Source organism: Pseudomonas sp. Seg1, from assembly GCF_018326005.1.
In the GTDB taxonomy this organism is placed as follows: Bacteria; Pseudomonadota; Gammaproteobacteria; order Pseudomonadales; family Pseudomonadaceae; genus Aquipseudomonas.
Genome location: NZ_AP021903.1, coordinates 927,672 through 1,043,014, shown reverse-complemented (window position 1 = coordinate 1,043,014; position 115,343 = coordinate 927,672). Strand labels below are relative to the sequence as shown.

Annotated in this window: 96 protein-coding genes, 3 tRNA genes and 1 other RNA gene (2 of these 100 cut by a window edge); 44 read left to right on the top strand and 56 right to left on the bottom strand. The window is 58.8% G+C overall.

The features are described 5' to 3' along the window. From gatA to KI231_RS04405, 5 genes are all read left to right on the top strand, one after another. Positions 1-209: the 3' end of an Asp-tRNA(Asn)/Glu-tRNA(Gln) amidotransferase subunit GatA gene (gatA, locus tag KI231_RS04425; RefSeq protein WP_213027554.1), read on the top strand. Its footprint begins 1,243 nt before the window's first position; the window shows 209 of its 1,452 coding nt (coding positions 1,244-1,452); its start codon lies off the left edge, out of view; the stop codon is at positions 207-209. A 10-nt stretch (positions 210-219) separates the two neighbouring features. Continuing rightward, a complete protein-coding gene (gatB, locus tag KI231_RS04420) occupies positions 220-1,665 on the top strand; it encodes an Asp-tRNA(Asn)/Glu-tRNA(Gln) amidotransferase subunit GatB (RefSeq protein ID WP_213027553.1) in 1,446 nt (481 codons plus the stop codon). Between the two features lie 231 nt (positions 1,666-1,896). Next, entirely contained in the window at positions 1,897-2,271 is a 375-nt protein-coding gene (locus tag KI231_RS04415; protein WP_213027552.1) for a septal ring lytic transglycosylase RlpA family protein, read from the top strand. Positions 2,272-2,317: 46 nt separating this feature from the next. After that, entirely contained in the window at positions 2,318-3,379 is a 1,062-nt protein-coding gene (locus KI231_RS04410; protein WP_103303287.1) for a calcium/sodium antiporter, read from the top strand. Further along, on the top strand, positions 3,376-3,756 hold the full coding sequence (locus KI231_RS04405) for a carboxymuconolactone decarboxylase family protein (RefSeq protein ID WP_039769260.1): 381 nt from the start codon (positions 3,376-3,378) through the stop codon (positions 3,754-3,756). The genes KI231_RS04410 and KI231_RS04405 overlap by 4 nt, the downstream gene beginning before the upstream one ends. A 135-nt stretch (positions 3,757-3,891) precedes the next feature. On the opposite strand, the gene KI231_RS04400 is transcribed toward KI231_RS04405, so the two are convergent. The 5 genes from KI231_RS04400 to kdgD form a co-directional block, all read right to left on the bottom strand. Continuing rightward, entirely contained in the window at positions 3,892-4,833 is a 942-nt protein-coding gene (locus tag KI231_RS04400) for an AEC family transporter (RefSeq protein WP_103303132.1), read from the bottom strand. Between the two features lie 238 nt (positions 4,834-5,071). Then, positions 5,072-6,625: a galactarate dehydratase gene (gene garD, locus KI231_RS04395; RefSeq protein WP_213027551.1), complete on the bottom strand. Its 1,554-nt coding sequence runs from the start codon at positions 6,623-6,625 to the stop codon at positions 5,072-5,074. 11 nt (positions 6,626-6,636) lie between these two features. Continuing rightward, the gene (locus KI231_RS04390; RefSeq protein ID WP_103303134.1) at positions 6,637-8,001 is read right to left on the bottom strand and encodes an MFS transporter; all 1,365 of its coding nucleotides are present in this window, start codon (positions 7,999-8,001) and stop codon (positions 6,637-6,639) included. Positions 8,002-8,160: 159 nt separating this feature from the next. Then, positions 8,161-9,606, bottom strand: coding sequence for an aldehyde dehydrogenase family protein (locus KI231_RS04385; RefSeq protein ID WP_103303135.1), 1,446 nt, complete (start codon positions 9,604-9,606; stop codon positions 8,161-8,163). Between the two features lie 74 nt (positions 9,607-9,680). Next, complete coding sequence (gene kdgD / locus KI231_RS04380) at positions 9,681-10,592, bottom strand: 5-dehydro-4-deoxyglucarate dehydratase (RefSeq protein WP_103303136.1); 912 nt, start codon at positions 10,590-10,592, stop codon at positions 9,681-9,683. A 237-nt stretch (positions 10,593-10,829) separates the two neighbouring features. Here kdgD and KI231_RS04375 point away from each other — a divergent pair, with 237 nt between their 5' ends. The 4 genes from KI231_RS04375 (at position 10,830) to KI231_RS04360 (ending at position 13,432) form a co-directional block, all read left to right on the top strand. Further along, complete coding sequence (locus KI231_RS04375) at positions 10,830-12,134, top strand: phospholipase (protein ID WP_213027550.1); 1,305 nt, start codon at positions 10,830-10,832, stop codon at positions 12,132-12,134. Between the two features lie 11 nt (positions 12,135-12,145). Further along, on the top strand, positions 12,146-12,337 hold the full coding sequence (locus tag KI231_RS04370) for a hypothetical protein (protein WP_213027549.1): 192 nt from the start codon (positions 12,146-12,148) through the stop codon (positions 12,335-12,337). A gap of 168 nt (positions 12,338-12,505) precedes the next feature. Next, positions 12,506-12,880, top strand: coding sequence for a hypothetical protein (locus tag KI231_RS04365; RefSeq protein ID WP_213027548.1), 375 nt, complete (start codon positions 12,506-12,508; stop codon positions 12,878-12,880). A gap of 198 nt (positions 12,881-13,078) precedes the next feature. Then, entirely contained in the window at positions 13,079-13,432 is a 354-nt protein-coding gene (locus tag KI231_RS04360; protein ID WP_213027547.1) for a hypothetical protein, read from the top strand. Positions 13,433-13,439: 7 nt separating this feature from the next. Here KI231_RS04360 and KI231_RS04355 read toward each other — a convergent pair whose 3' ends face one another. The 4 genes from KI231_RS04355 to KI231_RS04340 form a co-directional block, all read right to left on the bottom strand. Next, complete coding sequence (locus KI231_RS04355; RefSeq protein ID WP_103303141.1) at positions 13,440-14,186, bottom strand: FadR/GntR family transcriptional regulator; 747 nt, start codon at positions 14,184-14,186, stop codon at positions 13,440-13,442. A gap of 190 nt (positions 14,187-14,376) precedes the next feature. Further along, complete coding sequence (locus tag KI231_RS04350) at positions 14,377-16,104, bottom strand: ABC transporter ATP-binding protein/permease (protein ID WP_103303142.1); 1,728 nt, start codon at positions 16,102-16,104, stop codon at positions 14,377-14,379. 96 nt (positions 16,105-16,200) lie between these two features. Then, positions 16,201-16,761 carry a response regulator transcription factor gene (locus tag KI231_RS04345; protein ID WP_003221630.1) on the bottom strand — a complete coding sequence of 187 codons (561 nt, stop codon included), beginning with the start codon at positions 16,759-16,761 and terminating at the stop codon, positions 16,201-16,203. Further along, positions 16,754-18,016 (bottom strand): ATP-binding protein, encoded by a 1,263-nt coding sequence (locus tag KI231_RS04340; protein WP_103303143.1) that lies wholly within the window; start codon positions 18,014-18,016, stop codon positions 16,754-16,756. The genes KI231_RS04345 and KI231_RS04340 overlap by 8 nt, the downstream gene beginning before the upstream one ends. A gap of 313 nt (positions 18,017-18,329) precedes the next feature. Between KI231_RS04340 and KI231_RS04335 the strand changes: the two genes are divergently transcribed. After that, positions 18,330-19,046: an SIMPL domain-containing protein gene (locus KI231_RS04335; protein WP_213027546.1), complete on the top strand. Its 717-nt coding sequence runs from the start codon at positions 18,330-18,332 to the stop codon at positions 19,044-19,046. 186 nt (positions 19,047-19,232) lie between these two features. Here KI231_RS04335 and KI231_RS04330 read toward each other — a convergent pair whose 3' ends face one another. Next, on the bottom strand, positions 19,233-19,589 hold the full coding sequence (locus KI231_RS04330; protein ID WP_213027545.1) for a DUF6124 family protein: 357 nt from the start codon (positions 19,587-19,589) through the stop codon (positions 19,233-19,235). Positions 19,590-20,483: 894 nt separating this feature from the next. Between KI231_RS04330 and KI231_RS04325 the strand changes: the two genes are divergently transcribed. The 9 genes from KI231_RS04325 to KI231_RS04285 all read left to right on the top strand — a co-directional run bounded on the left by KI231_RS04325 (position 20,484) and on the right by KI231_RS04285 (position 33,122). After that, the gene (locus KI231_RS04325) at positions 20,484-22,085 is read left to right on the top strand and encodes an ABC transporter substrate-binding protein (RefSeq protein ID WP_213027544.1); all 1,602 of its coding nucleotides are present in this window, start codon (positions 20,484-20,486) and stop codon (positions 22,083-22,085) included. Between the two features lie 259 nt (positions 22,086-22,344). Beyond that, a complete protein-coding gene (locus KI231_RS04320) occupies positions 22,345-23,970 on the top strand; it encodes an ABC transporter substrate-binding protein (RefSeq protein WP_103303147.1) in 1,626 nt (541 codons plus the stop codon). Positions 23,971-24,272: 302 nt separating this feature from the next. After that, entirely contained in the window at positions 24,273-25,871 is a 1,599-nt protein-coding gene (locus KI231_RS04315; RefSeq protein ID WP_213027543.1) for an ABC transporter substrate-binding protein, read from the top strand. 176 nt (positions 25,872-26,047) lie between these two features. Continuing rightward, the gene (locus KI231_RS04310) at positions 26,048-27,469 is read left to right on the top strand and encodes an OprD family porin (RefSeq protein ID WP_213027542.1); all 1,422 of its coding nucleotides are present in this window, start codon (positions 26,048-26,050) and stop codon (positions 27,467-27,469) included. 76 nt (positions 27,470-27,545) lie between these two features. Next, entirely contained in the window at positions 27,546-29,141 is a 1,596-nt protein-coding gene (locus KI231_RS04305) for an ABC transporter substrate-binding protein (RefSeq protein WP_103303150.1), read from the top strand. 73 nt (positions 29,142-29,214) lie between these two features. Then, a complete protein-coding gene (locus KI231_RS04300) occupies positions 29,215-30,225 on the top strand; it encodes an ABC transporter permease subunit (protein ID WP_103303151.1) in 1,011 nt (336 codons plus the stop codon). Between the two features lie 11 nt (positions 30,226-30,236). Continuing rightward, positions 30,237-31,163: an ABC transporter permease subunit gene (locus KI231_RS04295; protein ID WP_103303152.1), complete on the top strand. Its 927-nt coding sequence runs from the start codon at positions 30,237-30,239 to the stop codon at positions 31,161-31,163. Between the two features lie 10 nt (positions 31,164-31,173). Continuing rightward, positions 31,174-32,142 carry an ABC transporter ATP-binding protein gene (locus tag KI231_RS04290; RefSeq protein WP_103303153.1) on the top strand — a complete coding sequence of 323 codons (969 nt, stop codon included), beginning with the start codon at positions 31,174-31,176 and terminating at the stop codon, positions 32,140-32,142. Then, positions 32,142-33,122 carry a peptide ABC transporter ATP-binding protein gene (locus tag KI231_RS04285; protein WP_103303154.1) on the top strand — a complete coding sequence of 327 codons (981 nt, stop codon included), beginning with the start codon at positions 32,142-32,144 and terminating at the stop codon, positions 33,120-33,122. The genes KI231_RS04290 and KI231_RS04285 overlap by 1 nt, the downstream gene beginning before the upstream one ends. A gap of 211 nt (positions 33,123-33,333) precedes the next feature. Here KI231_RS04285 and KI231_RS04280 read toward each other — a convergent pair whose 3' ends face one another. From KI231_RS04280 to KI231_RS04270, 3 genes are all read right to left on the bottom strand, one after another. Then, entirely contained in the window at positions 33,334-33,597 is a 264-nt protein-coding gene (locus KI231_RS04280; protein WP_103303155.1) for a hypothetical protein, read from the bottom strand. A gap of 159 nt (positions 33,598-33,756) precedes the next feature. Next, the gene (locus KI231_RS04275; protein ID WP_213027541.1) at positions 33,757-34,965 is read right to left on the bottom strand and encodes an MFS transporter; all 1,209 of its coding nucleotides are present in this window, start codon (positions 34,963-34,965) and stop codon (positions 33,757-33,759) included. Between the two features lie 1,143 nt (positions 34,966-36,108). Continuing rightward, a complete protein-coding gene (locus tag KI231_RS04270) occupies positions 36,109-37,692 on the bottom strand; it encodes a peptide chain release factor 3 (protein ID WP_201235434.1) in 1,584 nt (527 codons plus the stop codon). 358 nt (positions 37,693-38,050) lie between these two features. Here KI231_RS04270 and KI231_RS04265 point away from each other — a divergent pair, with 358 nt between their 5' ends. From KI231_RS04265 to KI231_RS04245, 5 genes are all read left to right on the top strand, one after another. Continuing rightward, entirely contained in the window at positions 38,051-38,740 is a 690-nt protein-coding gene (locus tag KI231_RS04265) for an ABC transporter permease (protein WP_213028740.1), read from the top strand. A gap of 21 nt (positions 38,741-38,761) precedes the next feature. After that, positions 38,762-39,655 (top strand): glycine betaine ABC transporter substrate-binding protein, encoded by an 894-nt coding sequence (locus KI231_RS04260; protein WP_213027540.1) that lies wholly within the window; start codon positions 38,762-38,764, stop codon positions 39,653-39,655. Between the two features lie 13 nt (positions 39,656-39,668). Continuing rightward, positions 39,669-40,322: an ABC transporter permease gene (locus KI231_RS04255; RefSeq protein ID WP_103303159.1), complete on the top strand. Its 654-nt coding sequence runs from the start codon at positions 39,669-39,671 to the stop codon at positions 40,320-40,322. Next, a complete protein-coding gene (locus tag KI231_RS04250; RefSeq protein WP_064585939.1) occupies positions 40,319-41,476 on the top strand; it encodes an osmoprotectant ABC transporter ATP-binding protein OsmV in 1,158 nt (385 codons plus the stop codon). The genes KI231_RS04255 and KI231_RS04250 overlap by 4 nt, the downstream gene beginning before the upstream one ends. A 647-nt stretch (positions 41,477-42,123) precedes the next feature. After that, positions 42,124-43,287 (top strand): type III PLP-dependent enzyme, encoded by a 1,164-nt coding sequence (locus tag KI231_RS04245; RefSeq protein WP_007915304.1) that lies wholly within the window; start codon positions 42,124-42,126, stop codon positions 43,285-43,287. A 42-nt stretch (positions 43,288-43,329) separates the two neighbouring features. Here KI231_RS04245 and KI231_RS04240 read toward each other — a convergent pair whose 3' ends face one another. The 4 genes from KI231_RS04240 to KI231_RS04225 form a co-directional block, all read right to left on the bottom strand. Continuing rightward, entirely contained in the window at positions 43,330-44,208 is an 879-nt protein-coding gene (locus KI231_RS04240; protein WP_213027539.1) for a hypothetical protein, read from the bottom strand. Between the two features lie 45 nt (positions 44,209-44,253). Beyond that, positions 44,254-46,470, bottom strand: a complete 2,217-nt coding sequence (locus tag KI231_RS04235) for an alpha-xenorhabdolysin family binary toxin subunit A (RefSeq protein WP_213027538.1) — start codon at positions 46,468-46,470, stop codon at positions 44,254-44,256. Between the two features lie 225 nt (positions 46,471-46,695). Continuing rightward, on the bottom strand, positions 46,696-47,451 hold the full coding sequence (locus tag KI231_RS04230) for a tetratricopeptide repeat protein (protein WP_213027537.1): 756 nt from the start codon (positions 47,449-47,451) through the stop codon (positions 46,696-46,698). Next, positions 47,448-48,128: a Fe2+-dependent dioxygenase gene (locus KI231_RS04225; RefSeq protein ID WP_213027536.1), complete on the bottom strand. Its 681-nt coding sequence runs from the start codon at positions 48,126-48,128 to the stop codon at positions 47,448-47,450. The genes KI231_RS04230 and KI231_RS04225 overlap by 4 nt, the downstream gene beginning before the upstream one ends. 207 nt (positions 48,129-48,335) lie before the next feature. Here KI231_RS04225 and KI231_RS04220 point away from each other — a divergent pair, with 207 nt between their 5' ends. From KI231_RS04220 to KI231_RS04210, 3 genes are all read left to right on the top strand, one after another. Then, complete coding sequence (locus KI231_RS04220; protein ID WP_213027535.1) at positions 48,336-50,663, top strand: TonB-dependent receptor; 2,328 nt, start codon at positions 48,336-48,338, stop codon at positions 50,661-50,663. A gap of 235 nt (positions 50,664-50,898) precedes the next feature. Beyond that, positions 50,899-53,427: a PepSY domain-containing protein gene (locus KI231_RS04215; protein WP_213028739.1), complete on the top strand. Its 2,529-nt coding sequence runs from the start codon at positions 50,899-50,901 to the stop codon at positions 53,425-53,427. A gap of 283 nt (positions 53,428-53,710) precedes the next feature. After that, entirely contained in the window at positions 53,711-54,079 is a 369-nt protein-coding gene (locus KI231_RS04210) for an endonuclease domain-containing protein (RefSeq protein WP_103303166.1), read from the top strand. 275 nt (positions 54,080-54,354) lie between these two features. On the opposite strand, the gene KI231_RS04205 is transcribed toward KI231_RS04210, so the two are convergent. From KI231_RS04205 to ptsP, 4 genes are all read right to left on the bottom strand, one after another. Beyond that, positions 54,355-55,896 carry an alkaline phosphatase D family protein gene (locus KI231_RS04205; protein ID WP_213027534.1) on the bottom strand — a complete coding sequence of 514 codons (1,542 nt, stop codon included), beginning with the start codon at positions 55,894-55,896 and terminating at the stop codon, positions 54,355-54,357. 175 nt (positions 55,897-56,071) lie between these two features. Then, positions 56,072-57,805 carry a PTS fructose-like transporter subunit IIB gene (locus KI231_RS04200; RefSeq protein WP_213027533.1) on the bottom strand — a complete coding sequence of 578 codons (1,734 nt, stop codon included), beginning with the start codon at positions 57,803-57,805 and terminating at the stop codon, positions 56,072-56,074. 11 nt (positions 57,806-57,816) lie between these two features. Then, positions 57,817-58,758 carry a 1-phosphofructokinase gene (gene pfkB, locus KI231_RS04195; RefSeq protein ID WP_213027532.1) on the bottom strand — a complete coding sequence of 314 codons (942 nt, stop codon included), beginning with the start codon at positions 58,756-58,758 and terminating at the stop codon, positions 57,817-57,819. Further along, positions 58,758-61,619 carry a phosphoenolpyruvate--protein phosphotransferase gene (gene ptsP / locus KI231_RS04190; RefSeq protein ID WP_213027531.1) on the bottom strand — a complete coding sequence of 954 codons (2,862 nt, stop codon included), beginning with the start codon at positions 61,617-61,619 and terminating at the stop codon, positions 58,758-58,760. The genes pfkB and ptsP overlap by 1 nt, the downstream gene beginning before the upstream one ends. A gap of 307 nt (positions 61,620-61,926) precedes the next feature. Here ptsP and cra point away from each other — a divergent pair, with 307 nt between their 5' ends. Further along, on the top strand, positions 61,927-62,922 hold the full coding sequence (cra, locus tag KI231_RS04185; protein ID WP_213027530.1) for a catabolite repressor/activator: 996 nt from the start codon (positions 61,927-61,929) through the stop codon (positions 62,920-62,922). Positions 62,923-62,925: 3 nt separating this feature from the next. Further along, positions 62,926-63,702, top strand: coding sequence for a TatD family hydrolase (locus KI231_RS04180; protein ID WP_213027529.1), 777 nt, complete (start codon positions 62,926-62,928; stop codon positions 63,700-63,702). On the opposite strand, the gene KI231_RS04175 is transcribed toward KI231_RS04180, so the two are convergent. The 5 genes from KI231_RS04175 to KI231_RS04155 form a co-directional block, all read right to left on the bottom strand. Then, a complete protein-coding gene (locus KI231_RS04175) occupies positions 63,703-64,092 on the bottom strand; it encodes a hypothetical protein (RefSeq protein WP_213027528.1) in 390 nt (129 codons plus the stop codon). Positions 64,093-64,411: 319 nt separating this feature from the next. Next, positions 64,412-66,442: a methyl-accepting chemotaxis protein gene (locus KI231_RS04170; protein ID WP_103303174.1), complete on the bottom strand. Its 2,031-nt coding sequence runs from the start codon at positions 66,440-66,442 to the stop codon at positions 64,412-64,414. Between the two features lie 299 nt (positions 66,443-66,741). Further along, positions 66,742-67,581, bottom strand: a complete 840-nt coding sequence (gene ampE, locus KI231_RS04165; protein ID WP_213027527.1) for a regulatory signaling modulator protein AmpE — start codon at positions 67,579-67,581, stop codon at positions 66,742-66,744. Further along, positions 67,578-68,138 carry a 1,6-anhydro-N-acetylmuramyl-L-alanine amidase AmpD gene (ampD, locus tag KI231_RS04160; protein WP_213027526.1) on the bottom strand — a complete coding sequence of 187 codons (561 nt, stop codon included), beginning with the start codon at positions 68,136-68,138 and terminating at the stop codon, positions 67,578-67,580. Before ampD ends, ampE begins: the two co-directional genes overlap by 4 nt. A gap of 64 nt (positions 68,139-68,202) precedes the next feature. Then, positions 68,203-70,389: a DUF1631 domain-containing protein gene (locus KI231_RS04155; protein WP_213027525.1), complete on the bottom strand. Its 2,187-nt coding sequence runs from the start codon at positions 70,387-70,389 to the stop codon at positions 68,203-68,205. Between the two features lie 317 nt (positions 70,390-70,706). Here KI231_RS04155 and nadC point away from each other — a divergent pair, with 317 nt between their 5' ends. Then, complete coding sequence (gene nadC, locus KI231_RS04150) at positions 70,707-71,555, top strand: carboxylating nicotinate-nucleotide diphosphorylase (RefSeq protein ID WP_213027524.1); 849 nt, start codon at positions 70,707-70,709, stop codon at positions 71,553-71,555. An 88-nt stretch (positions 71,556-71,643) separates the two neighbouring features. Here the strand turns inward: nadC and KI231_RS04145 are convergent, their stop codons facing one another. Continuing rightward, positions 71,644-71,943 (bottom strand): DUF6388 family protein, encoded by a 300-nt coding sequence (locus KI231_RS04145; protein WP_103303289.1) that lies wholly within the window; start codon positions 71,941-71,943, stop codon positions 71,644-71,646. Positions 71,944-72,219: 276 nt separating this feature from the next. Here KI231_RS04145 and KI231_RS04140 point away from each other — a divergent pair, with 276 nt between their 5' ends. Continuing rightward, positions 72,220-72,723: a hypothetical protein gene (locus tag KI231_RS04140; protein WP_213027523.1), complete on the top strand. Its 504-nt coding sequence runs from the start codon at positions 72,220-72,222 to the stop codon at positions 72,721-72,723. Between the two features lie 6 nt (positions 72,724-72,729). Here KI231_RS04140 and KI231_RS04135 read toward each other — a convergent pair. The 16 genes from KI231_RS04135 to rlmE form a co-directional block, all read right to left on the bottom strand. Then, positions 72,730-72,805: transfer RNA gene (locus KI231_RS04135), tRNA-Thr, on the bottom strand. Positions 72,806-72,934: 129 nt separating this feature from the next. Then, positions 72,935-75,040, bottom strand: a complete 2,106-nt coding sequence (gene pnp / locus KI231_RS04130; protein WP_213027522.1) for a polyribonucleotide nucleotidyltransferase — start codon at positions 75,038-75,040, stop codon at positions 72,935-72,937. Positions 75,041-75,234: 194 nt separating this feature from the next. After that, on the bottom strand, positions 75,235-75,504 hold the full coding sequence (gene rpsO, locus KI231_RS04125) for a 30S ribosomal protein S15 (protein ID WP_003177875.1): 270 nt from the start codon (positions 75,502-75,504) through the stop codon (positions 75,235-75,237). A gap of 142 nt (positions 75,505-75,646) precedes the next feature. Continuing rightward, positions 75,647-76,564 (bottom strand): tRNA pseudouridine(55) synthase TruB, encoded by a 918-nt coding sequence (gene truB, locus KI231_RS04120; protein ID WP_103303199.1) that lies wholly within the window; start codon positions 76,562-76,564, stop codon positions 75,647-75,649. A gap of 4 nt (positions 76,565-76,568) precedes the next feature. Then, entirely contained in the window at positions 76,569-76,970 is a 402-nt protein-coding gene (rbfA, locus tag KI231_RS04115; protein ID WP_007915259.1) for a 30S ribosome-binding factor RbfA, read from the bottom strand. A 159-nt stretch (positions 76,971-77,129) separates the two neighbouring features. Beyond that, positions 77,130-79,658 (bottom strand): translation initiation factor IF-2, encoded by a 2,529-nt coding sequence (gene infB / locus KI231_RS04110; RefSeq protein WP_103303200.1) that lies wholly within the window; start codon positions 79,656-79,658, stop codon positions 77,130-77,132. A 27-nt stretch (positions 79,659-79,685) separates the two neighbouring features. After that, the gene (gene nusA, locus KI231_RS04105) at positions 79,686-81,167 is read right to left on the bottom strand and encodes a transcription termination factor NusA (RefSeq protein WP_007915252.1); all 1,482 of its coding nucleotides are present in this window, start codon (positions 81,165-81,167) and stop codon (positions 79,686-79,688) included. A gap of 47 nt (positions 81,168-81,214) precedes the next feature. Further along, on the bottom strand, positions 81,215-81,673 hold the full coding sequence (gene rimP, locus KI231_RS04100; protein ID WP_007915250.1) for a ribosome maturation factor RimP: 459 nt from the start codon (positions 81,671-81,673) through the stop codon (positions 81,215-81,217). Between the two features lie 139 nt (positions 81,674-81,812). Then, a tRNA-Met gene (locus tag KI231_RS04095) sits at positions 81,813-81,889 on the bottom strand. Positions 81,890-81,986: 97 nt separating this feature from the next. Next, positions 81,987-82,072, bottom strand: a tRNA-Leu gene (locus KI231_RS04090). 22 nt (positions 82,073-82,094) lie between these two features. Beyond that, entirely contained in the window at positions 82,095-82,481 is a 387-nt protein-coding gene (gene secG, locus KI231_RS04085; RefSeq protein WP_103303201.1) for a preprotein translocase subunit SecG, read from the bottom strand. 4 nt (positions 82,482-82,485) lie between these two features. Next, positions 82,486-83,241, bottom strand: a complete 756-nt coding sequence (gene tpiA, locus KI231_RS04080; protein WP_103303202.1) for a triose-phosphate isomerase — start codon at positions 83,239-83,241, stop codon at positions 82,486-82,488. 65 nt (positions 83,242-83,306) lie between these two features. Further along, positions 83,307-84,644 carry a phosphoglucosamine mutase gene (gene glmM / locus KI231_RS04075; protein ID WP_213027521.1) on the bottom strand — a complete coding sequence of 446 codons (1,338 nt, stop codon included), beginning with the start codon at positions 84,642-84,644 and terminating at the stop codon, positions 83,307-83,309. 16 nt (positions 84,645-84,660) lie between these two features. Then, positions 84,661-85,512, bottom strand: coding sequence for a dihydropteroate synthase (gene folP, locus KI231_RS04070; protein WP_213027520.1), 852 nt, complete (start codon positions 85,510-85,512; stop codon positions 84,661-84,663). An 8-nt stretch (positions 85,513-85,520) separates the two neighbouring features. After that, positions 85,521-87,428 (bottom strand): ATP-dependent zinc metalloprotease FtsH, encoded by a 1,908-nt coding sequence (gene ftsH, locus KI231_RS04065; protein WP_103303205.1) that lies wholly within the window; start codon positions 87,426-87,428, stop codon positions 85,521-85,523. Positions 87,429-87,631: 203 nt separating this feature from the next. Next, on the bottom strand, positions 87,632-88,261 hold the full coding sequence (gene rlmE, locus KI231_RS04060) for a 23S rRNA (uridine(2552)-2'-O)-methyltransferase RlmE (protein ID WP_103303206.1): 630 nt from the start codon (positions 88,259-88,261) through the stop codon (positions 87,632-87,634). A 101-nt stretch (positions 88,262-88,362) separates the two neighbouring features. Here rlmE and KI231_RS04055 point away from each other — a divergent pair, with 101 nt between their 5' ends. Then, positions 88,363-88,671, top strand: a complete 309-nt coding sequence (locus KI231_RS04055) for a YhbY family RNA-binding protein (RefSeq protein WP_003221534.1) — start codon at positions 88,363-88,365, stop codon at positions 88,669-88,671. A 9-nt stretch (positions 88,672-88,680) separates the two neighbouring features. Here the strand turns inward: KI231_RS04055 and KI231_RS04050 are convergent, their stop codons facing one another. From KI231_RS04050 to grpE, 8 genes are all read right to left on the bottom strand, one after another. Next, positions 88,681-89,085 (bottom strand): MFS transporter, encoded by a 405-nt coding sequence (locus tag KI231_RS04050; protein ID WP_103303207.1) that lies wholly within the window; start codon positions 89,083-89,085, stop codon positions 88,681-88,683. A 28-nt stretch (positions 89,086-89,113) separates the two neighbouring features. After that, positions 89,114-89,590 (bottom strand): transcription elongation factor GreA, encoded by a 477-nt coding sequence (greA, locus tag KI231_RS04045; protein ID WP_213028738.1) that lies wholly within the window; start codon positions 89,588-89,590, stop codon positions 89,114-89,116. A gap of 2 nt (positions 89,591-89,592) precedes the next feature. Then, on the bottom strand, positions 89,593-92,814 hold the full coding sequence (carB, locus tag KI231_RS04040; protein WP_103303208.1) for a carbamoyl-phosphate synthase large subunit: 3,222 nt from the start codon (positions 92,812-92,814) through the stop codon (positions 89,593-89,595). A 124-nt stretch (positions 92,815-92,938) separates the two neighbouring features. Next, positions 92,939-94,075, bottom strand: coding sequence for a glutamine-hydrolyzing carbamoyl-phosphate synthase small subunit (carA, locus tag KI231_RS04035; protein ID WP_103303209.1), 1,137 nt, complete (start codon positions 94,073-94,075; stop codon positions 92,939-92,941). A 257-nt stretch (positions 94,076-94,332) separates the two neighbouring features. Beyond that, positions 94,333-95,139 carry a 4-hydroxy-tetrahydrodipicolinate reductase gene (gene dapB / locus KI231_RS04030; protein WP_213027519.1) on the bottom strand — a complete coding sequence of 269 codons (807 nt, stop codon included), beginning with the start codon at positions 95,137-95,139 and terminating at the stop codon, positions 94,333-94,335. Between the two features lie 9 nt (positions 95,140-95,148). Next, positions 95,149-96,273, bottom strand: coding sequence for a molecular chaperone DnaJ (gene dnaJ / locus KI231_RS04025; protein ID WP_103303211.1), 1,125 nt, complete (start codon positions 96,271-96,273; stop codon positions 95,149-95,151). Positions 96,274-96,570: 297 nt separating this feature from the next. Continuing rightward, on the bottom strand, positions 96,571-98,487 hold the full coding sequence (gene dnaK / locus KI231_RS04020; RefSeq protein ID WP_213027518.1) for a molecular chaperone DnaK: 1,917 nt from the start codon (positions 98,485-98,487) through the stop codon (positions 96,571-96,573). A gap of 102 nt (positions 98,488-98,589) precedes the next feature. After that, positions 98,590-99,156: a nucleotide exchange factor GrpE gene (grpE, locus tag KI231_RS04015; protein WP_103303213.1), complete on the bottom strand. Its 567-nt coding sequence runs from the start codon at positions 99,154-99,156 to the stop codon at positions 98,590-98,592. 240 nt (positions 99,157-99,396) lie between these two features. Between grpE and recN the strand changes: the two genes are divergently transcribed. Then, positions 99,397-101,070: a DNA repair protein RecN gene (gene recN / locus KI231_RS04010; RefSeq protein WP_213027517.1), complete on the top strand. Its 1,674-nt coding sequence runs from the start codon at positions 99,397-99,399 to the stop codon at positions 101,068-101,070. 75 nt (positions 101,071-101,145) lie between these two features. On the opposite strand, the gene fur is transcribed toward recN, so the two are convergent. Further along, positions 101,146-101,550, bottom strand: coding sequence for a ferric iron uptake transcriptional regulator (fur, locus tag KI231_RS04005; RefSeq protein WP_103303215.1), 405 nt, complete (start codon positions 101,548-101,550; stop codon positions 101,146-101,148). Between the two features lie 97 nt (positions 101,551-101,647). On the opposite strand from fur, the gene KI231_RS04000 reads away from it, so the two are divergent. After that, entirely contained in the window at positions 101,648-102,175 is a 528-nt protein-coding gene (locus tag KI231_RS04000) for an outer membrane protein assembly factor BamE (RefSeq protein WP_016986508.1), read from the top strand. Positions 102,176-102,236: 61 nt separating this feature from the next. Here KI231_RS04000 and KI231_RS03995 read toward each other — a convergent pair whose 3' ends face one another. From KI231_RS03995 to KI231_RS03985, 3 genes are read right to left on the bottom strand one after another with little or no spacing between them, the layout of a single operon-like run. Then, the gene (locus KI231_RS03995) at positions 102,237-102,551 is read right to left on the bottom strand and encodes an RnfH family protein (RefSeq protein WP_213027516.1); all 315 of its coding nucleotides are present in this window, start codon (positions 102,549-102,551) and stop codon (positions 102,237-102,239) included. Next, the gene (locus KI231_RS03990; protein ID WP_003221509.1) at positions 102,544-102,978 is read right to left on the bottom strand and encodes a type II toxin-antitoxin system RatA family toxin; all 435 of its coding nucleotides are present in this window, start codon (positions 102,976-102,978) and stop codon (positions 102,544-102,546) included. The genes KI231_RS03995 and KI231_RS03990 overlap by 8 nt, the downstream gene beginning before the upstream one ends. A gap of 7 nt (positions 102,979-102,985) precedes the next feature. Continuing rightward, positions 102,986-104,389: a sodium-dependent transporter gene (locus tag KI231_RS03985; RefSeq protein ID WP_213027515.1), complete on the bottom strand. Its 1,404-nt coding sequence runs from the start codon at positions 104,387-104,389 to the stop codon at positions 102,986-102,988. Between the two features lie 119 nt (positions 104,390-104,508). Between KI231_RS03985 and smpB the strand changes: the two genes are divergently transcribed. Beyond that, the gene (smpB, locus tag KI231_RS03980; protein ID WP_007915208.1) at positions 104,509-104,991 is read left to right on the top strand and encodes an SsrA-binding protein SmpB; all 483 of its coding nucleotides are present in this window, start codon (positions 104,509-104,511) and stop codon (positions 104,989-104,991) included. 150 nt (positions 104,992-105,141) lie between these two features. On the opposite strand, the gene KI231_RS03975 is transcribed toward smpB, so the two are convergent. Next, entirely contained in the window at positions 105,142-105,909 is a 768-nt protein-coding gene (locus KI231_RS03975; protein ID WP_103303218.1) for an FCD domain-containing protein, read from the bottom strand. Positions 105,910-106,170: 261 nt separating this feature from the next. On the opposite strand from KI231_RS03975, the gene KI231_RS03970 reads away from it, so the two are divergent. The 9 genes from KI231_RS03970 to KI231_RS03930 all read left to right on the top strand — a co-directional run. After that, complete coding sequence (locus KI231_RS03970; RefSeq protein ID WP_213027514.1) at positions 106,171-107,865, top strand: lactate permease LctP family transporter; 1,695 nt, start codon at positions 106,171-106,173, stop codon at positions 107,863-107,865. Between the two features lie 160 nt (positions 107,866-108,025). Further along, the gene (locus tag KI231_RS03965) at positions 108,026-108,850 is read left to right on the top strand and encodes a (Fe-S)-binding protein (RefSeq protein WP_213027513.1); all 825 of its coding nucleotides are present in this window, start codon (positions 108,026-108,028) and stop codon (positions 108,848-108,850) included. After that, a complete protein-coding gene (locus KI231_RS03960) occupies positions 108,847-110,304 on the top strand; it encodes a LutB/LldF family L-lactate oxidation iron-sulfur protein (protein WP_213027512.1) in 1,458 nt (485 codons plus the stop codon). Before KI231_RS03965 ends, KI231_RS03960 begins: the two co-directional genes overlap by 4 nt. After that, a complete protein-coding gene (locus KI231_RS03955; protein WP_213027511.1) occupies positions 110,301-110,972 on the top strand; it encodes a LutC/YkgG family protein in 672 nt (223 codons plus the stop codon). The genes KI231_RS03960 and KI231_RS03955 overlap by 4 nt, the downstream gene beginning before the upstream one ends. Beyond that, positions 110,969-113,779 carry an FAD-binding and (Fe-S)-binding domain-containing protein gene (locus KI231_RS03950; protein ID WP_213027510.1) on the top strand — a complete coding sequence of 937 codons (2,811 nt, stop codon included), beginning with the start codon at positions 110,969-110,971 and terminating at the stop codon, positions 113,777-113,779. Before KI231_RS03955 ends, KI231_RS03950 begins: the two co-directional genes overlap by 4 nt. Positions 113,780-113,909: 130 nt before the next feature. Further along, the gene (locus tag KI231_RS03945; RefSeq protein ID WP_103303224.1) at positions 113,910-114,191 is read left to right on the top strand and encodes a PA2433 domain-containing protein; all 282 of its coding nucleotides are present in this window, start codon (positions 113,910-113,912) and stop codon (positions 114,189-114,191) included. Positions 114,192-114,395: 204 nt separating this feature from the next. Continuing rightward, positions 114,396-114,671, top strand: coding sequence for a PA2433 domain-containing protein (locus KI231_RS03940; RefSeq protein ID WP_103303225.1), 276 nt, complete (start codon positions 114,396-114,398; stop codon positions 114,669-114,671). A gap of 97 nt (positions 114,672-114,768) precedes the next feature. Further along, positions 114,769-115,157: a transfer-messenger RNA gene (gene ssrA / locus KI231_RS03935) on the top strand. A 181-nt stretch (positions 115,158-115,338) separates the two neighbouring features. Next, positions 115,339-115,343: the 5' portion of a hypothetical protein gene (locus KI231_RS03930; protein ID WP_213027509.1), read on the top strand. 919 nt of this gene lie beyond the right edge of the window; the window shows 5 of its 924 coding nt (coding positions 1-5); it begins with the start codon at positions 115,339-115,341; its stop codon lies beyond the right edge, outside the window.

Genomic DNA, 115,343 nt, shown 5'->3' with positions numbered 1-115,343 from the left:
CGGTCGCTGCCTATCTGGAAGACGTCTACACCATCACCGCCAACCTCGCGGGCCTGCCGGGCCTGTCGATGCCGGCCGGTTTTGTCGATGGTCTGCCGGTTGGCGTGCAGTTGCTCGCTCCGTATTTCCAGGAAGGCCGTTTGCTCAACGTTGCGCACCAGTATCAGTTGAACACTGACTGGCACACCCGCACCCCAACCGGCTTCTGAGGAGACACACATGCAATGGGAAGTCGTGATCGGGCTGGAGATTCACACTCAGCTCACTACCCGGTCGAAAATCTTTTCCGGTAGTTCCACCCAGTTCGGCTCCGAGCCGAACACCCAGGCCAGCCTGATCGATCTGGGCATGCCTGGCGTTCTGCCGGTGTTGAACCAGGAAGCCGTGCGGATGGCGGTGATGTTCGGTCTGGCGATTGACGCCGAGATCGGTCAGCACAACGTGTTCGCCCGTAAAAACTATTTCTACCCGGATCTGCCGAAGGGCTACCAGATCAGCCAGATGGAATTGCCGATCGTCGGCAAGGGCCACCTGGACATCGCGCTGGAAGACGGCACGGTCAAACGCGTCGGCATCACCCGTGCGCACCTGGAAGAAGACGCCGGCAAGAGCCTGCACGAAGAGTTCAACGGTGCCACCGGCATCGACCTGAACCGTGCCGGCACGCCGCTGCTGGAAATCGTTTCCGAGCCGGACATGCGCAGCGCCAAGGAAGCCGTGGCTTACGTCAAGGCGATCCACGCGCTGGTGCGTTACCTGGGCATCTGCGACGGCAACATGGCCGAAGGCTCGCTGCGTTGCGACTGCAACGTGTCGATCCGTCCGAAAGGCCAGGTTGAGTTCGGCACGCGCTGCGAGATCAAGAACGTCAACTCGTTCCGCTTCATCGAGAAGGCGATCAACTCCGAGATCCAGCGTCAGATCGAGCTGATCGAAGACGGCGGCAAAGTGATCCAGCAGACCCGTCTGTACGATCCGAACAAGGACGAGACCCGTCCGATGCGTTCGAAAGAGGAAGCCAACGACTACCGTTACTTCCCCGATCCGGACCTGCTGCCGGTGGTTATCGAAGAGTCGTTCCTTGGCGAAGTGCGCGCCACCCTGCCGGAACTGCCACCACAGAAACGCGAGCGCTTCCAGAGCCAGTTCGGTCTGTCGGCCTACGACGCCAACGTGCTGGCCACCAGCCGTGAGCAAGCGGATTACTTCGAGAAAGTCGCAGCCATCGGCGGCGACGCCAAACTGGCGGCGAACTGGGTGATGGTCGAGTTGGGCAGCCTGCTCAACAAGCAAGGCCTGGACATCGACGAGTCGCCGGTTTCGGCTGAACTGTTGGGCGGCATGCTGCAGCGCATCAAGGACAACACCATCTCCGGCAAGATCGCCAAAGTGGTGTTCGAAGCGATGGCCAACGGCGAAGGCAGCGCGGACGAGATCATCGAGAAACGCGGTCTCAAGCAAGTGACTGACAGCGGCGCAATCTCGGCGGTGCTGGACGAAATGCTCGCGGCCAACGCCGAGCAAGTTGAACAATATCGTGCGGCTGATGAAGCCAAGCGCGGCAAGATGTTCGGCTTCTTTGTCGGTCAGGCGATGAAAGCGTCCAAAGGCAAGGCTAACCCGCAGCAAGTGAACGAACTGCTGAAAAGCAAGCTCGAAGGCTGATGAAAATGGAGCCAGTCCCAAGGACTGGCCCCATATCCTGTGGGAATAATCCTCTGTGGCTGGAGGGGTTTTGTGGTGAGGGGATTTATCCCCGATGGGCTGCGAAGCAGACCCAATTCTTGTGCACTGGGAATTTGGGGGCGCTACGCGCCCCATCGGGGATAAATCCCCTCGCCACAAACGCTCGTTTCTACACGGGGTTGCTCCCACAATTGTCTCGGAAACCTTTGAATGAAGCGTCTGCTCATTGGCTGCGCCCTGCTCTCTCTACTGGCCGGTTGCGCCAGCAATGACCTCATCGACCCGCACGGTTACGACCAGAGCGGTGTCGCCTCCTATTACGGAGCCAGACATCACGGTAAACGCACCGCCAGTGGCGAAGCGTTCAACCAGAATTCCCTGACCGCCGCCCACCGCCAGTTGCCCTTCGGCACCCGGGTGAAGGTCACCAATCTGAAAAACGACAAATCCTGTGTGGTGCGCATCAACGATCGCGGGCCGCACACCCGTGGCCGCTTGATTGATGTTTCACGCGAAGCGGCCGAACAACTCGGTATGCTCAACAGCGGCACCGCGCGGGTTCGCGTGCAGGCCCTCGACGACTGATGGAGCGCCGACCATTTTCGCCCTAGCCGATATCCCGCTGATCAATCTGATCGAGTTGCTCGGCGGTCTGCTCTTGCTGATCGCCGGCGCCGAACTGATGGTGCGTGCGGCGGTGCGCCTCGCTGCGCGTCTGCATGTGCGGCCATTGATCATCGGTTTGACCATCGTGGCCTTCGGCAGCAGCGCACCGCAAATGGCCGTGAGCCTGCAAGCGGCACACGCACATACGCCAGACATCGCCGTCGGCAGTGTGATCGGCAGCAGCATCTTCAATATCCTCGTGACCCTTGGCCTGTCGGCGCTGATCATTCCTTTGCGGGTGTCGCGGCAACTGGTGCGCCTCGACATTCCGCTGATGATCGGCGCCAGCCTGTTGGTGTTCGTACTGGCCTGGAACGAAGAATTCGGGCGCTTCGATGGCGTCCTGCTGCTGGGTGCATTGGCGCTGTATCTGGGTTTGCTGCTACGCCAGTCGCGGCATTCGACACGACCGCATTCGCAACACCCTGAAGCCGCACAAGCGTCCTGGCCCGGCAGTGTACTGATGATCATTGTCGGTCTGGCAATGCTGGTCTATGCAGGACATCTGCTGCTCGGTGCGGCGGTTGCCGTGGCCACAGACCTTGGATTGTCGGAACGCGTCATCGGCCTGACCGTGGTCGCCGTCGGCACTTCGCTGCCGGAGCTCGCCACGTCGCTGATCGCGGCACTGCGTGGGCAACGGGACATCGCGGTGGGCAACGTGATCGGTGCCAATCTGTTCAACCTGCTCGGGGTGCTGGGCTTCACCGCGTTGATCGCGCCGACGCCCTTGTCGGTTTCACCCAATGCGCTGGATTTCGACCTGCCGGTGATGCTCGGCGTCGCCGCGCTGTGCCTGCCGGTGTTCTATTCGGGCTACCGCGTGACCCGCGCCGAGGGTTTGCTGCTGCTCGGTTTGTATCTGGCGTACGGCCTGCATGTGGTGTCGTTCACCACCGGCATGCCGCTGGCCGGCAAGCTTGAGCGCTTGATGCTGTTTTATGTGCTGCCGACGCTGTTGACGTTTCTGTTGTTCACGTCAGTCATCGCCTGGCGCCGCCAACACCACAAGAGGGATGTGCCATGACCGAATCGAAGAAGTCCGGGGTTGAAGTCCGCCGCCAGGTAATGGGCGATGCATTTGTTGATCGCGCATTGGGCAACGCCACCGAGTTCACCCAGCCGCTGCAGGATTTCGTCAATGAACATGCCTGGGGCGGTGTGTGGAATCGCGAAGGTCTGCCGCTGAAAACCCGCAGCCTGATCACCCTCGCCGCACTGACGGCGTTGAAGTGCCCGCAAGAGTTGAAGGGCCATGTGCGCGGTGCACTGAACAATGGCTGCACGGTGGAAGAGATTCGCGAGGCGTTGCTGCATTGCGCGGTGTATGCCGGCGTGCCGGCGGCGATCGATGCGTTTCGGGCGGCGCAGGAAGTGATCGACAGTTACCAGAAACCTGAGTGACTTTACGGGCCTCATCGCGGGCAAGCCCGCTCCCACAGGGATCTGGGTGTTGATGAAATTTGATTAACAACCGAAAAACCTGTGGGAGCGGGCTTGCCCGCGATGAGGCCGGAAAAATCGCCGAAAATCTTTCGGTCAGATCCACCCACCCCACTGCAACAGAAAGATCCCGACATTGGTGGTAATCGCCGCCATCAACGTGGTGATCACAATGATTGCCGCCGCCAGTTCATGATTGCCCTGCGCCGCCCGGGCCATGACAAAACTGGCCGCTGCCGTCGGGCTGCCGAAGTACAGAAACAGAATCCCCAGCTCGGCCCCGCGAAACCCGCACAGCCAGGCGCCGAGGGTCGCCAGCACCGGCAGGCCGATCATCTTCACCAGACTCGAACTGAGCGCCATGTTGCCGCTCTGACGCAGCGCCGCCAGCGATAGCGTCCCGCCGATGCAGATCAGCGCCAGCGGCAAGGTGGTTTGCGCCAGATACTGGCCGGACGTTTCCAGCCAGCCCGGCAGACTGATCTTGAAGTAGGCAAACGGCGCCGCCGCGATCACGCTGATGATCAATGGATTGCTGAACACACTTTTGCAGATGCTCCACGGATCGGACTTGATCACCGGGCTGTACACCGCCAGCACGATGGTCGACAGCGTGTTGTAGAACAGGATTACCAGTGCCGCGAGAATCGCGCCGAGGGAAATCCCGTAATCGCCATACATGCTCGCGGCCAGCGCCAGACCGATCACGCCGTTGTTGCCGCGAAACGCGCCTTGGGTGTAGATGCCGCGATCCTCACGCGGACAGCGGAAAATCGCCCAGCCCCAGGCCACGGCAAAACTCGCCAGCGTGGCGACGGCGAAGTAGATCAGCAGCGCCGGTTGCAGCGCGGCGTGCAGGTCCGCGTGGAGGATGCCGAGGAACAGCAGCGCCGGCATGCTGACGTTGAACACCAGCGACGAGGCCGTGTGGATGAAGTTGTCGTTGATCCAGTCGATGCGCTTGAGCAGCACACCGAGAAACAGCATGGCAAACACCGGCGCGGTGATGTTCAGGGTTTCGAGGAAAATTGCCAGCATGCCGGGGGAGCCTTGGGTGAGCGTCGTTAGGGGGCTAATGATAAGCCACTTTCACCCCGATCGTTCCCACGCTCTGCGTGGGAACGCCTCCTGTGACGCTCCGCGTCACGCTTTTGGGACGCGGAGCGTCCTGGGCTGCATTCCCACGCGGAGCGTGGGAACGATCAATCGCATTCGCACAGACAGAACGCGGTCGAATGTGGGAGCGAGCCTGCTCGCGAAGAACGGTAACGCCGTCTCAAGTAATCGGCGCAGGATTGAACAGAGTAATGTCGTTATGCAGCTTGTGCTTCTCCGCCCACGTCTGCTGTTTGCCGCTGGCGACATCCAAGTAATAGTGAAACAACTCCCAGCCCAATTCCTCGATGGTCGCGCGCCCGGTGGCAATCCGCCCGGCGTCGATATCAATCAAATCCGGCCAGCGCTGTGCCAATTCCGTGCGCGTCGAGACCTTCACCACCGGCGCCATCGCCAGACCATACGGCGTGCCACGCCCGGTGGTAAACACATGCAGGTTCATCCCGGCCGCCAGTTGCAATGTCCCGCAGACAAAATCACTGGCCGGGGTCGCGCAGAAGATCAGACCTTTCTGCTTGAACCGTTCGCCCGGGCCGAGCACGCCGTTGATCGCGCTGCTACCGGATTTGACGATCGAGCCCAACGACTTCTCGACGATGTTCGACAACCCGCCCTTCTTGTTGCCCGGCGTGGTGTTTGCGCTGCGATCCGCTTCGCCCTTGGCCAGATAACGGTCGTACCAATCCATTTCGCGTACCAGTTCCTCGGCGACGGTTTTGCTTTCGGCGCGCGAGGTCAGCAGATAAATCGCGTCGCGCACTTCGGTGACTTCGGAAAACATCACCGTCGCCCCCGCGCGCAACAACAAGTCCGAGGCATAGCCCAGCGCCGGGTTGGCGGTAATACCGGAAAACGCATCGCTGCCGCCGCACTGCATGCCGAGGATCAGCTCGGACGCCGGCACGGTTTCGCGGCGGCGCTGGTCGAGCTTCTTCAGTCGGACTTCGGCCAGCGCCATGATCTGCTCGATCATCTCGGTGAAGCCGTGACTGGAATCCTGCAAGCGATACAGCCATGGATCACTGAGATCGACCGACGCATCGTTCTCATGCATCACCTGCCCGGCCTGTAATTTCTCGCAGCCCAGACTGATCACCAGCGCCTCTCCACCGAGGTTCGGGTTGCGCGCCAGATTGCGCACGGTGCGAATCGGGATGTACGCGTCGGTAGCGGTAATCGCCACGCCGCAACCATAACTGTGGGTCAGCGCCACCACGTCATCAACGTGCGGGTACTTCGGCAGCAACTCTTCCTTGATCCGTTTCACCGCATGATCGAGCACACCGGTGACGCACTGCACAGTGGTGGTGATCCCGAGAATGTTGCGCGTGCCGACGGTGCCGTCGGCGTTGCGATACCCCTCGAATGTGAAGCCTTCGAGCGGTGCCTGCGCGACCGGCACCTCGGTGGACAGCGGCAGGCTGTCCAGCGGCGGCGCGGTCGGCATGCGTAGTTGATCTTCCTTGACCCAACTGCCCCGGCGGATCGGCTGCAACGCGTAGCCAATGATCTGGCCGTAGCGAATCACCTGGCCGCCCTCGGCAATGTCTTCGAGGGTGACCTTGTGGCTCTGCGGCACAAAATCCACGGTCACCAGGCCATCGGCGAATTCGGTACCGGCCGGTACACCCTGGTCGTTGACTACAACCACCACATTGTCCCGCTCGTGCAGGCGGATGTAGCGCGGCGAGTCGGAATGTTCAATCAACTGCATGACGCCGCTCCTCAGGAATGCGCTTGAGACAATTTGCCGGTGGCTTCAGTACCGCCGTTGGTTGGCGGCTCCTTGAGTACCACCCGTTTGATCGGGCCGACGATCACCAGATAGCTGAACACTGCGACCAGTGCGTTGGCCCCGACGAACACCAGCGCCCATTTGAATGAACCGGTGGAGCTGATGATGTAGCCAATCACGATCGGCGTGGTGATCGAAGCGATGTTGCCGAAGGTGTTGAACAGGCCACCGCTCAGACCCGCGATCTGTTTTGGCGAGGTGTCGGAGACCACTGCCCAGCCCAGCGCGCCAACGCCTTTGCCGAAGAAGGCCAAAGCCATGAAGCCAACCACCATCCATTCAACGTCGACATAGTTGCAGGCAACGATGCTGCTCGATACCAGCAGGCCGGCAATGATCGGAGCCTTGCGGGCGAAGGTCAGCGAGTGGCCCTTGCGCAGCAGGTAATCGGAAATCACCCCGCCGAGTACGCCGCCGATAAAACCGCAGATCGCCGGCAACGAGGCGATGAAACCGGCCTTGAGAATGGTCATGCCACGTTCTTGCACCAGGTACACCGGGAACCAGGTCAGGAAGAAATAAGTGATGCCGTTGATGCAGTACTGGCCCAAATAGACGCCGAGCATCATGCGGTTGGTCAGCAACTGGCGGATGTAATCCCACTTCGGACCGTCAGCCTTTTTGCCTTTGTTCTGGTCCATGTCGACCATGCCGCCGTTGTCGGCAATGAACTGTACCTCCGCATCGTTGGCCATGGGGTGTTGACGCGGGCTGTGGATAACCTTCAGCCAGATCCCCGAGAAGACGATGCCGAACAGGCCCATGACAATGAACACGTGCTCCCAGCCAAAGCTGTAAACGATCCAGCCCATCAACGGTGCGAACAGCACGGTGGCGAAGTATTGCGCCGAGTTGAAGATCGCCGAAGCGGTACCGCGTTCAGCCGTCGGGAACCACGCCGCGACAATGCGCGCGTTGCCGGGGAACGATGGCGCTTCGGCCAAGCCCACCAGAAAGCGCAGCATGAACAGCGCAACAATCGCCGTGGACATGCCGAATTCACCGACAAAGCCTTGCAGCACGGTGAACAGCGACCAGGTGAAAATGCTCAGCGCATAGACTTTTTTCGAGCCGAAGCGATCGAGCAGCCAGCCACCGGGAATTTGCCCGGCGACGTAGGCCCAACCGAATGCGGAGAAGATATAACCGAGGGTGACCGCGTCGATACCGAGGTCTTTTTGCAGGCTGGAACCGGCGATGGCGATGGTCGCGCGGTCGGCGTAGTTGATCGTGGTCACCAGAAACAACATGAGCAGGATCAAATAGCGGACGTGAGTCGGCTTGGACGATTGCATGTAGATGTACTCCCACTGATTATTTTTATGCGCGGGTGAATCTTCTTGGGTCTGGCTTTTGTGGGAGCCGGCTTGCCGGCGATGGCATCACCGCGGTGCGACTGACATACCGAATCGCCCGCATCGCTGGCAAGCCAGCTCCCACAGGTATTGCGTGGATCAGGAACCGATGTAACTGGTCTTCACGACCGTGTAGAACTCCTGCGCATAGCGGCCTTGCTCACGTGAGCCATAGGATGAGCCCTTACGGCCACCGAACGGAACGTGGTAATCGACGCCGGCCGTCGGCAGGTTGACCATCACCATCCCGGCCTGGGAGTGGCGCTTGAAGTGGTTGGCGTATTTCAACGACGTGGTCGCAATACCCGCCGACAAACCGAATTCGGTGTCGTTGGCCATGGCCAGTGCCGCGTCGTAATCGGCGACGCGAACGATGTTGGCCACCGGGCCGAAAATCTCTTCGCGGCTGATGCGCATCGACGCCTCGCTGTCGGCAAACAGCGTTGGCGCAAGGAAATAGCCTTCGGTGTCACACGTCACCAGACCACCGCCGCTGACCAGCCGCGCACCTTCGGACTGGCCGATGTCGATGTACTTCATGTCCTGTTCAAGCTGAGCTTGCGAAACCACCGGGCCGATATCGGTGCCGGATTTAAGCGCGTGGCCAACCTTGATCGACTTCATGCGTTCGGCCATGGCTTCAACGAACTTGTCGTGAATCCCGGCGGTGACGATAAGGCGGCTCGACGCGGTGCAACGCTGACCGGTGGAGTAGAACGCGCTCTGCACCGACAGCTCGACCGCTTGCTTGAGGTCGGCGTCGTCGAGAATGATCTGCGGGTTCTTGCCGCCCATTTCCAGCTGCACCTTGGCCTGACGGGAAACGCAGTTGACCGCGATCTGCCGGCCCACGCCGACCGAACCGGTGAAGCTGATGCCATCGACTTTCGGGCTGTTGACCAGCGCTTCGCCAACCACGCGACCGCTGCCCATCACCAGGTTGAACACGCCGGCCGGGAAGCCTGCGCGGGAGATGATTTCGGCCAGGGCCCAGGCACAGCCCGGCACCAGATCCGCCGGTTTCAGTACCACGCAGTTGCCGTAGGCCAAGGCCGGGGCGATTTTCCACGACGGAATGGCAATCGGGAAATTCCACGGGGTGATCAGACCGACCACGCCTAGCGCTTCGCGGGTCACTTCAACGTTGACGCCCGGACGCACCGACGGCACGTAATCGCCGGACAGACGCAGGCACTCACCGGCGAAGAACTTGAAGATGTTGCCGGCGCGGGTTACTTCGCCAATGGCCTCGGGCAGGGTCTTGCCCTCTTCCCGCGCCAGCAAGGTGCCGAGTTCTTCGCGACGAGCCAGAATCTCGGTGCCGACTTTATCCAGCGAATCGTGACGGGCCTGGATGCCCGACGTCGACCAGGCCGGGAACGCCGCGCGGGCAGCCTCGATGGCCGCGTTGACCTGCGCCAGATCTGCCTTGGCGTAATCGCCAATGGTGTCGCTCAGTTCGGACGGATTGATGTTGGCCGAGTAATCGGCAGCGGCGACCCATTCACCGTTGATGTAGTTGTCGAAGCGTTTTGCATCTGCCACGGGACTGCCCTCGAATCTAAAAGCCTTCACGCAAAAAGCCGCTGATTGCTCAGCGGCCTCGCTTTTGTGGGGTGTTACTGCGCACCTTGCTTGTCGATCAGCGCGGCGAGCATTTCGTACTCTTCGCCCGTCAGATCGGTCAGCGGCGCGCGCACCGGGCCTGCGTCATGGCCGGCGATTTTTGCGCCTGCCTTGACGATGCTCACGGCGTAACCGGCCTTGCGGTTGCGAATGTCCAGGTACGGCAGGAAGAAGTCGTCAATGATCTTGCCGACGGTGGCGTGATCTTCACGGGCGATGGCGTGGTAGAAATCCATCGCGGTTTTCGGAATGAAGTTGAACACCGCCGAGGAGTAAACCGGCACGCCCAGCGCCTTGTAGGCAGCGGCGTAGACTTCGGCGGTCGGCAGACCACCCAGGTAGCTGAAGCGGTCACCGAGGCGGCGACGGATCGACACCATCAACTCGATATCGCCCAAACCATCCTTGTAGCCGATCAGATTCGGGCAGCGTTCGGCCAGACGTTCCAGCAGCGGAGCGGTCAGGCGGCAGACGTTACGGTTGTAGACCACCACGCCGATGTTGACCGATTTGCACACCGCTTCAACGTGAGCGGCCACGCCGTCCTGACTCGCTTCGGTCAGGTAGTGCGGCAGCAGCAACAGACCTTTGGCGCCCAGACGCTCGGCTTCCTGCGCATACTCGATGGCCTGACGGGTCGAACCGCCGACACCGGCCAGAATCGGCACGCTGGTGGCGCAAGTGTCGACGGCAGTCTTGATGATTTCCGAATATTCGCTGGCGGCCAAGGAGAAGAACTCACCGGTGCCACCGGCGGCGAACAGAGCCGAAGCGCCATAAGGAGCCAGCCATTCCAGACGTTTGATGTAGCCAGCGCGGTTGAAATCGCCCTGCGCGTTGAAATCGGTGACCGGGAAGGACAGCAGGCCGGCGGAGAGGATGGACTTCAGTTCTTGTGGATTCATTTTTCGAACACCCTGGGTAGCAACAATTTTTGTGAGTTTTATGGTTCAGCCAGCGCTGAAGTTGTAGGTCATCGTACAACTTAAAAGATAACCGTCAACTGCATTTCATCGCTGACGCGGACTTTTTGTCGGACAAGATTCTTTCTTGACGTAGGAAATTTCTTGGCTAGGCTCGATTTAACTGTATATACATACAGTTAAATAAGAATCTACCGACGACATATCAAGGAGAAAGAAATGTCCGGACTTCACCCGAAACCACAGGAAAAACCCACACCGGTGATCGCCCGTTTTGATGATCTGTTCACTGCAACCGGCATCGCCTTCATCGCCGACAATGCGCATCTGGTGCTGCACATCGCCGACGCTCACAGCGATGTCGAACCGGTCACCGCCCTCCCCGGCAATGCCTTGAAAGGCCGGCCGCAAGCACGCTTCGAGGGCGGCGAACACACGGCCATCGGCGATAACACGCTGTTGCGCTTCGTCGAGAATGCGCAACCGCTGCTCGCCCAGAACGTGCCATTGCATCTGCCGAATGGCCTGGCGCTGACCTACGGCCAAATGCTGGCACTGGGCGGTGATTTCTACGGCATCCCGGATCGCCCGATCAGCGAAGGCGCCACCCCGGTGGATCGCCTGCAGCGCTTCAACGCCGCTTTCGACTCGCTCGCGGCACTGCCGGCGGCGCGTGCCGAAGCCACGCAGATTCTCGCGGTGATGAAGAGAGAGATCGACGCGGTTAAACAGGCAATCAAGGACGGTAAACAACCGCACGAAGCCTACGACGCGCTGGGAGATACGTTGTCCGAAGAGTGGAACAAGATCACCGGCGGCGGCAGTTTCGTCTCCGCGCTGTTCCCGCTCGGGCGCTACCTGAAACTGGCGGCGAACAATGCCGACCATTTTGGCGAATGGGCAAAACTCGCCTACATCGCCGGGCACACCGCCGCGCTGCAAACGGCAATCGTCGCCCGCGCCAATCACGATGAACAACAATTGGAACGGGCTTACGCCATGAACGCGTTTGCCGACCACTTCCTCACCGACCTGTTTTCCTCCGGCCATTTGCGGGTGCCGCGCAAAGAACTCGCCGCAGTGGTGACCCCGAGTGATCTGGGCTCGTTGATCACGCGGTTCATGCACGACGAGGACAGCAAGTTCGGTCTCAAGGTACGCAACGGGCATGGCGATCAGTGGCGCGCCTATGGCGACAAGCGCTACTTCGACGCGAGCGACGCCGACAATCGCACTCAGGTCAATCAAGCGGTACAGACCTCGGCGGACGAGGTATTTGCCGCCTACCTCAGCGGCAATCTGCCGGCCCCTTCGACATTCGCCGCACTGCAACGCCTGCCGGACCTGACGGCGGTGCTGAACCTGACGAACAACTTCTCGCCGCTGTTCCGCACTGAGGGCAGCAAAGTGCTGCGCCGCAAAGACGTCAACAACCTCAACGACAGTGCCACCGTCGATGACTGGTGGGGCTGGAGCACTTACCTGCTGCTCAAGGATTACCACCCGACCGGCAACGTCAATTAAGGAGAGATGCGATGACGATCAAATTGAAACTGGAACTGGCCTCGGGCCAATCGCTGAAGGGTGCGCCGCTGGAACTGTTGGCCAAGGGGCTACCGATTGCCCGTGCAACCGTGGATGCCCAGGGTTACGCAACTTTTGATGCCAAGCCCGCCAACGGCCCCCTCGCCGTCAGGGTTGACCGCTCAATCCTGCCGCCACACTGACACCAGCCGCCTCCGGTAGGAGCTGCCGCTGGCTGCGGCAGCTCCTACCGGGGGGCTTTTGAAATGGCTGGAAATAGACGGTTTAAAACTCGCTTCGGGAAATTCTCTTACCGTGCAGAACCGCCGTGAATGGATCACGGCCCACCTCGCACGGAGAGCGCCCCCCTCATGACTTTTGCCCCGCCAACACTGCCGCAATGTCTGCCGCATTCGCCAGAAACGGCCACCGTGAACCTGTCTCTGCTGAGCGACGACCTGATTATTCAGGTGCCGGACTCCAGCGACTTTGCAGCGAACTGGAGCGTCTACGCCATTCTCGGCGACGACCCCGAAGAGCCCGATTGGGCAGGCGAAAAAGTCGACACCGGCGCCTGGGATGACGCCGAGGATGAAATGGAAAAACTGACGGGCATCGAATTGCAGATACCGAAGGAGGTACTGAAGGCGTACCTGAACACCGAAATTGAACTGCGCTACAAGTTTCAGGATGAATCGAGCATGGAGCCGTGTTCGGCGCCTCTGATACTGCATATCGAAGCCTGATTTCCTGACGTGCCTGTTGATCGGGCGTGCCTTTTAACTGAAATCGACCGTTCGTCGGGACTGGTATTTCTTACGGGTGCCAGCCATACCCGATCCCGGCCTTAATGGCTGAGGAGTTAACGAACTGGCTCCGACAGCGCAACGCCGCAACTTGCGCTCATTCAACGGTTTGAATTGAAAGCGAAAAGGAATTTGATCATGACTGCACAAGTAAAAGCGTTGGCTGCTCCACAACTCAAGGAAACCGAGAACGGGGTACTCCACGTTCACAAGCTGGAAGGACATGCCACTGTTCTGGTAGACACTTACACAAACCAGACTGTCGGCGACATCGTGAAGATTCAGGTATCCACTTCTACCGGCAACAGTTTTGGAGAACAAAAAGTAGTGACCGCTGCCCAGGTAGGAAAGCCTCTCACATTCGCCATTCCCAAAGATGTCTTTGAGAAAAACCTCGTACAGGATGCCACTGCCAAGCTGCACTATGTTGTTACGGCAGTAGCGCACCAGCCAGCGGAATCCGCCCCTCTGACTGTGCACCTCGAACGCTAACCAGCATTCACCCCTGCGCCTGCGCCTCTTCATGGGCCTGGCGCAGTCTTTCGCGACTGTTGGTCAAATGCAGGCGCATGGCCGCACGAGCGGCATCGGAATCCTGACGAGCAATCGCCTCGTAGATTTCTTCGTGCTCGCGGCTCAGGCGATTCATGTAGTGCTGCTGATCATCATGGGCCAGGCGTGCCGAATTCAGCCGCGTGCGCGGAATGATGCTGGTGCCCAGGTGGGTCATGATGTCGGTGAAATAGCGGTTGCCGGTGGACAAGGCGATTTCCAGGTGGAAAGCGAAGTCCGAAGCCACGGCGTCGCTGGCATGGGCAACGCTGTCGTTCAGCGCATCGAGGGCGGCGCGCATGGTCGCCAGTTGCTCGGGGCTGCGGCGTTGCGCGGCAAGGCCGGCGGATTCGACTTCAAGGCTGATACGTAATTCGAGAATGGCCAACACATCACGCAGGGTGACGACGGTGGCCGGGTCGATGCGAAAGCCACTCGGGCTCGGGGTGTCGAGCACGAAGGTGCCGATGCCGTGGCGGGTTTCCACCTGGCCGGCGGCCTGCAAACGGGAAATCGCCTCGCGCACCACCGTGCGGCTGACGCCATGGGCTTCCATGATCGCCGACTCGGTGGGCAGTTTGTCGCCACGCTTGAGCAGGCCGTCACGGATCTGCTCGCTCAGCACCGTCACCAGTTCCTGAGCCAGGCTGCGACGCTTGCGCGGGAGGCGCGGGGTGTTGATCGGGTTTTCCATGTTTACGTCTTGTCTCGAAAGTTCGACTTGGTCGGCATCATAGCGCAAGCGGGTTGTACGATCACTCGCCACTCACAACACCATCCCTGTGGGAGCTGGCTTGCCAGCGATGGGGCCATATCAGTCATAAAGGTGTCGACTGATCCGACGCCATCGCTGGCAAGCCAGCTCCCACAGGTTCCGTGCAGGGTCAAGCGGTCACGGTTTGTTCGACCAAATGGCCGCTGTCGATCCGCACATGCCGTGGGTGGAAGCGCTTGAGGCTGCTGCGATGCCCGACGCTGACGATGCTCAGCCCCGGCAGCTGATCGATCAGCGCCTGATACAGCGTCGCTTCGTCTTCCTCATCCATCGCCGATGTCGCCTCATCCATGTACAGCCATTGCGGTGCGTAAAGCAGTGCGCGAGCGAAGGCTAGCCGTTGCTGTTCGCCCGGCGACAGCATGCGCTGCCAGTGATTGGCTTCATCCAGCCGCGCCACGAGGTGCGGCAAGCGACAGGTTTGCAGCACTTGCTCGTAGCGTTCCTGCGGGTAGGTGTCGCCCGGTTGTGGATAACTCAGCGCTTCGCGCAAGGTTCCGATCGGCAGATAGGGTTTCTGCGGCAGGAACAGATAACGCGCCGCCGGCAAACGAATATTGCCGTGGCCCGCCGGCCACAAATGCCCCATCGCCCGGAACAGCGTGGACTTACCGCTGCCGGAACGACCGCTGAGCATCACCCGGTCGCCCTGTTCCACAGTCATGTCGCCGCTGGTCAGCAGATGACGACCGTCAGCCAGGTCCAGCCCGAGGTTATGCACCTTCAATTCGCTGCCCTGGTTTTGCACATCGATGGCCGGAATCCGCTCCTCGTTGTCGCTCATGGCCTGACGGAAACTCAGCAGACGATCACAGGTGGCGCGCCACGAGGCGAGTTCCTGATAGGCGCTGATGAACCAACTGAAACTCTCTTGAACGTTGCCGAATGCGGAGCTGATCTGCATCAGTTCACCGAGTTCGATCTTGCCGGCGAAGTAGCGCGGCGCCGCGACGATGAATGGAAAGATAACGGCTGCCTGGCTGTAACCGGCGGTAAAGAAGGTCAGGCGCTTGGACACTTTCATGATGTCCCAGAAGTTGTGCCAGACCATGCCGAAACGGCTACTCAACCGGCGGTTCTCGTTCGGCTCGCCGTTGTACAACGCGATACTCTCGGCGTTCTCGCGGATCCGGACCATGGAGAATCGCAGGTCAGCTTCGAAACGTTGTTGTCTGTTGTTCAGGCCGATCAGGCGCCGACCGATCAAATGCGTCAGCCAACTACCCACCACTGCATAAACCAGCACACACCAGAACATGTAGCCGGGAATCGTAACTCCGAACACTTCGATGCTGCCCGATACGCCCCAGAGGATGATCGAAAAAGACACCAGACTGACGACATTGCTCAGCAAGCCAATACCCAGGCTCAAGGTGGTGGCGGTGAACTTGTTGAGGTCCTCGGAAATCCGCTGGTCCGGGTTATCGGTGTAACCGCCCTGCTCCAGCTGGTAGTAATTCTTGTCGGCAAGCCAACGGGAAAAATGCTTTTCGGTGAGCCAGGCCCGCCAGCGAATCGTCAGCATCTGAGTCAGGTAGAGCCTGTACACCGCACCGACAATCGCCACGGCGGCGATGCCGCAGAAATACAGAATCAAATGCCAGAACGCCGCTTCGTCCTTCTTCTGCAGCGCGTTGTAGAAGTCCTTATACCAGGTGTTGAACCACACCGAGATGCCCACACTGACCAGCGAGAGTGCGATCACTGCAATCAGCAGCGTCCAGGCCTTGCCCTTCTCTTCACTGCGCCAGTACGGCGTGATGATCGCCCACACCTTGCGAAAAAACTGCCCGCGCACAGCATCGTTGACCGCGGAATATTCAGCGTTCTGATTCATGGATAAGGCTCGATATAGAAAAGAACAGACACGCACCGATCATAGTAGATCGGTGCGTTTTATCGCGCGGGCCGGCGATAGTCGTTCAGCGCAGGTTCAGCGACGAACCGGGCGCTTCTGCAGTTTGCGCTGCAGGGTGCGGCGGTGCATGCCCAGGGCGCGGGCAGTGGCGGAGATGTTGCCTTCATGCTCGGTGAGCACGCGCTGGATGTGCTCCCACTGCAGGCGGTCAACCGACATCGGGTTTTCCGGCACCAGACTGTCGAGGTCGGCGTGCTCGGAGAGCAGCGCGGCCAGCACGTCGTCGGCGTCGGCGGGTTTACACAGGTAGTTGCAAGCGCCGCGCTTGATCGCTTCGACCGCCGTGGCAATGCTCGAATAACCGGTGAGGATCACCACGCGCATTTCCGGGTCCAGTTCCAGCAACTTGGGCAGCAGCACCAAACCAGAGTCGCCGTCCATTTTCAGGTCGAGCGCGGCGTAGTCCGGCAGATCGGCCTGAGCAATGGTCAGGCCTTCCTCGGCGGAACCGGCAGTGCTGACGCGAAAACCGCGACGGGCCATGGCACGCGCCATGACGCGGGTGAAGGTTGCGTCGTCGTCGACCAGCAGCAAATGCGGCAGTTCTTCGCCTTCGACTTGGATTTCGTCACTCATGTTGGTCTCCTCGGGCGCCGTGAGGCAGGCGCAGCTCGGTGAGCGTGCCGCCTTCCTCATGACTATAGAGTTTCACTGAGCCACCGGCGCGTGTCACGCTGGCCTTGCTCAAAAACAGGCCCAGGCCGAAACCTTTGCCCTTGGTGGTAAAAAACGGTTTGCCGATCTGCTCGGCGATGGCCAGCGGCACGCCGGCACCGTGATCGCGAATGCTGATGGTCACGGTTTCGGCATCCCAATCCAGCGTCACTTTGAGGTTTTCCGGGCAGGCGTCGGCGGCGTTGTTGAGCAGATTCAGCAGCGCCTGAGTCAGATCCGGCGGCGGCGCCATGCGCGGCACGGTGCCCTGGCCGAGACGATGGAAGCGATAACTGGCTTCCGGACGCATCAGGTGCCAACGGTTCAGCGCTTCGTCGAGCCATTGGGTGACGTCCTGCATCTCGACCGCCAAACGCCGGTTGGCCTCGGCGGCACGCACCAGTTGCTGCAAGGTTTCTTTGCAGAGTTTGACCTGATCCTGCAGCACCTTCAGATCGTCCTGCAACATCGGATCGGGATGATCCTGCTGCATCTCCTTGAGCAGCACACTCATGGTCGCCAACGGCGTGCCCAATTCATGCGCGGCACCGGCGGCCTGCGTGGCAACGGCCAGCAATTGCTGATCGCGCAGGCCTTCTTCGCGGCGGATCGCGCGTAATTCTTCCTGACGGCGCAGCTCTTCGGCCATGCGCGCAGCAAAAAACGTGATCACCGCGGCGGCCAGCGCGAAGCTCAGCCACATGCCGTAGATCTGCAGGTTTTCGCGGGCGACCGGCAGGGTTTCCAGTGGATAGAAACGCGTCAGCATCACGGTGTACAGCGCCAGCGCGATGCCGGACAGAATCACCGAGTAGCGCCACGGCAGCGTCACCGCCGCAATGGTCAGCGGCACCAGATAATAGGAAACGAACGGATTGGTCGAACCGCCGGAGAAATACAGCAACGCACTGTGGATCACCAGATCACACGCCAGTTGCAGGGCGTATTCGAGCTCGGTCACCGGCCACGACGTACGCAAACGCACGGCAGTGAACACGCACAGCAGAATCGAGCAGCCGAGGGTCATCGCCAGTTGCACCCACGGCAACGGCAACAGTTGCAGCCAATAGGCCAGACCAACGGAACCGGCCTGCGCGGCCAGCACCAAAGTGCGGATGAAAGTCAGCCGCCAGAGGTTCTGGCGAGTGGCGGAAGTCAGTTGTACGGGGGCGAGCATGAGCTCTCCTGATGAGCGCTCCAGGCGGATCGCACGGAGTATAACCAAGCCGCGCCCTTCAGAGGCGAAAGTGCGGCAAACGACCACATGGCGAAAACATTTTCGGCGGCTATAAGGACGCCTTCGCGAGCAGGCTCGCTCCCACAGGGGAACGCATTTCAAAGGTGGGAGCGAGCCTGCTCGCGATTGGCTGCGCAGCAGCCACCAGTCATCTGTATAGAAGTTGTAACTGGGCGAACCGGATCATTAAAGCTAGAGTCTGATGGTTCACGCAGGTCCGAACCAACACCTGCGCCCTCATCAAGGAGCCTTCATGCACACATTTCGCCGCAGCGCCGCCCTTCTCGCCCTGACCGTCGGCAGCGTCGCCAGCCTTCCGGCCCTGGCCGCCGATGAGCTGCACTACAACCAGATTTCCCTGCGCGCCGAAGTCAGCCAGGAAGTGGCCCGCGACCTGATGATCGTGACGCTCTACACCGAAGAGCAAAACACCGACCCGGCCAAACTCGCCGCCGACGTCAGCACCACCATGAACAAGGCACTGGCCCAGGCCAAGCAAGTCAAGGACATCACCCTGCGCCAGGGCAGCCGCAACAGCTACCCGATCTACGACACCAAGGGCCAGAAAATCACCGGCTGGCGCGAACGTGCCGAACTGCGCCTGGAAAGCGCCGACTTCGCCGCCCTGTCCAAACTCACCGGCGAACTGCTGACCGACCTGAAAATGGGCGGCATGGACTTCGCCATCGCCGACCCGACCCGCAAATCCAGTGAAGACGCGCTGCTCAAAGAAGCCGTCACCGCCTTCAAGGCCCGCGCCCAACTGGCCACCGACGCACTCGGCGGCAAGGGCTACAAAATCGTCAACCTGAACCTCAACAGCAACGGTTATCCACAACCGTACCTGCGCGCGCCGATGATGATGAAAGCCGCCGGCATGGATTCAGCGCCAGTGACGCCTGAAGTCGAAGCGGGTACGAGCCAGGTCAGCATGACCGCTGATGGCTCGATTGAAGTGTTGATGCAGTGATTTGATGTGGGCTGAATGAAAAACCGGCGATCAGAGCATGATCGCCGGTTTTTTTGTGCCTGGGATTTGTGTTGTTTGCTCGGCCGTCATCGCTGGCAAGCCAGCTCCCACAAGGTCGTGCGTCGATTTCAAAATCGGCACAAACCTGTGGGAGCTGGCTTGCCAGCGATGAACGATAACGCGGTCTCAGGTTTGTGGATCAACCCGATCCAGCGCCCGGTTTACTGTCAGTTCGGCCAGCATGATGATCTGCTGAATACCGAGCATCGTGTTGCGCTGCGTGCCGCCCAACTCATTGGCGAAGTTGCTGGCAGCGGCGCTGGCAGAGGCCAGTGATTCACAGGCATGGGCGAGCAGGCTTTCGGTGTCGACGTTGGGACAGACCATGAACATCGTGCTCGGTTGGCGCGGTTTTCCGGGTTGGGGACAAAGATAGAAATCGAGGGCACGCTTGATGGCTTCGCGGTTGCGGGCGAGGTCTTCGTCGCGCAGGGCTGCTTCGAGTGGGGTTTCGAGGGGTGGGTCAGGGATTAATTTATCCATGGAGCATTTCCTTACGAATGACGCCATACGCTTCCGATCTCACTCGAGAAACGAGGTGGCAACTATGTACGGAGTGAGATTACCGGTAAGGAAACCAACCCGGCCGAACCGAAGTCCGCCCGTACATAGCCGCCATAAAGAACTGCCGACAGCATGAACTGGCGGCGATTATGGCGTTGCTTGCGCAGGTTTCCAAATTCGATAACCGGGAATCTCACCTCCCGATCGCAGAGTCCTCTGCGACATCCGAAGCCTAGAGAGCGCACGTCCGACGGACAACCTGAAAACCTTGTGGGAAGGTTCTGGTAATTCGATAAACATTTAAACAGCTCAAATAATCGGGCGACCGGGCGGGCCTCTTCGCGAGCAGGCTCACTCCTACAATTGGTTCGCGTGCAGTCTGCAAGAGATTGGTCGGCTTTCAGGCCGCCATCGCTGGCAAGCCAGCTCCCACAGGTAAGCAAAAGCCAGATCAAAAGATCGTCCGATCGCGGCCCGAGCCTTCGGCAACTCCTACAGAGGCGACAAGTACACCCCGCACGCGGCGCATGCCGCCCCACTCAATAGGCCGAGTGTCAGCTCGCCTGCTCTTGATCTTGATCCACGGGCGACGTCGGAAGGCTGAGCGGATCGATCCCGGAGCGAAGGAACCCCGAGCCCCAGCGAGCGGGCCGCACGCAGGAGCAAGCCTTTTTGGTTACTTTTTCGGCGTCTGGAAAAAGTGACCCGCCGTAAGGGCGGAACCCCAAGCAGCCATAACCGCAGCAACGGATATACACACAACCCGCCAGATATACCGAGATAGACACTCCCCCAAGAAAAACGATATTTCCGAAACCCCACAAATCCCCGCTACCCTCAAAAAACAACCACCTCCAAATCCCCGGGGACTCCATGCCAAGATCCACCCTAAAACCACTCTTGATCTCCCTGGCCCTGGCCACAACCGCCCCGCTAGCAAACGCCGCCACAACACTCGTTTATTGCTCCGAAGCCAGCCCCGCCGGCTTCGACCCCAGCCAATACACCAGCGGCACCGACTTCGACGCCTCCGCCGAAACCGTCTTCAACCGCCTCACCCAATTCCAACGCGGCGGCACCGACATCGAACCCGGCCTGGCAACAAAATGGGACGTCTCAACCGACGGACTCCAATACACCTTCCACCTGCGCCAAAACGTAAAATTCCACACCACCGACTACTTCACCCCAACCCGAGACTTCAACGCCGACGACGTGTTGTTCACCTTCCAGCGCCTGCTCGACCCGGAAAACGCCTTCCGCAAGGCCTACCCCGCCGAGTCCCCGTACTTCACCGACATGGGCCTCAACACCACGATCAAATCGGTAGAAAAACTCGACGAAAATACCGTGCGCTTCAACCTCAACAACGTCGACGCCGCCTTCGTACAAAACCTCGCCATGAGCTTCGCCTCGGTGCAATCGGCCGAATACGCCGCGCAACTGCTGAAGGAAGGCAAAGCCGCCGACCTCAACCAGAAACCGATCGGCACCGGCCCGTTCGTGTTCAAGCGCTACCAAAAGGATTCACAAATCCGCTACGCCGCAAACAAGGCCTACTGGAAACCCGAAGACGTAAAAATCGACAACCTGATCTTCTCGATCACCCCGGACGCCGCCGTACGCCTGCAAAAGCTCAAAACCGGCGAATGCCAGGTCAGCGGCTACCCACGCCCGGCCGACATTGAAGTCATGGAAAAAGACCCGAACCTGCGCGTACTCAAACAGGCCGGTTTCAACCTCGGCTTCCTCGCCTACAACACTACTCACCCGCCGCTCGACCAACTCAAAGTGCGCCAGGCCCTGGACATGGCCATCGACAAACCGGCGATCATCAAAGCCGTTTATCAAAGCGCCGGCCAGTTGGCCGAGAACGCCTTGCCACCCGCGCAATGGTCCTTCGACCCGAACATCAAAGACGCGCCGCACGACCCGGTAAAAGCCAAAGCGCTACTCAAGGAAGCAGGGGTTGCACCCGGTACAACCATCAACCTCTGGGCGATGACAGTGCAGCGTGCCTCGAACCCGAATGCGCGGATGTCGGCGCAAATGATCCAGCAGGATTGGGAAAAAATCGGCATCAAGGCCAACATCGTCAGTTACGAATGGGGCGAGTACATCAAGCGTGCGAAAAATGGTGAACACGACGCGATGATCTATGGCTGGACCGGTGACAACGGTGACCCCGACAACTGGCTCGGTGTGCTGTACAGCTGCGCGGCAGTAAAAGGCAGCAACTACGCCAAATGGTGCGACCCGACCTACGACAAGCTGGTGCAACAGGCCAAGGTCTCGACCGACAAGTCGCAGCGGGTAAAACTGTATCAACAGGCGCAACTGATCCTTAAACAGCAAGTGCCGATCACGCCGATTGCCAACTCCACGGTGTTCCAGCCGCTGCGCAAGGAGGTCACCGACTTCCGCATCAGCCCGTTTGGTCTAACCCCTTTCTACGGTGTGGGTATAAATAAGTAACACCAAGCCCCAATGCGGCGCGCACAACGTGACCAATGCACCGTTTTGGGGCTCCATTTGCACCGTAAAAACCACCCGCAAACGGTCAAATGCGTCAGAAGTTATACCGATGCGACATTAAGGTACGTTCGTGCCACCGTTTGAGGTCGCCGAGTGTTCTGGATCTTGCATTGGGTATGGCGCCTGCATAAGTATCCGCAGGCACGACTCACGAGGTCGTACCTCAAATCAAAAAATGACAACAAATCATGAGGCCAACATGCTTAAACACGCGGTCATTCCGTTTTTAGTCGGCGCAGGCTTGTTAGCCTCCGCACCTTTCGCATCCGCTGCGACTAACCTGGTGTTCTGCTCCGAAGGGAGCCCGGCCGGATTCGACCCAGGCCAGTACACCACCGGAACCGACTTCGACGCCTCAGCTGAAACCATGTTCAACCGTCTGACCCAGTTCGAGCGTGGCGGCACCGCCGTCGTTCCTGGTCTGGCGACCAAGTGGGACATTTCCGATGACGGCCTGACTTACACCTTCCACCTGCGTGAAGGCGTCAAGTTCCACACCACTCCGTACTTCAAGCCGACCCGCGAGTTCAACGCCGACGACGTGCTGTTCACCTTTAATCGCATGATTAACAAGGATGACCCGTTCCGTAAGGCGTACCCGACCGAATTCCCGTACTTCACCGACATGGGGATGGACACCAACATCACCAAGATCGATAAAGTCGATGACCACACCGTCAAGTTCACTTTGAAAGAAGTGGATGCTGCGTTCATCCAGAACATGGCCATGAGCTTCGCTTCTGTACAGTCCGCCGAATACGCAGCGCAACTACTGAAAGAAGGCAAGGCTGCCGACATCAACCAGAAACCCGTCGGCACCGGCCCGTTCGTGTTCAAGAGCTACCAGAAAGACTCGAACATCCGTTACACCGGCAACAAGGACTACTGGAAACCTGAAGACGTGAAGATCGATAACCTGATCTTCGCTATCACCACCGACCCGTCGGTGCGCATCCAGAAGCTGAAAAAGAACGAGTGCCAGGTCACCCTGTTCCCGCGTCCAGCCGACCTGAAAGCGCTGAAAGAAGACAAAACCCTGAAAATGCCTGACCAGGCTGGCTTCAACCTGGGCTACATCGCCTACAACGTGATGGACAAGGTCAAGGGCAGCAACGAGCCGAACCCGCTGGCTGACCTGCGCGTTCGCCAGGCGCTGGACATGGCCGTGAACAAGCCGCAGATCATCGACTCGGTTTACCAGGGCGCGGGCCAACTGGCCGTCAACGCCATGCCGCCGACCCAGTGGTCTTACGACACCACCATCAAAGACGCCAAGTACGACCCTGAGAAAGCCAAACAGCTGCTCAAGGAAGCCGGCGTCAAGGAAGGCACCGAGATCGTTCTGTGGGCGATGCCGGTACAGCGTCCGTACAACCCGAACGCCAAGCTGATGGCTGAAATGCTCCAGTCCGACTGGGCCAAGATCGGCTTGAAAGTGAAGATCACCAGCTACGAATGGGGCGAGTACATCAAGCGTTCCAAAGGTGGCGAGAACCAGGCCATGATCATTGGCTGGAGCGGTGACAATGGTGATCCGGACAACTGGCTGAACGTGTTGTTTGGTTGCGACTCGCTCAGCGGCAACAACTTCTCCAAGTGGTGCGACAAGAAGTTCGACGGCCTCGTCAAAGAAGCCAAGCGCACTACCGACCAGGGCAAGCGCACCGAACTGTACAAACAGGCGCAACACGTCCTCAAAGATGCAGTCCCTATGACACCTATCGCTCACTCGACGGTGTATCAACCCATGCGCGCCAACGTGCAGGACTTCAAGATCAGCCCATTCGGCTTGAACTCCTTCTACGGCGTCAGCGTCAGCAACTAAAAGAGACAGCGGCGACGTTTTCAGCGTCGCCGCTGTTTTTTTCTGCCGATTAGTTAGGAATTTGCCTACAACCTTTTCCACCCTGCCTATCCAGGGAGATACAGGACGTGTTGCCTTTTCCTACGAGTCTTTAGGACTCAACGCATTTACTGCCAGACCCACGGCCCCTACCGTCGGGTTCTGACCAGTGACTGCGTGGGCTAACGGTTTGTTGTCCGTACTGGTTTGAGCACGATGCAGCCACAACGTCCCTGGACGGGACCGCGGCGCATCGAAACAACACTAAAAAAAGAGGGAGCGTCATGCGCCATACCTTGGTTTTTTCCGCATTGCTGGGCGCCGGCCTGTTGGCCGCCACGTCTGCCAGCCACGCCGCCAGCAACAGTCTGGTGTTCTGCTCCGAAGGCAGTCCGGCGGGTTTTGATACCGCGCAATACACGACGGCCACCGATAACGACGCCGCCGAGCCGCTGTACAACCGACTGGTCGAGTTCGAAAAAGGCGCGACCAACGTCGTACCCGGGCTGGCCACCAAGTGGGATATTTCCGAGGATGGTCTCAAGTACACCTTTCACCTACGTGAAGGTGTGAAATTTCATACAACTCCGTACTTCAAGCCGACTCGCGACTTCAACGCCGACGACGTGCTTTTTACGTTTAACCGCATGCTTGATGCGCAGCAGCCATTCCGTAAGGCTTATCCGACCGAGTTCCCGTATTTCAACGGGATGAGCCTGAACAAGAACATCGCCAAGGTCGAGAAGACCGGGCCGCTGACCGTGGAGTTCACGCTCAACAGCGTCGACGCCGCGTTCATCCAGAACATCGCCATGAGCTTCGCCGCCATCCTGTCCGCCGAATACGCCGACAAGCTGATGGCCGAAGGCAAACCGAGCGACATCAACCAGAAACCGATCGGCACCGGGCCGTACGTGTTCAAGAGTTATCAGAAAGACTCGAACATCCGCTACACCGGCAACCCGCACTACTGGGACCCGAGCCGGGTCAAGCTGAAGAACCTGATTTTCGCGATCAACACCGACGCCTCGGTGCGTGTGCAGAAGCTCAAGGCTGGCGAATGTCAGATTACCCTGCATCCGCGCCCGGCCGATGTTGAAGCATTGAAGGCCGATCCGAAGCTGCAACTGATCTCCAAACCAGGCTTCAACCTCGGCTACATCGCCTACAACGTGCGCCACAAACCGTTCGACCAGCTCGAAGTGCGTCAAGCGCTGGACATGGCGGTGAATAAACAAGGGATTCTCAACGCTGTTTATCAAGGCGCCGGCCAACTGGCCGTCAACGCCATGCCACCGACCCAGTGGTCCTACGACGACACCATCAAGGACGCCACCTACAACCCGGAAAAAGCCAAAGAGCTGCTCAAGGCTGCCGGCGTCAAGGAAGGCACCGAGATCACCCTGTGGGCAATGCCGGTGCAACGTCCGTACAACCCGAACGCCAAACTGATGGCCGAAATGCTTCAGGCGGACTGGGCGAAAATCGGTCTGAAGGTGAAGATCGTCAGCTATGAATGGGGCGAGTACATCAAGCGCACCAAGAACGGCGAGCACGACATCAGCCTGATCGGCTGGACCGGTGACAACGGTGACCCGGACAACTGGCTCGGCACGCTGTACAGCTGCGACGCCATTGGCGGCAACAACTACTCCATGTGGTGCGACGCGGCTTACGACAAGCTGGTCAAAGAGGCCAAGGTCGTCACCGACCGCGACCAACGCACCGTGCTCTACAAACAGGCTCAGCAGTTGCTTAAACAGCAAGTGCCGATTACGCCTGTCGCCCACTCGACGGTCAACCAGCCATTAAGCACACGGGTTGAAGGGTTCAAGGTGAGCCCCTTCGGTCGCAACGTGTTCTCGGGTGTCAGTATCGATTAACCCAACCGATTAGCCGCAACGCTGAGGGGGACCGTCTATCCCCCTCACGCAAGCGCTTTGCCGAAATTCGCCAATCCGGCTTTTTGCAAACGTTTGCGATGTGTGAATGAGTTCTAAACCAATAACCGGCCAACCCAAAAAAGCCGGCATAAAAAGAAAGTAAAGGAGCTTCACCCATGAAACTGAGCAGCACCGCGATACTGGCCTTGGCCATCAGCAGCATCACCGCCACGGCGTACGCAGAACCTGCTAGTCAGGAGTTCGTCCCTACCACGTTGGCCGGCAGTAGCGCCCAAAGCGAGGCCAAAGGCTTTATCGATGGACAAAGCCTGGGCGGCACTACACGTAACTGGTATGCCAATGAATTGAAGCGTCGTGATGATCGCTTCAGCTACGTGAAAAACAGCGACAAGAACACCACGCCTGTAGTCAAGACGCCAACTCCGCGTCGTATCAACTGGGTTCAGGGCACCATCGTCAACTACACCTCGGGCTTCACCCAAGGCACCGTTGGCGTCAGCACCGAAGTCGCCGCTTACAACGCCATCGTTCTGGACCGTGACCGCAAGGACATCGCCGGCGGTTCCAACCGTACCCTGGCGCACTCCGACGGCGACGCTGTCGACCAGTGGAGCAAACTGGGTCTGGCCAACGTGAAGCTGCGCGTGTCGAACACCACCCTGACCGCCGGTCGGCAGAACTTCAGCACGCCGATCGTAGACGTCATCGGCAACCGTCCGCTGCCTTCGAGCTTTGAGGGTATTACCCTGCACAGCGAAGAGTTCAACAACCTGTCGTTCGACCTCGGTGGCTTCGACCGTGTTTCGCCGCGTACCGAGCAGAGCCTGTCGAAATTCCGTACCGAGTACTCGGCCACTGGCGTTGAGACCGATAAGGTTTACATCGCTGGCGTCAACTACCAGCCATTCAAGAGTCTGAAAACCAGCCTGTACGGCTCCAACGTCGAAGACTTCTGGAACCAGTACTACTTCGGCGCCACCCACGAACTGGGTGACAGCCAGGTCCTGAGCCTGACCACCGGTCTGAACTACTACAAGACCGTCGACGAAGGCAAAAAGCTGATGGGCGAGATCGACAACGATACTTACTCGCTGTCGCTGGGTCTGGCTCACCAGGCGCACAGCCTGACCTTCTCGTACCAGGAAGTGAATGGCGACACCTACTTCGACTACCTGCACGAAACCAACGGTATCTACCTGGCCAACTCCCTGCTGTCGGACTTCAACGGCCCGAACGAGAAGTCCTTCCAGATCGCCTACGGCATCAACATGGCCGAATATGGCGTGCCAGGCCTGAAGTTCAACATCTACCAGGCACGCGGCTGGGGCATTGACGGTACTCACTACCGTGGCACCGCCTACACCGACCCGGGCGCCAAGCGCGGCGACCTGAGCCTGATGGACGGCGAAACTCACTACGAATACGGCATCGGTGCTTCCTACGCCGTGCAGAGCGGCCCGCTCAAAGCCACCGCGATTCGCGCGACGTACACCACGCACCGCGCCAGTGAAAACCAGGCTGACGGCAACATCAACGAGTTCCGTCTCGTGACCACCATTCCGTTCAACATCCTGTAAAAACGCCAACCGACGGCTGACTCATGATGAGTCGGCCGTTCGGTTTTTGTCTTCAACCGATTGCAGAGGGTTATCGATGAAAATGCTTCCCCTACGTGCGGCCGTCGCTGCCGCGTTGTTGAGCGCCGCCATCGGCGTCTCGGCCAAACCCTTGGTGGTCTGCACCGAAGCCAGTCCGGAAGGCTTCGACATGGTCCAGTACACAACTGCAGTCACTGCCGATGCGGTGGCCGAAACGATCTTCAACCGTCTGGCGGACTTCAAGCCCGGCACCACCGAAGTGATTCCGGCACTGGCCGAATCCTGGGACATCAGTGAAGACGGCCTGACCTACACGTTCCACCTGCGCAAAGGCGTCAAGTTTCACACCACCGAATATTTCAAGCCGACCCGCGACATGAACGCCGACGACGTGGTCTGGAGCTTCCAGCGTCAGCTGGACCCGAATCACCCATGGCACAAACTGTCTAGCGTGGGCTTCCCGTACTTTGAAAGCATGGGCTTCAAGGAACTGCTGAAAAACGTCGAAAAAGTCGACGACAACACCGTCAAGTTCACCCTGACCCGCCGCGAAGCGCCGTTCCTGGCCGATATCGCGATGGCGTTCTCCTCGATCTACCCGGCCGAATACGCCGACCAGTTGCTCAAAGCCAACAAGACCGGCGACCTCAACAACAAGCCGATCGGCACCGGCCCGTTCATCTTCCAGCGCTACGCAAAAGACGCTCAGGTGCGCTTCAAGGCCAACCCGGATTACTTCCGAGGCAAGGCGCCGGCTGACGCGTTGATCCTGGCCATCGCCACCGACAACAACGTGCGCCTGCAAAAGCTCAAGGCCAACGAGTGCCAGATCGCCCTGTATCCAAAACCGGACGACATCCCGAGCATCAAGAAAGACAGCAACTTGAAAGTCGATGAACTGGACGCGATGACCGTCTCGTACATCGCCATGAACACCCAGCACAAGTACATGAGCGACGTGCGCGTGCGCAAAGCCATCGACATCGCGTTCGACAAGGAAGCCTATGTCAACGCGCTGTTCGGCAAAGGCAATGCGTCGGTCGCGGTCAACCCGTACCCGCCGACCCTGCTCGGCTACAACCACGACCTGAAGAACCCGCCACGTGACCTCGACGCCGCCCGCAAGCTGCTCAAGGAAGCCGGGGTTCCGGAAGGCACCGTGTTTACCCTGTTTACCCGCAACGGTGGCGGTCCGACCAACCCCAACCCGATGCTCGGCGCGCAGATGATGCAGGCTGACCTGGCGAAAGTCGGGATCAAGATCGACATCCGCGTGATGGAATGGGGCGAGATGCTCAAACGCGCCAAGGCCGGCGAACACGATATGGTCTCGGCCGGATGGGCGGGCGACAACGGCGACCCGGATAACTTCCTGACGCCTATGCTCAGTTGCGAGGCCGCCAAGAACGGCGAAAACTACGCACGCTGGTGCAACGAGAAATTCCAGGCACTGCTCGACGAAGCACGGGCTAAAGTAGATCCGGCCGAGCGCGCGAAACTCTACGAGCAGGCCCAGGTCCTGTTCAATCAGGACCAACCGTGGATCAGCATGGCCCACACCCGGATGTTTACCGCAATGCGCAACAACGTAGAGGGCTATCACATCAGCCCTCTCACCACTAATAACTTCGCCACCACCCAGGTGAAGTAGATAAGAAACTCCCGGCCTCCCTGATTCCAGGGAAGCCGGGCACGCCTAACCGGCTGATGAGGTACCACACAAGATGTTTAGTTTTATTGCCCGCCGACTGGGGTTGTTGATCCCCACGTTTTTCGGCATCACCTTGCTGACTTTCGCGTTGATTCGCATGATTCCCGGCGACCCCGTGGAAGTGATGATGGGCGAACGTCGGGTCGACCCCGAAATGCACGCTCAGGCAATGGAACGCCTCGGTCTGAACAAACCGTTGTATGCCCAGTATCTGGACTACATCGGCAAACTGGCCCACGGCGACCTCGGCGAATCCCTGCGCACGCGCGAGAGCGTATGGACCGAGTTCTCCTCCCTCTTCCCGGCGACCCTGGAACTGTCCATGGCCGCCCTGCTGTTCGCCGGCATTCTGGGCCTTCTGGCCGGGGTGATTGCGGCACTCAAGCGAGGATCCCTGTTCGACCACGGGGTGATGGGCATCTCCCTGGCGGGGTATTCGATGCCGATCTTCTGGTGGGGCCTGATCCTGATCATGTTCTTCTCGGTGAGCCTGGGCTGGACCCCGGTTTCCGGGCGGATCGACCTGCTCTACGACATCGAGCCACGCACCGGTTTCATGCTCATCGATACGCTGCTGGCCGATGACATGGGCGCTTTCCTTGATGCGCTGCATCACCTGATCCTGCCGGCCATCGTGCTGGGTACCATTCCGCTGGCGGTGATCGCGCGGATGACCCGTTCGTCGATGCTCGAAGTGCTGCGCGAAGACTACATCCGCACAGCCAAGGCCAAAGGCCTGTCGCCGTCGCGCGTGGTGTTCGTCCACGGTCTGCGTAACGCACTGATTCCGGTACTGACCGTGGTCGGCCTGCAAGTCGGCACCCTGCTGGCCGGTGCGGTGCTGACCGAAACCATTTTCTCCTGGCCCGGCATCGGTAAATGGCTGATCGAAGCCATCGGCGCCCGGGACTACCCGGTTGTGCAGAACGGCATCCTGTTAATCGCCTGCCTGGTGATTCTGGTCAACTTCGTAGTGGACATCCTCTACGGCTTTGCCAACCCACGCATCCGTCATCAGCGCTGAGGTCAATACCCATGAGCACTCCAACATCCTCAGTAGCCACCGCCACGTCCGCCGTGGATCAAAGCCTGCTGTACCCGTCACCGTATAAAGAATTCTGGCAAGCCTTCTCGAAGAACAAGGGCGCCGTTGCCGGCCTGTTGTTCATGTTGCTGGTGATTTTCTGCGCGATCTTCGCGCCGTGGGTCGCGCCGCATAACCCGAGCGAGCAATACCGCGACTTCCTGCTGACGCCACCGGCGTGGCTCGAAGGCGGACAGATGCAGTTCCTGCTCGGCACCGATGAACTGGGTCGCGATCTGCTGTCGCGTCTGATCCAGGGTTCGCGCCTGTCGCTGTTGATCGGCCTGTCGTCGGTCGTCATGTCGTTGATTCCGGGGATTCTGCTCGGTCTGTTCGCAGGCTTTTTCCCGAAAGTGCTTGGCCCGACCATCATGCGTCTGATGGACATCATGCTGGCCCTGCCGTCGTTGCTGCTGGCTGTGGCGATCGTCGCCATCCTCGGCCCTGGCCTGATCAACACCGTGATCGCAATTGCTGTGGTTTCCTTGCCGTCCTACGTGCGTCTGACCCGAGCCGCCGTGATGGGCGAACTGAACCGCGACTACGTGACCGCCGCGCGCCTGGCCGGTGCCGGTCTGCCACGTCTGATGTTCATCACCGTGCTGCCGAACTGCATGGCGCCGCTGATCGTTCAGGCAACCCTGAGCTTCTCTTCGGCGATTCTCGATGCCGCCGCACTGGGCTTCCTTGGCCTTGGCGTACAACCGCCAACCCCTGAGTGGGGCACCATGCTGGCTTCGGCTCGCGACTACATCGAACGCGCCTGGTGGGTAGTGAGCCTGCCTGGTTTGACCATTTTGCTCAGCGTGCTGGCAATCAACCTGATGGGCGACGGTCTGCGCGATGCGCTGGACCCGAAACTCAAGAATGCCGCCTGAGGAGATTCCCATGTCACTGCTAGAAATCAAGAATCTCAACGTTCGCTTCGGCGACAAGACTGCTACGCCGGTTGTCGATGGCCTCGATCTGAAAGTCGACAAAGGCGAAGTGCTGGCGATCGTCGGCGAATCGGGCTCGGGCAAATCCGTGACCATGATGGCGCTGATGGGCCTGATCGAGCATCCCGGCATTGTGACCGCCGACTCGCTGAGCTTTGACGGCAAAGACATGCTCAAGCTGAGCAACCGTCAGCGTCGACAAATCGTCGGCAAAGACTTGTCGATGGTGTTCCAGGACCCGATGACCGCGCTCAACCCGAGCTACACCGTCGGTTTCCAGATCGAAGAAGTGCTGCGCCTGCACCTGAAAATGTCCAGCAAACAAGCGCGCAAGCGTGCCATCGAACTGCTGGAAAAAGTCGAAATCCCGGGCGCCGCCAGCCGTATGGACGCCTACCCGCACCAACTCTCCGGCGGTATGAGCCAGCGCGTCGCCATCGCCATGGCAATTGCCGGCGAGCCGAAACTGCTGATTGCCGATGAGCCGACCACTGCTTTGGACGTAACGATTCAGGCACAGATCATGGACCTGCTGCTGGCGTTGCAGAAAGAACAGAACATGGGCCTGGTGCTGATCACCCACGACCTCGCGGTCGTGGCTGAAACCGCCCAGCGCGTGTGCGTGATGTACGCCGGTCAAGCCGTTGAAGTCGGTCAGGTGCCACAACTGTTCGACATCCCGGCGCACCCGTACAGCGAAGCGCTGCTCAAGGCGATTCCGGAACACAGCCAGGGTGCCGAACGTCTGGCGACACTGCCGGGCATCGTCCCGGGCCGTTATGACCGCCCGCAGGGTTGCCTGCTGTCGCCACGCTGCCCGTACGTGCAGGACAGCTGCCGTGCGCAGCGTCCGACCCTTGATCCGAAAGCCAACAGCCTTGCCCGCTGCTTCTACCCGCTGAACCAGGAGGTGGCGTAATGGCCGTCGTACTTACCGCCCGCGACCTGACCCGTCACTACGAAGTCTCCCGTGGCCTGTTCAAGGGCCACGCGACCGTGCGCGCACTCAACGGCGTGTCGTTCGAACTGGAAGCCGGCAAGACTCTCGCGGTGGTCGGCGAGTCGGGCTGCGGCAAATCCACCCTCGCCCGCGCCCTGACCCTGATTGAAGAGCCGTCGTCCGGCTCCTTGAAAATCGCCGGCCAGGAAGTCGCCGGTGCCGACAAGGCCCAGCGCAAACAGCTGCGCAAAGACGTGCAGATGGTGTTTCAGAGCCCGTACGCGTCATTGAACCCACGGCAGAAAGTCGGCGATCAACTGGCCGAGCCACTGTTGATCAACACCAACCTGAGTGCCGCCGAACGTCGCGAGAAAGTCCAGGCGATGATGAAGCAGGTCGGCTTGCGTCCCGAGCACTACCAGCGTTATCCGCACATGTTCTCCGGCGGTCAGCGCCAGCGCATCGCCCTGGCCCGGGCGATGATGCTGCAACCGAAAGTGCTGGTGGCAGACGAACCGACTTCGGCGCTGGATGTGTCGATTCAGGCGCAGGTGCTGAACCTGTTCATGGATCTGCAGCAGGAGTTCAACACCGCCTACGTGTTCATCTCGCACAACCTGGCGGTGGTGCAACACGTGGCCGATGACGTGATGGTGATGTACCTCGGCCGCCCGGTGGAAATGGGCCCGAAAAACGCCATCTACGAACGTCCGCTGCACCCGTACACCCAGGCGTTGCTGTCGGCGACCCCGACCATTCACCCGGACCCGAACAAGCCGAAAATCAAGATCGTCGGCGAACTGCCCAACCCGCTGAACCCGCCACCAGGCTGCGCTTTCCACAAGCGCTGCCCGTATGCGACCGAACGTTGCAGCACTGAAGAGCCGGCCTTGCGTGCGCTCGACAATCGGCAGGTGGCGTGCCACTACGCCGAGCAATTCCTCGACGGCGCGGCGTAACAAGAACGGGAGGACATGCAAAAAACTGTGGGAGCGGGCTTGCCCGCGATGACGTAGTGCCAGTCAACTGATTTGTCGTCTGGCACACCGCAATCGCAGGCAAGAACGCTCCCACATTGACCTCTTCGTTCATGAGTCAGAAGTTAACCAAACCCCTTCTCCTCCGATTGCGCATCAGTCGAGGCAGAAGGGGTTTTCTTTTGCCCGAAATCTACGTCTGGCTGTCGCCTTCGTCATCCGGATCATCAGTGTCCGGCTCGTCAGTGGTCGAGTCATCGTCATCGGCGGCGCCGCCCTGCCCCTGATCGCCCGGTTCGGATTCGGACTTGGCCAGCATCAACCCGCTATGCCCGACCTGCCCACTGAAGGCCTGAGAATCGTGATCCTCGCACTCGGCCCAGGCCGTCGCGGTGCCGAGGGACAGCATGACCATCACTTTCAACAGCAGTAAAACGCGTAGCAACCTGTTTTTCATGACCGATTCCATCCTGTGCAGGTGAAACAGCAATGCCGATCCGGCGCTGAATGAAATCTAGTTCCGATCAGCCGGCTTCACCAGATAGGACGCTAATGAACCCGCAGAAATGCCGTTGCCTGACAGACCTGTTTCGAATAACCGCCATAACCGGATCAACTAAACAGTACGCGGCAGCACACTTCCAAGGGCTGGGCGCGTGGCCAGACAAGTCAGCGGAATGCTCATCAGCGCCAGCAACGCACTGGCCAGCCAAACGCTGTGCCCGCCAGCGTGGGCGTATAACTGACCACTGAGCACCGGCGACAACAGCGCGCTCGCGCTCCAACTCATGAAGAACAGGCCAAAGTACTGGCCGCTCTTGCCACCCTGCGCGTACTGCATGACCAGTACATTCAATGGCGGCATGAACAACGCCTCGCCCAATGTCCAGATCACCGTCGACAGGCAGACATAAAACAACCCGCTACCCAACGGCAACATGCCCAACCCGCAGGCCAGCAACACGGCGCCAGCTACCAGTTGCGCCCGCGCACTCCAGCGCTCGCCCCAATGGGCCAGCGGAATCTGCAGCGTCACCACCAGCAGCGCGTTGATGCCGAACTGCCAACCAATGGCCTCGGTGCTCAGCCGATAGTAATCCCGCAGATAGTTGCCGAGCGTGCTGTAGACCGTGTCGAACGCCATGCCGAGCACAACCGTCGCCGCCAATAGCCAGAGGAAGGGTTTGTCGCGGTAAGGCAAACCTGAAGCGGTTTCGGCTTTTACCTCAACGCTCAGCACCGGTCGCCGCCAGGTCGTGCGGACAAACCAAAACAAGGCCAGCACCGTCAGCGCCGCACTGGCAAAGAACACCCAACGAAAATCGACCTGCGCCAGCACCCCGCCAGCGACGCCGGCGGCGGCCATGCCAAGGTTTCGCGCAACCCGGCTCAGCGCTTGCGCGCGGGCACGTTGCGCGACCTCGCAATACTCCATGATCAAACGCTGATGCAGCGTTCGAATCGCCCCGTCGAGCACACCGCTGAACAGCAGCAATGCACCGAGCCACGCTACCTCCGTGACCAGCCCCAACAACAGCAGCGTCCACGCCGACAGGAAAAACAGAACCGCCGTCAGCCGCGCCGTGGAAAAACGGTCACTCAGCAAACCACCGACCATCGAACCGACCAACAGCCCCGCGCCGTAACCGGACAACAGCCAGCCAACCGTTTCAATCGCCAGCCCCAGTTCCTGACGCAGGTACAGCGCCATGAACAGCTTGACCATGCTGCTCAGCCGATTAATGAACAGCAGCGCGGCGAGCACCCAGGCCATGACACCGAAATAGCCGTTGATCCGCAGCAGATGAGTCAGTCGACTCGTCATTCCATTGACCTCTCAAAACGACTTGCGTGGACCTGAGACACTAACGGCCAGCTCGCCAGTTGTCGCGCTTAAGTACATCGAGACCACAAAAAACGGAGACACCCTACAGACTTCTGTGGAACAGCCTTCGACAACTCAACTGGATCGAGTGCACGCCATCAAAAATTGCTCACTGCCAGGCCGCCTTCGCGAGCAGGCTCGCTCCTACAATTGAATCGCATGCAGCCTGAGAGAAATGGGTCGGCTGGCAGGCCGCCATCGCTGGCAAGCCAGGCTCCCACAGGGATTGCATGCAGCCTGCAAGACATGGCGCGGCTGGTAGGCCGCCTTCGCGAGCAGGCTCGCTCCTACATTTGAATCGCATGCAGCCTGCGACAAATGGGTCGGCTGGCAGGCCGCCATCGCTGGCAAGCCCGGCTCCCACAGGGATTGCATGCAGCCTGCAAGACATGGCGCGGCTGGTAGGCCGCCTTCGCGAGCAGGCTCGCTCCTACAATTGAATCGCATGCAGCCTGCGACAAATGGGTCGGCTGGCAGGCCGCCATCGCTGGCAAGCCAGGCTCCCGCATGGATTGCGTGCAGCCTGCGAGACATGGCGCGGCTGGCAGGCCGCCTTCGCGAGCAGGCTCGCTCCTACAATTGAATCGCATGCAGCCTGCGAAAAATGGGTCGGCTGGCAGGCCGCCTTCGCAGGCAAGCCAGCACCCACAGTTTTGATCTATGTAAAGCACGCGGCGCATGCAGCCCCACTCAAAGGATGAGCGTTAGCTCGGCTGCAGCTCTTGATCTTGATCCACGGGCGACGTCGGCAGGCTGAGCGGAGGGATTGATCCGGGCATGGGAGCGCAGCGACCGTTTGGCGCAGCCAAACACATCGAGAGGAGGTGCAGCGAAGCAAACCGGAGGCGATGCGCCCGGATCGATCCCGGAGCGAAGGAACCCCGAGCCCCAGCGAGTGGGCCGAACGTTGGAGCAAGCGTTTTTTTGCTTACTTTTTTTAGGCGTTTGTAAAAAAAGTGAGTCGCCGTAAGGGCGAAACCTTAAGCCGCCATCACCAAAAAAACGGATATACACCCAAAACCAAACCAAAAAAAGCCCCCAAGGCATACACCTAGGGGGCTTTCGAACAACTCAGCTCAGCGCTTAATGATGCTCACGCGTAGCACGGAACTTCACATCCGGCCAACGCTCCTCCATCAACGCCAGATTAACCCGCGTCGGCGCAAGGTAGGTCAGATGCCCACCGCCATCCAATGCCAGGTTCTCCACAGCCTTATTGGAAAACTCCTCAAGCTTCTTCTTGTCGTCGCACTCAATCCAGCGCGCCGAGTACACAGTGATCGGCTCATAAGAGCACTCAACCTTGTATTCCTCTTTCAAACGGCTGGCGACCACATCGAACTGCAGCACACCCACAGCACCAAGAATGATGTCGTTGCTACGCTCCGGGAAAAACACCTGAGTGGCGCCCTCCTCGGCCAATTGCTGCAAGCCCTGACGCAACTGCTTGGACTTCAGCGGATCACGCAGACGCACACGACGGAACAGCTCCGGGGCGAAGTGCGGGATACCGGTAAAGCCCAAAGTTTCGCCTTCGCTGAAGGTGTCACCGATCTGGATGGTGCCGTGGTTGTGCAGACCGATGATGTCGCCGGCATACGCCTCTTCCAGCTGCTCACGCTCGGAAGAGAAGAACGTCAGGGCGTCGCCGATGCGCACGTCCTTGCCGGTACGCACGTGGCGCATCTTCATGCCTTTCTCGTACTTGCCGGAGCAGATACGCATGAAGGCGATACGGTCACGGTGTTTCGGGTCCATGTTCGCCTGGATCTTGAAGATGAAGCCCGAGAACTTCTCCTCCACCGGCTCCACGGTGCGCTCGTTGGCGACACGGGCCAGTGGACGCGGCGCCCAATCCACCACAGCATCAAGCACGTGGTCGACACCGAAGTTGCCCAATGCAGTACCGAAGAACACCGGGGTCAGTTGACCGTCGAGGAACTCCTGCTGGTTGAACTCGTGGCAGGCGCCCTGCACCAGTTCCAGCTGTTCGATGAAACGCTCGTACTCGTCACCCAGGTGCGCGCGCGCCTCGTCGGAGTCAAGTTTCTCGATGATCTTGGTTTCGGTGCGTTCGTGACCGTGACCGGCGGTGTAGACAATGATGTAGTCGTCGGCCAGGTGGTACACGCCTTTGAAGTCGCGGTAGCAACCGATCGGCCAGGTGATCGGCGCTGCCTTGATCTTCAGAACGGCTTCGATTTCGTCGAGCAGTTCGATCGGGTCGCGGATGTCACGGTCGAGTTTGTTGATGAAGCTGACAATCGGCGTGTCACGCAGACGGCAGACGTCCATCAGCGCGATGGTCCGTGGCTCAACGCCCTTACCGCCGTCGAGAACCATCAATGCCGAGTCCACCGCCGTCAGGGTGCGGTAGGTATCTTCGGAAAAGTCTTCGTGGCCCGGGGTGTCGAGCAGGTTGACCATGTGGTCGCGATACGGGAACTGCATGACCGACGTGGTAATGGAAATACCCCGCTGTTTCTCCATCTCCATCCAGTCGGATGTCGCATGGCGGTCGGATTTTCGGGATTTCACCGTACCGGCCACTGCAATCGCCTTGCCCATCAACAGGAGCTTTTCGGTGATCGTGGTTTTACCGGCATCGGGGTGGGAAATAATGGCGAAAGTGCGGCGTTTCGCGACTTCGGCGGCCTGGTTGGTCATGGGAAATCGCCTGGCGGTGATTCAAAAAAGGGCCGCGATTATAGCCCAACTCGATGCAATAACCGAACCGTTGAGCACATTAAGGGTGGCCAAATGCTGCCGCAGGTGGGAACCTTTTAAAGCACGGAGACGTCCATCCCCTGTTACGAATTTTCGTCAGGGGCTGAAAAATCAGCAAGTTAGCCTGACGAGGCTGCGCTCATGGCTCGCTTTCAGACCGCTTTTTGCCGGTGCTGAGGGAGCTGCTTCTCGCGAACGTTTATTTCCCGGCAGCCAGGCATGGCATGCCACTCGGGACGGCGTTCGCCGACTATAAAAAAGGAGTCCGCCTGTGGCTATCCGCTATGGCAAAGGGCTGATGGGAGGTGCGGTGGTGATCGCGCTCCTGGCCCTGCTGGTCCACTGGATCGGCATCAACACGATCGAACACTACCGCGACGATTTGTTGTTTTACCTGCAAGCTCATCTGATTCTCGTCCTCGCTTCAATGCTGGCCGCCCTGATCGTGGGCATCCCCGCCGGTATCTTTCTCAGTCGCCCGACCATGGTCGGCCGCGCTGAACGCTTCATGCAGATCTTCAATATCGGCAACACCGTGCCACCGTTGGCCGTACTGGCGATTGCCCTGGGGATTCTCGGCATCGGCAGTGGTCCGGCGATCTTCGCTTTATTCCTCGCCTCGTTGCTGCCGATTGTGCGCAACACCTACGAAGGCCTGAAAAACGTCCAGGGTTCGCTGAAAGAAGCCGCCGTCGGCATCGGCATGACCCCGCGTCAGGTCCTGTGGCAAGTCGAGCTGCCCAACGCCGTGCCGATCATTGTCGGTGGCGTGCGTGTCGCGCTGGCGATCAACGTCGGCACCGCGCCGCTGGCGTTCCTGATCGGTGCCAACAGCCTCGGCAGCCTGATCTTCCCCGGCATCGCCCTGAACAATCAGCCGCAACTGCTGCTCGGCGCCGCGTGCACCGCGCTGCTGGCCTTGCTGCTCGATGGCGTCGTCACCCTCGCCAGCCGTCTCTGGCTGGAACGCGGTTTGCGCCCGTCTTAAGGCTTTTGCGAAGGAATGAATATGAAACGACTTAGCTTGATCTTAAGTTGCGTCCTGCTGTTCGCAGGATTGGCGCAAGCCGCTGAAAAACCCGTGATCCGTCTCGGCGCCCGGGTCTTCACCGAGCAAACCCTGCTCGCGGAAATCACCGCCCAATACTTGCGCAGCAAAGGTTACGACGCGCAGATCACTGGTGGTCTGGGCAGCAACCTCGCCCGTAGCGCCCACGAAAGCGGACAACTGGACATGCTCTGGGAATACACCGGCGTGTCGCTGGTGGCCTACAACCATGTCACCGAGAAACTCGACAGCGCACAGTCCTACGCCCGGGTGAAGGAACTCGACGCGAAAAAAGGCCTGATCTGGCTGACGCCGTCGAAATTCAGCAACACCTACGCCCTCGCCCTGCCGAAAAATGTGGCCGAGGCCTATCCGCAGATCAACAACATCAGCCAGTTGAACGAAGTGTTGCAGGCTGAAGCCAAGACCAATCACTTGGTGGCGCTGGACACCGAGTTCGCCAACCGCTCCGACGGTCTCGACGGCATGGTCAAGCTCTATGACATGAACCTGACTCGCAAGAACATCCGCCAGATGGACGCGGGCCTGGTTTATACGGCGTTGCGCAACGGTCAGGTGTTCGCCGGTCTGGTCTACACCACCGACGGGCGCTTGAACGCCTTCGGCCTCAAGTTGCTGGAAGACGACAAACATTACTTCCCCGACTACACCGCCGCGCCGGTGGTGCGTCAGGCCTACCTCGATGCGCACCCGAAACTGGCCGAGCAACTCAAGCCGCTGGCCGAACTGTTCGACGACGAAACCATGCGCCAGCTCAACGCGCGGGTCGATGTCGATCACGAAAGCCCGTCGAAAGTTGCCGCCGATTTCCTGCGCCAACATCCGCTGAATTAAGAGAGGAGAAGTCATGGAATTCCTGAACGCCTTTTCCCATCTCGACTGGCAGCAGGTGATGCACCTGACCTGGCAGCACATCACGCTGGTCGGCATCGCCGTGACCCTGGCCATCGTCGTCGGCGTACCGCTGGGCATTTTGATGACGCGTTTCCCGAGCCTCGCCGGCCCGTTGCAGGCCAGCGCCACGGTGCTGCTGACCGTGCCGTCGATTGCCCTGTTTGGTTTGCTGTTGCCGTTCTACTCCAAGTTCGGCCAGGGCCTCGGCCCGATGCCGGCAATTACTGCTGTATTCCTTTATTCACTGCTGCCGATCATGCGCAATACCTACCTCGCCCTCACTGGCGTGGAACCGGGTATCCGTGAAGCCGCACGCGGCATCGGCATGACCTTCGGCCAGCGCCTGCGCATGGTCGAGTTGCCGATTGCCGTGCCGGTGATCCTCGCTGGTGTGCGCACCGCGGTGGTGATGAACATCGGCGTGATGACCATCGCCGCGACCATCGGCGCCGGCGGCCTCGGTGTGTTGATCCTCGCTTCCATCAGCCGCAGTGACATGTCGATGCTCATCGTCGGCGCGCTGCTGGTCAGTCTTCTGGCGATCTTCGCCGACCTCCTCCTGCAGTGGCTGCAACGCACGCTGACTCCAAAAGGACTCCTCAAATGATCGAACTTCAAAACCTCAGCAAGACCTTCCAAAGCAACGGCAAAGATGTCAAAGCCGTGGACTCGGTGAGCCTGACCGTCAATGAAGGCGAAATCTGTGTGTTCCTCGGGCCATCGGGTTGCGGCAAAAGCACCACGCTGAAGATGATCAACCGCCTGATCAAACCGACCTCGGGCAAGATCCTGATCAACGGCGAAGACACCACCGACCTCGACGAAGTGACCCTGCGTCGCAACATCGGCTACGTGATCCAGCAGATCGGCCTGTTCCCGAACATGACCATCGAAGAGAACATCGTCGTCGTGCCAAAACTGCTCGGCTGGGACAAACAGAAATGCCACGACCGCGCCCGCGAACTGATGAGCATGATCAAGCTGGAGCCCAAGCAGTATCTGCATCGCTATCCGCGTGAATTGTCCGGCGGCCAGCAACAGCGCATCGGCGTAATCCGCGCACTGGCGGCGGATGCCCCGCTGTTGCTGATGGACGAACCATTCGGCGCGGTCGACCCGATCAACCGCGAGATGATCCAGAACGAGTTCTTCGAGATGCAACGGGCGCTGAACAAGACCGTGATCATGGTCAGCCACGACATCGACGAGGCGATCAAACTCGGCGACAAGATCGCAATCTTCCGTGCCGGCAAACTGTTGCAGATCGATCACCCGGACACCCTGCTCGCGCATCCGGCGGACGACTTTGTCAGCAACTTCGTCGGCCAGGACAGCACGTTGAAACGCTTGCTGTTGGTCAAGGCTGAAGACGCGGCGGATAACGCGCCGTCGGTGAGCCCGGAAACCCCGGTGGCCGATGCGCTGGAGTTGATGGACGAGCATGACCGTCGTTACGTGGTGGTCACCTGTGCCGAGAACAAGGCGCTGGGTTACGTGCGTCGTCGCGACCTGCACCGCCAGACCGGCACCTGCGCGCAGTACCTGCGTGAGTTCAACGCCACGGCGGCGTATGACGAGCATTTGCGCATCCTGTTGTCGCGCATGTACGAGTTCAACCGTTCGTGGCTGCCGGTCATGGATGCCGAACGAGTGTTCCTTGGCGAGGTGACGCAGGAGTCGATTGCGGCTTATCTGAGCTCGGGGCGTTCGCGTGGGATGAAGACCAGCATCGTCTCGCCGGCAGAGGCAGTCGTCGCCTGATTAATCGGTAAAAACACAAAACCCTGTAGGAGTGAGCCTGCTCGCGATAGCGCAATATCAGTCAATGAAGATGTCGGCTGAAAAAAAGTCATCGCGAGCAGGCTCATTCCTACAGGATCGGGGGTGTTACCAAGTCATTCACAAGGCGGAAAAGAATCTCAACACCTGATAACCAGGCAGCCCGTCTCGGCTACCTTATTCAATAGGCAAAATCCCCCACACACCCACCTCTCGCGGGCAACGTCGCCGATGTTGCGCCTATCACACTTACCCACGACTTAGCCGACAAAAGCAGCGAACGTGCAGGTATGTTTAACACTCGAAAATTCCCGGGGAACATCTGCCCGTCATCTCGGTCGGCTACAAAGAGTGATGAACGCGACGCACGTCAGAAGCGTGCAAAAACGCGACATTTTTAGTTGATCTCAGGCCCCTCACGCCCTAAAGTTCGCGCCGAACGTCCATGCTGGAAACGATCCATCCGGCTCAAGTACTGACGACGAGACAGCAAGGCCAAGGGCAGATAGCCCATGGCCTTTTTGCTTTCGGCGACATGCCTTGGGAAGTAGGCGAACCAAAGTGGGGATACGGAGGGCGTTCATTTGCACCCATTGATTATTAACGTTTGCCAGTAGGAGTTCCCAAGTATGTCGATCCAGGTCGAAGACTATTTCGCGCGCGCTACATTCGACAAAATGAAGGCGTTCGCCGACAAACAGGAAACCCCGTTCGTGGTGATCGACACCGCGATGATCGCCCAGGCCTACGATGACCTGCGCGCCGGTTTCGAATTCGCCAAGGTCTACTACGCGGTCAAGGCCAACCCGGCCGTCGAGATCATCGACCTGCTCAAAGAGAAAGGCTCGAGCTTCGACATCGCCTCGATCTACGAGCTGGACAAGGTGATGGATCGCGGCGTCAGCCCGGACCGCATCAGCTACGGCAACACCATCAAGAAATCCAAGGACATCCGTTACTTCTACGAGAAGGGCGTGCGTCTGTTCTCCACCGACTCCGAAGCCGACCTGCGCAACATCGCCAAGGCGGCACCGGGTTCGAAAGTCTATGTGCGCATCCTCACCGAAGGCTCGACCACGGCTGACTGGCCACTGTCGCGCAAATTCGGCTGCCAGACCGACATGGCCATGGACCTGCTGATTCTCGCCCGCGACCTCGGCCTGGTGCCTTACGGCATCTCGTTCCACGTCGGCTCGCAACAGCGCGATATCAGCGTCTGGGACGCGGCGATCGCCAAGGTCAAAGTGATCTTCGAGCGTTTGAAAGAAGAAGACGGCATTCACCTGAAGCTGATCAACATGGGCGGCGGCTTCCCGGCCAACTACATCACCCGCACCAACAGCCTGGAAACCTACGCCGAAGAGATCATCCGCTTCCTCAAAGAAGATTTCGGTGATGACCTGCCGGAAATCATTCTGGAGCCGGGTCGTTCGTTGATCGCCAACGCCGGCATTCTGGTCAGCGAAGTGGTGCTGGTTGCACGTAAATCCCGCACCGCCGTCGAGCGTTGGGTGTACACCGATGTGGGCAAGTTCTCCGGCCTGATCGAAACCATGGACGAAGCGATCAAGTTTCCGATCTGGACCGAGAAGAAAGGCGAGATGGAAGAAGTCGTGATCGCCGGCCCGACCTGCGACAGCGCCGACATCATGTACGAGAACTACAAGTACGGCCTGCCGCTGAACCTGGCAATTGGTGATCGTCTGTACTGGTTGTCGACCGGTGCGTACACCACCAGCTATAGCGCCGTTGAGTTCAATGGCTTCCCGCCGCTGAAATCGTTCTACGTGTAAAGCGTCGTCAAATGAAAAGGCCCATGCATTCATGGGCCTTTTTTATTCGCTCAACCAGGTATCGAGATGGCTGATCATCGCAAGAGATTCGTCAGCCTCCTCTTTCGCGGCAGCCAGATGGAAATTCAATTCCCCGAGCTTCCACACACGCTCTGCACGTAACAGCTCATAAATTGCAGTGTCTATGCGTAATCGTAACTCCTCGATAAATACGCTGACTTGCGCGGCCACGGCCCCTAATCCGTTAAACAAATCGGCAACACCCTTCTTGTATTCGGCGGCGCGCACCACGGGATCGGCTGAAGAATAGGCGATGTCCCAAGCCGGCGCAGTACGAGCGTCGCGAAACAACTCCTGGATAACGGTCGGCAAGCTATGACACTGGCAGGAACGATGATCCATTGCCCTGAAACAAACCGATCCCAGCCCGAACGAAGTCTCATGCACTTCGGCGATTGTATATTTGAGTTGTCCTGCCTCTGATCCGAGTTCGTAGAATCGAAGCGTCAACTCGTGAATCAGATGCGGCAAATCCGTTGGCGGAAACAACTTCCAGGTTTTTGATCGGGACAAACTGTACAACTTGAAATCCACCTGATTGAGGGGTTCATTCCTTGAAGTACGCCTGCTTATTTCCAGGGATTCGCTGATAAACGTGGTGAGATCCGCAACATAACCTCTGCACCGGCGTTGTGCTTCGTTGATGCGTCCCCGGAAGTCTCGCAAACAACGCTCATTGAACGGCACGCTGTTCAGGCGCGAATCGCCAGCCAGTACCGTAGCTACATGACCGCTGGCTCTGCGACGTTCAAATACCAGGGGAATATTGTTGAAGGTCTGTGGAACCGACCCTAGATACGCCGTGTAGCGATCCAGCACGAGCCGCTGTGCGTCGGAAAATTCATAGGCAAGTCTATTCATGGCTATTCAGGAGGCGATGGGCGCATTGCCCACCGCCCCGACTCCTTACTGTTGAACAGCCTTCAGGTACTTGACCACGTCGCTGATCCGGGCAACCGCATCAGCAGCTCGCGCCTCGACCGGCACTGCCTTGTCCTGCCTGAAATCGCGGCTGAAGGACTCGAACCCGGCCACCAGATTCGAAAACTCGTTCACATAGCTCCAGCGCCCGTCATCCAACTGGTCGAGAACCTCGACCAGTTGAATTTTCCCCTCAGTCTGGGCGATGTCATTTGCGTATTTCTTCACCTGCGCGCGCAAGTCTGCCGCTTTGTCCTTGAGCCTGTTGTAGCCCGCCAACATGTTCAGGAACGAAATCGATTCACCGATGCCGGAGACGATTTTTTTCAGGGTGTCGATCGCCAGCAGTGCAACGGCAACCTGCGGCGGTGCCATACCCAGAGCTTTCAGACTGTCCAGGGATAACTTCGCTTCCTTGCCGATCTTCTCCACACCGGCTTTAGTGATCAAGTCGATGCCTTCGGCCACCGATTTCATCTCTGCTTCCAGAGCGGTCACTTTCTCTTCAGCTTTGATTTTCAGCGTTCGCGTAGCGTCCAGGTCCTGTTGCAGTGTCGCAATCCATTCCTGCGAAGTTTCCCGGTCATAAGCGGTGTTCATGCCATTGCGGGTACTCTTCAGATCTTCGGCGCACTCGGCGATTTTTTTGAAAACCAACTTGAGCTCGCCCTCCATGTCCTCTCGAACCTCATCGGCATCCTCTGGATAAGCAAGTTCAGCCTGATAACCCTTCAATTTGGTCTGGGCACGTTCCAGGTGGATGATATTGGCCTGGGACTGGTTACGCATATCAAACGTCGTTTTCTGGATAGCCACCGCCAGCTCATTCATGGTGCGGACAGTGCCAGGCAAATAATTGAACTGTTCAAACAGCATTTGCGCCGTGGTGTTGCTTTCCTGAACCGCTGCGGCATGAACACGCAAGGCCACTACATTGAAATCCTGACTGCTGGAATTATTGCGCATCGATAACATGACCTTTTTACTCCTGAATGTTTGAAAGTTGCTTCCATACTCTTTTTCAGCCGCTGCAAACACGCCCAGGAGCTGATCGGAACTTGATTTGATTTGTTCCCAAGGTTCGATAATGCCAACAATCTGGTTTTTGAACCTTCGCAGGGAGGTGGCCTCCTGAAGTTGATCAACTTCTTTGGCGGATGCACTGACGTAAGTACTGAGCGCATTCCATACCAGCATCAGGTTCTGAGTCGCCACTTCAGCTTCAATCGCCACATAAGTCAGGTTTTGCAAGTCATCGCGAACTTTGTTCAACGACTTCAGCGTCTGGCTTTTACTGGCCATCTTCTGATTGGCAAGCTGTTGCTCTTCTTTCAGCATGTTCCGTTCCTTGCGGATCGACTCAGCTTTTACGCCCTGATAAATACCCAGAATCAAGCCACCGATATTCAGGGTCGCGGCAGACTTGATGGCTTCCTGCACAAGTTGATCATATTGCTTGTTGAGCCCATCGATCTCTTTCGAGCGCTGATCGATGTCGTTCTGCAGCAATTTAATGTCCGCTTGATAGGTATTCTTCAGCACAAACTCCATGCGCAGCCGGATTTCCGGCAATACTTTCTCGCGCATATCAATGCCAAAGCTGTCGAGTTCAGCGCGGACTCGCTCGGCTTTCTGGTGGCACTGCCTGACTTTTGCCAGCATGTCGTTGAGGTAGCCCTTGATGTCCGGAACATCGTCAGCCGACAAAGTGAGAGCAGGAAGATCGGGGATCTGTCGCTTGAGCGCCAGGTACTGCTCCGGCGTGGTGATATCGTGCTCTTCCAGATACCTCGAGGCTTTCAGATCATCATAGATCTCGACGATGCCCCGGCCCGTGCGCAGGATGCTGCCGGCAAAAATCTTCAGGTCGGTACCCGTGAGCATGATTTGCTCACGCAATGGCGACCAGCGCCTGGCATGGTCATACGTCATTGTGAATGTACGCAGAAAGTCCGCAGGCTTGAGGCCTACGCCACCGACATCACCGGCACCGTAGTTCAGATAGGAAATGACATCCTGAATCCGGACGGGCAATGAAAGCCCAAGAACTTCATACTTCCTTAAACTGATAATTTGCTCTTTGGTCAACTGGATACCGGTACCCCGGTTATATTCCTCACCCTCTCCCAGCGATGCATTGACAAATATTTGAGGCGCTTTGGCGGCAGCCTCGACAATCTTGCTGTCGATCTTCGACTCCATGAAAGACTCCTTGTCTTCTTCGGATAATGGTTTGATTTAGTTTGCAGACGATGCCAGCGAGATAATTAATCCAACTTGCTTATAGCCATCGACAAACAGAACCTAGAGCATCAGAAGGAAGAACAACAAGTTCTAAAATATTAGAATTCAAGACAACGGAGAGAAAAACACTAACTTCAACAAGTACAAAAAACAACATTCAAAGCCAACAACCTAGTTCAACCCTTACAAGGCAACCAGCTCGCTCAGGCGCAATCGGTAGGCATCTGCAAGTTCACGAAACTGCGGGTGCTGCGCATTCATCAATGATTCACTGGCGACCCGCAAGAAGTTCACGTTACCCCCGGCCAGCCCCTTGCGCAGCCAGCCAAGTGCTTCTTCGACATGCCCCGCGTCCGCCAGTACCGCCGCATGGCTGAACTGCCCGCGAAAATCCCCGCCCTCGGCGGAGCGCCGATACCAGTCTCGCGCGGTTGCCCGATCTTGTGGACAGAACTGACCTTCTTCCAGGTAGCGGCCGAGCAGATTCATCGATTTGGCGTGACCTGCTTCAGCCGCACGTCGATATAACGCCAACGCCTGACGCTGATCCACCGCAACACCGCGCCCGGTCGCCAGCAGATTGGCCAGGTTATACATCGCCCAGTCCAGCCCGGACTCGGCGGCGATCCGATAATGCGAGGCCGCCACCGAAGCATCAGCCACACAACCCCAACCCTGCTCATGACAACGGCCGAGCATGTTGCGCGCCATCAAATGCCCGCGCCCGGCCGCGATGCCGAACCAGCGCAGGGCCAGTGGTGGATCCTGCGCAATGCCTCGGCCATCGAGCAGGATCTGTCCGAGCAACGCCTGCGCTTCTACCTCACCCTCGCCCGCCGCCAGTAGAATCGCCTGCGCCGCGCGAGCCGGACTTTCCTCAAGCATCGCTGCCAGCCCCGAGGCGTCGAGGATTTCTTCGCGGCGCAGTTGAAAACTCATACCTCGACCCAGCGGCGCAGCAGATTGTGATACGTACCGGTCAGGCGAATCAGCGATGGGTGATCAGGCATGTCCTGGGTGAGCTGTTGAATCGCGCCGTCCATTTCAAACAGCAATGCGCGCTGGCTGTCTTCGCGCACCAGGCTTTGCGTCCAGAAAAACGACGCATAACGCGCACCGCGAGTGACCGCATTGACCTTGTGCAGGCTGGTGCCGGGGTACAGCACCATGTCGCCGGCCGGCAGCTTCACCCGTTGCGTCCCGTAGGTATCGTGGATTTCCAGTTCGCCGCCGTCGTAATCCTCAGGCTCACTGAAAAACAGCGTGGCCGACAAATCCGTGCGCACGCGCTCGATGCTGCCTTTGGGTTGGCGCACCGCATTGTCGATATGGAAATCAAAACTGCCCCCCGCCGTGTAGCAGTTCACTAACGGCGGGAACACTTTGTGCGGCAGCGCGGCAGACATGAACAGCGGATTTTTCCACAGCCGCTCCAGCATCGCCGCGCCGATTTCCTTGGCCAGCGGATGACCTTCAGGCAGTTGCAGATTGTGCTTGGCCTTGGCCGATTGATAGCCAGCGGTGATCTTGCCATCGGCCCAATCGGTCTGCTCCAGCGCCAGGCGAATGCGCTGCACTTCGTCTTTTTCAAACAGAGCGGGAATGTGCAGCAGCATGGCAATGTCACCTGATGGCAAAGAGGCGGCAATGGTATTGATTCTTATTGGCTGTGTACAACCCGCGAGACGAATGAACTGGCAAAAACCGTAAGGATAAATTGTAAAGAATGTAAATTCAGTGCGAATAACAATGTTTCGCAATTGATACGAATACCTGTTTACCCTATATTCCGCCGCCTCAAATCCTTGGGGAGGGGAATAAAAATGGCACGTCAATACGCTCAATTACCGGTCAGTTCACCACGTCTGCTCGCCTCTGCAATAGGCGTGGCTATCACCGCTGGCTCCGCCGGCCACATGGTGTTCGCCGCCGAAAAGACCGACAGCAAAGCTTCCGGCAATGCCATCGCCCTGGACGCTACCGCCATCACTGGCGAAGCACAGGACTCAACGTCCTACCAGGTCGAGAAAGCCTCCTCGCCCAAGTACACCGCGCCGCTGGTCGACACGCCGCGCTCGGTCACCGTTATTCCGCAACAAGTCCTCAAAGACACTGGCGCCCTGAACATGCAGGACGCGCTGCGCACCGTGCCGGGCATCACCTTCGGTGCCGGTGAAGGCGGCAACCCGCAGGGCGACCGTCCGTTCATCCGTGGCTTCGACGCTCAGGGCGACACTTACCTGGACGGCGTGCGCGACACCGGTTCGCAGAGCCGCGAGATCTTCGCCGTCGAGAACATCGAAGTCAGCAAGGGCCCGAACTCCGCCATCGGTGGTCGCGGCGCAGCGGGCGGCAGCATCAACCTGGTGAGCAAGAAAGCACACCTGGGCAACTCGTTCGACGGTGGTTTCACCTGGGGTTCCGATCAGACCCAGCGCTACACCCTCGACGGCAACTACCAGTTCAGCGACACCGCCGCTGGCCGTCTGAACCTGATGAGCCACGAAAGCAACGTCGCCGGTCGCGACAAAGTCGATTACGACCGCTGGGGCATAGCTCCGTCGCTGGCGTTCGGCCTGGGCACCGACACCCGCGTCAACCTCGATTACTACCATCTGGAAAGCAACGACACTCCGGATTCGGGCATCCCTTACACTATCCCGGCCGGCGGTTCGGCTGCACGCACCAAGTCCAACCCGGACAAGCCGTACGCTGGCGGTGACCACAGCAATTTCTACGGTCTGGATCGCGACTTCCGCAAGGGCCGCACCGACACCGCGACCTTCGCCATCGAGCACGATTTGAGCGACTCGCTGACGATCAAGAACACCCTGCGCCACGGCACCAGCATGCAGGATTACATCCTGACCCAGCCGGACGACAGCAAGGGCAACGTCAACAATGGCAGTCTCTGGCGCCGGGCGAATACTCGGGTGAGCAACACCGAGACCACCACCAACCAGACTGACCTGTTCGGTAACTTCTACGTCGCCGGCTTCAAGAACAGCTTCTCCACCGGTGTCGAATACACCCGTGAGGAAAGCCAGAAGTCCTCGTACAACGTCAACACCGACACCACACCGCTCACCACCAACGTCGCGTCGAGCAGCAATTGCACTCCGTCGATGATCGGCGCGTCGAGCGGGTACAACTGCACCTCGCTGTCCAATCCGAACCCGAACGATCCGTGGAACGGCGCGATCTCGCGCAACTACGCCGGCACCGACACCAAGGCCAACACCTACGCGCTGTATGTGTTCGATACGCTGGAGTTGAACGAGCAATGGCTGGTGAACATGGGTCTGCGTTACGACCATTTCGACACCGATTACAAGACCTACAACGCTGCCGGCACCACCACGTCCAAGGGTGATGACACCAGCGAGTTCGTCACCGGTCAGTTCGGCGTCGTCTACAAGCCTGCGGAAAACGGCAGCATCTACGCCTCCTATGCCACCTCCGCCACGCCACCGGGCAACACCTTGGGCGAAGGTCAGGAAGGCAACCCATTGGGCGGCACCCCGGATCGCAGCGGCAACCTGTTGAGCAGCGACATGGAGCCGGAAACCACCAAGAACTACGAAATCGGCACCAAATGGGATCTGCTCAATGATCGCCTGTCGCTGACTGCGGACATCTTCCGCACCGAGAAAGAAAACGCTCGTGTGCAAGTCGACACCACCTCGTACGAAAACGCTGGCAAGACCCGTGTACAAGGTATCGAGCTGTCGGCCAGCGGCAAGATCACCGACAAGTGGCAAGTGTTCGCCGGTTACGCGTTCATGGACAGCGAACAGGTTGACGGTGGTGACCTGCCGGCCAACAAGGCCAACAACGGTAACGAACTGCCTAACACGCCGAAAAACAGCGCCAGCCTGTGGACCACTTACCAGATCACGCCGAAGCTGACCATCGGTGGCGGTGCGTTTTACGTCGACGACGTTTACGGCAGTGTGGCCAACACCACCATGGTCGATTCGTACGTGCGTTACGACGCGATGGCGGCCTACAAGCTGAGCAAGAACGTCGACCTGCAACTCAACGTGCAGAACCTGACCAACGAAACCTACTACGACAAAGCCTTCTCGACCCATTTCGCCAACCAGGCGGCGGGCCGTACGGCACTGTTGAGCACCAACTTCCACTTCTAAGCGATATTGGAAACTGTAGGAGTGAGCCTGCTCGCGATGGGGTTGTGTCAGTCAGCAAGTTGATTGGATGACACGCCGCTATCGCGAGCAGGCTCACTCCTACAGGAAATGCGCCGTAAGGCGAGGCCCCGTTCACTCAGTTGAACGGGGCTTTTGTGCGTAATCAAAGAAGCTCTCGATAACCCACGGCATAATGCGCGCCGTGAAGACAATTTCCGAATGGACGGCGAGTGACGTGTTGAAGAAAACCCTGTTCCAGTTGCACTGGTTTTTTGGCATCACCGCCGGCCTGGTGCTGGCCTTGATGGGCATCACCGGCGCGGCCTATTCGTTTCAGGACGAGATCCTGCGGGCGCTGAACCCTTCAGTGCTGCAGGTGGAAAAACAAGTCGCTGGCGTCCTGCCGCCCGTTGAACTGGTGGAGCGCATCGAAGCCACTTCGGCGAAAAAAGTTTCGATGCTCTGGGTCGAAACCGACAGCGGCAACGCGGCACGCGTGTATTTCACCCCGCCCAAAGGCGAGCGCCGTGGCGAAATGCGTTACTTCGATCCGTACACCGGCGAGTTCATGGGCGACGCCGTCGGCCAGGATTTCTTCGGCCTGATGCTGCAACTGCACCGCTTCCTCGCCATGGGCGACACCGGGCGCAACATCACCGGCGCCTGCACCCTGATCCTGTTGTTCTTCTGCCTCTCCGGTCTGTATTTGCGCTGGCCGCGCCAGTGGAACAGCTGGCGCGTGTGGCTGACCCTGGACTGGCAGAAAAAGGGCCGCACCTTCAACTGGGATCTGCACTCGGTGGCGGGCACCTGGTGCCTGTTGGTCTATCTGCTGCTGGCGCTGACCGGGTTGTCGTGGTCGTACGAGTGGTACAACAAAGGCCTGACCAGATTGCTGTCCGACGCGCCGCAAAACGAGCGCGTGCGCGGCGGTCGTGGCCCGGCGCCAGAAGGCCCGGCACCGACGGCCGATTACGCGGCGATGTGGAGCAGCATCTACAGCGCTGCCGGCCCGGGTCTGGCCGCCTACAACATCCGCATGCCGGCGGTGGCCGGTCAACCGGCGACGGTGTTCTATCTGCTAGACAGCTCACCGCATGATCGCGCCCTGAACCAGATCACCCTCGACCCGGCCACCGGCATCGTCAAACGCGTCGACCGCTATGCCGACAAGAGCTTCAAGGCGCAACTGCTGACCAGCATTTATGCGTTGCACGTCGGCAGCTATTTCGGCCTCGTCGGGCGCATCATCATCACCCTCGCGGCGGTGTGCATGCCGCTGTTCTTCATCACCGGATGGCTGCTGTACCTTGATCGTCGCCGCAAGAAAAAGCAGATCAAGGATGCGCGCAAAGGTCTGCAAGAACCGGCCGGTGATGCGCCGGCATGGCTGATCGGCTTCGCCAGCCAAAGCGGTTTCGCCGAGCAGCTGGCGTGGCAGACCGCCGGCCAATTGCAGGCCGCCGGGTTGCCGGTGAAAGTGCAGCCGCTGGCCAATGTCAGCGAGCAGGATCTGCGCGAATCGAACAACGCGCTGTTTGTGGTCAGCACTTTTGGTGACGGTCAGGCACCGGACAGCGCCCGTGGTTTCGAGCGCAAGGTGCTGGGCAAGGCCGCCGCCCTCGACAGCTTGAATTACGCCGTGCTCGGGCTGGGTGATCGTCAGTATCAGCACTTCTGTGGTTTCGCCCATCGCCTTCATCAGTGGCTGGGCGAACACGGTGGCAAGACCCTGTTCGCCCCGGTGGAAGTCGACAGCGGCGATCCGTACGCCCTGCGTCACTGGCAAACCCAGCTCGGCCTGCTCACCGGGCAAGCGCCGGTCGACACCTGGCAAGCGCCGAGCTACGACAACTGGACGCTGCTGCGCCGTGAGCTGATGAACCCGGACAGCAGCGGTTCGCCGGTTTATCTGCTGGGCCTCAGCGCTCCGAGCACCAGCAGCTGGCTGGCCGGTGATCTGGTGGAAGTGCTGCCGCGCAACTGCCCGTGGGTGATCGAACACTTCCTCGACGGCCTCGGTATTCGTGGCGAAACCCTGGTGAAAATAAACGGCCTCGACGAGCCGCTGGAAGTGGCACTCGCCTCGCGCCAACTGCCCGAGCATCGCGCCCATCTGGTCGGTCTGCATGCGCAGGCGCTGGTCGATGCGATGGTGCCGCTGGCCATGCGCGAATACTCGATCGCCTCGATTGCCGCCGACGGCGTGCTGGAGTTGATCGTGCGTCAGGAACAGCACTCCGACGGCAGCCTCGGCATCGGCTCCGGCTGGCTGACCGAGCATGCGCCGGTGGGCGGCAGCATCAGTTTACGGGTGCGGCGCAACAGCGGTTTCCACCTGCCGAATCAGCCAGTGCCGATGATTCTGATCGGTAACGGCACGGGTCTGGCCGGATTGCGCAGTCTGCTCAAGGCGCGGATTGCCGACGGTCAGCAACGCCAGTGGTTGCTGTTTGGCGAACGCAATCGCGAGTACGATTTCCTTTGCCGTGCGGAGCTGGAGGAGTGGTTGATCAACGGAGATCTGGCGCGGCTGGATCTGGCGTTTTCGCGGGATCAGGAACAGAAGATTTATGTGCAGGATCGCTTGCGTGAGTCTGCCGATGAATTGAAAAAATGGCTGACCGAGGGAGCGGTGATTTACATCTGCGGCAGCCTTCAGGGGATGGCTTCCGGGGTTGATCAGGTGCTCAATGAGATCCTTGGTGCTGCTGAGGTAGAAAGCCTGATTGAGCAGGGCCGTTATCGCCGCGATGTTTACTGAAAATGCCGAAGAGCCCCTCACCCTAACCCTCTCCCGAGGGAGAGGGGACTGATTGGGGGATGCTACAGAGTCACGTCGACCTGAAAACGCTGTGCTGAATCCAACGTCGATATTAGAGCGCTGTGCCGAATCCATAATCGACTCGGTCTTTCAGGTCGATGTACAACCTGAAACAACTCCGTAGGCCCCCTCTCCCTCCGGGCGGTCCGACGTTTCGGGAGGGCCGGGGTGAGGGGTGTGAGCTACAGTGAAATTTCCAGCCACTTCACAAGGATCGTGAAGCATGCAAAACCGCCCTACCCTCGCTCAATTCGCCCGCCACTTACGCACCCACCAAACCGACTGCGAACACCTGCTCTGGCAAAGACTGCGCTCGCGCCAGATCGCCAATCTGAAATTCCGCCGGCAGTTTCCCTGTCCGCCGTATGTTCTGGATTTTTATTGTGTTGAGTTGAAGTTGGCGATCGAACTGGACGGCGGTCAGCACTTTGAAACGGCGGCTGTGATTCACGACCGGCGGCGGACGCTATTCCTTCAACGCCAGGGCATTGAGGTTGTGCGGTTTAGCAATCTGGAGGTGCTTCAGCAGATGGGGGATGTACTGGAGCAGATCATTCGAATTGCGGCAGATCGGAAAAGCCCCTCACCCTAACCCTCTCCCGGAGGGAGAGGGGACTGATTGGGGGATGCTGGAGAGTTACGCCGACCTGAAAGCGCTGTGCCGAATCCATAATCGCCATTCGCTCGTAGCGCCAAATCCATCAACGCCATTCAATCGCAGTGCCAGATCCATAATCGCCGCTCACTCGCAGTGTCAGATCCATAATCAACTCGGTCTTTCTGGTCGGCGTATGACTCAAGACAATGCGGTCGGCCCCCTCTCCCTCTGGGAGAGGGCTGGGGTGAGGGTTTTTTGATCTTGAAAAATCAAACCGGCTGCAGCTTCCGCTCAAACACCGCCACCCCATTCAAATCCCGCAACACCACACTCATCTCCCCGCTCTGCCCTTCAATATTCACCTCGCCAAAAAACTGAAACCCGGCAAACGGCGAAGCGTTTTGTGTCGGCGGCGCCTTCTCGAACACGACCTCCGGCCCGAAGGTCTTGTCCAACGGATTAGGCCCGAAACTCCCGGCATTCAACGGCCCCGCAACAAACTCCCAGAACGGTTCGAAATCCTGAAACGCCGCACGATCCGGGTGATAGTGATGCGCCGCGCAGTAATGCACGTCTGCCGTGAGAAAGACGAAATTGCGCACCTGCTGCGCACGCAGGAATCCGAGCAGTTCAGCGATCTCCAGTTCACGTCCCTGAGCCGGCCCCGGATCACCGTTGGCCACCGCCTCCCAACGGGCCACACCCGGACTCACCTCGCCATCCGGCACGCCTAGACCAATCGGCATATCGGCGGCGATCACTTTCCATTGGGCTTTCGACTTCTTCAATCCGCGCTTGAGCCAGTCCAGTTGTTCGCGCCCCAGAAACGGTTTCGCCGCGCCGAGGTTGTCGTCGTTCGCCCCGCGATAACTGCGCATGTCGAGCACGAACACATCGAGCATCGGCCCATAACTCACCTTTCGATAAATCCGCCCGCCACCGTCGGCGGCCTGCAAACGCATCGGCGAATATTCCAGCCAGGCTTTTCGTGCGCGGCCGACCAGGGTGTGGATATCTTTTTCCTGATAGCGCTCATCCAGTTGCTTGCCGGGCGACCAGTTGTTGACCACTTCATGGTCGTCCCACTGCCAGATCTGCGGCACTTCGGCGTTGAAACGGCGGATGTTTTCGTCCATCAGGTTGTAGCGATAATTGCCACGATAGTCGTCGAGGGTCTGGGCGACTTTGCTCTTGGCTTCTGTGGTGAGGTTGCGCCACACACGGCCACCCTCAGTTGTCAGTTGTGCCGGCACCGGGCCGTCGGCGTAGATGGTGTCGCCGCTGTGGATAAAGAAGTCCGGCAGGCGCAGGCGCATGGCTTCGTAGATGCGCATGCCGCCAATGTCCGGGTTGATGCCGAAGCCCTGGCCGACGGTGTCGCCGCTCCAGACGAAACGGATATTGCGCCGCGCCGTCGGGGCGCTGCGCAAATGGCCGAGCCACGGTTCGCTGGCGACACCCGTGCGGGCGTCCTTGAAATACACGCGATAGAAAATCGCCTGATCGGCGGGCAGCCCGGTGAGTTCGACGCGAGCGGTGAAATCACTGTGGGCATCGGCGAGCGCCGAGATCACCCGACGTGGGTTGCGAAACTGACTGCGGGTGTCCCACTCGACCACCATCCATGCGGGACGATCGCTGCGGCTCCAGATCATCGCCCGGTCGCCTTGCAGGTCGCCGGACTGTACGCCATCGGTGAGTTGCGGCCGGTCCTTGACCGAGGCGATCACCGCCGGCGCCAGCCCGGGCATCAGCAGCCCGGCGCCAACGGCTTGCATGACCCGACGGCGACCGAGATTGAAATCGCTCATGCTGTTCTCCCTGAGAAAAGGAAAACTAAAGCACGGCTGTATGAACTCGCCATGACACCACTAACCATTGTGGGAGCGAGCCTGCTCGCGAAAGCGGTGTGCCAGTCAACCTACATGTCGCTGGCAGATTGCATTCGCGAGCAGGCTCGCTCCCACAGGGGATTTGTGTTGTCAGTCAGGCCTTCGCGGGTTCCAGCGCCAACTCGACGGCCTCAGGCCGTTTGACCGTTGCATATACGACGGCCGTCAACAAACTCCCCGCGACAATCGCCAGCAGATACAGCAGCGCGTGATTGATCGCATTCGGAATCGCCAGCACAAACAGACCACCGTGCGGCGCCATCAGTTTGCAGCCGAAGTACATCGACAAAGCCCCGGTCAATGCACCACCGGCAATGCTCGCCGGAATCACCCGCAGCGGATCTTTGGCGGCAAACGGAATCGCGCCTTCGGAGATAAAGCACAGCCCCAGCACCAGCGCCGCTTTGCCGGCCTCGCGCTCAGTCTGGGCAAACTTGCGCCGGGCGATGAACGTGGCGATACCCAGACCAATCGGCGGCACCATGCCTGCGGCCATCGTCGCCGCCATCGGTGCATAACTCTGCGAGGCCAGCAGCCCCACCGAGAACGCATACGCGGCTTTGTTGATCGGCCCACCGAGGTCGACGCACATCATGCCGCCGAGCACGATCCCCAGCAGAATCGCGTTGGTGGTACCCATGCTGTCGAGGAAATGCGTGAGCGCGGCGAGCATGCCCGCGACCGGTTTGCCGACCACGTAAATCATCACCAGACCGGTAAACAGACTGGCGAACAGCGGAATGATCAGAATCGGCTTCAGCGCCTCAAGACTTTGCGGCAATGCGACGTATCGACTGATCGCCTTGGCCGCATAACCGGCGATGAAACCAGCCACAATGCCGCCGATAAACCCGGCCCCCAACGTGCTCGCCAACAAACCGCCAATCATCCCCGGCGCCAGACCTGGGCGGTCGGCAATCGAGTAGGCGATGTAACCGGCCAGCAGCGGCACCATCAACTTGAACGCGGTTTCCCCGCCGATCTGCATCAATGCAGCCGCCAGCGTGCCTTGCTCTTTGAACGCGGTGATGCCGAACACAAACGACAGCGCGATCATCAAACCGCCCGCCACCACCATCGGCAGCATGAACGAAACGCCGGTCAGCAGGTGTTTGTAGACACCGGTTTTCTCTTGTTTGGCGGGGGTCTTGCCGTCACTCGCGGCGCTCTCCACCTGACCTTCGGCGAGGGCTTTTTTCAGTGTGGCTTCCGACTGCTTCAATGCGATGCCGGTGCCACAACGGTAGATTTTCTTGCCGGCAAAACGCTCGGTGGCAACTTCAATATCCGCCGCCAGCAGCACCACGTCAGCCTCGGCAATTGCCGTCGCGCTCAACGGGGTTTTCGCACCGACCGAGCCTTGGGTTTCGACCTGCAAGTCATAACCGAGACGCTTGGCGGTTTGCTGCAACGCCTCGGCCGCCATGAAGGTATGGGCGACTCCGGTGGGGCATGCGGTGATCGCGACAATGCGTGGGGCACGCTGCGCAACGGCAGCGGGAACGGCTTCGCTGGCGACATAAACCTCGGCTTCTTCGGCACCACGTCGCAGCACCGCTTCAACATCTTGCAGGGCTTGCGCCGGAGCAATTTGAAAGACGCGTTTACCAACAAAACGCGTCATGTCGACGTTACCGGTGGCGACCAGCAACACCCACTCCGCCGCCTCGATGGTCGCTGCCGACAATTCGCGTTCCGGGTGCGCCGCGTCGACTACTTCGACGCTGGTGCTCCAGCCCTGACGCTGAGCCGCCGCATCCAGTAAACGCGCGCACAGCACACTGGTGACCATGCCGTTCGGGCACGCCGTAACAATGGCTAACTTCATGACAAACCCTCTTATTGTTCTGTCAGGGGGCGCACGCGCACGCCCTGTTCGAGCTGCGCCAGTTGCGCGCTGTCGTTGATGCCAAAACCGATCTGCGTGACCGCCATTGCCGCGATTGCGGTGGCCGTACGCAGGGTTTGCTCAGGCGTGTCGGCGCTGAGCAAACCGTGCAGCATGCCGGCCAGCAACGAGTCACCGGCACCCACTGTGCTGGCGACGCTGACTTTCGGTGGCGTGGCATGCAGTGCCGAACCGACGCTGAACCAGTTGACCCCATCGGCACCGTGAGAAATCACCACGTGCTCGATGCCTTGCGCATGCAAACGCGCCGCTGCCTGCGCCTCGGCCGCGTGGGAAACCACCTCGCAACCGAGGGCATCGGCGAGTTCTTCGGTGTTCGGTTTGATCAGCCACGGACTGGCCTGCAACGCCGCACGCAAGGCTTCGCCGCTGCTGTCGAGGGCGACTTTCAGACCAAGCTGATTCAGTCGCTCAATCAGTTCACGCAACCACTGCGCCGTGACGCCGCGCGGCAAACTGCCGGCGACCACCACCGCGTCATGCCCCGGCGCGATCTGCACCAGACGCTCAAGCAATGCCTGCTGCGCGGCGGCATCGACCACCGGACCCGGACCGTTGATGTCGGTGATACGGCCGTCGCGCTCGGCGACTTTGATGTTGCTGCGCGTCTCGCCCGGCACGCGGATGAACGCGTCGACAAAGCCGCGTTTGGCAAACAGGGTTTCGAACGCTTGCAGGTTGTCTTCGCCGAGAAAACCACTGACCGTCAGTTGATGCCCGAGATCGGCCAGCACCTGCGCGACGTTCACGCCCTTGCCGGCGGCGTGGGTGTGCATCTCGTCGCTGCGGTTGACCTGACCGGCCTCCAGGCGTGACAGCTCGACCGTGAGGTCCAGCGCCGGGTTGAGGGTCAGGGTGAGAATCTTGGCCATTACAGGGCCTCCACTAATGCACGCACTTCGTTGGCGCTGCCCACGCTGAGGGCTTGTTGAGCAAGGGTTTGCGCCTGGATAAGGCTGAGTTCGCGTATGCGTGCCTTCACTTCAGCAATGCTGCGGCCCGACACGCTGAGTTCATCGACACCGAGGCCGACCAGCACCGGCACCGCCAGTGGATCTGCCGCCAGCTCGCCGCAGACACCGACCCATTTACCATGGGCATGCGCGGCGCGCACGGTGATGTCGATCAGTTGCAGCACCGCTGGATGCAAGCCATCAGCCTGCGCCGACAGGGTCGGATGACCACGGTCGATGGCCAGGGTGTATTGGGTCAGGTCGTTGGTGCCAACGCTGAAGAAATCGACTTCTTTTGCCAGCACCGGCGCCAACAGAGCGGCGGACGGCACTTCGATCATGATGCCGAGTTGCAGGTCGGCGACCGGGATTTCCAGACGCAGACGTTCAGTCATGTCGCGGGCCTGACGCCACTCCTCGACGCTGCCGACCATCGGAAACATGATCCGCAGCGGACGGTTGTCGGCCGCACGCAGCAAGGCGCGCAATTGCGCTTCCATGATCTGCGGACGCTGCAAGGTCAGGCGAATACCGCGTACGCCGAGAAACGGGTTTTCTTCCTTGGCGATCGGCCAATACGGCAGCGGTTTGTCGCCGCCGACATCCAGCGTGCGCACCACCAACGGACGCCCGGCAAGGCCATCGAGGACGCGGCGGTATTCTGCTTCCTGCGTGGCTTCGTCCGGCGCTTGCGGGTGGGCCATGAAAATCAGTTCGGTACGCAGCAGGCCGATACCTTCGGCGCCCTGCTCCACCGCGCTGACCACCCCGGCGCTTTCGCCGATGTTGGCGAACACTTCGACGGCGTGACCGTCAGTGGTGTGCGCCGGTTGATGGCGTTGTTCGGCAGCAGCCTTGAGGCGCTGCTCGCGGGTGTCGCGTTCTTCGGTGGCACGTTGCAGCGTTGCCGCATCAGCATCGACGTGCAGGCGACCACGCTGGCCGTCGAGCAGCAACGGCGTGCCCGGCGCCAGCAGCAGCACCGCTGCGCCGGCCCCGACCAGCGCCGGAATGCCGAGAGCACGGGCGACGATTGCACTGTGTGCCGTGGCCCCGCCGCGAGCGGTAAGAATCCCCGCCACCCGCGCCGGATCGAGCCGTGCGACGTCGGACGGGCCGACTTCGTCCATCACCAGAATGTACGGCTGCTCCGGTTCACTCGGGGTTTGCACGCCACACAGTTGCGCCAGCACCCGGCGACCGATGTCGCGCAGGTCCGCCGCACGCTCGGCGAGCAAGGCATCCTGCAAGGATTCCTGCTGCTTCGCTGCCGCTTCGATCACCGCCATCCACGCCGCTTCAGCGCTTTCGCCCTGTTTGAGGCGCGTGTCGACTTCATCGGTCAGTTCCGGGTCGTCGAGCATTTCCTGGTGGGTGATGAAAATCTCGCGGATGGCTTTGGCCTTGCTGCGTTCGATCAGGCCCTGGATGTCCGCACGCACATCGGCCAAGGCTTGCTTGAGACGCTCGCGCTCGATGGCCGCAGATTCGCCGCGCAACGGGTATTCGATGGTTTGCTGCACTTGAATGTGCGCCGGGCCGATGGCAATGCCGGGGGCGGCGGGAATCGCTTGCAGCAGGCTGCCGGACGCCGGCGCGATCACCACTTCGGCGATGTCGGCGATCAATTCGCGTTGCTGACTGACGGCTGGCAGGGGCTCGACTTCTTCACCGAGGCCTTCCTCGATGGCGGCGAGCAACGCGGGCAATGCGTCGGCGGCGATGCTCGGCTCGGCGATCAACTCCAGCACCTGACCACGCCGGGCGCCGAGGCTGAGCAGTTTACTCAGGCTCTTCACCGACACGGCGCTGTCCTGGCTGTCGACGATGCGTACGCGGATTTCGCCGTCAAAGCTCTTCGCCAGTTGCGCGAGGATCTTCGCCGGGCGTGCGTGCAGACCGTGAGCGTTGGCCAGCGCGATGCGGGCGCTCGGCCAGTCGGCGGGCAACTCACCACCGAGCACTTCGAGGACTTTACGGCTGCTGGTGGCGCGGCCCAATTCGTGGCCGCGACCTTCGATGAGCAACGCGCACAGACGCTCGAGCAACGCCTGATGCGCTTCGCCGAGGCTGGCGAGGCAGAACAGACCGCTCAGCGGCTGGCCGAGGTAACGCATCGGTTTGTCCGGGGTGACGAACGCCAGACCCGGACGCTTCACCGTTTGCTCGCTGTGCAGCCACCACAAACCATCGCCCAGCGGCAGCGCTTCGACTTGCTGCAACACGCCGGCAAAGCCGTTGCTCACACAATCGGCCTGACGCAGCAGGCGCGCGCCGCGCCAGACCAGTTCTTCGAAATCATCAGCCGAAACACCGAGGCCGATCATCTGCGCATCCAGCGCCAGTTCCTGAGGCGCACCTTGCAGCAGTTTCAGCAGTGCTTCGGGCGAACTGGCGCGGCGCAGCGCCTGACCGAGATCGGTCTCGCCGAGGGCCCGGGTCAGCAGTTGCAAGAGACGAAGGTGTTCATCGGATTTGGCCGCAATCCCGATCGCCAGATAAACGATCTGGCCATCGCCCCAATCCACGCCCTCGGGAAACTGCATCAGGCGAACGCCAGTGGCGAATACTTGATCGCGGGTCTCGGGCGTACCGTGGGGAATGGCAATACCTTGACCGAGAAAGGTCGAGCCCTGGGCCTCGCGCGCCTGCAATCCGGCAAGGTAACCATCAGCGACCAGTCCATCGGCCACCAGGTGATTGGCCAGCAATTGCAGGGCAGCGGGTTTATCCACAGCCGATTGGCCCATGGATATCTGCTCTATAGTGAGCTCGAGCATGCGATCTCCTTTTTGGCCCTTCAAAGAGCCAGGTATTGTTTTGAATGGTTTGCAGCTTAGGCGCTCTGGGCCATCCTTTTCAGGGGCAGTTTTGGCGGTTTCACGGCAGAACCGGCCAAAGGCGTCTAAAACGTAGAAAATACGCTTGCTGAAACGTTTAATCTAGATTGATCGGCACGTTACTCGATAATGTCCCATCCTTGAAGTCCAACTTGTCGGATGCGCGTAGGCAATAAGTCGTCTGCCCTAATCGGGTAGGATTGGCGAAAATCTCGCGGCATGCTCGAAACAACAAGGAAATCCCGAGTTGAAACTCAGTGATATCGCGCGGTTGGCCGGAGTGTCCGTGACCACCGCCAGCTACGTCATCAACGGCAAGGCCGAACAGCAACGCATCAGTAACGCGACCGTCGAGCGCGTGCGCGCGGTGGTTGATCTGCATGGCTTTACGCCCAATCCACAAGCGGCCGGGCTGCGCAGTCGGCACACGCGCACACTGGGCTTCATTTTGCCGGACCTGGAAAACCCCAGTTACGCGCGGATCGCCAAACTGCTCGAACAAGGCGCGCGGGCACGTGGTTATCAACTGCTGATCGCCAGCTCAGACGATGCGCCGGACAGCGAGCGCCAATTGCTGCAATTGTTCAAGGCGCGCCGCTGCGATGCGCTGATCGTTGCCAGTTGCCTGCCGGCCGGGGATGACAGCTACCGCCAGTTGCAGGCCAAGGGCCTGCCGATCATCGCCATCGACCGGGTCATGGAACCCGAGCATTTTTGCTCGGTGATCAGCGACGACCGCGAGGCCAGCCTGCACCTGACTCAGAGCCTGCTCGATCCGCAGCTCAAGCAGATCGTCCTGCTCGGCGCTCGCCCGGAATTGAGCATCAGCCAGGAACGTGCGGCCGGCTTCAAAGAAGCGCTGGGCGATTTCAAAGGCGAAGTGCTGGTCGAACATGCTGAATCGTTCAGTCGCGAGTGCGGCAAGCAATTGATGGAAGAACTCCTGCAACGTCTGGGGCATTTACCGGATGCGTTGGTGACCACTTCCTACGTGCTGCTGCAGGGCGTGTTCGACGCACTGCATGACTTCCCGCTCAAGTCGAGGCCGCTGCGCCTTGGCACCTTCGGTGACACGCAGTTGCTGGATTTCCTGCCGCTACCGGTCAACGCCATGGCCCAGCAGCACCAGTTGATCGCCGACAAGGCGCTGGAACTGGCGCTGGCCGCCGTCGAGCAATCGAATTACCAGCCTGGCGTGCAAGCCATTGCCCGTACCTTCAAACAACGTATTCACCGGGACTGAAGCGTGGAGCTGATCGACAGCCACACTCACCTGGACTTCCCCGACTTCGACGCCGACCGCTCGGCGTTGCTCGGCGAAAGCCGCGCCCTCGGGGTGCGGCGGATGGTGGTGTTGGGGGTGTACGAGGGTAACTGGCAGCGGGTATGGGATCTGGTGCAGAGCGACGCTGACTTGTACGCAGCGTTCGGTTTGCATCCGGTCTATCTCGACCAGCATCGACCTGAAGACTTGCAGGCCCTCGGCGACTGGCTGACGCGATTGCGCGGTCATCGACAGTTGTGTGCGGTGGGCGAAATCGGTCTGGACTACTTCATCGAAACCCTCGACCGCGAGCGGCAACAGGCGCTGTTCGAAGCGCAGTTGCAACTGGCGGCGGATTTCAATTTGCCGGCGCTGATCCATGTACGGCGCAGTCACGCGGCGGTGATTGCCACGCTCAAGCGCTTCAAGCTCAAACGCGCCGGGATCATCCATGCGTTTGCCGGCAGCCGTGAAGAGGCGCGCGAGTACATCAAACTCGGTTTCAAACTTGGCCTGGGTGGTGCGCCGACCTGGCCGCAGGCGTTGCGCATGCATCGGGTCCTGGCGGATTTACCGCTGGATTCGATTGTGCTGGAAACCGACTCACCGGACATGGCGCCCGCCATGTTCCCCGGCCAGCGCAACAGCCCCGCGCACCTGCCGGCGATCTGCGCGGCGCTGGCGCAAATCCTGAACGTAAGCCCCGAACAACTGGCCGCCACCAGCACCGCCAACAGCTGCGCGGTGTTTGGCTGGTAGTCAATCGGCGTGAGCCTTGGCAGCCTCGAGAATCAGCGTTATGTGTTGACGTTGGCGCGCATAACGAACGACCACGAAGTACACGAAAATCGTGATCAGCGAGGCGTTCAACTGTTCGGTGACACTCAGCAGCCCCAGCCACTCCATCACCAGCGCCACCAGCAACGCGGTGCACACCGTCATCGAAGCGCTGAAGCGCAACAACGCCAGTGAATCGAGCGACTTGAAACGTTTGATCTGCTTGGGACAACGCAGCTCCAGGGTTTGCCGACAATGCTCGCAGGTGAACGATTCATGGATCGCGATAGCGTTGAGTTGCCAGGGTTTGAGCACCAGCGTCTGCTCGCAATGGGCACAGCGGCCCTGGATTCCCAAGGTTGCAACGGACATGAGTGGCCTCCTCTACGCGATCAGATGAACCGGAATACTGGCTCATTGATGACGGAACGCCAGCGCTGGGAGAAAAACAGGATTCGGCCTACGACTCAAAGTGGAAAAGTATTACAAGAGTTTCTGATAACGCCCTGCCGCTTGAGGAGGGTATCTTTGTGGCGAGGGGATTTATCCCCGATGGGCTGCGCAGCGGCCCCAAAAAATCGACGACATGTTAGATAAATCTCTAACTCAGGCATTGGGGGCGCTTCGCGCCCCAGCGGGGATAAATCCCCTCACCACAAAGGCTCATTCCTACAAGGAATTTGTGTAAAGCCTAGACCCGGAACGCGCTGATCAGCTGTTTCAGCTCCACCACCTGCGCCGACAACGCCCGACTGGCGTCTTCGGTCTGGTGTGCGCCTTGCGCCGTGCGTTCACCGGCGCGGTTGATCTCGACGATGTTCTGGTCGATGTCATGGGCCACCGCCGTTTGCTGCTCGACGGCGGCGGCAATCTGCTGGTTCTGGTCGACGATCATGCCTACGGCACCGAGGATGTTTTCCAGTGCCTGCTGGACCTTTTCCGATTGCCCGACCGTGCCGCTGGCCATCTGATGGCTGACGCCCATGGCTTTCACCGCCGCGCCGACGCCGCCATGAAGCTTGGCGATCATCTGTTCGATCTCTTCGGTCGATTGCTGCGTGCGCTTGGCCAGGGTGCGCACTTCATCCGCCACCACCGCAAAACCGCGCCCCTGCTCACCCGCCCGGGCCGCCTCGATCGCGGCGTTGAGCGCCAGCAGATTGGTCTGTTCGGCGATGCTCTTGATCACTTCCAGTACGCGGCTGATCGACTGGCTGTCGCTGGCGAGCTGGTTGATCACCAACACCGACTGATCGATTTCGCTGGCCAGCGCAGCGATGCTGCCCTGCTGCGACTCCACCAGGCCCCGCCCGCTGATGGTCTCGTCATTCACACTGTGGGCACTGCTCACCGCCGCAGCAGCACTGCGCGCCACTTCCAGTGAGGTCGCCGACATCTGGTTCATCGCGGTGGCCACTTGCTCGATTTGCGTACGCTGGCCGGCCACCGCCTGATTGCTTTGCGCCGAGACATTTTCAACTTGCCCGGCCTGACGCTCGACTTCGCTGACGGTATGGCCGACCCGTTCGATCAAATCGTGAATCTTCCTCACCGTGCCGTTGAACACCTCGCCCAACTCACCCAATTCATCGCGGCTGTTGGCTTTGAAATTGACCGTCATGTCGCCTGCCGCAACTTTGTCCATCATCGCGCCGAGGCGTTTGAGCGTGGTGCGGGTCGAGGCGTAGAAACCGCCGTAGAGATAGAAAATCAGCACGAACACCACCGACAGCGCCGCAGCCTGCAAGACCATGTGCGTGCGGTTCTGCGCCAGTCGTTGCTGCAGTTGAGTGTCGAGGAACTTCAGGGTGGCTTCGTTGAGCTGGTAGGTCTTGTCCATCAGCCCGGTGACCTGATCATAAAACGCCTGCCACGGTGCATCGAGCGTGTCGGCCATCACCACTTGTTCTTCGAACAATTCGCTGGCCTGTTTCAGTGAGGCCTTGCTGGTGTCGGCCGCAGCGCTGAGGGATTCGCGCGCGGCTTTGCTGGAGCCGAGGGCGTCCTGCAATTTCAGACCGTATTCGGCCTGCAGTTTTTCTATCTGCACCAGCAGCTCATCAAAACGTGTGCTCGACGAACTGTTGAGAAAGCCCTGCCCCAACGAATACGAGCCCATGGCCCGGCCTTCGCCGAGGGTTTGCGTCACCGTCGGCGTAATCAGGGTCACCAGTTCGCTGAGCTGACGAATGTCGCCTTGATTGTCGCGGCTCAGACCGGCCTGACTGGTGATGATCTGACTGAAAATCTGCGCACTGGCGAGCAGCTTGCCGATCAGCGCGCTTTTGCTTTGCAGGGAGTTTTCCGCTTGCTGGGCTTTGAACGCGGCAATCATTTCATCGCGTTTGCCGTCGAACACCTTGATCTGTTCCGGATCGTCGGTCATTGCCACTAACCCTTGCAGACGTGTGAGCACGGCTTGTTCAAGGCTGCTGATCTGCGCTTCGACATTGCCGGCCTTGCCGGACTGGCCGAGGGTGACGTTGATCTGCACCAGATTGTTCAGCGTCTCCAGATCCCGGCGCAGGGTCAGGCTGCTCCCGAGCAGGTCGAGGCTTTGCAGCTCGACGCGGGTGCCTTGGAATTCGCGATAGGAATCGCGCACCAGGTAGAAATTGGTCACCAGCATCGGCACCAGGAACAGCACGCTGATCAGACTGAACTTCATGCCGAAGCTCAGACGGTTCATCAGCGAGACGGCGGGATAGAGCAAGCTCTTCACTGGAAGTCTCCCTTGGTTTTTCTTGTTTTTATTGGCAGGCGCGCAGAGACAGCAGATAGCCACTATCGGGCGCCATCTCTGTATAGCTCAAATCGGAGGGAGGTTTTGTAACTTAAGGTTAACGACGCAAGGACAACACAAAACCATTGTGGCGAGGGGATTTATCCCCGATGGGGCACGAAGCGGCCCCAATAACGGAATAGGCGTTGTATCTGATAAATCGTGGAGGATGGTTTTTGGGGCCGCTACGCAGCCCATCGGAGATAAATCCCCTCACCACAATGAGTTTCACTGAAAGATCAGTGAATCAGAACAGTCCACAAGGCAAACCCGGCATACCACAGCACCGCCGCGCGCAGCAGCAGTTCCCACAGGCAATCCAGAGTGTTGATGCCTTCCGGGCCGACGACCGGCGGCGGGATTTCCCCGGCGACCAATCCGACCTTGTTGATCAGCTGTGCGGCGCTGATGTTCCAGTTCAGCAGCTCATGCAGCATCACCCGACTGACCGCAACGAAGTTGCCGACCAACGCAAAACTCGCCGCCAGCAGGCGCACCGGCAGCCAGTCGAAGGCATGGCGCAACTGCGCAGCACGCTCGACCAGCGCCGGGTTTTGCCCGTACTCTTCAGCCAGCGCCAACAAGCGATAGGCCAGCGCCGCCACCGGTCCGAGCACGAAATACCAGAAAATCACCGCAAAGAAACTCTGATAGGCCTGCCACAACAGATGCCCCTGCACCCGATCGAGCAATTGCTCACCGCTGTCGGCGCAGATATTCAGATCACGTTTGGCGACATGCGCCGCTGCTTGCAGATCCTCACGGCGCCAGGCATCGCGAAACGGCCCGAGACCGCCCAGCAAATCGCCACGCCCGAGGCTGTAAATCACCACCAGCAAATGCACCGGCAAGGCCAGCAAGCCATAGGCCACCGGCTCCAGCACCACCAGCAACAATCCCAGCAAGGCTACCGGTAGCAGCACCAGAATCGTCAGCACCAGCCATGGCTGTGTCGCCAGTCGCTCGCTGCTTTCGAGTTTGTGCAGTTCGCGGATCCATCCGCCATCGCGTTGAACCCGATGGCGCAGGGCCGAGAACTTCTCGATCCAGACCGCCAGCAGTAACACCAGAAAACTCATTGTCCTTCCTCTTGTGCCAGGGCTGCGCGGTAACGCGCCCAGTCGAATGCCGGGCCAGGATCGGTCTTGCGCCCGGGTGCAATGTCGCTGTGCCCGCAAATGCGCGCGCCGGTGATAGCCGGAAATGCTTTTTGCAACTGGCGTGTCAGCGCCGTCAACGCCTGATACTGCGCGTCGGTGAACGGCAGATCATCGGTGCCTTCGAGCTCGATGCCCACGGAAAAATCGTTACAGGTTTCCCGTCCATCGAAAACCGACACGCCGGCATGCCACGCCCGTTCAAGACAGGAGACAAACTGGGTGACGCTGCCGTCACGTTCGATCAGAAAATGCGCCGAGACCCGTAGGTCGGCAATCCCTGCAAAGTAGGGATGTTCGGTGACATCCAGACGATTCTGGAAAAATTCCTGCACCTTGCCCGTTGCGAACTGCGCAGGCGGCAGGCTGATGTTGTGGATCACCAACAGGGAAACTTCGCCCGCAGGGCGTTCATTGAAGTTGGGCGATGGGCACACCTGCACCCCGTGACACCACCCGCTAGCGGGATCCAACTGCATACCGATTCCTTCAACGCCGACTGTGTTGGCGCCCAGTATGCCGTGATCGCCCCCTGCCGCGCGATCACTTGGCGCGATTGAGTCGTCGCAGATTGCCCAGCACCGACTCCAGCGCACGGTCGAACAGCAAGGTGTCATCCAGCGCACGCACCGCACCACGCTGGAACTCAAGGGCCAGACCGATACGGCTGCGCTCCCGCACTTTCATCCCGGTGCGGTCGACAAACACGTATTTGCCGGTGGCCTCGATGATCGCCGCCAATTTGCAGCGCAGGGTGTTTTCATCGTCTTCCTGAAACGCAACCCAACTGCCCACACGCAATTGATCGACCTGTTGCAGGCCCGCACCGTCATGCGCCAGACGCGCCGCCCCCGGCGCCATCGCGCCCTCTTCGGCTGCCTGCAATACGATCTGCTGCGACACCTCGATCATTGGCGTCGACGTAGACGCGTCGGCCTGGGTGGACGGCTCCAGCACGCACACATGCAGCGCTTCCAGTTCACTGAAGAATTCACTGGTCGCAAATGGATCGAATGCCGAACTGCTCAAGCCATCACGCAGCGACTTGAGCAAACCCGGCACCAGCGCCAGCAAACGCATACCGGCGTCCGGGTCGGCATGACGCTGCACACTCCAGACCAATTGTTCCATGGTCTGCACATCGGCCTGCCACTCGGCGGACTGGTCGCCATGCTTGAGGCAGGTCAGCAGCAACACCTTGCTCCAGGCGTCCTGTACAAATGTCACGACTGACGGTGGCAGGACTTTGCCCAACAGCGCCTGATTCAACGCCAGCTCGACCCGCCGCCGCGCCAGCTCGGTTTTCGCCCGCCCCTCTTCGGCATCACGCAGCCGCTGTTCGAGCAATTCGCTGCGGCGACGCTCATCGCTAGTGAAGGCGAGAAAGTCGGCGAGCAGCTCGGAAAAAATCGCCGGGTCATCGACAAAATCGGTGAGCAGGCGCTGCACCACTTGCTCGATGCGCAGATAAAGGCCGTCACGCGTCTCGCCGTCGCAGTCGCCCCAGCCCATGGCCGCATCGGCGATTTCATTGAGCAGGCGCCGCGCCGGGTGACTGCTGCGACTGAAGAAACTTTTATCGAGCACCGCGACCTTGAGCATCGGGATCTGCAAGCGGGCGATCAGTGCCTTGAGCGAGTCCGGCACATTGTGATCTTCGAGGATGCAGTCGAAGACCATGGCGATCAGGTTGATCACGTCTTCGTCTGTACCACCGACGATTCGTGACTTGCCACTTTTGACGCTGACCCGCGTCAGCAATTGTTCGAGCTGATTGCGCAGATCAAAGTCGTCCTGCGCCGCCAGCGCCGGCACATATTGCTGCAAGTGCGAGAGCAGGCGCAGCAGGTCGCGGGTGGTGATCGGCTGGGCGGCGGCGCTCGTTTCGAGGGTTGGCGCGACACTGCCGCGCACGTGCAACAACAACTCCTGCAACGCGGCGAAGACTTCCTGCACACCTTCGTCGGCTGGCGCCGGGTCATCGCTTTCTTCGCGATTGATGGCGGCGGCCGCGCGATCAATCGCGCGCCGTGCCGGAGCCGGTTTCAGCTCGGGCAGCACACCGGTGGCGCTGAGCAGTTGATTGGCTTCGGCATACAGTTGCTCAGTGTCGGCCAGCACATAGCGCTCGAACAGTTTGAGCAGGATCAACTTGACCTTGATCTCGACGCCCAGGTTGCGTCCGGCCTGGAGGAAATACTCACAGAGCAGCGCCGGGCCGAGCGGGTTGTGCTGATCATCAAGCGTACTGCCGAGCAAGGCGCCAAGTCGTGCGGTCAATTGATCGAGGGCGAAGCCATCACGCTTGAGCACGCGGCCGACCATGGTCTCCACCGCCACGTTGCGCTCCATGTCATCGGTGCGTGGAGCCGATTCTTCATACATCAACGGACGCGGCAGCGTGTTGTGAACGGGATCGTATTGTGTGAGGCCGACAAAGGCCTCGAAGTATTGTTCGAGAAAACCGCGCTCGATGTTTTTGCGCTTGAGGCGCAGGTCGCGCATGGCTTCGAAAAAGATGTTCTGCTCGACGTCGTTGCGCGCCCGGTCAGCCATTTCAAACAAAGTGTCGTCGGCGTTATCAAACAGCTCCTGCAAGCCGTGCCGTAACTGTTGAGCGGCCTTGTCGCGAACCTGAAGCAGAATCACAGGCAGGCGGGCGAGCGGCGAGTGATTCGCCTGATCCGTAGCGGCCTTGTGCAAAGGCACTACTTTCCCGTCGTTGTGCATCCAAGCCTCCTGGAACGGTGATTCTTCTGATCGACACAAATCCCTGTGAAAGCGGGCTTGCACAGATATCAATGATTCTGGCCATCACAGACGTCAAACCTATGACGTCAAATGCGCGGCGAATTATCTTGTAAAAGTTATCCCCTACGCCAGAGGCGTCAGGGTTTCCCCTATGCCCGGCCATCCTCCAATGACCGCGCCTGAAGCACGTTTACTCAAAGAAAATCGACCAGATGCAGTCAAGCACGCGAGTTCTCACCTTGGGTTGGTTCGTGCCATGCCCCTATAATCGAATCACTTTGTTTGTGGAGCCCGTTATGCCGAATCTACGTCTCGCCGATTTGACCGCCGAAATCGAAGCCAACGTGCGCCGTGCGTTGCTCGAAGACATCGGCAGCGGCGACATCACCGCACAATTGATTCCTGCCGAACGTCTGGCCAAAGCCACCATCATCACTCGCGATGCAGCCGTCATCTGCGGCACGGCGTGGGTCGATGCCGTGTTTCGTCAGCTGGATCCGCGGGTCGCGGTGCATTGGCAAGTGGTTGATGGCGAACGGGTCAAACCGAATCAGCCGCTGTTTCATCTGGAAGGGCCGGCCCGCTCACTGCTGACCGGTGAACGCAGCGCGCTGAATTTCCTGCAACTGCTGTCTGGCGTGGCCACGCGCGCGCAGTACCTGGCTGACTTCGTCGGGACGACTCAGGTCAAGCTGCTCGATACCCGTAAAACCCTGCCGGGCCTTCGTCTGGCGCAGAAATACGCGGTGACCTGCGGCGGTTGCCACAACCACCGCATCGGCCTCTACGATGCGTTCCTGATCAAGGAAAACCACATCGCCGCCAGCGGAGGCATCGCCCAGGCCATCGCTGCCGCGCACAAGATCGCGCCGGGTAAACCGGTGGAGGTCGAAGTGGAGAGCCTGGAGGAGCTGAAGGAAGCGCTGGCAGCCGGCGCCGATATCATCATGCTCGACGAGCTGAGCCTGGACGACATGCGCGAAGCCGTTCGCCTCAACGGCGGCAAAGCCAAACTGGAAGCCAGCGGCGGCATCAACGAAAGCACTCTGCTACCAATCGCCGAGACCGGGGTGGATTACATCTCGATCGGTGCGATGACCAAGGATGTGAAGGCGGTGGATCTGTCGATGCGTCTGAGCCTTTAAACAGCAGCGGCAAGTTTCAAGCTACAAGCTGCAAGCCAAACGGTTCTGCTTTGACTTGTAGCTTGCGGCTTGAAGCTTGCAGCTCTCGTCAAACGACGAGATTGTTCATCTCGCAGTACTCTTGCCACTCGACGCCCAACACTTCGGCCGCCTCCTTGTGCAGTACAAGACGCTGAGCCTCGAACTCCTCAGGAGTGCTGGTGTACTTGAGCGTCAGTTCCCACGGCTGCAAGCCCTGGGCTTCGGCTTCGTCCTCGAATGCCCACTGGATCTGGTCTTTCTGATCATCAGGACTCAGGTCCTTGATCTCTTCTTTCAGCTCCGGTACGTCCAGAACGTACTTTTCCAGCGCTAGTTCGTGACGTTGCTCTTGAGTTAATTCGGTCATGGCATTCTCGCTGATCATAGGAATGGAGGATGGATCTGGATCATCAAGGATCTCTCTGACGCGGATTGACCGGCCTTCGGAACCATTCGGGATCATCTGAAAACTGCTGGGCGATGCTCATGCAGGCACCGAATATAGGACGTTTGCATGACGAATTACACGGCTCTTTACATCTCTCTCACAAAAAGCTGACCTGCGGAACATAAATCCGGATTTTGAGTCATAGCGATGTGCCATGTCGGCACTTACTCTTGCTGTTCACAAGGAAAACCAGTGATGCGCAGCTTTTCGAAGATTTCTTCTGTTGTCTCCGCCACCGCTCTGACCGCCCTGCTGGGCACACTGGCCCTGCCAGCAACTGCAATGGCAATTGAACTGAGTAACAGCAGCCCTTCCTACGGCGATCAGATTACCGCCATACACAACGACTACGGCAAAGAGGTGGTGATCAGAAGCGGAATCGGTGTCGATGAACTGAAGAAGATGCGCGACACCGTTAATGAGCAGTCGCGTCAGATTGAAGAGTTCAAGCGCAGCAGCGGTTCCAGCTCAAGCTCCAATGGCAGAGAAGTCGAAGATCTGAAGAACAAGGTCAAGGAACAGGACCGCCAGCTCGATACGCTCAGCCGCCAGGTCGAAGACCTCAAGCGCAACAGTGGTTCCAGTTCCAACTCGAACAGCAGCGAGATTTCGAATCTGAAGCAGAAAATAAACGATCAGGATCGGGCGATGGATCAGCTCAAACGCACCGTCGAGGATCTGAGCCGTAAAGTGAAATAAGGGAAGTGGTGCCCGAGACAGGAATCGAACCTGCGACCTTCGCGTTACGAGTGCGCTGCTCTACCGGCTGAGCTACACGGGCGGTGGGCTAAACCTAGCACCGGTATTGAAGTCCGGCAACTTCGCAGAATGTCTCGATATTTCGCAGGCAAAAAAATGCCCCGCCGTTTTCACGGCGGGGCATTTTTATTGCGCTAACGCTTTGGGGTGATTAAACGCCCGAAGCCTTGGCCGCTGCCACGTCTTTGATGGACAGCTTGATACGGCCGCGGTTGTCCACGTCCAGTACCAGCACTTCCACTTCCTGGCCTTCTTTCAGGATGTCGGTCACTTTCTCTACGCGAGCGTCGCTCAGCATCGAGATGTGCACCAGACCGTCCTTGCCCGGCAGGATGTTGACGAATGCGCCGAAGTCGACGATGCGCTCAACCTTGCCGACGTAGATCTTGCCGATCTCGGCTTCAGCGGTGATACCCAGAACGCGCTGACGAGCAGCTTCTGCAGCTTCCTTGGTTTCGCCGAAGATCTTGATCGAACCGTCGTCTTCGATGTCGATCGAAGCCTTGGTTTCTTCGCAGATCGCACGGATGGTCGCGCCACCTTTACCGATAACATCACGGATTTTGTCGGTGTCGATCTTCATCGCGATCATGGTCGGAGCGTTGGCCGACAGTTCGGTACGCGACTGACCGATGATCTGGTTCATCTGACCGAGGATGTTCAGGCGCGCTTCCAGGGCTTGGCCCAGAGCGATTTCCATGATTTCTTCGGTGATGCCCTTGATCTTGATGTCCATCTGCAGCGCAGTAACGCCTTTGGCGGTACCGGCTACTTTGAAGTCCATGTCGCCCAGGTGGTCTTCGTCACCGAGGATGTCGGTCAGGACGGCGAACTTCTCGCCTTCTTTAACCAGACCCATGGCGATACCGGCAACCGGCGCCTTCATCGGCACACCAGCATCCATCAGGGCCAGGGAAGCACCGCAAACGGAAGCCATCGAGCTCGAACCGTTGGATTCGGTAATTTCCGAAACCACGCGGATGGTGTACGGGAACACGTCAGCGGCAGGCAGCATGGCCGAAACCGAACGACGGGCCAGACGGCCGTGACCGATTTCGCGACGGCCAGCACCACCCATGCGACCACACTCACCTACCGAGAACGGAGGGAAGTTGTAGTGCAGCATGAATGGGTCTTTTTTCTCGCCTTCCAGGGTGTCCAGCAGTTGTGCGTCACGGGCGGTGCCCAGAGTTGCAACGACCAGAGCCTGGGTTTCACCACGGGTGAACAGCGCCGAACCGTGAGTCTTCGGCAGAACGCCGACTTCGATGTTCAGCGGACGTACGGTTTTGGTGTCGCGACCGTCGATACGTGGCTTGCCGTTAACGATGTTTTCGCGAACGGTGCGGTATTCGATTTCGCCGAAAGCAGCTTTGACTTCAGCGGAAGTCGGTTGGCCTTCTTCGCCAGAAAGTTTGGCTACAACCTGATCCTTCAACTCACCCAGGCGAGCGTAACGGTCGGCCTTGATGGTGATGGTGTAAGCCTGGGAAATCGCGTCGCCGAACTCGGCACGGATAGCGCCCAGCAGTTCGGTGGCTTCTGGAGCCGGAGCCCAGTTCCAGGTTGGCTTGGCGGCTTCGGCAGCCAGTTCTTTAACGGCGTTGATCACAACCTGGAACTCGTCGTGAGCAAACAGTACCGCGCCCAGCATCTGGTCTTCGGTCAGCTCTTTGGCTTCCGATTCAACCATCAGCACAGCGTCCGAAGTACCGGCAACGACCATGTCCAGGCTCGAAGCAGCTTGCTGCTCGTAAGTCGGGTTCAGCAGGTAGCCGGTGCTTTCGTGGAAAGCAACACGAGCGGCGCCGATCGGACCGTCGAACGGAATACCCGAGATGGCCAGGGCGGCCGAGGTACCGATCATCGCAGCGATGTCCGGATCGGTTTTCTTGCTGGTGGAAACGACGGTGCAGACAACCTGCACTTCGTTCATGAAACCTTCTGGGAACAGCGGACGGATCGGACGGTCGATCAGTCGGGAAGTCAGGGTTTCTTTCTCGGAAGGACGGCCTTCACGCTTGAAGAAACCGCCAGGGATCTTACCGGCAGCGTAAGTCTTTTCCTGGTAGTGAACGGACAGAGGGAAGAAGCCCTTGCCAGGATCGGCTTGCTTGGCACCAACGACGGTCACCAATACGCTGACGTCGTCGTCAACGGTGACCAATACTGCGCCGGAGGCCTGACGGGCGATACGGCCAGTCTCGAGGGTAACGGTCGACTGACCGAACTGGAATTTTTTGATTACCGGGTTCACGGTGTCCTACCTTCTTTGTGGCTCTTGGGGGAACTGGTTTCTTGCGAAATTCTTGGGCAATGTCGGGAATCGGCCCAACGCCTGTCCAGGGTAAAACTTGTATCCAGATAAAACTTGAGGCTGGGAGCCTGCAAGGCGCCGGCGGAAAACCGCTGACGTCTGACAGACAACCAACCTCATAGCGCAATCGCTGATTAGCGACGCAGACCCAGGCGACCGATCAGAGTCTGATAACGACCCAGATCCTTGCCTTTCAGGTAGTCCAGCAGCTTACGGCGCTGGTTTACCATGCGGATCAGACCACGACGGGAGTGGTGATCTTTACCGTTGGCCTTGAAGTGACCTTGCAGTTTGTTGATGTTGTGGGTCAGCAGTGCAACTTGCACTTCTGGCGAACCAGTGTCACCAACAGCTTGCTGGTAGTCAGCAACGATTTGAGCTTTTTCTTGAACGTCGAGAGCCATGAGGCAATCCTTTTATCAGGAAACTGTTTCAGGGAAACAGCTTCAACAGGCCAGGGACAAATCCCTGTATCTATAAATGAGTCGTGACCGTGCCTGTTAACAGCCACACTCGCCAGCCTGCTTTTACACAGGCTGGTTTCGGTCATTCCGACCGAATCAAACGACGTGGCGCAATGCGCCCGTCTTCGCTCACTTCACCGATACCGATGAAGCGACCATTGTGATCCTGTACCCGTACCATGCCGAACTTCGGAGCATCCGGGGCACGCACTGGCTGGCCGTTGAGCCAGTAGAACGCGCTCGCTTCCGAGAAGTGCAGCAGCGGCCAATCCTGCAGGCCGCTGTCCGATGGCATCAGGAAGCGGTCGACCGCTTCGTTGCCGCCTTCGGCATGTACCGCTTCCAGCTCTTCGAGGGTTACGGTCTGCGCCAGGGTGAAAGGCCCGGCCTGGGTACGGCGCAATTCTGCGACGTACGCACCACAACCGAGTTGTTCACCGATATCCTCCACCAGGGTGCGGATATAGGTGCCTTTGCTGCAATCCACCGCAAGTCGCGCAGTATCGCCTTCGAAGGCCAGTAATTCCAAGCGCGCAATAGTAACAGAACGCGGTTCACGCTCCACTACTTCACCTGCACGGGCCAGCTTGTACAGCGGCTGGCCATCACGCTTGAGCGCCGAGTACATCGGCGGTATCTGACTGATTTGGCCACGAAATTTCGGCAGGACTGCCTCGACATCGGAGCGACCAACGGTCACCGGGCGTTCCTGCAAAACCTCACCTTCGGCATCGGCCGTGGTAGTGGTCTTGCCCAGTTGCGCCAGGGTTTCATAAGCCTTGTCGGAATCGAGCAGATATTGCGAGAACTTGGTTGCCTCACCGAAGCACAGCGGCAGAACGCCGCTGGCCAGCGGATCGAGACTGCCGGTGTGACCGGCCTTCTCGGCGTTGAGCAGCCAGCGAACCTTCTGCAACGCGGCGTTGGAGGTGAACCCCAGCGGCTTGTCGAGCAGGATGATGCCACTGACGTTACGACGGATACGTTTGACCTGAGCCACCGAATTACTCCTTGGTGTCTTCAGGTTCAGCGGCCACCGGATGCTGATTGTCTTCAGCCACGGCGCGCTCGATCAGGGCCGACAGATGCGCACCACGCACGACGGATTCGTCGTAATGGAAGTGCAATTGCGGCACGCTGCGAAGCTTCATTTCGCGGGCCAGTTGCATACGCAGGAAACCTGCGGCGGCATTCAGTACCTTGATGCTTTGCGCGATGTCTTCGGCGTTGTCCTGCCCCATCACGGTGATGAAAATCTTCGCGTGACCGACGTCACGGCTGACTTCCACAGCGGTAATGGTGACCAGACCGACGCGTGGATCTTTGACTTCACGACGGATCAGTTGGGCCAGCTCGCGCTGCATCTGATCGCCGATACGTTGGGTACGGCTGTATTCTTTTGCCATGATTTGTTACCTGTTACTGCCCCACGGCGAAACCCGCAAGGTCTGAAAGCGGCAAACGCCCGGCCTGACAAAAGCCAGACCGGGCGTTGCGTTTAGAGTCCGGGTGAGGCGCCACACATTGCAGTGCGGCCGACCATCACGGCTCCTGAAGTGCGCGAGTTAGAGGCTGCGAGCAACCTGAACCTTCTCGAAGACTTCGATCTTGTCACCGACTTTGACGTCGTTGTAGCTCTTCACGCCGATACCGCATTCCATGCCGGCACGTACTTCGGAAGCGTCATCCTTGAAGCGGCGCAGGGATTCCAGCTCGCCTTCGAAGATAACGATGTCTTCACGCAGTACACGGATCGGACGGTTACGGTGCACAACACCTTCGATCACCATGCAGCCTGCGATCGCGCCAAACTTCGGCGAACGGAACACGTCACGCACTTCGGCGATACCCAGGATGTTCTCGCGAACATCGCTGCCGAGCATACCGGTCAGGGCTTTCTTGACGTCTTCGATGATGTCGTAGATCACGTTGTAGTAACGCATATCCAGACCTTCCTGCTCGACGATCTTCCGTGCGCCAGCATCGGCACGCACGTTGAAGCCGAACAGTACAGCGTTGGAAGCCAGTGCCAGGTTGGCGTCGGACTCGGTGATACCACCGACACCGCCGCCGACTACGCGCACTTGCACTTCGTCGTTGCCCAGGCCATTCAGAGCGCCCTGCAGAGCTTCCAGCGAACCACGGACGTCGGATTTGAGGACGATGTTGAGCGTCTTCTTCTCTGCCTGACCCATGTTTTCGAAGATGTTTTCCAGCTTGCCGGCGTGAGCGCGAGCCAGTTTGACTTCGCGGAACTTGCCTTGACGGAACAGAGCCACTTCACGGGCTTTCTTCTCGTCGGCAACCACACTCATCTCGTCGCCAGCGTCCGGGGTACCATCCAGGCCGAGGATCTCGACAGGGATGGAAGGACCGGCTTCCTTGATCGGCTTGCCGTTCTCGTCGAGCATGGCGCGAACACGGCCATAGTTCGAACCGACCAGGACCATGTCGCCTTGGCGCAGGGTACCGTCTTGAACCAGAACGGTTGCAACCGGGCCACGACCTTTGTCGAGACGCGATTCCACCACAACACCACGGCCAGGAGCCGACGGGGTTGCTTTCAGTTCGAGAACTTCAGCTTGCAGCAGAACAGCCTCGAGCAGCTCGTCCACGCCAGTACCGACTTTCGCCGAAACCGGTACGAACGGCGTATCACCGCCCCACTCTTCCGAAGTCACGCCGTGAACCGACAGTTCGCTACGGATGCGATCGAGATCAGCGCCCGGCTTGTCGATCTTGTTCACTGCAACAACCAGTGGAACGCCAGCCGCAACAGCGTGCTGAACAGCTTCAATGGTCTGCGGCATAACGCCGTCGTCCGCTGCAACTACCAGGATCACGATGTCGGTCGCCTTGGCACCACGAGCACGCATTGCGGTAAACGCGGCGTGACCCGGGGTGTCGAGGAAGGTGACCATGCCGCGTTCGGTTTCAACGTGGTACGCACCGATGTGCTGGGTGATACCACCGGCTTCGCCAGCAGCTACCTTGGCGCGACGGATGTAGTCGAGCAGCGAGGTCTTACCGTGGTCAACGTGGCCCATTACGGTCACGACTGGAGCACGGGAGAACGACTCACCTTCAAACTTCAGGGACTCGGCCAGGGAATCTTCCAGAGCGGTGTCGCTGACCAGGGTCACTTTGTGGCCCAGTTCTTCGGCTACCAGCTGAGCAGTTTCCTGATCCAGCACCTGGTTGATGGTCGCTGGAGTACCCAGTTTGAACATGAACTTGATGATTTCAGCAGCCTTGACCGACATCTGATTGGCGAGATCGCCAACAGTGATGGTCTCGCCGATCTGCACATCACGCACGACAGGGCCGGTTGGGCTCTGGAAACCGTGGGCGTTACGCTTCTTCAGCTTGGCCTTGCCGCGACCACCACGACGGAAGCCATCGCTTTCTTCGTCGGTAGTCCGTGGCGCGACACGTGGAGCTGGCGCTTTCTCTTTGACCGATGCGCGATGCGGGGCGTTTTTACGCTCGCCATCACCACCGCCACTGCGACGATTGTTGTCGTCGGCACGTGGTTTGTCCGGACGGCGCTGTTCGTTCTGCTTGTTACGAACGTCAGCAGACGGTGCTGGAGCAGCGGCGACCGGTGCGCTTTCGCGTACTGGTTCGGCAGCTGCAGCCGGCGCCGCAACGGCGTCGCTGGAAGCGGTTTGCGCAGCAGCAGGCTGGCGGCGCGCTTCTTCTTCGGCGCGCTGCTTGGCTTCTTCTTCAGCCTTCTGACGGGCAGCATTTTCTACTGCGCGACGCTCATCCAGTTCACGCTTGCGTTCGGCTTCGATTTCTTCCGGGCTACGCTGTACGAAAACTTTCTTTTTGCGAACTTCTACGCTGATGCTTTTGCTACCAGCCACACGCAGGGTGCTGGTGGTTTTACGCTGCAGCGTGATCTTGCGTGGTTCTTCCACTTTCGCCTTGTGGCTGCTCTTCAAGTGAGTCAGCAGGGATTGCTTCTCACTGTCAGTCACATTTTCTTCGGCGGCGGTGTGCGGCAGACCTGCCTCACGCATCTGCTGCAACAGGCGCTCTACCGGTGTTTTGACCTCATCGGCCAGTTGTTTCACCGTGACTTGCGTCATGCACTTCTCTCCTCAGGCCGCGCCTAATTACTCGAACCAGTGGGCTCGGGCGGCCATGATCAACTTGCCGGCACGATCATCGTCAATGCCGTCGATGTCGAGCAGATCGTCAATAGACTGCTCGGCCAGGTCTTCGCGGGTAATTACGCCGCGCACCGCCAGTTCCATCGCCAAATCCTTGTCCATACCCTCAAGCGAGAGCAGGTCTTCGGCCGGATGGGCGTCTGCCAGCTTTTCCTCAGTAGCGATGGCTTTGGTCAACAAACGATCCTTGGCACGAGCACGAAGCTCGTTGACGGTATCTTCGTCAAAGCCGTCGATGTTGAGCATTTCTTCCAACGGTACGTAGGCAATCTCTTCCAGGCTGGTGAAGCCTTCATCTACCAGCACCTGTGCCAGATCTTCGTCGACTTCCAGCTCGTCGATGAAGTTGCGCAGGATGTCGCCGGTTTCTGCTTGCTGCTTAGCCTGGATGTCCGATTCGGTCATCACGTTCAGGGTCCAGCCAGTCAATTGGCTCGCCAGACGCACGTTCTGACCACCACGACCGATGGCCTGAGCCAGATTGTCTGCGCCAACGGCGATGTCCATTGCATGGGCATCTTCGTCAACGATAATTGCCGCAACCTCTGCCGGGGACATGGCGTTGATCACGAACTGAGCCGGGTTGTCATCCCAAAGGACGATATCCACACGCTCACCACCCAACTCACCCGACACTGCCTGGACGCGCGAACCGCGCATACCGATGCAAGCGCCCTGCGGGTCGATGCGTTTGTCCTTGGAGCGGACGGCGATCTTGGCGCGCGAACCCGGATCACGGGACGCAGCCATTACTTCGATCAGGCCTTCGGCAATTTCCGGCACTTCGATGCGGAACAGCTCGATCAGCATTTCCGGCGCGGTACGCGACAGGATCAACTGCGGGCCGCGGTTCTCGGTGCGGATTTCCTTGAGCAGCGCACGCAGACGCACGCCGACACGGAAGGTTTCGCGAGAGATGATGTCTTCACGGGCCAGCAACGCTTCAGCGTTATTACCCAGATCGACGATCACGTTGTCGCGGGTGACTTTTTTCACGGTGCCGGAGATGATTTCCCCCAGGCGCTCGCGATAAGCGTCGACCACTTGAGCGCGCTCGGCTTCACGCACTTTCTGCACGATGACTTGCTTGGCAGTCTGCGCAGCAATGCGGCCGAACTCGATGGATTCGATTTTTTCTTCAACGACGTCGCCAACCTTGGCACCAGGATGCGTTTCGGCAACCTTGGTAGGCCAGGTTTCGATAGCCGGATCGTCGAGATCGTTCTCTTCGACGACCGTCCAGCGACGGAAGGTTTCGTAAGAACCGGTGTGGCGGTTAATTTCCACACGCAGGTCAACTTCGTCTTCAAAACGCTTTTTGGTAGCAGTGGCCAGAGCCAGCTCCAGCGCTTCAAAAATTACGCTTGCCGGTACGCCCTTTTCATTGGATACCGACTCAACAACCAGCAGTACTTCTTTGCTCATCGTACGCCTCGCCTTTCGCAAGCCATTGGATCCGCGGGATCCGCGTCTCAGTCAAAACTGGGAATAATGTTGGCCTTGTCGATCATATCGATCGGCAACAGGAACTCATGGTCATCTACTTGCACCACGACATCCTGCTCTTCTACACCGCGCAGAAGGCCCTGAAAGTTGCGTCGACCTTCGAAAGGCGAGCGCAGCTTGATCTTCACTTGTTCACCGGCAAATTTTGCAAACTGCTCAAGAGTGAACAGTGGGCGCTCCATGCCAGGCGAGGAAACTTCGAGGGTGTATTCAACGGAGATTGGATCTTCAACATCCAGTACACCACTGATCTGACGGCTGACAATGGCGCAATCGTCCACCAGCACGCCACCCTCTTTATCGATATAAACGCGCAACATCGAGTGACGACCTTGAGCCGAGAACTCGATACCCCAGCATTCATAGCCTAGGGCCACGACCACCGGGGCCAGCAAGGCCTGCAACTCTTCTAGCTTGCTCGACACCTGAACCCCCTAGTGCATGATATGTGCATGCTATGCAAAATAAAAAAATGGGCTAAACGCCCATCCTTGAAACGCCGTCGAACAGCGGCGTTGAAAGTGTCCAGCTAACAAAAAGCCCCTTAAAAGGGGCTCCTTAAACTGGTTGCGGGGGCCGGATTTGAACCGACGACCTTCGGGTTATGAGCCCGACGAGCTACCAGACTGCTCCACCCCGCGACAAAGCTGGGGCGGAAGTATACGACCGATCCCTTACAGGGTCAATGTAACCTTCCACCTGCAAGAAAGCCCGCAACAGCGGGCTCTCCTGACTAATTGGTACCGAGAAGGGGACTCGAACCCCTACACCCTATGGGCACAACCACCTCAAGGTTGCGTGTCTACCAATTCCACCACCTCGGCAAAACTACTTTTGAAACTCTTCTTACTTCTGCTCTTGAGCTGGAGGTACGTCAGTCGCTGGAGTAGCCGACTTTTGCTCTTGAAGCACCGGGACATCATCAGAAGCCGGTTGTTGTTGCTTAGGTACTTCCAACACTGCTGGATCTGGCAATCCTGCTTGAGCTAGCTGATGAGCCTTCTCTTTAGCAAAGTAACCTAACCCCAAGCTGGTTATGAAGAAACCGGCGGCAAGTATAGCAGTAAACTTACTAAGAAAGGTAGAGGAACCTTGGCTTCCGAACACAGTATTTGAAGCACCTGCTCCGAAAGACGCGCCAGCGTCCGCACCCTTACCCTGCTGCAGCAAAACCAGAGCAACTACGCCCAATGCACCCAGCAGATGAAAAACGACTACGACTGTTTCCAGCATTTTTTCAGTTTCCCGCGGCGCGACAGATCGCACCGAACTCATCTGCATTCAGGGAAGCTCCACCAATGAGCCCCCCATCGATATCCGGCATGCCGAACAGTTCGACCGCATTGGCCGCCTTCACGCTGCCGCCGTATAGAAGCCGCACACCTCGTGCGACTTCAGAATTCTCTGCCGCCAACTGCTCGCGAATGGCCTTATGCACATCCTGAGCCTGTTGCGGCGTTGCAGTCAGTCCAGTACCAATTGCCCAGACCGGCTCGTAAGCTATGACTGCCTTGGCAAAAGCACCGACCCCCAACTCCTCGATGATGCTGCCCAGCTGACGCCCGACAACCTCAAGAGTTTTCCCGGCTTCACGCTGCTCAAGGGTTTCCCCTACACACAGCACCGGAATCAAGCCACATGCCTGTGCCGCTGCGAACTTGCGATTCAGCATTCCGTCTCGCTCGCCCATTATCTGACGGCGTTCGGAGTGCCCGACAAGCACCAGGGAACAACCTGCATCCACCAACTGACTCGGCGCTATCTCACCAGTCAATGCACCTTGCATGGATTCCACCGCAGAATTCTGCGCACCGACCGAAATCGATTTACCTTTCAAGCCATCAATCACTTGATTGATATACAAGCAAGGCGGGAATACCGCGACATCAACACCGCTTGGCAAGGCCAGATGACGAAGGCCGTTGATCAGCTCAGCGACGCTGGCGCGGGTACCGTGCATCTTCCAGTTACCAGCTACCATAGGGCGACGCATGCTGTACCTCGTCGGTCAAAGTGGGCGCAGATGTTACCCAACACAATCATGGCTTGCAAGCCGAATCAGGCAGAAACTTCACTTACCAGTTTTGCCAGTTCTTCGGCATAGCTGCGAACCTGAGTTTCGTCCTCACCTTCGACCATCACACGCACCAGAGGCTCTGTACCGGACTTGCGCAAAAGCACCCGTCCGCGGCCCGCCATTGCCTGAGTGACGCGCGCACTGGCTTCCTTGACAGCCGGATGCTCCAGCGGGTTTTCACCGCCACCGAAACGCACATTGATCAGCACCTGAGGGCACTTGCGCAACGCCTGACGGGTTTGTGCCAGACCTTCGTTGCGTGTCTTCAGTGCCATCAGCACTTGCAGCGCAGCGATGATCGCATCGCCGGTCGTCGTATGATTGAAGCAAACGATGTGCCCCGAGTTCTCACCACCGACCAGCCAGTTGCGCTCAAGCAATTCGGCGATCACATAACGGTCGCCAACGTTGGCGCGAATGAATGGAATCGAAAGCTCCGCCAGCGCCAGCTCCAGGCCGAGGTTACTCATCAGGGTACCGACCACACCGCCCTGCAATTTGCCGCGCTCATGCAAGTCACGAGCAATGATGAACAACAACTCGTCACCATCAACAATCGCGCCCGTGTGATCCACCATCAGCACCCGATCACCATCACCATCAAAAGCGATACCCAGATCGGCATGCTCGGCCAGCACCGCAGCCTGCAACTGATCCATATGGGTCGAGCCGCAATTGTCGTTGATGTTCAGGCCATTGGGCTGAGCCGACAGCACGACGACTTCTGCACCCAACTCACGAAAAACGCTCGGCGCTACCTTGTAGGTCGCACCATGTGCGCAATCAATGACGATCTTGAGACCATTAAAGTTGGTCCCGGTTGGCACGCTGCTCTTGCAGAACTCGATGTAGCGACCGGAGGCGTCATTGATTCGCGACACTTTGCCGATCTTGCTCGACTCAACCACCGTCATCGGCGCATCAAGCAACTCTTCGATCATAAGCTCCAGCTCATCCGGCAACTTGGTGCCTTTGCCAGAGAAGAACTTGATACCGTTGTCGTCATGCGGATTGTGCGACGCACTAATCACGATACCAGCCTCAGCCTGGAAGGTTCGCGACAGATAGGCGATAGCCGGCGTCGGCATCGGACCGAGCAGCATGACATCGGCACCTGCCGAGGTCAGGCCGGCTTCAAGGGCCGACTCGAACATGTACCCGGAAATGCGCGTGTCCTTGCCAACCAACACTTTGCAGGCACCCATCTTGCGAAACGCCATACCGGCGGCCCAGCCAAGCTTGAGCATAAAGTCAGGAGTGATCGGATAAACACCCACACGACCGCGAATACCGTCAGTACCAAAGTATTTTTTGCTCATAATTGCTCCACCATTCTTATTCGGCTGATTCCACGGCCGCGATCATCCGCACCACATCCACCGTTTCCGCCACATCATGGACGCGCAATATACGCGCGCCTTTGGCAGATGCCAGCGCTGCCAGCGCCAAGCCCCCAAAAAGCCGCTCGCCGACCGGGCGATTCAGGGCATGGCCAATCATGCTTTTGCGCGAAACACCCACCAATAACGGCCGGCCCAACGCGTGCAGAGCTTCCAGATGCTTGAACAAGCTTAAATTGTGCTGCAGTGTTTTGGCGAAGCCAAACCCAGGGTCGAGAATGATCCGCTCAGCCGGGATACCCGCCAGCGCACATCGAGCCATGCGCTCGGTGAGAAACTCGCCTACTTCTCGGGTGACATTCTGATATTGCGGATTGTCCTGCATGTCACCGGGCTCACCGAGCATATGCATGAGACACACAGGCAACCCTGTGGCCGCTGCGGCGTCCAGCGCTCCATCGCGCTGCAGCGATCGCACATCGTTGATCAAACCTGCACCCAGCCGCGCTGTTTCTCGCATCACGGCGGGAGTCGACGTATCGACCGAGATGATGACGTCGAGCTCACGATTGATCAGCTCCACGATTGGCGCCACGCGCTCAAGCTCTTCCAGCGGAGATACCGCTCGCGCGCCGGGACGAGTGGATTCACCTCCCACATCGATCAGCGTCGCACCCGCAACAACCATGGCTTCTGCATGGCGCAGCGCTGCATCGAGCTGGCTGTGTCGGCCACCATCGGAAAAGGAATCGGGAGTGACATTGAGAATGCCCATGACATGCGTCTGGGCCAAATCAAGAACCCGGTTGCCGCAAGGCAACCGGGTCAGGGACTGTACAGAAGTCATTTCAAACCTTAAACGTCAGCAGCCGGACCGCCAATCGGTTTTTCCGGACGCTCATCCTGAACAACAGGAGGCGGCGGAGTACCGGTGCCACCCGACCAATCACGCGGCTCGCGAGGCGTGCGGCCGGCCATGATGTCGTCGATCTGTTCGGCATCGATCGTTTCATACTTCATCAGGGCATCAGCCATCGCATCGAGCTTGTCACGGTTGTCCGTGAGGATCTGCTTGGCCGTGCCATAGCACTGATCAATGATGCTGCGCACTTCGGAGTCGATCAGCTTGGCCGTTTCTCCGGAGAAGCTTGCAGCCTGACCACCACCGCCGCGACCAAGGAACACTTCGCCTTCTTCTTCCGCATACATCAGTGGACCGAGTTTTTCCGACAGGCCCCACTTGGTCACCATGTTCCGTGCAATCTGACTGGCACGCATGATGTCGTTGGAAGCACCAGTGGTCACGCCGTCGAAACCGAGCGTCATTTCTTCAGCGATGCGGCCACCGTACAGCGAGCAGATCTGACTGATCAATGCACGCTTGGACAAGCTGTAGCGGTCTTCTTCCGGCAGGAACATCGTCACACCCAGCGCACGACCGCGCGGAATGATCGATACCTTGTAAACCGGATCATGCTCAGGCACGACGCGACCAACAATAGCGTGGCCCGCCTCGTGATAAGCGGTGTTCTGCTTTTCTTTCTCGGACATGACCATCGATTTGCGCTCAGCGCCCATCATGATCTTGTCTTTGGCCAGTTCGAACTCTTTCATTTCGACAATGCGCTTGCCGGCACGAGCCGCAAACAGCGAGGCTTCGTTAACCAGGTTAGCGAGGTCAGCACCAGAGAAACCTGGAGTACCACGAGCGATAACGGCCGGAGCAACGTCGTCACCCATTGGCACTTTACGCATGTGAACCTTGAGGATCTGTTCGCGACCACGGATATCCGGCAGACCGACAACCACTTGACGGTCGAAACGACCTGGACGCAGCAGCGCAGGGTCGAGCACGTCAGGACGGTTGGTTGCAGCAATCACGATGATGCCATCGTTCATTTCGAAGCCGTCCATCTCCACCAGCAACTGGTTGAGAGTCTGCTCGCGCTCGTCATGACCGCCGCCCATGCCGGCGCCACGATGGCGACCGACGGCGTCGATTTCGTCGATGAAAATGATGCACGGCGCGTGCTTCTTCGCCTGCTCGAACATGTCACGAACACGGCTTGCGCCGACGCCGACGAACATCTCGACAAAGTCAGAACCGGAAATAGTGAAGAAAGGCACCTTGGCCTCGCCGGCAATAGCCTTGGCCAGCAAGGTTTTACCGGTACCCGGAGGACCGACCATCAACACGCCGCGAGGAATGCGACCGCCAAGACGCTGGAACTTGCCCGGATCACGGAGGAACTCGACGAGCTCGCCGACTTCCTCCTTGGCTTCGTCGCAACCTGCAACGTCAGCCAGGGTAGTTTTCACCTGATCCTCGGAAAGCAGGCGCGCCTTGCTCTTGCCAAAACTCATCGGCCCGCCCTTGCCGCCGGCACCACCCTGCATCTGGCGCATGAAGAACATGAACACCGCGATGATCACCAGGATCGGGAAGCTGGCCACCAGCAACTGGGTCCAGATGCTTTGCTGCTCAGGCTGCTTGCCTTCAACCACAACGTGGTTGTCGACCAGGTCACCGATCAAGCCATTGTCCTGAATTGCCGGACGAATGGTCTTGAAGCTGTCGCCGTCGTTGCGCTTGCCGGTAATCACATAGCCATCAACCGCGACGCGCTCGACCTTGCCATCCTTGACCTGCTGGATGAAGTCGGAATAGTTGAGGGTCTGCGGCTCGTTAGGGCTGGAGAAGTTGTTCATCACCGTCACAAGGACAGCCGCGATGATCAACCACAGGATCAGATTCTTTGCCATATCGTTCAATTAACTACCCTCTGAAGCAAGCTCCGCTACTGGCGCGCGCTTCGCATGATATTCACCGGCCTAACTTACTACATTACCTACAACTCTGGCAGGCGCCGTCTGTAACCCTTTGTGAAACACTTTCTACACAATATTCGCTTATGCACGCGGGGCGAAATACGAAAAACCTATCACCCTGCACAAAAAACCAGGTTTTACTCACTACGGCCCCGGTAGCCCCATGCCAGCATGTATTGCTCACGGGAACTTCCACGAGACGAATCCGGCTTGATCATCTGAATCTTTTCAAATTTCTTGCGAGCGTCCTTCAGGTAGACATCGAACCCTTCACCCTGAAAGATCTTGATCACAAAATTACCACCCGGCTTGAGTATCCGCTCCGCCAGATCGAGAGCCAACTCGCAAAGGAACATGGCTTTCGGCATGTCCACTTCAGGCGTACCACTCATATTGGGGGCCATATCGGAAATCACAAGGTCCACCTGCGAATTACCGACGGCTTCCAGAATTTGCGCGAGCACGGCGTCCTCGGTGAAGTCACCCTGGATAAATGTCACATCAGGGATGCTGTCCATTTCCAAGATGTCCGAAGCGATCAAACGCCCCTGACCGCCGATCAGACGGCTAGTCACCTGCGACCAGCCACCGGGCGCTGCGCCCAGGTCCACCACGTTCATGCCCGGACGGATCAGTTTGTATTTCTCCTGGATCTCCAGAAGCTTGTAACTCGCACGCGAGCGGTAGCCATCCTTCTGCGCTTGCTTCACATAAGGATCGTTGACATGTCTTTTCAGCCAACCAAGGCTTGTCTTGGAACGCGCCATTGGGCACCTCGATGATTAGGGTCGTGATTAATTGGGCGGATCCACGAACCCTCGGGTAAAATGGCCGCCATTTTACAGAATCCAGACGAAAGGGTCAGATTATGCCGCTCACTCCAGAGCAGAAAAAACAGTACAAATCCATTGGCCACCACCTGAAACCGGTTTTGACGGTGGCGGACAACGGTTTGACTGAAGGCGTGTTAGCCGAACTTGAACGCGCTTTGGCGGATCACGAGCTGATCAAAATCAAGCTCAACATCCTCGACCGCGAGTCGCGCCTGGCGCACATTGCAGAACTGTGCAAGGTCGGCAAAGCGGATCTGGTACAGGTCATCGGCAAGATGGCACTGGTTTACCGCAAGAACTTCAGCGTCAACAAGCAGCTGTCGAACGTTCATCGCTTCAAGTGATGACCAGGGTCAAGGGTGTGCTTCGCGCACCCTGCCACTCCATCCCGGAACCGGCTGCAACACCAGCACCAGCCCGGAAAAGCCCAATACAAGATAGCTGAACACCTGCCAGCGCTGCGCATCCGGCCAGCCGACACGTACTGCGACAAACATCGCACACGCATACAACGCCATCAACAGCACCTGCCCGCGAAAATCTCGCCATAGACTGACAAGGCCCTCGGTCTGTACCAGCACCAAAGCCTGAAAAATCACGCATGCGGCGGAAAAACCCACCACCAGCACTTCAAATGCACTGGCGACTTCATCGATCAACAGCGGCGCCAGGCCAATCTTGCCCAGCGCCGGCTGCAAACCGAAATGAATCAACCAGAGACCGCCGACCCACAACATCTGGGACAGCTGCCAAAGCATGGCGCCCGCATGCAGCGGGCGCCCGGTTTCAGATATGACGGACTTCGACAATCTCATACTCGATAACGCCACCCGGCGTTTTCACGGCGACCACATCGCCCTCTTCCTTGCCAATCAAGGCACGGGCCAAAGGCGAGCCGACCGAAATCTTGCCGAGTTTAAAGTCAGCCTCATCCTCACCCACGATGTGGTAAGTGACGCTTTCATCAGTCTCGACGTTGGCGATTTCGACGGTGGTACCGAAGATCACCTTGCCGGTATGAGGAATAGTCGTGACATCAATGATGACCTGGTTCTGAATCCGGCCTTCGATATCACGAATCCGCGCCTCGACCATGCCTTGCTGTTCGCGGGCAGCATGGTATTCGGCGTTTTCCTTCAGGTCACCCAACTCGCGGGCCGTACCGATGTCCTGGCTGAGCTTCGGACGCACGACCTTGGTCAGGTGGGTATGTTCTTCTTCCAGGGCGCGAGCGCCCTGAACAGTCATTGGGTACTTAACTATGCTCATGCCTTCAATCCTGCGTGTAGATCCTGCAAGCGGCGCACGGTCTTTTCCGGACCGAACTTAAGCGCTTCACAGATAGCTTCGCCCGCAGCAATGGTGGTGGTGCAGTAAATCTTGTGCTGCAAGGCATTACGACGAATGGAGTACGAATCAGCGATCGACTGACGACCTTCAGTGGTGTTGATGATCAGGGTGACTTCGTCATTCTTGATCATGTCGACCACGTGCGGACGACCCTCGGTCACCTTGTTCACACGGCGCACTTTCAGGCCAGCGGCTTCGATCAGCTTGGCTGTACCGGCAGTGGCAACCACTTCGAAACCCAAGTTGATCAGATCACGGGCCACGCCTGCAACCAGCGGCTTGTCATCGTCACGCACGCTGATGAACGCAGTACCGCCGGTCGGCAATACTTCGCTGGCGCCCATCTGAGCCTTGGCGAATGCTTCACCGAAAGTATCGCCGACGCCCATCACTTCACCGGTCGACTTCATCTCTGGGCCGAGGATCGGGTCAACGCCAGGGAATTTGGCGAATGGGAATACCGCCTCTTTCACGCTGTAGAAGTTCGGGATGATTTCTTTGGTGAAGCCGATTTCTTTCAGGGTTTTACCGGCCATCACGCGGGCAGCGATCATTGCCAGGGAAACACCGATGCACTTGGAGACGAACGGTACAGTACGGGAAGCGCGCGGGTTGACTTCGATGACGTAGATGTCTTCGCCTTGCAGCGCCAGTTGCACGTTCATCAGGCCGACAACGCCCAGTTCCAGGGCCATTTTCTTGACCTGTTCGCGCATCTCGTCCTGGATGTGCGCCGGCAGCGAGTACGGCGGCAGCGAGCAAGCGGAGTCACCGGAGTGAACACCAGCCTGTTCGATGTGCTGCATGATCGCGCCGATTACAACTTCTTTACCGTCGCTGACCGCATCCACGTCCATCTCGATGGCGCAGTTGAGGAAGTGGTCGAGCAGCACCGGGCTGTCGTTGGACACTTGCACCGCGTCACGCAGGTAGCGCTTGAGTTCTTCTTCCTTATAGACGATTTCCATCGCGCGGCCGCCCAGTACGTAGGACGGGCGCACCACCAGCGGATAACCGATCTTCGCGGCAGCACGGACAGCTTCGTCTTCGCTGCGCACGGTGGCGTTTGGCGGCTGACGCAGGTTCAGACGCTCAACCATTTGCTGGAAGCGCTCACGGTCTTCAGCGCGGTCGATGGCGTCAGGGCTGGTGCCGATGATTGGCACGCCGGCAGCTTCCAGAGCACGAGCCAGTTTCAGCGGAGTCTGGCCGCCGTACTGGACAATCACGCCTTTCGGCTTCTCGACGCGGCAGATTTCCAGCACATCTTCCAGGGTTACCGGCTCGAAGTAGAGTCGATCGGAAGTGTCGTAATCGGTGGAAACGGTTTCCGGGTTGCAGTTGACCATGATGGTTTCGTAGCCGTCTTCGCGCAGGGCGAGGGCGGCGTGAACGCAGCAGTAGTCAAACTCGATGCCTTGGCCGATACGGTTTGGACCGCCACCCAGAATCATGATTTTGTCGCGACCCGACGGGGCGGCTTCGCATTCTTCCTCGTACGTCGAGTAGAGGTAAGCGGTGTCAGTGGCGAACTCGGCGGCGCAGGTGTCAACGCGCTTGTAGACCGGGAACACTTCCAGCTTTTGACGGTGCGTGCGCAGGTTTTTCTCGGTGACGCCCAGCAGCTTGGCCAGACGCTGATCGGAGAAGCCTTTGCGCTTGAGCTTGAACATCAGGTCGCGGTCGATAGAGGACAGACCGAGGGTCTTGACCTTCTCTTCGTCCTTGATCAGATCTTCGATCTGCACCAGGAACCACGGATCGATCATGTTCATGGCGAAGATTTCTTCGACCGTCATGCCCGCGCGGAAAGCGTCAGCCACGTACCAGATACGCTCGGCGCCCGGCACGGTGAGTTCACGCTTGAGCACGCTCATGCTTTCCGGGTTGCTCAGATCGAGCTTCTCGTCCAGACCGCAGACGCCAACTTCCAGACCGCGCAGAGCTTTCTGCAGGGATTCCTGGAAGGTACGGCCGATGGCCATGACTTCACCGACCGACTTCATCTGAGTAGTCAGGCGCGCGTCGGCATTGGCGAATTTTTCGAAGGCAAAGCGTGGCAGCTTGGTCACGACGTAGTCGATGGACGGTTCGAAAGACGCCGGGGTCTTGCCGCCGGTGATATCGTTCGACAATTCGTCGAGGGTGTAGCCCACAGCCAGTTTGGCGGCGACTTTGGCGATCGGGAAACCGGTGGCTTTCGAAGCCAGGGCCGAGGAGCGCGACACACGCGGGTTCATCTCGATCACGACCATGCGGCCGGTGTCCGGGCAGATACCGAACTGCACGTTGGAACCGCCGGTCTCGACGCCGATCTCGCGCAGTACCGCCAGGGAGGCGTTACGCAGGATCTGGTATTCCTTGTCGGTCAGGGTCTGAGCCGGCGCAACAGTGATCGAGTCACCGGTGTGCACGCCCATCGGGTCGAAGTTTTCGATCGAGCAGACGATGATGCAGTTGTCCTTTTTGTCGCGGACAACTTCCATTTCATATTCTTTCCAGCCGATCAGCGATTCGTCGATCAGCAGCTCTTTGGTCGGCGACAGGTCCAGACCACGGGCGCAGATTTCTTCGAACTCTTCACGGTTGTACGCGATACCGCCACCGGTGCCGCCCATGGTGAAGGACGGACGGATGATGCACGGGAAGCCCAGGCGCTCAAGAACGGCGTTGGCTTCTTCCATGCTGTGGGCGATGCCGGAGCGCGGGCACTCAAGGCCGATCGACTTCATGGCCTTGTCGAAACGCGAACGGTCTTCAGCCTTGTCGATGGTGTCGGCGTTGGCACCGATCATTTCCACGCCGAACTTCTCCAGGACGCCTTCGCGCTCCAGGTCCAGGGCGCAGTTCAGGGCGGTTTGGCCGCCCATGGTTGGCAGCACCGCATCCGGACGCTCTTTCTCGATGATCTTGGCAACGGTCTGCCATTTGATCGGCTCGATGTAGGTGGCGTCGGCCATGTCCGGGTCGGTCATGATGGTGGCCGGGTTGGAGTTCACCAGGATGACGCGGTAGCCCTCTTCGCGCAGGGCTTTGCAAGCCTGGGCGCCGGAGTAGTCGAATTCGCAGGCCTGGCCGATAACGATCGGGCCAGCGCCGAGAATCAGGATGCTTTTAATGTCTGTACGTTTTGGCATGGGTTTGTCACTCAAATCCGCAGGTCAGTCGGCAAGCCGTCTTGATCGATTTCTGAAGTCCCGAGGGGCCGCCGGATTCGGGGCCGCCCTCAAGGGCTTCTCTCTACAGTCTCAAGGCGAACGCTTAGCGTCGCTTGGCCATCTCGTTGATGAAGCGGTCGAACAGTGGCGCCACATCGTTCGGGCCCGGGCTCGCTTCAGGGTGGCCCTGGAAGCTGAACGCGCTCTTGTCGGTGCGTTCGATGCCTTGCAGGGTGCCGTCGAACAGCGACTTGTGGATCGCACGCACGTTGGCTGGCAGGGTTGCTTCGTCGACCGCAAAACCGTGGTTCTGGCTGGTGATCATCACAACGCCAGTGTCCAGATCCTGTACCGGGTGGTTGGCACCGTGGTGGCCGTGGCCCATTTTCAGGGTCTTGGCGCCAGAGGCCAGAGCCAACAGTTGGTGACCGAGGCAGATGCCGAATACCGGGATTTCGGTTTCCAGAACTTCCTTGATCGCCTGGATCGCGTAGTCGCATGGCTCCGGATCACCAGGACCATTGGACAGGAACACACCGTCCGGCTTCAGTGCGAGTACGTCAGCGGCAGGCGTTTGCGCCGGCACAACGGTAACGCGGCAGCCGCGCTCGACCAGCATGCGCAGGATGTTGACCTTGACACCGTAGTCGAAGGCGACGACGTGATATGGCAGCTCGGAGGCGTCGATGGTCGCGTGGCTGTCGGTTTTCAGGTCCCAGACAGTCGAGCGCCATTCGTATTGAGTCTTGGTGCTGACGACTTTCGCCAGATCCATGCCCTTCAGGCCCGGGAAGCCTTGCGCAGCGGCAATGGCAGCTTCTTCGGAGATGTTGTCGCCGGCCATGATGCAGCCGTTCTGTGCACCTTTCTCACGCAGGATGCGGGTCAGGCGACGGGTGTCGATACCGGCGATAGCCACAACGTTGTTGGCTTTCAGGTAGTCGGACAGGGACATCGTGTTACGCCAGTTGCTCGCTACCAGCGGCAGGTCACGAATAACCAGGCCAGCGGACCAGACGCGGTCAGACTCGGCATCGCCCGGGTTGGTGCCGGTGTTGCCGATGTGCGGGTAAGTCAGGGTAACGATCTGTTGGGCGTAGGAAGGATCGGTAAGGATTTCCTGATAGCCGGTCATTGCGGTGTTGAACACCACCTCACCAACGGTTTGACCGTCGGCTCCAATGGCTTCGCCGCGAAAAATGCTGCCATCAGCAAGGGCAAGTATGGCTGGCTTAGTCAAGAAGACCTCCCGTAAATAACGCATGAAAGGGCGATCGCAGGTTGTAAAAAAGCGGAGTGACGTATGGACACGTCACCCCGCTTCTTCACTGAATTATTCTGCGCGCTTTTAGTGGACACACTAAAGCTGTAGCTTACAGAAAAAGGCTTTTTTGGTCCACCGTTAAAGAGCCTAAAAGGCCGGAGAATGCGACAGGGCGTCGCTCGGTGGTGAAAATCCAGCACAAACAGGGCGTTTGCGCTGGATGAAACCATGACTCAATGGAGGTCGAGCACGTCCTGCATGTCATAAAGACCCGGTTCGCGACCATCCAGCCACAGTGCAGCACGTACCGCACCCTTGGCAAACGTCATGCGACTCGATGCTTTATGAGTGATCTCCAGACGCTCGCCTTCGCAGGCGAACAACACCGTGTGATCACCGACCACATCACCGCCGCGAACGGTGGCAAAACCAATGGTTTCACGCTCGCGCGCACCGGTGTGACCTTCGCGCCCGTAGACCGCAACCTTCTGCAAATCACGATCCAGCGCATCGGCGATCACTTCACCCATGCGCAAGGCCGTGCCTGAAGGAGCATCAATCTTGTGCCGGTGATGAGCCTCGATGATCTCGATGTCAGCATCATCCCCCAGCACTCGCGCAGTCATCTCGAGCAGTTTCAGCGACAGATTTACACCGACACTGAAATTGGCGGCGAACACGATTGGAATGTCCTTGCCGGCCTCGGCCAACAACTTCTTCTGCGCGGAATCCAGTCCGGTGGTGCCGATCACCATGGCCTTACCGGCCTTGCGACAGAACGCCAGGTTTTTCAGCATGACTTCCGGCAGGGTGAAGTCGATCAACACGTCGAACTCCTCCGCCACCGACTCGACATGACCGGACAACGGCACACCGATACGCCCCAGCGAAGCCAGCTCACCAGCATCCACCCCGATCAGCGTACTGCCCGGGCGCACAATCGCAGCCGTCAGGCCGGTCAGCGGCGCGCGCTGCTGCACGGCCTCGACCAGAATCTTGCCCATGCGCCCGGCGGCGCCCATCACAGCTATACGTCGCATGCCGACTCCTTACAGATCGCCGAAGAAGCGCTTCACACCGTCGAACCAACCGGTGGTTTTCGGCGAATGACTGTTGTCATCCGCCAGCGAGCTGCGGAATTCTTCAAGCAATTCCCGCTGACGACGATTCAGGTTGACCGGGGTCTCGACCGCCACACGGCACATCAAATCCCCCGCACCACCGCCACGCACTGGCGCAACGCCTTTACCACGGACACGGAACTGCTTGCCGGTCTGGGTGCCTTCAGGGATTTTCAGTTTGACGCGACCGTCGAGGGTCGGAATTTCCAGCTCGCCGCCCAATGCCGCATCGACAAAGCTGATCGGCACTTCGCAGAACAGATGCTTGCCGTCACGCTGGAAGATGTCGTGCTCGCGGACATTGATAACCACGTACAGGTCGCCAGTCGGGCCACCTTGCGTACCCGCCTCGCCTTCGCCAGACAGACGAATGCGGTCGCCGGTATCAACGCCAGCCGGCACTTTGACCGAAAGGGTTTTGTACTCTTCGATGCGACCATCACCGTGACAGGAGTCGCACGGATCGGAAATGATCTTGCCTTGGCCATGGCAGCGCGGGCAGGTTTGCTGCACCGAGAAGAAGCCTTGCTGCATGCGCACCTGACCGATGCCACCGCAAGTCGGGCAGGTCGACGGCGAAGAACCTTTCTTGGCGCCCGACCCATCACACGGCTTGCAATTGACCAGCGTCGGCACACGGATATTCACGGTCGTACCGCGCACCGCTTCTTCCAGATTCAGCTCCAGGGTGTAGCGCAAATCGCTGCCACGCTGAGCGCCGCCACGGGAACCGCCGCGACCGCCGCCAAAGAAATCACTGAAGACATCACCAAAGATGTCAGAGAAGTTCTGACCGCCGAAACCGCCACCACCGCCACCCATGCTCGGGTCGACGCCGGCATGACCGTATTGGTCGTACGCCGCGCGCTTGCTCGAATCGGACAATACTTCATAGGCCTCGTTGGCCTCTTTGAACAGTTCTTCCGATGCTTTGTCATCGGGATTACGGTCGGGGTGATGTTTCATCGCCAGACGACGATAGGCCTTCTTCAGGTCCGCATCGCTTGAGCCTCGCTCAACTCCCAAAACTTCGTAGTAGTCACGCTTTGCCATATGTTTTCTGCACTCTTGAGGACGTTCGGCAAACCCCTCCTGAGGATGGCCAAACTCGTTGAGCCCCAATACAGGCCCGGACCCAACTCACGTCAATTCAACGATCCTGGTCTTTGTTTCTTGCGGTACTTTCGGCACGAAAAGCAGGAGCATTCCCGGCCATACCGCCAACACGCGAGGCTTGTCGCATGCTGTAAAAATTCGCGTATTCCAGATACGCCAACGCGGGAGCTAGCTCCCGCGCGGCGACATCCTACCAGTCACTGCCTGAAGACAGTCAACCGGCCGACCAACAACTTACTTGTGGTCTTTTACTTCTTCGAACTCTGCATCGACAACGTCGTCAGCCTTCTCAGCCGATTCGCCTTGCGGGGCTGCGCCATCAGCTGGCTGAGCCTGTTCGGCGTACATCTTCTGAGCAACCGGAGCGGAGACTTTCGACAGCTCTTCAACCTTCGCTTCGATGGCAGCCTTGTCGTCGCCTTTAACGGCAGCTTCCAGAGCAACCACAGCCGCTTCGATCGCAGTCTTCTCTTCGGCGGAGACTTTGTCACCCGCGTCAGCAATCATCTTGCGAGTCGAGTGAACCAGTGCATCGCCCTGGTTACGGGCAGCGGCCAGCTCTTCGAACTTGCGGTCTTCCTCAGCGTTGGCTTCGGCGTCACGCACCATGCGCTCGATTTCTTCGTCGGACAGACCGGAGTTGGCCTTGATCACGATCGACTGAGTCTTGCCGGTAGCCTTGTCTTTCGCACCAACGTGCAGAATGCCGTTGGCGTCGATGTCGAAGGTCACTTCGATCTGCGGCACGCCACGTGGCGCAGGTGGAATGTCGGCCAGGTCGAACTTGCCCAGGGACTTGTTCTGTGCGGCTTGCTTACGCTCACCCTGCAGGACGTGAATGGTCACGGCGCCCTGGTTGTCGTCGGCAGTCGAGAACACTTGCGATTTCTTGGTAGGAATCGTGGTGTTTTTCTCGATCAGCGCAGTCATCACGCCACCCATGGTTTCGATACCCAGGGTCAGCGGGCTGACGTCGAGCAACAGAACGTCTTTCACGTCACCAGCCAGAACAGCGCCCTGAATCGCGGCACCCATGGCAACCGCTTCGTCCGGGTTAACGTCTTTACGAGCTTCTTTACCGAAGAAATCAGTAACCAGCTTCTGTACCAACGGCATACGAGTCTGACCACCGACCAGAATCACGTCGTTGATCGCGCCAACGTCCAGACCTGCGTCTTTCATGGCGATGCGGCAAGGTTCGATGGTGCGCTGAACCAGGTCTTCAACCAGTGCTTCGAGCTTGGCACGCGAAATCTTCACGTTCAGGTGCTTAGGACCGGTCGCATCTGCAGTGATGTACGGCAGGTTAACGTCGGTCGACTGAGCGGACGACAGCTCGATCTTGGCTTTCTCAGCGGCTTCTTTCAGGCGCTGCATGGCCAGCGGGTCACCTTTGAGGTTCATGCCGCTTTCTTTCTTGAATTCGTCAACGAGGTAGTCGATCAGACGAATGTCGAAGTCTTCACCACCGAGGAACGTGTCACCGTTGGTGGCCAGTACTTCGAACTGGTGCTCGCCATCGACTTCAGCGATCTCGATCACGGAAACGTCGAAAGTACCGCCACCCAGGTCATAAACGATCACGGTGTGATCGCCCTTGGCCTTGTCCATACCGTAAGCCAGAGCGGCTGCGGTTGGTTCGTTGATGATACGTTTTACGTCCAGACCGGCGATGCGGCCGGCGTCTTTGGTCGCCTGACGCTGGCTGTCGTTAAAGTAGGCCGGAACGGTGATCACCGCTTCGGTCACTGGCTCGCCGAGGTAGTCTTCGGCGGTCTTCTTCATTTTCTTCAGAATTTCAGCCGAGATTTGTGGCGGCGCCATTTTTTGGCCGTTCACTTCAACCCAGGCGTCGTTGTTGTCAGCCTTGACGATCTTGTAAGGGACCATCTGGATGTCTTTCTGCACAACTTCTTCGTCGAAACGACGACCGATCAGACGCTTTACTGCGTACAGAGTGTTGTGCGGGTTGGTCACTGCCTGACGCTTGGCCGACTGACCTACCAGAATTTCGCCATCGTTGGCGTAAGCGATGATCGACGGCGTAGTACGCGCGCCTTCAGCGTTTTCAATAACTTTGGCCTTGCCGTTTTCCAGCACGGAGACGCAGGAGTTGGTAGTCCCCAGGTCGATACCGATAATTTTGCCCATGTTCACTCTCCCGAAACTTTGGATTTGGATGCCGCAGCAGTGGTGGCTGACTGCGGTAGCACTTAAACGCTTGACTTCTAAATGGGGGCCTTGCGGCTAATTTCAAGCCTTCTCGTCAATCGAAGGCGAAATTGGCGCCGGCGCCTTGCTGACCACAACCATGGCCGGACGCAACAGGCGACCGTTGAGCTGGTAGCCCTTCTGGAACACCTTCAAAACGCTGTTCGGTTCCACGTCGGCGCTTTCCTGCATGGCCATTGCCTGATGCTGAACGGCGTTGAACGGTTCGCCATGCGGATCGATCGCTTCAAGCTGATAACGCTTGAGGGTGTCGTGGAACATTTTCAGGGTCAGCTCGATGCCTTCACGCATCGGACGGATGCTTTCGTCGTCCGGATTCGACAGCTCGAGGCCGCGCTCCAGGCTGTCGACGATCGGCAACAGGTCGCCGGCGAATTTTTCCAGAGCAAACTTGTGTGCCTTTTCGACGTCCTGCTCGGCACGACGACGGACGTTCTGCAGATCGGCAGCGACACGCAGAGACTGATCCTGCGCGGCGGCCAATTGCTCTTCGAGCACTTGTACACGGGTCGCCAGGTCGTCACCCGAACCCTCGGGCGCCTGATTGGCTTCTGGGTTTTGCTTATCTACTGTCTGTTCGTCAGCCATAGAATTCTCCTTTCAATATCGTCCGCGAGTTCGACTCGCGCTTCTGCCCCGATATATGGGGCCGCAAAATCAGGCTTCAAGGGCTTTCAAGCATTAACCCTACAAAAAAGTGCCGCTTTCTCATGCCTCGATGCACTAAGAAGATTTTCTGTTCAAGCAAATCGAGCTAAGCGAGGGCATTGTCAGCTCGAAACAAAACACTGTATAAATAACCAGACCTAAAGCCTGGGAGCGGCCTTTATGCTGGTGCACCTGTCCGTACACAACTACGCCATCGTTGAACATCTCGATCTCGAACTTGATCGCGGGATGAGCGTGATCACAGGGGAAACCGGCGCTGGCAAGTCGATCATGCTCGACGCACTGGGCCTGACCCTCGGTGATCGCGCCGACAGTGGCGTAGTCCGCCCGGGCGCCGACAAGGCCGATATTCTGGCGACCTTCGACCTGAGTGACATTCCCGAAGCCAGCGCCTGGCTGGCCGAACGCGATCTGGACATCGACGGCCCCTGCATCCTGCGCCGGGTGATCACCTCGGAGGGCCGTTCGCGTGGCTACATCAACGGCACACCCTGCCCGCTTGGCGATCTCAAGGCCCTCGGCGAATTGCTGATAGATATCCATAGCCAGCACGAACACCAATCCCTACTGAAAACCGACACCCATCGTCGCCTGCTCGACGAATATGCCGGCGCCACCGATCTGGCCCGTCAGGTTCAGCTCGCCGCACAGCGCTGGCGCCAGACTCGCCAGGAACTGGAGCGCCTCTCCAACTCCGGTGATGAACAACGCGCCCGCCATCAACTGCTCAGCTACCAGCTCGAAGAGCTTGAAAATCTGGGTCTTGGGGATAACGAGCTCGAACAACTGGAGCAGGAACACAAGAATCTGACCAATGCCGAAACCTTGCTTGGCATCTGCCGACAGGTGGTCGAACAGTGCAGTGAAAGTGATTCCGGCAATGTGCTGAACGCATTGACCGCCAGCCTCAATCGCCTGTCGAGTGTGAACAACTCCGTTGGCGCCCTGGGCGAAGCCAGCAGCCTGCTGACCAGCGCACAGATTCAGGTCGAAGAAGCTGTCGGTGAGCTCAATCGCTTCCTCGACAACTTCGATGCCGACCCGGCCCGCCTGCAATATCTGGAAGAACGTCTCGACGCTATCTATACCTTGGCGCGCAAGCACCGCATCCAGCCGACCGAAGTCGGGGAAATGCAGCAAAAACTGCTGGATGAAATTGAAACACTCAACGCCAATGACGAATCCATCGAGCGATTAGGCGAAGAGCTGGCTTCCTACGCCCGTCACTATCAGGAGAAGGCACGGGAGCTGAGTGATTTGCGCCATCAGGCGGCCGGGAGCCTCGCCAGTGCGGTGGAGCAGGAGATTCAGCGACTGGGCATGCCTGGCGGTCGATTTACCATCGAGTTGCGAGCCAACAGCAGCGACGAACTCCTGCCTAACGGACTTGAACAGGTCGAATTGCTGGTCAGTGCCAACCCCGGCCAACCGCTGAAGGCGCTGGCGAAAGTCGCATCCGGCGGTGAGCTGTCACGAATCAGCCTGGCGATCCAGGTCATCACTGCGCAGACATCCCGTGTCCCGACACTAGTGTTCGACGAAGTCGATGTGGGCATTGGTGGCCCGACAGCGGAGATTGTCGGTCAACTGTTGCGTCGCCTCGGCGAGCGCGGACAGGTTCTGACGGTTACGCACCTGCCACAAGTAGCGGCACAGGGTCACCAGCATCTGTTTGTGCATAAGGTGCGCGGAGAAGAGGCAACGCACACAGCCGTCTCCAAATTGAGCAAGAACGACCGTATAGAAGAAGTAGCGCGGATGCTCGGTGGCATCGATTTGACAAAGGAGTCCCTGGCCCACGCGAAAAAAATGGTGGTTACCGCGAAAGTTTAAGAACGGCAGAAAGCACGAAGGCGACCCTTGGGTCGCCTTCGCTCGTTTCGCGAACCTGAAATTCGCGCGACATGCTTACTTTTTCTTGCGGACGTACAGCACCAGGTTGTGATCAACCATCTCGAAGCCATGCTTCTCGACGATCGCTTTCTGAAGTTTTTCGATTTCCTCGTCGAAGAATTCGATGACTTCGCCTGAGTCCACGTTGACCATATGGTCGTGGTGGCCACCGTCGGCCAATTCGAATACCGCGTGGCCGCCGTCGAAATTGTGACGGACCACGAGGCCAGCTGCTTCGAACTGGGTCAGAACACGGTAAACCGTGGCCAGACCGACGTCCTCGCCCGCTTCCATCAACGCCTTGTAGACGTCCTCGGCACTCATGTGACGCTGCTCGGTAGAGTCGAGCATTTGCAGGATCTTGACCCGTGGCAGGGTCACTTTGAGGCCGGCTTTGCGTAGTTCGCTATTTTCAACCATGGTCAGCTTTCTCGCGATGCTGCTTCGCAGCTTCTCTTAATGCGGGTATGATCGGCGTTTACGTTGTCCCAGCCAAGATAGTGGAAGTCGCCCACCGATGCAAAACACCAAGCTCTTGCTAACCAGTTTCACCTTTGTGGGACTGCTCGCACTCGCCGGTTGTTCATTCCCCGGGGTTTACAAAATCGACATCCAGCAGGGCAATGTCGTCACGCAGGACATGATAGACCAGTTACGCCCGGGAATGACCCGGCCGCAAGTACGGTTTATCATGGGCAACCCTCTGCTTGCCGACACGTTCCATGCCGATCGCTGGGATTATCTGTACAGCCTGCAACCGGGTGGCGGTGAACGCCAACAGGAACGCATCAGCGTTATTTTCAACTCAAACGACCAGCTTGTCAGCCTGTCCGGTGACTTCATGCCGGGCGTAAGCCGTGACGAAGCCATTCTCGGCAAGGACAGTGGCACTACCGTGACCGCTCCTGCTGAAAACGCCGAGAAGCCAAAACCGGAAAAACCGGTCAAGCCAGGTTCCTTGCTGGATCAGATCCAGAAGGACGTCGATGGTGTGGAAACCGTTCCGGTTCCGACACCAGAGCCGCTGGATACATCGCCGCAATAATTTGCGACGCAATAAAAAACCCGGAGATTCCGGGTTTTTTATTGCCTGCAATTCAGCTTGATTACTGCTCTCGAGCTTTCGCCGCCGCAGCCTTGGCGGCACGCAAGCGCCGCACTTCTTTGGGATCGGCGAGCAGCGGGCGATAAATTTCGATACGATCCCCCGCTTGAATCAGGCGAACCTGAGGATCGGCAATCACTTTGCCAAAGATCCCTACCGGGCACTCCGCCAGATCAAGCTCCGGGAACTCGTCGCCAATCCCAGACTTGAGCAACGCCTCCCGCACGGTAATCCCTTCGGGAACACTGACCGTGCGCAAGACCTGACGGTCAACGGCCGCATACACGACCTCTATCCCGATCACCGACTCAACCATGCATCTGCTTGGCGCGCTGGCAGAATGCATCCACCAGCGTGTTCGCTGCCTGATTGAACAACGGTCCCAGCGTAGCTCGCACCAGCGGGCCCGCGTAATCGAAGGACAGATCCAGACTGATCTTGCACGCCTTCTCGTTCAACGCCTTGAACACCCAGACACCGTGCAACTGATTGAAAGGCCCTTCTTCGAGGTTCATCTCGATCGACTGCCCCGGCACCAGCGTGTTGCGCGTCACGAAATGCTGACTGAGCCCGCCCTTGGCCACTCCCACACTGGCACGCATATGCTCGGGCGAACTTTCCAGCACTTCAGCAGACGAGCACCACGGCAAGAACTCCGGGTACCGCGCCACGTCGTTGACCAGGTCATAAAGGAACTGCGCCGGATAAGGCAGCAGGGCAGATCGTTGAATATGTGTCGTCATGTGAGCGTTACTTCCAGAGCTGAGCGGCAAACACTACAACAATGCCGATGGGCGCCACGTAGCGCATCAAAAACAAGGACAGGGCAAACAATGCCGGGTGACGGATAGACAACTCGTCACGTACCGCTTCACGCCCCATCACCCAACCGGCGAACAGCACGAAGCACAATCCGCCGAGTGGCAACATGATTCGCGAGGTGAAGAAGTCGATCACGCCGAAGAAATCCAGACCGCCCGCTGCCCCCCATTGGTAGAGATGGAACATCCCGCCTTCGTTCACGAAAAATTTGGCTTCCTTCCAGATATTGAAGGAAAACACCGTGCCCAGACCGACGAACCAGCAAATGAATGCCAACCAGAAAGTCACCCAGGCACGGCTGACTTTCGTGCGTTCAACCAGATAGGCAACCATCGGCTCCAGCAGAGAAATCGCCGAACTCCAGGCAGCAATCGCCACCAGAACAAAGAACACAACGCCCATCAGTTGGCCAAAAGCCACGTTACCGAAAGCAAATGGCAGACTGACGAACATCAAGCCAGGCCCCTCGCTAGGGTTCAGCCCGCCAGCGAATACAATCGGGAACAAGGCCAGGCCGGCCACCAGCGACACGAAGGTATCAAGCAGCGCTACGCCAACCACCGTGCCGGACAGCGACGTGTTCTTCGGCATGTAAGCACCGTAGATCATGATCGAGCCCACGCCTACGCTCAGCGAGAAAAACGCGTGCCCCATGGCCGGCAACAAGCCGTCGAGGACCTTTTCCGGGTGGAAATCGAACATGAAATGCACGCCCTCCATGAAATGCCCGGTGGTCATGCTGTAACCCAGCAGCACCAGCACCATCACGAACAGTAGCGGCATCATGATGCGCAAACTGCGCTCAAGACCGGCGACCACGCCCTTGGCGATCACCAGCGCCGAAAGCAGCATGAAAACTGTGTGCCAAAGTGTCAGGCGCCATGGGTCGGCAATGACATTGCCGAAATAGGCGCCGACCTGATCGGCGGTGGCGCCCTGGAAGTCGCCGCGACCCATATCGACAATGTAGTCCAGCGACCAGCCGCCGACCACGCTATAGAAAGACAGGATCAACAATGCCGTGATCATCCCGGCAAACGCGCCCCAAGACCACTTGGCCGAGTGCCCGGCTTCCAGTGCCAGCACCTTCAAGGCGTTCGCCGGACTCTGCCGAGCGCGCCGGCCGATCAGGGTTTCAGCGAGCATGACCGGGATCCCGATCAGTGCGATGCACGCCAGAAACATCAGCACAAAGGCGCCGCCGCCGTAGACCCCGACCATGTAGGGGAACTTCCAGATACTACCCAGTCCCACGGCCGAACCGGTCGCGGCGAGTATGAATACCCAGCGGCTAGCCCAACTGCCGTGGACAGAAACCTTGTCTGTCGACATCGTTTATCACGCCCAAGCGTTAGAAAAAGAGGCCGCATTGTCCGGGATTCACTCAACCTGCTCAAGCACGCAGCATCACCGTAGCCGACAGCCGTTTATCTCCATATAATGCCGCCCCTATGGCTAAACAGAAGAAACACCCAACAGGGACCATCGCGCAGAACAAAAAGGCGCGACACGATTACTTCATCGAACACAAGTTCGAGGCTGGTCTGGTCCTGGCCGGCTGGGAAGTAAAAAGTCTGCGGGCAAGCAAGCTGCAACTGGTCGACAGTTACGTGCTGCTCAAGGATGGCGAAGCGTGGCTGCTCGGCAGTCACATCACGCCTCTGATGACCGCAAGCACCCACGTCATCGCCGACCCGGTGCGCACGCGCAAATTGCTGCTCAACCGCCGCGAGCTGGAAAAGCTTGCGGCGGCCGTGCAGCAAAAGGGTTACGCCTGCGTATGCCTGTCCTGGTATTGGAGCAAGCACATGGTCAAGTGCGAGATTGCTCTGGGCAAGGGCAAGAAGGAATACGACAAGCGTGACACCGAGCGTGAGCGCGATGCCGGTCGTGAGCTGCAGCGTGCCGTGCGCAACAAGGGCAAGGAAGATTAACTCCCTGCCCTGATGCCGCACCTGTGGCGAGGGAGCTTGCTCCCGCTCGCCTGCGCAGCAGGCGCAATCGGTTCTCGCGAACATTAACAAGCGAGAGCCGCTGCGCGCCTCAGCGACAGCCAGCTCCCTCGCCACAATTAATTTGCCACCTCACATCCCCTTGCGCCGCTCCGCCCGAGCCATGCGCTGAACCTCCTGGCGCACCTCCTCCAGCACTTCCTGCACATACAAAATGTGTCGACTGGAGACTTCCCTTGCCTGCTCTGCACGACCTTCGATAATCGCCAGATACAATTCCCGATGCTGAGTGATCAGCATGTCGCGGGTTTCCGTGCGCTGTTTGTACATCCCGCCGATGTTGGTCACGACGTTGCGCTTGAGCAGATCGAACAGCCCGCGAATGGTGTGCAGCAACACGGCGTTATGACTGGCTTCGGCAATCGCCAGATGAAACTTCGCATCCGCCGCACCCTCCTCCGCCCGACTGACATCGTCGTGACGCGTGTAGCAATCCTGCAGCTCTTCGAATGCGGCTGTCAGACGCTCGCGATCAACATCGGTAGCGCGCAATGCAGCGTAATAGGCGCACGATGCCTCCAGAGTGTGCCGAAATTCCAGCAAGTCACGCTGCGCCTCGGGATTGCTTTCGAGCAATTGCAGAAGAGGATCGCTAAAGGTCGAACCCAGGCTTTCCACCACATAATTGCCGCCGCCCTGGCGACTGACCAGCAGACCCTTGGCCGCCAGTTTTTGAATCGCCTCACGCAGCGACGGACGTGATACGCCAAATTGCTCGGCCAGCGTGCGCTCCGCTGGCAGCCGCTCACCGGACTTCAGCGTGCCTTCGAGAATCATCCCCTCGAGCCGCTCGACAATGTCGTCAGACAAACGGCGCTGACGTATCTGATCAAACCCCATAACTCATTTCTCCACGATCCCGACCGCTCGCCGGGCTCTCTATTCTGGCCTATCGGCGCGCTGTCGACACCTGCCAGAAAACAATCGCCCGACCAGATCAGATGCGTTCTGCACCGCTCATTCGACAAAAGTTTCAGGGCGACAAATTGACACACCGACATCAAGGCTTTTACCCTAGCCAACAGCGATTGTAAATTGGTATTACCAATTATCCAAGAACGCTGACAGTGCCTGACCAACAACAATTAGGGGCCACCCCATATGCAAACCTGGCAACAGCTCTACAGCCCGCTCGGCAGTCTCGGCGTCTCCGCACTCGCGGCCGTCATCCCCATCGTTTTCTTCTTCCTCGCTTTGGCGGTGTTCCGCCTCAAAGGTCATGTGGCCGGCAGCATCACGCTTGCCTTGTCGATTGCCGTGGCGATCTTCGCGTTCCAGATGCCGGTCGACATGGCGTTCGCCGCAGCCGGGTATGGCTTCGCCTACGGCCTGTGGCCGATTGCGTGGATCATTGTCGCGGCCGTGTTCCTCTACAAACTGACGGTCAAGAGTGGTCAGTTCGAGGTCATTCGCAGTTCGGTACTGTCGATCACTGACGACCAACGCCTGCAAGTGCTGCTGATCGGCTTCTGCTTCGGTGCATTCCTGGAAGGTGCCGCCGGTTTCGGTGCGCCGGTCGCGATTACCGCCGCGCTCCTCGTCGGACTGGGTTTCAACCCGCTGTACGCCGCCGGTCTATGCCTGATCGCCAACACCGCACCAGTCGCGTTCGGTGCGCTGGGTATTCCGATCATCGTGGCCGGCCAAGTGACTGGCATCGATGCATTCAAGATTGGCGCCATGACCGGTCGTCAGCTACCGCTGCTGTCGCTGTTCGTACCGTTCTGGCTGATATTCATGATGGATGGCCTGCGCGGCGTGCGCGAAACCTGGCCCGCTGCAATGGTCGCAGGCCTGAGCTTCGCCGTGACTCAGTACTTCACGTCGAACTTCATCGGCCCGGAACTGCCGGACATCACCTCGGCGCTGGCCAGCCTGATTTCGCTGACATTGTTCCTGAAGATCTGGCAGCCGAAACGCACCGCAGGCGCGCAAATCGCCGGCGCTACATCCAGCGCTGCGATTACCGCCAGCGTCGGCGGTTTCGGCCAGAAGCGCACCACCGTGGCTTCGCCTTACAACCTCGGGGAAATTTTCAAAGCATGGTCGCCGTTCCTGATTCTCACCGTGCTGGTGACGATCTGGACGTTGAAGCCTTTCAAAGCGATGTTCGCCGCTGGCGGCTCGATGTATGCGTGGGTGTTCAACTTCGCGATCCCGCACCTTGATCAACTGGTGATCAAGACTGCGCCGATCGTGGCTGCGCCAACTGCGATCCCGGCCGTATTCAAACTCGACCCGATTTCCGCGACCGGCACAGCGATTTTCTTCTCGGCACTTATTTCGATGCTGGTGCTGAAGATCAATTTCAAAATTGGTATTACCACTTTGAAAGAGACCTTCTACGAACTGCGCTGGCCAATCCTGTCGATCGGCATGGTGCTGGCGTTCGCTTTTGTCACCAACTACTCCGGCATGTCTTCGACCATGGCATTGGTGTTGGCGGGTACTGGTGCAGCGTTTCCGTTCTTCTCGCCGTTTCTCGGCTGGCTGGGCGTGTTCCTCACCGGTTCCGATACTTCGTCGAACGCGCTGTTCAGTTCTTTGCAAGCGACCACCGCGCACCAGATCGGCGTCAACGACACGCTGCTGGTCGCGGCGAACACCAGCGGCGGCGTGACCGGCAAGATGATCTCGCCACAATCGATCGCCGTGGCCTGCGCCGCGACCGGTCTGGTGGGCAAGGAATCGGATCTGTTCCGCTTCACCCTCAAGCACAGCCTATTCTTTGCAACGATTGTCGGTCTGATCACCCTGGCTCAGGCCTACTGGTTCACCGGCATGCTGGTGCACTAAACCAATAAGAAGCCTACAAGCGACATGGAAAAAACCGACGCCGGCTCGTGATTCCGGCGTCAGCAATTCACACCCGGTCTGTAAGGCTGCTGAAAGCAACGCTCTTTATATTCAGCAGCCTCAGCGGACGGATAACCGGGACCACCCGGAGACACGCCTGATGAGCGAGCTTTATTACAACGCTGTGCCGAACGCGACCCGCGTTGCACCGCCTCTGCCCGAACCTCGGCAATACCCCAGCGAGAAACCGTCGCGGGTCTACCTGTTCGGCACGTGCGTGGTCGACCTGTTCTACCCCGAAGCCGGAATGGATGCGATCCACTTGCTGGAGCGCGAAGGCATCAAGGTCGAATACCCGCAAGGGCAAAGCTGCTGCGGACAACCGGCCTACACCTCCGGTTACACCGAGCAGGCACGGACCGTGGCGCGCTCGCAATTGGCGTTGTTCGCCGGGGATTATCCGGTGGTGGTGCCGTCGGGCTCCTGCGCGGGCATGTTGCGCGAACATTACGCCGACTTGTTCAAGGACGAGCCGGAAACGTTGAAACAGGTTCAGGCCCTCGCGGCCCGCACCTATGAGTTGGCCGAGTTTCTGCTGTTCGTCTGCAAGGTGCAGTTCCAGGACAGCGGCGCGCCGGTCAAAGTCGCGCTACACACTTCGTGTTCGGCGCGCCGAGAAATGAACACCCACCTGCACGGTCGCGAGTTGTTGGCGCAGTTGAGCAACGTGGAACGGGTCAACCACGACCATGAAAGCGAATGCTGTGGCTTCGGTGGGACATTCAGCGTCCGTATGCCAGACATTTCCGGCGCGATGGTGGCTGACAAGACCAAAGCGCTGAAGAATTCCGGCGCGCATCAAGTGTTGAGCGCCGACTGTGGCTGTTTGATGAACATCAACGGCGCATTGGAGAAACAAAAAGAAGCGCTGCGCGGGCAACATCTCGCCAGCTTTCTGTGGCAACGAACCGGGGGTGCACAATGAGCACCTCGACGATTATTCCTACGGTTGCCGTAGAAGAAGATTTCCGCACCCGGGCCCACAACGCCTTGGGCGATGCGCAGTTACGGAACAACTTCCGCACTGCCATGGATTCACTGATGACCAAACGGGCAGCGGCTTTCAGCGATGCCCACGAAAGAGAACATTTGCGTGCCCTGGGCAACTCGATCAGGGCGCGTGCGCTCTCCAAGTTGCCCGACCTGCTCGAGCAACTGGAACAGAACCTGACCCGCAACGGTGTGACAGTGCACTGGGCGGAGACGGTGGACGAGGCCAATGGCATCGTCCTCTCGATCATCCGCGCTCACGAGGCGCGGCAAGTGATCAAGGGCAAATCGATGGTCAGCGAAGAGATGGAGATGAACCATTTCCTCGAGGCTCAAGGTGTTGAATGCCTGGAGTCCGATATGGGGGAATACATCGTCCAGCTCGACCACGAGAAGCCTTCACACATCATTATGCCGGCGATCCACAAGAATGCCGGTCAGGTCGCGTCCTTGTTCCACGACAAACTTGGCGTGGAGTACACCAAGGACGTTGACCAACTCATTCAAATCGGTCGCAGAGTCCTGCGGCAGAAATTCTTCGAAGCGGACATCGGCGTCTCCGGCGTCAACTTCGCCGTAGCCGAAACCGGCACCCTGCTGCTGGTGGAAAACGAAGGCAACGGGCGCATGACCACCACCGTGCCGCCCGTGCATATCGCCGTCACCGGCATCGAAAAAGTCGTCGAGAACCTGCGCGATGTGGTGCCACTACTATCGCTGCTGACCCGCTCGGCGCTGGGCATTCCGATCACCACCTACGTCAACATGATCTCCGGCCCGCGCAAGGAACACGAACTCGACGGCCCGCAGGAAGTGCATCTGGTGCTGCTCGACAACGGTCGCAGCCAGGCCTTTGCCGACAGTGAACTGCGCCAGACCCTCAACTGCATTCGCTGCGGCGCGTGCATGAACCATTGCCCGGTCTACACCCGCGTCGGCGGCCACACCTACGGCGAGGTCTATCCGGGTCCGATCGGCAAAATCATCACGCCGCACATGGTCGGTCTGGCCAAGGTTCCGGATCACCCGAGCGCCTCTTCGCTGTGCGGTGCCTGCGGTGAAGTATGCCCGGTAAAAATTCCTATCCCGGCGATCCTCCGTCGCCTACGTGAAGAGAACGTCAAAGCACCGGACAGCCCACATCAAGTAATGCGCGGCCAGGGCAGCAAGTATTCGCGCAAGGAGCGTTTCATCTGGAACGCCTGGGCCAGGCTCAACAGCTCGCCGACCTTGTATCGATTGTTCGGCTTCTTCGCCACGCGCCTGCGCGCCCTGACGCCAAGCAACGTCGGCCCGTGGACGCAGAACCACAGTGCGCCGAAACCCGCCGCCCGCTCGTTGCATGACATGGCCCGCGAGCATCTGGCCAAACAGGGAGACCGCAAATGAGCGCCAAGCAAAATATCCTCGGAAAACTGCGGAAAAGTCTGACCGGCGCCACGCCGATCTCCGACGACTTCGACGTCGATCTGGTAACGCAGCCTTACACCTACAGCGCCGAACAACGTATCCCGCAACTGCGCAAACTGATGGAAGCGGTACACACCGAAATCCATCTGACCTCTGATAAAGAATGGCCGGCACTGCTCGCGCAATTGCTGCGCGACCGCCAGCTGCCAAGCCTGCTGTTCGCACCGACTACGCGGCACGGTGAAAAAATCACACAGCACTGGGCGAACAATCCTGATCTGCCGACGCTGAAATCCTACGACCGGCCGATGGAAGAATGGAAAGCCGAGCTGTTCAACGACACTCCCGCCAGCCTCACCGGCACCCTCGGCGCTATCGCCGCCACCGGCAGCCTGATTCTGTGGCCAACCCGTGAAGAACCACGGCTAATGAGTCTGGTGCCGCCTGTGCATTTCGCCCTGCTCAAGGCCAGCGAAATCCGCGACAACTTCTATCAGGTGCAACAGGAATTCGAGTGGGCACAAGGCATGCCGACCAACGCGCTGCTGGTATCCGGCCCATCGAAAACCGCTGACATCGAACAAGTGCTGGCCTACGGCGCCCACGGTCCGAAAGACCTGGTGGTTCTGATTCTGGAGGACCAATGACGTTACCGGCGACTTTCCTGCGCGATGCGCAACAACTGATTCCGGCCGACCGCCGCTTTGACGATCCGTTATCGACGCTGGCGTTCGGCACTGACGCGAGTTTTTATCGACTGATCCCAAAACTGGTGATCCGCGTCGAGTCCGAGGACGAAGTGGTCGCGCTGCTGAAACTGGCCCAGCGCGATCAGGTCGCGGTGACCTTCCGTGCGGCGGGCACCAGCCTGTCGGGGCAAGCGATCAGCGATTCCGTTTTGATCGTGCTTGGGGATAACTGGAACGCGCGCGAGATTCGCGGCCAAGGCACGCAAATCCGCCTGCAACCGGGGGTCATCGGCGCGCAGGCCAACGCGTGGCTGGCACCTTTCGGGCGCAAGATCGGCCCGGACCCGGCCTCGATCAATGCCTGCAAAATCGGCGGCATCGTCGCCAACAACGCCAGCGGCATGTGCTGCGGCACCGCGCAGAATACCTATCACACGTTGGCGGGCATTCGCTTGGTACTGGCCGACGGCACACGCCTGGACACCGAAGACGCCGCCAGTGTCGCGGCATTTCGCTCAAGCCATGGCGATCTGCTCGAACGTTTGGCGACGCTGGGCCGCGAGACCCGCGCCAATGCCGAACTGGCTGCGCGAATCCGCCACAAATATCGTCTGAAAAATACCACCGGTCTGTCGCTCAACGCGCTGGTGGATTTCGACGAGCCTGTGGATATCTTGAGCCACTTGCTGGTCGGCTCTGAAGGCACGCTCGGCTTCATCAGCGCGGTGACTTACGACACGGTAATCGACCACCCGAACAAGGCGTCGGCGCTGATCGTGTTTCCGGATGTGGAAACCTGCTGCAACGCGGTCACCGTGCTGAAAAGCCAACCGGTGTCGGCCGTCGAATTGCTCGATCGACGCAGCCTGCGCTCGGTGCAAGACAAACCCGGCATGCCGGATTTCGTACAGCACCTGTCGAACAATGCCTGCGCCCTGCTGATCGAATCCCGCGCCGCCTCTTCCACTTTGCTGCAGGAACAACTGGCGCAGATCATGGCATCGCTGGCCAGTTTCCCCGTGGAGAAGCAGGTCGATTTCACTGAAGACCCTGCCGAGAACGCCAAGCTTTGGGCGATCCGCAAGGACACCTTCCCCGCCGTCGGCGCTGTGCGTAAAACCGGCACCACGGTGATCATCGAAGACGTGACCTTTCCGGTCGAGCAACTGGCCATCGGTGTTAACCGCTTGATCGAGTTGTTCGACAAACACTCCTACGACGAAGCGATCCTTTTCGGACACGCGCTGGAAGGCAATCTGCACTTTGTCTTCACCCAAGGCTTCAACAGCGCGGAAGAAGTCGCACGCTATCAAGCGTTCATGGACGATGTGGCGCAGTTGGTGGCAGTGGAATTCGGCGGTTCACTCAAGGCTGAACACGGTACCGGACGCAACATGGCGCCCTTCGTAGAGCTGGAATGGGGCAGCGACGCCTATCAATTGATGTGGCAGCTCAAACGCCTGCTCGACCCGAAAGGCATCCTCAACCCGGACGTGGTGCTCAGCGAAGATCCGCAGATTCACCTCAAGCATCTGAAACCATTGCCGGCAGCCGACGAGATTGTCGACAAGTGCATCGAGTGTGGTTTCTGCGAACCGGTCTGCCCGTCGAAAGGCCTGACCCTCAGCCCGCGCCAGCGCATCGTGATCTGGCGAGATATTCAGGCGAAAAAACGCGCGGGCGTCGACACCAGCGAACAGGAAAAAGCCTACGAATACCAAGGCATCGACACCTGCGCCGCGACCGGGTTGTGCGCGCAACGCTGCCCTGTAGGCATCAATACCGGTGACCTGGTGAAAAAGCTCCGTGGCCGACACGCAACGCATCAGAAAACTGCTGACTGGATTGAAGGAAACTTCGCCAAGACCCTGCAAGGCGCGCGCTTCACCCTGCATGTCGCCAATGGCGCACGGATGCTGCTGGGCGCGCCGCGTCTGGCCAGGCTCTCGGCGACGCTGACGCGATTGTCCAAAGGCCAGGTGCCGCTGTGGACCAACGCAATGCCGCAACCGGAAAAAGCCATTCGCTTCAGCCCGAGTGTGTCCGATGAGCGCCCGCGCGTGGTCTATCTGGCGGCGTGCGTATCGCGGGTCATGGGCCCGGCGGCGGGTGACAAGGAGCAGATGTCGCTGTACGACAAAACCCGTGGCCTGCTGGAAAAGGCCGGTTACCAAGTGGTCTTCCCGGACAATCAGGACAACCTCTGCTGCGGTCAGCCCTTCGCCTCCAAAGGCTATGCAGAACAGGCCGAGCACAAGCGTCAGGAGTTGATCAGCGCGCTTCTGCACGCCAGTCGCGGCGGGCTCGATCCGATCTACTGCGACACCAGCCCATGCACCTTGCGCCTGGTGCAGGACGTGGGAGATGTGCGCCTGGACCTGTACGACCCCGTGCGTTTCATTCGTACGCACCTTCTTGATCGACTGGATTTCACCCCACAGGACGCGCCGATTGCGGTGCATGTGACCTGCAGCACTCAGCACCTGGGTGAAAGCCAGGCGCTGATCGACCTGGCGCGCAAGTGCAGCAAAAACGTGGTGATTCCGGAGGGTATTCATTGCTGCGGGTTTGCCGGCGACAAGGGCTTTACCACGCCGGAACTGAACAGCCACTCGCTGCGCACACTGAAGGACGCGGTGCAGCATTGCAGCGAAGGGATTTCCACCAGCCGCACGTGCGAAATCGGCCTGACCCAGCATGGCGGGATCGACTATCACGGTCTGGTTTATCTGGTAGATCGGGTGACTCAGGCAAAGGCCTGCTGAAGAAAAACAGAACCCCTGCGCGAGACGGCAGTCCACAGAACAGGCCCCGAACACTCGGGGCTTGTCCTCTTTTCGGTGGCCTGCTGTCACGGTCAGCGAAGTGTGGACTCCTCGGTGCAAGGAGATACTCATGAAGCGTTCTGTACTGTTAGGTCTTTTCGTTACGGCCTCGATAATGGCCTCTTCTTCCTTCGCCGCTGACAAGCCAGAGAGCTTGTGCGAGGCGAATTTGCAGACAATCGACAACGCCAAGGCGCAGTACCAGACGTCGCCGGATCTGAATTCGCGCGTCTCGGCCAGTGTGAGCAAAGCCCGGGCCCTGAAAGCCCAAGGCAAGATCGACGAATGTCTGGCGGAAACCCAGCAAATCATTCTGGAAATCCAGAAAACCACCGGCAACACCAACAAATAATCCAGGAGCCGACTAGTCTTTGAATCGGCCTGACCGGTTTGGGGTGATGATTCGTGCGTTTCATACCCGCTGTAAAAAAAACCGAATTCCTGTGTGTCGTCGCGGTCGATTGATCAGGCCCGATACGAACGCGGCCTGTTACGACCTCGGCATCGCCGCCAGATCGTCCGGCAGCACCGAGACCAACCGTTCAAGGAGATACCCATGAAGCATTCTGCAATTGCTGGATTGTTCATCGCTGGTGCCCTGCTGACGTCGCCGGTGTTTGCGGCAGACAAAGACCTTTGTGCCGGGAATCTTCAAACCATCAAGGACTTCGTCACCAGCCAGCCGTCCATTCCTGAAACGTCCATGAACAATGTCAAGGAAGCTCAGGAAAAAGCCGAAGCGGCTCAAGCGGCCGGTAATGACAAGGATTGCGTAGAGGTCACTTCAGCACTGATCACCAAAATGCAGATTCGCAATCCGACGCGCAACTGAAACACCACAAGGCCAACCTTCGGGTTGGCCTTCCCACGTCGTTTGGCGTACACTGCGCAGGCTTGTTGCTCATCAAGATGTACAGAGCAATGAGTTCGGGGCCGTTTAGGATTCGACGCCGGTTGCGAAACTTTAGGTGCATGCCGACTTGGTAACAGAAGTCGTAAATCCACTGTTGCAACTACTTATAGTTGCCAATGACGACCAATACGGTGTTGCTCTCGCTGCTTAATTGCAGCTGACAATGCTCCTGGTACCTTCGGGTCCAGCAATCATCAGGGGATGTCTGTAAACCCAAAATGATTGTCATATAGAACAGAATCGCCGTGCAGTACGTTGTGGACGAAGCGGCTAAAACTTACACAACTCGCCCAAAGCACCCTGCCCGTCGGGTCGCTGAGGGTTAACTTAATAGACACGGCTACGCATGTAGTACCGACAGCGGAGTACTGGCGGACGGGGGTTCAAATCCCCCCGGCTCCACCAACTCTCAACGACAAAGCCCGCCCAGTGCGGGCTTTGTCGCATCTGGAGATCCTGCAACATCCGCTTGGCTGGCATCCTGCTCTTGAGACCAGCGCCCAAGCCTGATCAACCGCACAGTTGGACGCACGCACGGCTGCGGATCTATCCTTCGGGGCACATCGCCAATTATCCAAGGAAGCCCATGAA

Bases quoted from the DNA above. Each gene is read 5' to 3' on its own strand.
- dnaJ (WP_103303211.1), bottom strand. From the start codon at position 96,273: ATGGCAAAGCGTGACTACTACGAAGTTTTGGGAGTTGAGCGAGGCTCA.
- KI231_RS03950 (WP_213027510.1), top strand. From the start codon at position 110,969: ATGACGTTACCGGCGACTTTCCTGCGCGATGCGCAACAACTGATTCCG.
- KI231_RS03955 (WP_213027511.1), top strand. From the start codon at position 110,301: ATGAGCGCCAAGCAAAATATCCTCGGAAAACTGCGGAAAAGTCTGACC.
- KI231_RS04145 (WP_103303289.1), bottom strand. From the start codon at position 71,943: ATGACCGAATTAACTCAAGAGCAACGTCACGAACTAGCGCTGGAAAAG.
- KI231_RS04285 (WP_103303154.1), top strand. From the start codon at position 32,142: ATGGCCGTCGTACTTACCGCCCGCGACCTGACCCGTCACTACGAAGTC.
- gatB (WP_213027553.1), top strand. From the start codon at position 220: ATGCAATGGGAAGTCGTGATCGGGCTGGAGATTCACACTCAGCTCACT.
- garD (WP_213027551.1), bottom strand. From the start codon at position 6,625: ATGCAGTTGATTGAACATTCCGACTCGCCGCGCTACATCCGCCTGCAC.
- carB (WP_103303208.1), bottom strand. From the start codon at position 92,814: ATGCCAAAACGTACAGACATTAAAAGCATCCTGATTCTCGGCGCTGGC.
- KI231_RS04300 (WP_103303151.1), top strand. From the start codon at position 29,215: ATGTTTAGTTTTATTGCCCGCCGACTGGGGTTGTTGATCCCCACGTTT.
- KI231_RS04365 (WP_213027548.1), top strand. From the start codon at position 12,506: ATGACTTTTGCCCCGCCAACACTGCCGCAATGTCTGCCGCATTCGCCA.
- KI231_RS04400 (WP_103303132.1), bottom strand. From the start codon at position 4,833: ATGCTGGCAATTTTCCTCGAAACCCTGAACATCACCGCGCCGGTGTTT.
- fur (WP_103303215.1), bottom strand. From the start codon at position 101,550: ATGGTTGAAAATAGCGAACTACGCAAAGCCGGCCTCAAAGTGACCCTG.
- KI231_RS04245 (WP_007915304.1), top strand. From the start codon at position 42,124: ATGTCGATCCAGGTCGAAGACTATTTCGCGCGCGCTACATTCGACAAA.
- nadC (WP_213027524.1), top strand. From the start codon at position 70,707: ATGCCGAATCTACGTCTCGCCGATTTGACCGCCGAAATCGAAGCCAAC.
- glmM (WP_213027521.1), bottom strand. From the start codon at position 84,644: ATGAGCAAAAAATACTTTGGTACTGACGGTATTCGCGGTCGTGTGGGT.
- KI231_RS04375 (WP_213027550.1), top strand. From the start codon at position 10,830: ATGTCCGGACTTCACCCGAAACCACAGGAAAAACCCACACCGGTGATC.
- ampD (WP_213027526.1), bottom strand. From the start codon at position 68,138: ATGCAGTTGGATCCCGCTAGCGGGTGGTGTCACGGGGTGCAGGTGTGC.
- KI231_RS04310 (WP_213027542.1), top strand. From the start codon at position 26,048: ATGAAACTGAGCAGCACCGCGATACTGGCCTTGGCCATCAGCAGCATC.
- nusA (WP_007915252.1), bottom strand. From the start codon at position 81,167: ATGAGCAAAGAAGTACTGCTGGTTGTTGAGTCGGTATCCAATGAAAAG.
- KI231_RS04175 (WP_213027528.1), bottom strand. From the start codon at position 64,092: ATGTCCGTTGCAACCTTGGGAATCCAGGGCCGCTGTGCCCATTGCGAG.
- KI231_RS04205 (WP_213027534.1), bottom strand. From the start codon at position 55,896: ATGAGCGATTTCAATCTCGGTCGCCGTCGGGTCATGCAAGCCGTTGGC.
- KI231_RS04260 (WP_213027540.1), top strand. From the start codon at position 38,762: ATGAAACGACTTAGCTTGATCTTAAGTTGCGTCCTGCTGTTCGCAGGA.
- KI231_RS04295 (WP_103303152.1), top strand. From the start codon at position 30,237: ATGAGCACTCCAACATCCTCAGTAGCCACCGCCACGTCCGCCGTGGAT.
- KI231_RS04315 (WP_213027543.1), top strand. From the start codon at position 24,273: ATGCGCCATACCTTGGTTTTTTCCGCATTGCTGGGCGCCGGCCTGTTG.
- KI231_RS04325 (WP_213027544.1), top strand. From the start codon at position 20,484: ATGCCAAGATCCACCCTAAAACCACTCTTGATCTCCCTGGCCCTGGCC.
- KI231_RS04335 (WP_213027546.1), top strand. From the start codon at position 18,330: ATGCACACATTTCGCCGCAGCGCCGCCCTTCTCGCCCTGACCGTCGGC.
- KI231_RS04340 (WP_103303143.1), bottom strand. From the start codon at position 18,016: ATGCTCGCCCCCGTACAACTGACTTCCGCCACTCGCCAGAACCTCTGG.
- KI231_RS04240 (WP_213027539.1), bottom strand. From the start codon at position 44,208: ATGAATAGACTTGCCTATGAATTTTCCGACGCACAGCGGCTCGTGCTG.
- KI231_RS04055 (WP_003221534.1), top strand. From the start codon at position 88,363: ATGCCGCTCACTCCAGAGCAGAAAAAACAGTACAAATCCATTGGCCAC.
- KI231_RS04050 (WP_103303207.1), bottom strand. From the start codon at position 89,085: ATGCTTTGGCAGCTGTCCCAGATGTTGTGGGTCGGCGGTCTCTGGTTG.
- rbfA (WP_007915259.1), bottom strand. From the start codon at position 76,970: ATGGCAAAAGAATACAGCCGTACCCAACGTATCGGCGATCAGATGCAG.
- KI231_RS04210 (WP_103303166.1), top strand. From the start codon at position 53,711: ATGCAAAACCGCCCTACCCTCGCTCAATTCGCCCGCCACTTACGCACC.
- KI231_RS04350 (WP_103303142.1), bottom strand. From the start codon at position 16,104: ATGAATCAGAACGCTGAATATTCCGCGGTCAACGATGCTGTGCGCGGG.
- ftsH (WP_103303205.1), bottom strand. From the start codon at position 87,428: ATGGCAAAGAATCTGATCCTGTGGTTGATCATCGCGGCTGTCCTTGTG.
- KI231_RS04200 (WP_213027533.1), bottom strand. From the start codon at position 57,805: ATGAAGTTAGCCATTGTTACGGCGTGCCCGAACGGCATGGTCACCAGT.
- KI231_RS04330 (WP_213027545.1), bottom strand. From the start codon at position 19,589: ATGGATAAATTAATCCCTGACCCACCCCTCGAAACCCCACTCGAAGCA.
- KI231_RS03970 (WP_213027514.1), top strand. From the start codon at position 106,171: ATGCAAACCTGGCAACAGCTCTACAGCCCGCTCGGCAGTCTCGGCGTC.
- kdgD (WP_103303136.1), bottom strand. From the start codon at position 10,592: ATGAATCCACAAGAACTGAAGTCCATCCTCTCCGCCGGCCTGCTGTCC.
- folP (WP_213027520.1), bottom strand. From the start codon at position 85,512: ATGACTTCTGTACAGTCCCTGACCCGGTTGCCTTGCGGCAACCGGGTT.
- KI231_RS03990 (WP_003221509.1), bottom strand. From the start codon at position 102,978: ATGACGACACATATTCAACGATCTGCCCTGCTGCCTTATCCGGCGCAG.
- recN (WP_213027517.1), top strand. From the start codon at position 99,397: ATGCTGGTGCACCTGTCCGTACACAACTACGCCATCGTTGAACATCTC.
- KI231_RS04270 (WP_201235434.1), bottom strand. From the start codon at position 37,692: ATGACCAACCAGGCCGCCGAAGTCGCGAAACGCCGCACTTTCGCCATT.
- KI231_RS04355 (WP_103303141.1), bottom strand. From the start codon at position 14,186: ATGGAAAACCCGATCAACACCCCGCGCCTCCCGCGCAAGCGTCGCAGC.
- KI231_RS04155 (WP_213027525.1), bottom strand. From the start codon at position 70,389: ATGCACAACGACGGGAAAGTAGTGCCTTTGCACAAGGCCGCTACGGAT.
- KI231_RS03960 (WP_213027512.1), top strand. From the start codon at position 108,847: ATGAGCACCTCGACGATTATTCCTACGGTTGCCGTAGAAGAAGATTTC.
- pfkB (WP_213027532.1), bottom strand. From the start codon at position 58,758: ATGGCCAAGATTCTCACCCTGACCCTCAACCCGGCGCTGGACCTCACG.
- KI231_RS03965 (WP_213027513.1), top strand. From the start codon at position 108,026: ATGAGCGAGCTTTATTACAACGCTGTGCCGAACGCGACCCGCGTTGCA.
- KI231_RS04225 (WP_213027536.1), bottom strand. From the start codon at position 48,128: ATGCTGCTGCACATTCCCGCTCTGTTTGAAAAAGACGAAGTGCAGCGC.
- dapB (WP_213027519.1), bottom strand. From the start codon at position 95,139: ATGCGACGTATAGCTGTGATGGGCGCCGCCGGGCGCATGGGCAAGATT.
- KI231_RS04405 (WP_039769260.1), top strand. From the start codon at position 3,376: ATGACCGAATCGAAGAAGTCCGGGGTTGAAGTCCGCCGCCAGGTAATG.
- KI231_RS04390 (WP_103303134.1), bottom strand. From the start codon at position 8,001: ATGCAATCGTCCAAGCCGACTCACGTCCGCTATTTGATCCTGCTCATG.
- KI231_RS04235 (WP_213027538.1), bottom strand. From the start codon at position 46,470: ATGGAGTCGAAGATCGACAGCAAGATTGTCGAGGCTGCCGCCAAAGCG.
- KI231_RS03940 (WP_103303225.1), top strand. From the start codon at position 114,396: ATGAAGCATTCTGCAATTGCTGGATTGTTCATCGCTGGTGCCCTGCTG.
- KI231_RS04140 (WP_213027523.1), top strand. From the start codon at position 72,220: ATGCGCAGCTTTTCGAAGATTTCTTCTGTTGTCTCCGCCACCGCTCTG.
- tpiA (WP_103303202.1), bottom strand. From the start codon at position 83,241: ATGCGTCGCCCTATGGTAGCTGGTAACTGGAAGATGCACGGTACCCGC.
- KI231_RS03995 (WP_213027516.1), bottom strand. From the start codon at position 102,551: ATGGTTGAGTCGGTGATCGGGATAGAGGTCGTGTATGCGGCCGTTGAC.
- KI231_RS04255 (WP_103303159.1), top strand. From the start codon at position 39,669: ATGGAATTCCTGAACGCCTTTTCCCATCTCGACTGGCAGCAGGTGATG.
- KI231_RS04345 (WP_003221630.1), bottom strand. From the start codon at position 16,761: ATGAGTGACGAAATCCAAGTCGAAGGCGAAGAACTGCCGCATTTGCTG.
- ampE (WP_213027527.1), bottom strand. From the start codon at position 67,581: ATGAGTTTTCTGGTGTTACTGCTGGCGGTCTGGATCGAGAAGTTCTCG.
- rlmE (WP_103303206.1), bottom strand. From the start codon at position 88,261: ATGGCGCGTTCCAAGACAAGCCTTGGTTGGCTGAAAAGACATGTCAAC.
- KI231_RS04290 (WP_103303153.1), top strand. From the start codon at position 31,174: ATGTCACTGCTAGAAATCAAGAATCTCAACGTTCGCTTCGGCGACAAG.
- KI231_RS04370 (WP_213027549.1), top strand. From the start codon at position 12,146: ATGACGATCAAATTGAAACTGGAACTGGCCTCGGGCCAATCGCTGAAG.
- KI231_RS03985 (WP_213027515.1), bottom strand. From the start codon at position 104,389: ATGTCGACAGACAAGGTTTCTGTCCACGGCAGTTGGGCTAGCCGCTGG.
- KI231_RS04305 (WP_103303150.1), top strand. From the start codon at position 27,546: ATGAAAATGCTTCCCCTACGTGCGGCCGTCGCTGCCGCGTTGTTGAGC.
- KI231_RS04220 (WP_213027535.1), top strand. From the start codon at position 48,336: ATGGCACGTCAATACGCTCAATTACCGGTCAGTTCACCACGTCTGCTC.
- KI231_RS04280 (WP_103303155.1), bottom strand. From the start codon at position 33,597: ATGAAAAACAGGTTGCTACGCGTTTTACTGCTGTTGAAAGTGATGGTC.
- KI231_RS04360 (WP_213027547.1), top strand. From the start codon at position 13,079: ATGACTGCACAAGTAAAAGCGTTGGCTGCTCCACAACTCAAGGAAACC.
- KI231_RS03975 (WP_103303218.1), bottom strand. From the start codon at position 105,909: ATGGGGTTTGATCAGATACGTCAGCGCCGTTTGTCTGACGACATTGTC.
- KI231_RS04250 (WP_064585939.1), top strand. From the start codon at position 40,319: ATGATCGAACTTCAAAACCTCAGCAAGACCTTCCAAAGCAACGGCAAA.
- grpE (WP_103303213.1), bottom strand. From the start codon at position 99,156: ATGGCTGACGAACAGACAGTAGATAAGCAAAACCCAGAAGCCAATCAG.
- smpB (WP_007915208.1), top strand. From the start codon at position 104,509: ATGGCTAAACAGAAGAAACACCCAACAGGGACCATCGCGCAGAACAAA.
- dnaK (WP_213027518.1), bottom strand. From the start codon at position 98,487: ATGGGCAAAATTATCGGTATCGACCTGGGGACTACCAACTCCTGCGTC.
- KI231_RS04415 (WP_213027552.1), top strand. From the start codon at position 1,897: ATGAAGCGTCTGCTCATTGGCTGCGCCCTGCTCTCTCTACTGGCCGGT.
- KI231_RS03945 (WP_103303224.1), top strand. From the start codon at position 113,910: ATGAAGCGTTCTGTACTGTTAGGTCTTTTCGTTACGGCCTCGATAATG.
- ptsP (WP_213027531.1), bottom strand. From the start codon at position 61,619: ATGCTCGAGCTCACTATAGAGCAGATATCCATGGGCCAATCGGCTGTG.
- KI231_RS04275 (WP_213027541.1), bottom strand. From the start codon at position 34,965: ATGACGAGTCGACTGACTCATCTGCTGCGGATCAACGGCTATTTCGGT.
- secG (WP_103303201.1), bottom strand. From the start codon at position 82,481: ATGCTGGAAACAGTCGTAGTCGTTTTTCATCTGCTGGGTGCATTGGGC.
- infB (WP_103303200.1), bottom strand. From the start codon at position 79,658: ATGACGCAAGTCACGGTGAAACAACTGGCCGATGAGGTCAAAACACCG.
- KI231_RS04230 (WP_213027537.1), bottom strand. From the start codon at position 47,451: ATGAGTTTTCAACTGCGCCGCGAAGAAATCCTCGACGCCTCGGGGCTG.
- KI231_RS04320 (WP_103303147.1), top strand. From the start codon at position 22,345: ATGCTTAAACACGCGGTCATTCCGTTTTTAGTCGGCGCAGGCTTGTTA.
- rpsO (WP_003177875.1), bottom strand. From the start codon at position 75,504: ATGGCTCTCGACGTTCAAGAAAAAGCTCAAATCGTTGCTGACTACCAG.
- KI231_RS04265 (WP_213028740.1), top strand. From the start codon at position 38,051: ATGGGAGGTGCGGTGGTGATCGCGCTCCTGGCCCTGCTGGTCCACTGG.
- KI231_RS04000 (WP_016986508.1), top strand. From the start codon at position 101,648: ATGCAAAACACCAAGCTCTTGCTAACCAGTTTCACCTTTGTGGGACTG.